Source organism: Macrococcus sp. 19Msa1099 (assembly GCA_019357535.2).
In the GTDB taxonomy this organism is placed as follows: Bacteria; Bacillota; Bacilli; order Staphylococcales; family Staphylococcaceae; genus Macrococcoides; species Macrococcoides psychrotolerans.
This window is the reverse complement of the sequence record CP079955.1, coordinates 115,344-230,686: the sequence shown is the minus strand read 5'-3', so window position 1 is coordinate 230,686 and position 115,343 is coordinate 115,344. Positions and strand designations below refer to the sequence as shown.

General features: G+C 36.1%; 135 protein-coding genes, 1 pseudogene and 2 riboswitches (2 of these 138 cut by a window edge). Of the genes and pseudogenes, 41 read left to right on the top strand and 95 right to left on the bottom strand.

All coding sequences use genetic code 11. The features are described from left to right. The 6 genes from KYI10_01255 to KYI10_01230 all read right to left on the bottom strand — a co-directional run. A protein-coding gene (locus KYI10_01255; protein QYA33106.1) for an FAD-dependent oxidoreductase crosses the window boundary here: on the bottom strand, nt 1–103 show its beginning. 1,076 nt of this gene lie to the left of the window's left edge; only the first 103 of its 1,179 coding nucleotides appear in the window; it begins with the start codon at nt 101–103; its stop codon lies beyond the left edge, outside the window. A 104-nt stretch (nt 104–207) separates the two neighbouring features. Continuing rightward, a complete protein-coding gene (locus KYI10_01250) occupies nt 208–1,641 on the bottom strand; it encodes an NAD(P)H-binding protein (GenBank protein ID QYA33105.1) in 1,434 nt (477 codons plus the stop codon). An 83-nt stretch (nt 1,642–1,724) separates the two neighbouring features. Continuing rightward, nucleotides 1,725–2,936, bottom strand: a complete 1,212-nt coding sequence (locus KYI10_01245) for an NADH:flavin oxidoreductase/NADH oxidase family protein (GenBank protein ID QYA33104.1) — start codon at nt 2,934–2,936, stop codon at nt 1,725–1,727. Nucleotides 2,937–3,053: 117 nt separating this feature from the next. Continuing rightward, nucleotides 3,054–3,404 (bottom strand): DoxX family protein, encoded by a 351-nt coding sequence (locus KYI10_01240; protein QYA33103.1) that lies wholly within the window; start codon nt 3,402–3,404, stop codon nt 3,054–3,056. 230 nt (nt 3,405–3,634) lie between these two features. Beyond that, a complete protein-coding gene (locus KYI10_01235) occupies nt 3,635–4,120 on the bottom strand; it encodes a GNAT family N-acetyltransferase (GenBank protein ID QYA33102.1) in 486 nt (161 codons plus the stop codon). Nucleotides 4,121–4,480: 360 nt separating this feature from the next. Beyond that, complete coding sequence (locus KYI10_01230; GenBank protein ID QYA33101.1) at nt 4,481–4,972, bottom strand: hypothetical protein; 492 nt, start codon at nt 4,970–4,972, stop codon at nt 4,481–4,483. A 55-nt stretch (nt 4,973–5,027) separates the two neighbouring features. On the opposite strand from KYI10_01230, the gene KYI10_01225 reads away from it, so the two are divergent. The 12 genes from KYI10_01225 (at nt 5,028) to KYI10_01170 (ending at nt 14,251) form a co-directional block, all read left to right on the top strand. Then, a complete protein-coding gene (locus KYI10_01225) occupies nt 5,028–5,405 on the top strand; it encodes a hypothetical protein (GenBank protein QYA33100.1) in 378 nt (125 codons plus the stop codon). Between the two features lie 478 nt (nt 5,406–5,883). Then, complete coding sequence (locus KYI10_01220; GenBank protein QYA33099.1) at nt 5,884–6,381, top strand: hypothetical protein; 498 nt, start codon at nt 5,884–5,886, stop codon at nt 6,379–6,381. A gap of 290 nt (nt 6,382–6,671) precedes the next feature. Further along, entirely contained in the window at nt 6,672–7,388 is a 717-nt protein-coding gene (locus tag KYI10_01215) for an endonuclease/exonuclease/phosphatase family protein (GenBank protein QYA33098.1), read from the top strand. Nucleotides 7,389–7,660: 272 nt separating this feature from the next. Next, nucleotides 7,661–8,989, top strand: coding sequence for an FtsK/SpoIIIE domain-containing protein (locus KYI10_01210; protein ID QYA33097.1), 1,329 nt, complete (start codon nt 7,661–7,663; stop codon nt 8,987–8,989). A gap of 133 nt (nt 8,990–9,122) precedes the next feature. After that, complete coding sequence (locus KYI10_01205) at nt 9,123–9,440, top strand: hypothetical protein (protein ID QYA33096.1); 318 nt, start codon at nt 9,123–9,125, stop codon at nt 9,438–9,440. A 171-nt stretch (nt 9,441–9,611) separates the two neighbouring features. Then, nucleotides 9,612–10,370 carry a Rep protein gene (locus tag KYI10_01200; GenBank protein QYA33095.1) on the top strand — a complete coding sequence of 253 codons (759 nt, stop codon included), beginning with the start codon at nt 9,612–9,614 and terminating at the stop codon, nt 10,368–10,370. A 29-nt stretch (nt 10,371–10,399) separates the two neighbouring features. Next, complete coding sequence (locus KYI10_01195; protein ID QYA33094.1) at nt 10,400–10,588, top strand: DNA-binding protein; 189 nt, start codon at nt 10,400–10,402, stop codon at nt 10,586–10,588. Nucleotides 10,589–10,604: 16 nt separating this feature from the next. Continuing rightward, nucleotides 10,605–11,219, top strand: coding sequence for a hypothetical protein (locus tag KYI10_01190; GenBank protein XBW67568.1), 615 nt, complete (start codon nt 10,605–10,607; stop codon nt 11,217–11,219). A 136-nt stretch (nt 11,220–11,355) separates the two neighbouring features. Then, nucleotides 11,356–12,552, top strand: a complete 1,197-nt coding sequence (gene istA / locus KYI10_01185) for an IS21 family transposase (protein QYA33093.2) — start codon at nt 11,356–11,358, stop codon at nt 12,550–12,552. Between the two features lie 15 nt (nt 12,553–12,567). After that, nucleotides 12,568–13,335: an IS21-like element helper ATPase IstB gene (gene istB, locus KYI10_01180; GenBank protein QYA33092.1), complete on the top strand. Its 768-nt coding sequence runs from the start codon at nt 12,568–12,570 to the stop codon at nt 13,333–13,335. Between the two features lie 55 nt (nt 13,336–13,390). Continuing rightward, entirely contained in the window at nt 13,391–13,858 is a 468-nt protein-coding gene (locus KYI10_01175) for a site-specific integrase (GenBank protein XBW67567.1), read from the top strand. Nucleotides 13,859–13,885: 27 nt separating this feature from the next. Then, nucleotides 13,886–14,251, top strand: a complete 366-nt coding sequence (locus tag KYI10_01170; protein QYA33091.1) for a hypothetical protein — start codon at nt 13,886–13,888, stop codon at nt 14,249–14,251. A gap of 78 nt (nt 14,252–14,329) precedes the next feature. Here the strand turns inward: KYI10_01170 and KYI10_01165 are convergent, their stop codons facing one another. The 38 genes from KYI10_01165 to rpsJ all read right to left on the bottom strand — a co-directional run bounded on the left by KYI10_01165 (nt 14,330) and on the right by rpsJ (nt 34,895). Then, nucleotides 14,330–15,451: a DGQHR domain-containing protein gene (locus KYI10_01165; protein QYA33090.2), complete on the bottom strand. Its 1,122-nt coding sequence runs from the start codon at nt 15,449–15,451 to the stop codon at nt 14,330–14,332. A 13-nt stretch (nt 15,452–15,464) separates the two neighbouring features. After that, the gene (locus KYI10_01160) at nt 15,465–16,052 is read right to left on the bottom strand and encodes a hypothetical protein (GenBank protein ID QYA33089.1); all 588 of its coding nucleotides are present in this window, start codon (nt 16,050–16,052) and stop codon (nt 15,465–15,467) included. A gap of 152 nt (nt 16,053–16,204) precedes the next feature. After that, nucleotides 16,205–16,597 (bottom strand): 30S ribosomal protein S9, encoded by a 393-nt coding sequence (gene rpsI / locus KYI10_01155; protein ID QYA33088.1) that lies wholly within the window; start codon nt 16,595–16,597, stop codon nt 16,205–16,207. Nucleotides 16,598–16,616: 19 nt separating this feature from the next. Further along, nucleotides 16,617–17,054, bottom strand: a complete 438-nt coding sequence (gene rplM, locus KYI10_01150; GenBank protein QYA33087.1) for a 50S ribosomal protein L13 — start codon at nt 17,052–17,054, stop codon at nt 16,617–16,619. Nucleotides 17,055–17,238: 184 nt separating this feature from the next. After that, nucleotides 17,239–18,060 carry a tRNA pseudouridine(38-40) synthase TruA gene (gene truA, locus KYI10_01145; protein QYA33086.1) on the bottom strand — a complete coding sequence of 274 codons (822 nt, stop codon included), beginning with the start codon at nt 18,058–18,060 and terminating at the stop codon, nt 17,239–17,241. A 9-nt stretch (nt 18,061–18,069) separates the two neighbouring features. Continuing rightward, nucleotides 18,070–18,867 (bottom strand): energy-coupling factor transporter transmembrane component T, encoded by a 798-nt coding sequence (locus KYI10_01140; protein QYA33085.1) that lies wholly within the window; start codon nt 18,865–18,867, stop codon nt 18,070–18,072. Further along, the gene (locus KYI10_01135; GenBank protein ID QYA33084.1) at nt 18,860–19,714 is read right to left on the bottom strand and encodes an energy-coupling factor transporter ATPase; all 855 of its coding nucleotides are present in this window, start codon (nt 19,712–19,714) and stop codon (nt 18,860–18,862) included. Before KYI10_01135 ends, KYI10_01140 begins: the two co-directional genes overlap by 8 nt. Further along, nucleotides 19,711–20,532: an energy-coupling factor transporter ATPase gene (locus KYI10_01130; GenBank protein ID QYA33866.2), complete on the bottom strand. Its 822-nt coding sequence runs from the start codon at nt 20,530–20,532 to the stop codon at nt 19,711–19,713. The genes KYI10_01135 and KYI10_01130 overlap by 4 nt, the downstream gene beginning before the upstream one ends. A gap of 267 nt (nt 20,533–20,799) precedes the next feature. After that, nucleotides 20,800–21,168 (bottom strand): 50S ribosomal protein L17, encoded by a 369-nt coding sequence (rplQ, locus tag KYI10_01125; GenBank protein QYA33083.1) that lies wholly within the window; start codon nt 21,166–21,168, stop codon nt 20,800–20,802. A gap of 18 nt (nt 21,169–21,186) precedes the next feature. Next, the gene (locus KYI10_01120) at nt 21,187–22,131 is read right to left on the bottom strand and encodes a DNA-directed RNA polymerase subunit alpha (protein ID QYA33082.1); all 945 of its coding nucleotides are present in this window, start codon (nt 22,129–22,131) and stop codon (nt 21,187–21,189) included. Nucleotides 22,132–22,211: 80 nt separating this feature from the next. Then, nucleotides 22,212–22,601, bottom strand: a complete 390-nt coding sequence (gene rpsK, locus KYI10_01115) for a 30S ribosomal protein S11 (protein ID QYA33081.1) — start codon at nt 22,599–22,601, stop codon at nt 22,212–22,214. Between the two features lie 20 nt (nt 22,602–22,621). Continuing rightward, nucleotides 22,622–22,987 carry a 30S ribosomal protein S13 gene (gene rpsM, locus KYI10_01110; GenBank protein ID QYA33080.1) on the bottom strand — a complete coding sequence of 122 codons (366 nt, stop codon included), beginning with the start codon at nt 22,985–22,987 and terminating at the stop codon, nt 22,622–22,624. Between the two features lie 19 nt (nt 22,988–23,006). Further along, on the bottom strand, nt 23,007–23,120 hold the full coding sequence (gene rpmJ, locus KYI10_01105; protein ID QYA33079.1) for a 50S ribosomal protein L36: 114 nt from the start codon (nt 23,118–23,120) through the stop codon (nt 23,007–23,009). A 35-nt stretch (nt 23,121–23,155) separates the two neighbouring features. Next, nucleotides 23,156–23,374, bottom strand: coding sequence for a translation initiation factor IF-1 (gene infA, locus KYI10_01100; GenBank protein QYA33078.1), 219 nt, complete (start codon nt 23,372–23,374; stop codon nt 23,156–23,158). Between the two features lie 20 nt (nt 23,375–23,394). Next, a complete protein-coding gene (locus tag KYI10_01095; protein QYA33865.1) occupies nt 23,395–23,685 on the bottom strand; it encodes a KOW domain-containing RNA-binding protein in 291 nt (96 codons plus the stop codon). A 45-nt stretch (nt 23,686–23,730) separates the two neighbouring features. After that, the gene (locus KYI10_01090) at nt 23,731–24,378 is read right to left on the bottom strand and encodes an adenylate kinase (GenBank protein QYA33077.1); all 648 of its coding nucleotides are present in this window, start codon (nt 24,376–24,378) and stop codon (nt 23,731–23,733) included. 17 nt (nt 24,379–24,395) lie between these two features. Next, nucleotides 24,396–25,685, bottom strand: coding sequence for a preprotein translocase subunit SecY (gene secY, locus KYI10_01085; GenBank protein ID QYA33076.1), 1,290 nt, complete (start codon nt 25,683–25,685; stop codon nt 24,396–24,398). Beyond that, nucleotides 25,685–26,125, bottom strand: coding sequence for a 50S ribosomal protein L15 (gene rplO / locus KYI10_01080; GenBank protein QYA33075.1), 441 nt, complete (start codon nt 26,123–26,125; stop codon nt 25,685–25,687). The genes secY and rplO overlap by 1 nt, the downstream gene beginning before the upstream one ends. A gap of 29 nt (nt 26,126–26,154) precedes the next feature. Then, nucleotides 26,155–26,334, bottom strand: coding sequence for a 50S ribosomal protein L30 (rpmD, locus tag KYI10_01075; GenBank protein QYA33074.1), 180 nt, complete (start codon nt 26,332–26,334; stop codon nt 26,155–26,157). Nucleotides 26,335–26,348: 14 nt separating this feature from the next. Continuing rightward, complete coding sequence (rpsE, locus tag KYI10_01070; GenBank protein QYA33073.1) at nt 26,349–26,846, bottom strand: 30S ribosomal protein S5; 498 nt, start codon at nt 26,844–26,846, stop codon at nt 26,349–26,351. Nucleotides 26,847–26,864: 18 nt separating this feature from the next. Then, nucleotides 26,865–27,227 carry a 50S ribosomal protein L18 gene (gene rplR, locus KYI10_01065; protein QYA33072.1) on the bottom strand — a complete coding sequence of 121 codons (363 nt, stop codon included), beginning with the start codon at nt 27,225–27,227 and terminating at the stop codon, nt 26,865–26,867. 27 nt (nt 27,228–27,254) lie between these two features. Next, nucleotides 27,255–27,791 (bottom strand): 50S ribosomal protein L6, encoded by a 537-nt coding sequence (rplF, locus tag KYI10_01060; protein QYA33071.1) that lies wholly within the window; start codon nt 27,789–27,791, stop codon nt 27,255–27,257. Nucleotides 27,792–27,820: 29 nt separating this feature from the next. Continuing rightward, nucleotides 27,821–28,219, bottom strand: a complete 399-nt coding sequence (gene rpsH, locus KYI10_01055; protein ID QYA33070.1) for a 30S ribosomal protein S8 — start codon at nt 28,217–28,219, stop codon at nt 27,821–27,823. A gap of 29 nt (nt 28,220–28,248) precedes the next feature. Continuing rightward, a complete protein-coding gene (gene rpsN / locus KYI10_01050; GenBank protein QYA33069.1) occupies nt 28,249–28,434 on the bottom strand; it encodes a 30S ribosomal protein S14 in 186 nt (61 codons plus the stop codon). A gap of 28 nt (nt 28,435–28,462) precedes the next feature. After that, nucleotides 28,463–29,002 carry a 50S ribosomal protein L5 gene (rplE, locus tag KYI10_01045; GenBank protein QYA33068.1) on the bottom strand — a complete coding sequence of 180 codons (540 nt, stop codon included), beginning with the start codon at nt 29,000–29,002 and terminating at the stop codon, nt 28,463–28,465. Between the two features lie 23 nt (nt 29,003–29,025). Then, nucleotides 29,026–29,334 (bottom strand): 50S ribosomal protein L24, encoded by a 309-nt coding sequence (gene rplX / locus KYI10_01040; GenBank protein QYA33067.1) that lies wholly within the window; start codon nt 29,332–29,334, stop codon nt 29,026–29,028. A gap of 31 nt (nt 29,335–29,365) precedes the next feature. Next, complete coding sequence (gene rplN, locus KYI10_01035; GenBank protein QYA33066.1) at nt 29,366–29,734, bottom strand: 50S ribosomal protein L14; 369 nt, start codon at nt 29,732–29,734, stop codon at nt 29,366–29,368. Between the two features lie 29 nt (nt 29,735–29,763). Beyond that, complete coding sequence (rpsQ, locus tag KYI10_01030) at nt 29,764–30,027, bottom strand: 30S ribosomal protein S17 (GenBank protein QYA33065.1); 264 nt, start codon at nt 30,025–30,027, stop codon at nt 29,764–29,766. A gap of 22 nt (nt 30,028–30,049) precedes the next feature. Then, on the bottom strand, nt 30,050–30,262 hold the full coding sequence (gene rpmC / locus KYI10_01025; GenBank protein QYA33064.1) for a 50S ribosomal protein L29: 213 nt from the start codon (nt 30,260–30,262) through the stop codon (nt 30,050–30,052). Beyond that, a complete protein-coding gene (rplP, locus tag KYI10_01020) occupies nt 30,252–30,686 on the bottom strand; it encodes a 50S ribosomal protein L16 (GenBank protein QYA33063.1) in 435 nt (144 codons plus the stop codon). Before rplP ends, rpmC begins: the two co-directional genes overlap by 11 nt. A 2-nt stretch (nt 30,687–30,688) precedes the next feature. Beyond that, entirely contained in the window at nt 30,689–31,342 is a 654-nt protein-coding gene (rpsC, locus tag KYI10_01015; GenBank protein ID QYA33062.1) for a 30S ribosomal protein S3, read from the bottom strand. Between the two features lie 25 nt (nt 31,343–31,367). After that, complete coding sequence (gene rplV / locus KYI10_01010) at nt 31,368–31,742, bottom strand: 50S ribosomal protein L22 (protein QYA33061.1); 375 nt, start codon at nt 31,740–31,742, stop codon at nt 31,368–31,370. Between the two features lie 22 nt (nt 31,743–31,764). Continuing rightward, nucleotides 31,765–32,043, bottom strand: a complete 279-nt coding sequence (rpsS, locus tag KYI10_01005; protein QYA33060.1) for a 30S ribosomal protein S19 — start codon at nt 32,041–32,043, stop codon at nt 31,765–31,767. A gap of 65 nt (nt 32,044–32,108) precedes the next feature. Then, nucleotides 32,109–32,939 carry a 50S ribosomal protein L2 gene (gene rplB, locus KYI10_01000; GenBank protein QYA33059.1) on the bottom strand — a complete coding sequence of 277 codons (831 nt, stop codon included), beginning with the start codon at nt 32,937–32,939 and terminating at the stop codon, nt 32,109–32,111. A gap of 34 nt (nt 32,940–32,973) precedes the next feature. Beyond that, nucleotides 32,974–33,249 (bottom strand): 50S ribosomal protein L23, encoded by a 276-nt coding sequence (rplW, locus tag KYI10_00995; GenBank protein QYA33058.1) that lies wholly within the window; start codon nt 33,247–33,249, stop codon nt 32,974–32,976. Then, the gene (gene rplD / locus KYI10_00990; GenBank protein ID QYA33057.1) at nt 33,249–33,872 is read right to left on the bottom strand and encodes a 50S ribosomal protein L4; all 624 of its coding nucleotides are present in this window, start codon (nt 33,870–33,872) and stop codon (nt 33,249–33,251) included. Before rplD ends, rplW begins: the two co-directional genes overlap by 1 nt. 26 nt (nt 33,873–33,898) lie before the next feature. Continuing rightward, nucleotides 33,899–34,561: a 50S ribosomal protein L3 gene (gene rplC, locus KYI10_00985; protein QYA33056.1), complete on the bottom strand. Its 663-nt coding sequence runs from the start codon at nt 34,559–34,561 to the stop codon at nt 33,899–33,901. A gap of 25 nt (nt 34,562–34,586) precedes the next feature. Then, nucleotides 34,587–34,895 (bottom strand): 30S ribosomal protein S10, encoded by a 309-nt coding sequence (rpsJ, locus tag KYI10_00980; protein QYA33055.1) that lies wholly within the window; start codon nt 34,893–34,895, stop codon nt 34,587–34,589. Between the two features lie 400 nt (nt 34,896–35,295). On the opposite strand from rpsJ, the gene KYI10_00975 reads away from it, so the two are divergent. Next, nucleotides 35,296–35,700, top strand: coding sequence for a hypothetical protein (locus KYI10_00975; protein ID QYA33054.1), 405 nt, complete (start codon nt 35,296–35,298; stop codon nt 35,698–35,700). 37 nt (nt 35,701–35,737) lie between these two features. Here the strand turns inward: KYI10_00975 and KYI10_00970 are convergent, their stop codons facing one another. Further along, nucleotides 35,738–37,072 carry an NCS2 family permease gene (locus KYI10_00970; protein QYA33053.1) on the bottom strand — a complete coding sequence of 445 codons (1,335 nt, stop codon included), beginning with the start codon at nt 37,070–37,072 and terminating at the stop codon, nt 35,738–35,740. Nucleotides 37,073–37,327: 255 nt separating this feature from the next. Between KYI10_00970 and KYI10_00965 the strand changes: the two genes are divergently transcribed. Continuing rightward, nucleotides 37,328–38,044: a PepSY domain-containing protein gene (locus KYI10_00965; GenBank protein QYA33052.1), complete on the top strand. Its 717-nt coding sequence runs from the start codon at nt 37,328–37,330 to the stop codon at nt 38,042–38,044. Between the two features lie 44 nt (nt 38,045–38,088). Here the strand turns inward: KYI10_00965 and KYI10_00960 are convergent, their stop codons facing one another. Together KYI10_00960 and KYI10_00955 are read right to left on the bottom strand one after the other, a co-directional pair. Then, nucleotides 38,089–39,606 (bottom strand): DASS family sodium-coupled anion symporter, encoded by a 1,518-nt coding sequence (locus KYI10_00960; GenBank protein ID QYA33051.1) that lies wholly within the window; start codon nt 39,604–39,606, stop codon nt 38,089–38,091. A 73-nt stretch (nt 39,607–39,679) separates the two neighbouring features. Next, nucleotides 39,680–41,806 carry a DNA topoisomerase III gene (locus tag KYI10_00955; protein ID QYA33864.2) on the bottom strand — a complete coding sequence of 709 codons (2,127 nt, stop codon included), beginning with the start codon at nt 41,804–41,806 and terminating at the stop codon, nt 39,680–39,682. A gap of 236 nt (nt 41,807–42,042) precedes the next feature. Here KYI10_00955 and KYI10_00950 point away from each other — a divergent pair, with 236 nt between their 5' ends. The 3 genes from KYI10_00950 (at nt 42,043) to KYI10_00940 (ending at nt 44,678) form a co-directional block, all read left to right on the top strand. Continuing rightward, nucleotides 42,043–42,894, top strand: coding sequence for a GNAT family N-acetyltransferase (locus KYI10_00950; GenBank protein ID QYA33050.1), 852 nt, complete (start codon nt 42,043–42,045; stop codon nt 42,892–42,894). Nucleotides 42,895–43,027: 133 nt separating this feature from the next. Next, nucleotides 43,028–43,879 (top strand): GRP family sugar transporter, encoded by an 852-nt coding sequence (locus KYI10_00945; GenBank protein QYA33049.1) that lies wholly within the window; start codon nt 43,028–43,030, stop codon nt 43,877–43,879. A 13-nt stretch (nt 43,880–43,892) separates the two neighbouring features. Next, complete coding sequence (locus KYI10_00940; GenBank protein QYA33048.1) at nt 43,893–44,678, top strand: glucose 1-dehydrogenase; 786 nt, start codon at nt 43,893–43,895, stop codon at nt 44,676–44,678. A gap of 38 nt (nt 44,679–44,716) precedes the next feature. Here KYI10_00940 and KYI10_00935 read toward each other — a convergent pair whose 3' ends face one another. From KYI10_00935 to ybaK, 3 genes are read right to left on the bottom strand one after another with little or no spacing between them, the layout of a single operon-like run. Beyond that, entirely contained in the window at nt 44,717–45,622 is a 906-nt protein-coding gene (locus tag KYI10_00935) for an AEC family transporter (protein QYA33047.1), read from the bottom strand. A 33-nt stretch (nt 45,623–45,655) separates the two neighbouring features. Next, entirely contained in the window at nt 45,656–46,717 is a 1,062-nt protein-coding gene (locus tag KYI10_00930; GenBank protein QYA33046.1) for a metallophosphoesterase, read from the bottom strand. Then, a complete protein-coding gene (gene ybaK, locus KYI10_00925; protein QYA33045.1) occupies nt 46,707–47,186 on the bottom strand; it encodes a Cys-tRNA(Pro) deacylase in 480 nt (159 codons plus the stop codon). The genes KYI10_00930 and ybaK overlap by 11 nt, the downstream gene beginning before the upstream one ends. Nucleotides 47,187–47,273: 87 nt before the next feature. On the opposite strand from ybaK, the gene KYI10_00920 reads away from it, so the two are divergent. From KYI10_00920 to KYI10_00910, 3 genes are all read left to right on the top strand, one after another. Next, nucleotides 47,274–47,432: an SE1832 family protein gene (locus tag KYI10_00920; GenBank protein QYA33044.1), complete on the top strand. Its 159-nt coding sequence runs from the start codon at nt 47,274–47,276 to the stop codon at nt 47,430–47,432. A gap of 81 nt (nt 47,433–47,513) precedes the next feature. Continuing rightward, entirely contained in the window at nt 47,514–48,659 is a 1,146-nt protein-coding gene (locus tag KYI10_00915) for an MFS transporter (protein ID QYA33043.1), read from the top strand. Further along, on the top strand, nt 48,656–48,973 hold the full coding sequence (locus tag KYI10_00910) for a hypothetical protein (GenBank protein ID QYA33042.1): 318 nt from the start codon (nt 48,656–48,658) through the stop codon (nt 48,971–48,973). The genes KYI10_00915 and KYI10_00910 overlap by 4 nt, the downstream gene beginning before the upstream one ends. Before the next feature lie 34 nt (nt 48,974–49,007). Here KYI10_00910 and KYI10_00905 read toward each other — a convergent pair whose 3' ends face one another. The 3 genes from KYI10_00905 to KYI10_00895 all read right to left on the bottom strand — a co-directional run bounded on the left by KYI10_00905 (nt 49,008) and on the right by KYI10_00895 (nt 54,504). Then, nucleotides 49,008–50,171, bottom strand: a complete 1,164-nt coding sequence (locus KYI10_00905; GenBank protein QYA33041.1) for an aminotransferase class I/II-fold pyridoxal phosphate-dependent enzyme — start codon at nt 50,169–50,171, stop codon at nt 49,008–49,010. 57 nt (nt 50,172–50,228) lie between these two features. Continuing rightward, a riboswitch (SAM riboswitch) is annotated at nt 50,229–50,329 on the bottom strand. A gap of 64 nt (nt 50,330–50,393) precedes the next feature. After that, entirely contained in the window at nt 50,394–53,576 is a 3,183-nt protein-coding gene (locus KYI10_00900; GenBank protein ID QYA33040.1) for an efflux RND transporter permease subunit, read from the bottom strand. 70 nt (nt 53,577–53,646) lie between these two features. After that, the gene (locus KYI10_00895) at nt 53,647–54,504 is read right to left on the bottom strand and encodes an NAD(P)-dependent oxidoreductase (protein QYA33039.1); all 858 of its coding nucleotides are present in this window, start codon (nt 54,502–54,504) and stop codon (nt 53,647–53,649) included. A 77-nt stretch (nt 54,505–54,581) separates the two neighbouring features. Between KYI10_00895 and KYI10_00890 the strand changes: the two genes are divergently transcribed. Continuing rightward, nucleotides 54,582–54,896, top strand: coding sequence for a hypothetical protein (locus KYI10_00890; GenBank protein ID QYA33038.1), 315 nt, complete (start codon nt 54,582–54,584; stop codon nt 54,894–54,896). Between the two features lie 89 nt (nt 54,897–54,985). On the opposite strand, the gene KYI10_00885 is transcribed toward KYI10_00890, so the two are convergent. Next, the gene (locus tag KYI10_00885; protein QYA33863.1) at nt 54,986–56,227 is read right to left on the bottom strand and encodes a lipid II:glycine glycyltransferase FemX; all 1,242 of its coding nucleotides are present in this window, start codon (nt 56,225–56,227) and stop codon (nt 54,986–54,988) included. An 85-nt stretch (nt 56,228–56,312) separates the two neighbouring features. Between KYI10_00885 and KYI10_00880 the strand changes: the two genes are divergently transcribed. After that, nucleotides 56,313–56,567 carry a hypothetical protein gene (locus KYI10_00880; GenBank protein ID QYA33037.1) on the top strand — a complete coding sequence of 85 codons (255 nt, stop codon included), beginning with the start codon at nt 56,313–56,315 and terminating at the stop codon, nt 56,565–56,567. Here KYI10_00880 and KYI10_00875 read toward each other — a convergent pair. The 10 genes from KYI10_00875 to KYI10_00830 all read right to left on the bottom strand — a co-directional run bounded on the left by KYI10_00875 (nt 56,560) and on the right by KYI10_00830 (nt 66,816). Next, a complete protein-coding gene (locus tag KYI10_00875; protein QYA33036.1) occupies nt 56,560–57,294 on the bottom strand; it encodes a VOC family protein in 735 nt (244 codons plus the stop codon). The two genes, KYI10_00880 and KYI10_00875, sit on opposite strands and share 8 nt — an antisense overlap. A 120-nt stretch (nt 57,295–57,414) precedes the next feature. Beyond that, nucleotides 57,415–58,110, bottom strand: a complete 696-nt coding sequence (locus KYI10_00870; GenBank protein ID QYA33035.1) for a lactate utilization protein C — start codon at nt 58,108–58,110, stop codon at nt 57,415–57,417. Further along, nucleotides 58,110–59,543 (bottom strand): LutB/LldF family L-lactate oxidation iron-sulfur protein, encoded by a 1,434-nt coding sequence (locus tag KYI10_00865; GenBank protein ID QYA33034.1) that lies wholly within the window; start codon nt 59,541–59,543, stop codon nt 58,110–58,112. Before KYI10_00865 ends, KYI10_00870 begins: the two co-directional genes overlap by 1 nt. Beyond that, nucleotides 59,540–60,277, bottom strand: coding sequence for a (Fe-S)-binding protein (locus tag KYI10_00860; protein ID QYA33033.1), 738 nt, complete (start codon nt 60,275–60,277; stop codon nt 59,540–59,542). The genes KYI10_00865 and KYI10_00860 overlap by 4 nt, the downstream gene beginning before the upstream one ends. A gap of 118 nt (nt 60,278–60,395) precedes the next feature. Further along, nucleotides 60,396–61,094, bottom strand: coding sequence for a FadR/GntR family transcriptional regulator (locus KYI10_00855; protein QYA33032.1), 699 nt, complete (start codon nt 61,092–61,094; stop codon nt 60,396–60,398). Nucleotides 61,095–61,169: 75 nt separating this feature from the next. Further along, complete coding sequence (locus KYI10_00850) at nt 61,170–62,849, bottom strand: alpha-glucosidase (GenBank protein ID QYA33031.2); 1,680 nt, start codon at nt 62,847–62,849, stop codon at nt 61,170–61,172. Nucleotides 62,850–62,855: 6 nt separating this feature from the next. Beyond that, the gene (locus tag KYI10_00845) at nt 62,856–63,908 is read right to left on the bottom strand and encodes a GTPase domain-containing protein (protein QYA33030.2); all 1,053 of its coding nucleotides are present in this window, start codon (nt 63,906–63,908) and stop codon (nt 62,856–62,858) included. 94 nt (nt 63,909–64,002) lie between these two features. Continuing rightward, nucleotides 64,003–65,010, bottom strand: a complete 1,008-nt coding sequence (locus KYI10_00840; protein QYA33862.2) for an iron ABC transporter permease — start codon at nt 65,008–65,010, stop codon at nt 64,003–64,005. Beyond that, nucleotides 65,007–66,002 carry an iron ABC transporter permease gene (locus KYI10_00835; protein ID QYA33029.1) on the bottom strand — a complete coding sequence of 332 codons (996 nt, stop codon included), beginning with the start codon at nt 66,000–66,002 and terminating at the stop codon, nt 65,007–65,009. The genes KYI10_00840 and KYI10_00835 overlap by 4 nt, the downstream gene beginning before the upstream one ends. Further along, nucleotides 65,995–66,816: an ABC transporter ATP-binding protein gene (locus KYI10_00830; GenBank protein QYA33028.1), complete on the bottom strand. Its 822-nt coding sequence runs from the start codon at nt 66,814–66,816 to the stop codon at nt 65,995–65,997. Before KYI10_00830 ends, KYI10_00835 begins: the two co-directional genes overlap by 8 nt. Before the next feature lie 106 nt (nt 66,817–66,922). Here KYI10_00830 and KYI10_00825 point away from each other — a divergent pair, with 106 nt between their 5' ends. Next, nucleotides 66,923–67,963, top strand: coding sequence for an NAD(P)/FAD-dependent oxidoreductase (locus tag KYI10_00825; GenBank protein ID QYA33861.1), 1,041 nt, complete (start codon nt 66,923–66,925; stop codon nt 67,961–67,963). A gap of 91 nt (nt 67,964–68,054) precedes the next feature. On the opposite strand, the gene KYI10_00820 is transcribed toward KYI10_00825, so the two are convergent. The 4 genes from KYI10_00820 to KYI10_00805 all read right to left on the bottom strand — a co-directional run bounded on the left by KYI10_00820 (nt 68,055) and on the right by KYI10_00805 (nt 73,113). Then, nucleotides 68,055–68,888 carry a YitT family protein gene (locus KYI10_00820; GenBank protein ID QYA33027.1) on the bottom strand — a complete coding sequence of 278 codons (834 nt, stop codon included), beginning with the start codon at nt 68,886–68,888 and terminating at the stop codon, nt 68,055–68,057. A 178-nt stretch (nt 68,889–69,066) separates the two neighbouring features. Next, on the bottom strand, nt 69,067–70,014 hold the full coding sequence (locus KYI10_00815) for an L-lactate dehydrogenase (protein QYA33026.1): 948 nt from the start codon (nt 70,012–70,014) through the stop codon (nt 69,067–69,069). A 27-nt stretch (nt 70,015–70,041) separates the two neighbouring features. Next, nucleotides 70,042–71,637 carry an L-lactate permease gene (locus KYI10_00810; protein ID QYA33025.1) on the bottom strand — a complete coding sequence of 532 codons (1,596 nt, stop codon included), beginning with the start codon at nt 71,635–71,637 and terminating at the stop codon, nt 70,042–70,044. A 270-nt stretch (nt 71,638–71,907) separates the two neighbouring features. After that, complete coding sequence (locus KYI10_00805; GenBank protein QYA33024.1) at nt 71,908–73,113, bottom strand: nucleoside transporter C-terminal domain-containing protein; 1,206 nt, start codon at nt 73,111–73,113, stop codon at nt 71,908–71,910. 258 nt (nt 73,114–73,371) lie between these two features. Between KYI10_00805 and KYI10_00800 the strand changes: the two genes are divergently transcribed. After that, nucleotides 73,372–74,649: a D-alanyl-D-alanine carboxypeptidase family protein gene (locus KYI10_00800; GenBank protein ID QYA33023.1), complete on the top strand. Its 1,278-nt coding sequence runs from the start codon at nt 73,372–73,374 to the stop codon at nt 74,647–74,649. A gap of 179 nt (nt 74,650–74,828) precedes the next feature. Here the strand turns inward: KYI10_00800 and KYI10_00795 are convergent, their stop codons facing one another. After that, nucleotides 74,829–76,010 (bottom strand): multidrug effflux MFS transporter, encoded by a 1,182-nt coding sequence (locus tag KYI10_00795; GenBank protein ID QYA33022.1) that lies wholly within the window; start codon nt 76,008–76,010, stop codon nt 74,829–74,831. A 125-nt stretch (nt 76,011–76,135) separates the two neighbouring features. Between KYI10_00795 and KYI10_00790 the strand changes: the two genes are divergently transcribed. The 4 genes from KYI10_00790 (at nt 76,136) to KYI10_00775 (ending at nt 80,418) form a co-directional block, all read left to right on the top strand. Next, entirely contained in the window at nt 76,136–77,587 is a 1,452-nt protein-coding gene (locus KYI10_00790) for an NAD-dependent succinate-semialdehyde dehydrogenase (protein QYA33021.1), read from the top strand. Nucleotides 77,588–77,694: 107 nt separating this feature from the next. Next, on the top strand, nt 77,695–78,120 hold the full coding sequence (locus tag KYI10_00785; protein QYA33020.1) for a MarR family transcriptional regulator: 426 nt from the start codon (nt 77,695–77,697) through the stop codon (nt 78,118–78,120). Between the two features lie 15 nt (nt 78,121–78,135). Then, complete coding sequence (locus KYI10_00780) at nt 78,136–79,308, top strand: MFS transporter (protein QYA33860.2); 1,173 nt, start codon at nt 78,136–78,138, stop codon at nt 79,306–79,308. Nucleotides 79,309–79,371: 63 nt separating this feature from the next. Beyond that, nucleotides 79,372–80,418, top strand: a complete 1,047-nt coding sequence (locus KYI10_00775; protein ID QYA33019.2) for an SDR family oxidoreductase — start codon at nt 79,372–79,374, stop codon at nt 80,416–80,418. 34 nt (nt 80,419–80,452) lie between these two features. On the opposite strand, the gene KYI10_00770 is transcribed toward KYI10_00775, so the two are convergent. From KYI10_00770 to glp, 7 genes are all read right to left on the bottom strand, one after another. Beyond that, nucleotides 80,453–81,466, bottom strand: coding sequence for a fatty acid desaturase (locus tag KYI10_00770; protein QYA33018.1), 1,014 nt, complete (start codon nt 81,464–81,466; stop codon nt 80,453–80,455). Between the two features lie 241 nt (nt 81,467–81,707). After that, complete coding sequence (moaA, locus tag KYI10_00765; protein ID QYA33017.1) at nt 81,708–82,718, bottom strand: GTP 3',8-cyclase MoaA; 1,011 nt, start codon at nt 82,716–82,718, stop codon at nt 81,708–81,710. After that, the gene (gene mobA, locus KYI10_00760; GenBank protein ID QYA33016.1) at nt 82,699–83,310 is read right to left on the bottom strand and encodes a molybdenum cofactor guanylyltransferase MobA; all 612 of its coding nucleotides are present in this window, start codon (nt 83,308–83,310) and stop codon (nt 82,699–82,701) included. Before mobA ends, moaA begins: the two co-directional genes overlap by 20 nt. After that, on the bottom strand, nt 83,311–83,544 hold the full coding sequence (locus tag KYI10_00755; GenBank protein ID QYA33015.1) for a MoaD/ThiS family protein: 234 nt from the start codon (nt 83,542–83,544) through the stop codon (nt 83,311–83,313). It abuts the gene before it with no gap. 4 nt (nt 83,545–83,548) lie between these two features. Then, nucleotides 83,549–83,989 (bottom strand): molybdenum cofactor biosynthesis protein MoaE, encoded by a 441-nt coding sequence (locus tag KYI10_00750; GenBank protein ID QYA33014.1) that lies wholly within the window; start codon nt 83,987–83,989, stop codon nt 83,549–83,551. Next, nucleotides 83,976–84,455 (bottom strand): molybdopterin-guanine dinucleotide biosynthesis protein B, encoded by a 480-nt coding sequence (gene mobB, locus KYI10_00745; protein QYA33013.1) that lies wholly within the window; start codon nt 84,453–84,455, stop codon nt 83,976–83,978. Before mobB ends, KYI10_00750 begins: the two co-directional genes overlap by 14 nt. Then, nucleotides 84,449–85,693: a gephyrin-like molybdotransferase Glp gene (gene glp / locus KYI10_00740; GenBank protein QYA33012.1), complete on the bottom strand. Its 1,245-nt coding sequence runs from the start codon at nt 85,691–85,693 to the stop codon at nt 84,449–84,451. Before glp ends, mobB begins: the two co-directional genes overlap by 7 nt. A gap of 62 nt (nt 85,694–85,755) precedes the next feature. Here glp and moaC point away from each other — a divergent pair, with 62 nt between their 5' ends. Further along, nucleotides 85,756–86,232: a cyclic pyranopterin monophosphate synthase MoaC gene (moaC, locus tag KYI10_00735; protein QYA33011.1), complete on the top strand. Its 477-nt coding sequence runs from the start codon at nt 85,756–85,758 to the stop codon at nt 86,230–86,232. Here the strand turns inward: moaC and KYI10_00730 are convergent, their stop codons facing one another. The 11 genes and pseudogenes from KYI10_00730 to KYI10_00680 form a co-directional block, all read right to left on the bottom strand. Next, nucleotides 86,233–86,733, bottom strand: a complete 501-nt coding sequence (locus KYI10_00730; GenBank protein ID QYA33010.1) for a MogA/MoaB family molybdenum cofactor biosynthesis protein — start codon at nt 86,731–86,733, stop codon at nt 86,233–86,235. Nucleotides 86,734–86,744: 11 nt separating this feature from the next. After that, nucleotides 86,745–87,734, bottom strand: a complete 990-nt coding sequence (locus KYI10_00725; GenBank protein QYA33009.1) for a ThiF family adenylyltransferase — start codon at nt 87,732–87,734, stop codon at nt 86,745–86,747. A gap of 10 nt (nt 87,735–87,744) precedes the next feature. Beyond that, nucleotides 87,745–88,902: a nitrate/nitrite transporter gene (locus tag KYI10_00720; protein QYA33859.1), complete on the bottom strand. Its 1,158-nt coding sequence runs from the start codon at nt 88,900–88,902 to the stop codon at nt 87,745–87,747. Between the two features lie 152 nt (nt 88,903–89,054). Further along, nucleotides 89,055–89,561, bottom strand: a complete 507-nt coding sequence (locus tag KYI10_00715; protein QYA33008.2) for a hemerythrin domain-containing protein — start codon at nt 89,559–89,561, stop codon at nt 89,055–89,057. Between the two features lie 16 nt (nt 89,562–89,577). Continuing rightward, a pseudogene (locus tag KYI10_00710) lies at nt 89,578–90,228 on the bottom strand (response regulator transcription factor). 10 nt (nt 90,229–90,238) lie between these two features. Then, nucleotides 90,239–91,270 carry a sensor histidine kinase gene (locus KYI10_00705; GenBank protein QYA33007.1) on the bottom strand — a complete coding sequence of 344 codons (1,032 nt, stop codon included), beginning with the start codon at nt 91,268–91,270 and terminating at the stop codon, nt 90,239–90,241. Further along, nucleotides 91,257–91,715, bottom strand: a complete 459-nt coding sequence (locus tag KYI10_00700) for a GAF domain-containing protein (GenBank protein QYA33006.1) — start codon at nt 91,713–91,715, stop codon at nt 91,257–91,259. Before KYI10_00700 ends, KYI10_00705 begins: the two co-directional genes overlap by 14 nt. A 34-nt stretch (nt 91,716–91,749) precedes the next feature. Then, on the bottom strand, nt 91,750–92,424 hold the full coding sequence (gene narI / locus KYI10_00695) for a respiratory nitrate reductase subunit gamma (GenBank protein ID QYA33005.1): 675 nt from the start codon (nt 92,422–92,424) through the stop codon (nt 91,750–91,752). Continuing rightward, complete coding sequence (gene narJ, locus KYI10_00690) at nt 92,417–92,995, bottom strand: nitrate reductase molybdenum cofactor assembly chaperone (protein QYA33004.1); 579 nt, start codon at nt 92,993–92,995, stop codon at nt 92,417–92,419. The genes narI and narJ overlap by 8 nt, the downstream gene beginning before the upstream one ends. Beyond that, a complete protein-coding gene (gene narH, locus KYI10_00685; protein QYA33003.1) occupies nt 92,988–94,538 on the bottom strand; it encodes a nitrate reductase subunit beta in 1,551 nt (516 codons plus the stop codon). The genes narJ and narH overlap by 8 nt, the downstream gene beginning before the upstream one ends. Further along, nucleotides 94,528–98,196 (bottom strand): nitrate reductase subunit alpha, encoded by a 3,669-nt coding sequence (locus KYI10_00680; GenBank protein QYA33858.1) that lies wholly within the window; start codon nt 98,194–98,196, stop codon nt 94,528–94,530. Before KYI10_00680 ends, narH begins: the two co-directional genes overlap by 11 nt. Before the next feature lie 212 nt (nt 98,197–98,408). Between KYI10_00680 and fdhD the strand changes: the two genes are divergently transcribed. After that, on the top strand, nt 98,409–99,197 hold the full coding sequence (gene fdhD, locus KYI10_00675) for a formate dehydrogenase accessory sulfurtransferase FdhD (protein QYA33002.1): 789 nt from the start codon (nt 98,409–98,411) through the stop codon (nt 99,195–99,197). Between the two features lie 39 nt (nt 99,198–99,236). On the opposite strand, the gene KYI10_00670 is transcribed toward fdhD, so the two are convergent. Both KYI10_00670 and KYI10_00665 read right to left on the bottom strand, forming a co-directional pair. Next, nucleotides 99,237–99,785: a biotin transporter BioY gene (locus tag KYI10_00670; GenBank protein ID QYA33001.1), complete on the bottom strand. Its 549-nt coding sequence runs from the start codon at nt 99,783–99,785 to the stop codon at nt 99,237–99,239. Between the two features lie 111 nt (nt 99,786–99,896). Then, nucleotides 99,897–100,808 (bottom strand): ABC transporter substrate-binding protein, encoded by a 912-nt coding sequence (locus tag KYI10_00665; protein QYA33000.1) that lies wholly within the window; start codon nt 100,806–100,808, stop codon nt 99,897–99,899. A 154-nt stretch (nt 100,809–100,962) separates the two neighbouring features. Here KYI10_00665 and KYI10_00660 point away from each other — a divergent pair, with 154 nt between their 5' ends. Then, the gene (locus tag KYI10_00660) at nt 100,963–101,877 is read left to right on the top strand and encodes an EamA family transporter (protein QYA32999.1); all 915 of its coding nucleotides are present in this window, start codon (nt 100,963–100,965) and stop codon (nt 101,875–101,877) included. A gap of 10 nt (nt 101,878–101,887) precedes the next feature. Here the strand turns inward: KYI10_00660 and KYI10_00655 are convergent, their stop codons facing one another. Beyond that, nucleotides 101,888–103,045 (bottom strand): acyl-CoA dehydrogenase family protein, encoded by a 1,158-nt coding sequence (locus KYI10_00655; GenBank protein ID QYA32998.1) that lies wholly within the window; start codon nt 103,043–103,045, stop codon nt 101,888–101,890. A 122-nt stretch (nt 103,046–103,167) separates the two neighbouring features. Between KYI10_00655 and modB the strand changes: the two genes are divergently transcribed. Next, nucleotides 103,168–103,845, top strand: coding sequence for a molybdate ABC transporter permease subunit (gene modB / locus KYI10_00650; GenBank protein ID QYA32997.1), 678 nt, complete (start codon nt 103,168–103,170; stop codon nt 103,843–103,845). 105 nt (nt 103,846–103,950) lie between these two features. Further along, nucleotides 103,951–104,667 (top strand): purine-nucleoside phosphorylase, encoded by a 717-nt coding sequence (gene deoD / locus KYI10_00645; protein ID QYA32996.1) that lies wholly within the window; start codon nt 103,951–103,953, stop codon nt 104,665–104,667. A gap of 48 nt (nt 104,668–104,715) precedes the next feature. Here the strand turns inward: deoD and KYI10_00640 are convergent, their stop codons facing one another. Next, a complete protein-coding gene (locus KYI10_00640; protein QYA32995.1) occupies nt 104,716–105,954 on the bottom strand; it encodes an aminoacyltransferase in 1,239 nt (412 codons plus the stop codon). A gap of 93 nt (nt 105,955–106,047) precedes the next feature. Beyond that, entirely contained in the window at nt 106,048–106,377 is a 330-nt protein-coding gene (locus KYI10_00635) for a hypothetical protein (protein QYA32994.1), read from the bottom strand. Nucleotides 106,378–106,550: 173 nt separating this feature from the next. Between KYI10_00635 and KYI10_00630 the strand changes: the two genes are divergently transcribed. Both KYI10_00630 and KYI10_00625 read left to right on the top strand, forming a co-directional pair. Further along, entirely contained in the window at nt 106,551–107,156 is a 606-nt protein-coding gene (locus tag KYI10_00630; GenBank protein ID QYA32993.1) for a DedA family protein, read from the top strand. A 231-nt stretch (nt 107,157–107,387) separates the two neighbouring features. Further along, the gene (locus KYI10_00625; protein ID QYA32992.1) at nt 107,388–108,176 is read left to right on the top strand and encodes a TerC family protein; all 789 of its coding nucleotides are present in this window, start codon (nt 107,388–107,390) and stop codon (nt 108,174–108,176) included. 103 nt (nt 108,177–108,279) lie between these two features. Here the strand turns inward: KYI10_00625 and KYI10_00620 are convergent, their stop codons facing one another. The 3 genes from KYI10_00620 to KYI10_00610 all read right to left on the bottom strand — a co-directional run bounded on the left by KYI10_00620 (nt 108,280) and on the right by KYI10_00610 (nt 109,810). Then, nucleotides 108,280–108,690, bottom strand: coding sequence for a hypothetical protein (locus KYI10_00620; protein ID QYA32991.1), 411 nt, complete (start codon nt 108,688–108,690; stop codon nt 108,280–108,282). After that, entirely contained in the window at nt 108,687–109,151 is a 465-nt protein-coding gene (locus KYI10_00615; GenBank protein ID QYA32990.2) for a GNAT family N-acetyltransferase, read from the bottom strand. Before KYI10_00615 ends, KYI10_00620 begins: the two co-directional genes overlap by 4 nt. A gap of 200 nt (nt 109,152–109,351) precedes the next feature. Then, a complete protein-coding gene (locus KYI10_00610; protein ID QYA32989.1) occupies nt 109,352–109,810 on the bottom strand; it encodes a hypothetical protein in 459 nt (152 codons plus the stop codon). A gap of 89 nt (nt 109,811–109,899) precedes the next feature. Next, nucleotides 109,900–109,998: riboswitch (TPP riboswitch) on the top strand. Between the two features lie 82 nt (nt 109,999–110,080). Between KYI10_00610 and KYI10_00605 the strand changes: the two genes are divergently transcribed. The 6 genes from KYI10_00605 to KYI10_00580 all read left to right on the top strand — a co-directional run. Next, complete coding sequence (locus KYI10_00605) at nt 110,081–110,662, top strand: thiamine phosphate synthase (GenBank protein QYA32988.1); 582 nt, start codon at nt 110,081–110,083, stop codon at nt 110,660–110,662. Further along, the gene (locus KYI10_00600; protein ID QYA32987.1) at nt 110,635–111,741 is read left to right on the top strand and encodes an FAD-dependent oxidoreductase; all 1,107 of its coding nucleotides are present in this window, start codon (nt 110,635–110,637) and stop codon (nt 111,739–111,741) included. Before KYI10_00605 ends, KYI10_00600 begins: the two co-directional genes overlap by 28 nt. Further along, a complete protein-coding gene (gene thiS / locus KYI10_00595) occupies nt 111,722–111,919 on the top strand; it encodes a sulfur carrier protein ThiS (GenBank protein QYA32986.1) in 198 nt (65 codons plus the stop codon). The genes KYI10_00600 and thiS overlap by 20 nt, the downstream gene beginning before the upstream one ends. A 1-nt stretch (nt 111,920) precedes the next feature. After that, nucleotides 111,921–112,688 carry a thiazole synthase gene (locus KYI10_00590; GenBank protein ID QYA32985.1) on the top strand — a complete coding sequence of 256 codons (768 nt, stop codon included), beginning with the start codon at nt 111,921–111,923 and terminating at the stop codon, nt 112,686–112,688. Further along, nucleotides 112,685–113,671: a HesA/MoeB/ThiF family protein gene (locus KYI10_00585; protein ID QYA32984.1), complete on the top strand. Its 987-nt coding sequence runs from the start codon at nt 112,685–112,687 to the stop codon at nt 113,669–113,671. Before KYI10_00590 ends, KYI10_00585 begins: the two co-directional genes overlap by 4 nt. Nucleotides 113,672–113,866: 195 nt before the next feature. Then, on the top strand, nt 113,867–115,343 hold the 5' portion of the coding sequence (locus KYI10_00580) for a YhgE/Pip domain-containing protein (GenBank protein QYA32983.1). Its footprint extends 1,388 nt past the window's final position; 1,477 of the gene's 2,865 nt are visible here — the first part of the coding sequence; it begins with the start codon at nt 113,867–113,869; its stop codon lies beyond the right edge, outside the window.

Below are 115,343 nucleotides of genomic sequence, written 5' to 3'. Positions count from 1 at the left end.
GATCGATGATAGCGATATCCTTTATACCAGACTTCAATAATCTGCTTGCACTTGATAACCCACCTGCACCTGCTCCGAGAATCACTACTTGATATTTCTTCATTGTTTCCCTCCTAGTAAGTTTATTAGTTATTATATACCCTATTAAATTAACGATATGAATAAAAAAGAATAAAAAAACACTCACCTTTAAGGTGAGTGTAAATCTTAGTTATCTTGTAATGTCATTGTTTTATCTTCGAGATACTTAGAATCCAAGGTTTTCGCTAAAATCTTAGTCTCAAGCCCAAAGAGTTTCATCACTAACAAATGCACACGTGCTTGAGTAATTGTGTATACAAACCAAGGTAGCGATGGTTCATATTCGTGGATTGCAATTATACACTCATTCGTATCAAGGATACGTCTGAATTCAAGTCGTGCTCTGCTGCTTTCGTTTACCTTAGCAAACTTACCGCCTTTTATATAGAACAACACCCTATCTTCTGATGATTTCTTTTGTGATTTTTCCAGGATAAGGATAGGGTCTTTGAAAATTGGTAATGAAATATTCAATACTTCATTTTCAATCGAAGTATTGATAAATGAGTAACCGATACGTGATAACCAGTTAACATAATAGTTTGCCGTTTGCTCAATCGTCCAGCTTGAAGGGATCGTAATACGTTGAACAGACTTAACGTCATTCTTTTGAAGCTGTTTCGCAATAGAAGGTGCTTTTTTCTTACCTTTCTTCTCATCATCACTATCTTTTAAAGCAGTCTCAATACTTTCTTTTAACGGTGTCGGTGCATTGGATATGCCTTCTACATAATTCTTCTTAGAAGGTGTCATATCATGCACGAGACTATCAATTAATGGATAAACAAGTTCCTTAGATTCACCAGCGATTAATGCGACAGGTAACTTTGTAATCCATACTGGAATGAACGGTACATCAAGCATAGGTAATTTCTTCTTCATAGCTGATGCAGTGGCTTCAAACATTCCTTTGTAATCCGTTACTTCATGATAGATATCAATCTGTTCATTTTGTTTCGGTTCGCGCTTAACTAATGTTGCTAATCCTTTAACTACATCTTTTAAGGCAACAGGTGCTGTTTTACTATATGCCCACTTCGGAAGCACGAGCGCAGGCAATCGTTTTGTCAATTTCTTCAGAATCGGGAATGAAGAACCCTTTGGTCCAATAATCAGCCCTGCACGTAATGTCGATACAGGAACACCGTAAGAGCCCAGAATCTTCTCACATTCTTTACGACTATGTAAGTGATTTGATAAGTTCTCATCCTCTTCGTCCGGCATAATTCCACTCATAAAGATGATATGTTTCACACCTTTGTTCTTCGCCGCACGGCCAAAGTTATCTGCTAATATTGCATCCATATCCATAAATGAACCTTGAGTTAATTTCGCAGAGGGTATCATAGAGTGCACGAGATAAATTGCTGTATGCACGCCTTCCATAGCTTCTTCAATATCCTCAAGTGCATAGAGATCCACTTTCTTCCATGTTACGTTCTTTTCATCTTCTTTATTATCTGTACTTCTTGAAGCAGCTACAATGTCATAGTCTTCTTTCAATTGTTCCAATAAATTTCCGCCGATATAACCTGAAGCGCCTGTTAATAGTACCTTCATTAAACGTCCTCCTATTCTATAGTATTAGTCCATACCCCATCTGATCCATCTATAACCGGTATAATGAATTTAATCTTCTTTATCTATCTTCTTCTTTTCGAAAACGCCTTCGCACCATGTGTCTTAGCGAGCTCAAATAGTGGACTCCATGCATTCGTATGCACTACAGGCGCCTGGTTATTGCCTAATCTTCTGATCTGCTGTTCGTAGTACGCTAAGCCAACAAAGCCTCCAATCATTTTATCCAGGGCTTTAACCTTGGTCGTCAGTCTTGGTAAAGTAACATCCTCATACGTTCCTTCACGCAGCTGATTTGGAAGCTCAGGATTCAGTACAAGCGGACGTCCAATACCGATCATTGATACGTTCGTCTCTGTGATGGCATCGATCATGCTTTGCTGCTTACGGAACCCTCCAATCACAGAAATCGGCACCTCTACCATATCACTTACTTTCTTTGCATAGTCCAGGAAGTATACTTCTCCGTCACCCATCATTTCCGGCTTCTCATAATCTCCACCTGAAATTTCGATATGATCGATTCCGAGTTCATCCATCTTCTTGATTACAGTGATAGAATCTTCTAGGGAGAACCCTTTGTCACTAAAGTCCGTTGAATTGATCTTTAAGCTGATCGGAAACTCTTCACCTAACGCCTTGCGCATACCCGTATAGATTTCCACTAAGAACTTCATTCGTTTATCTAGTGTCCCCCCGTATTCATCAAAGCGACGGTTATCCCTTGCTGATAAGAACTGACTCACTAAATAACCGTGAGCCCCATGTATCTGAACACCTGTAAATCCTGCTTTCTTAGCGATTACTGCAGTAGTTACAAAGCGTTCTATCGTCTCTTTAATCTCATTCAATGTCATCTCACGTGGTGGGTTAAATCCACTGCCGGCATCCCCATTAATGGGAATGGCACTAGGAGCTACAGGCTGTTGAGATACCGACTTTGGACTTTGTTTACCGGGATGATTAATCTGCATCCAGATATGGCTGTTATTACGTTTACCCGCTTCAGCCCAGCGCTTAAGTATATCTAGATCTCGCTCATCTTCTACAACCACATTCCCCGGCTCACCAAGATAACGACGATCGACCATAACATTGCCGGTAAGCGCCATACCGATACCTCCATCTGCCCAATGCTGATAGGCATTAACGAGTGCTTCTGTCGGGCGATGGTTATCGTCTGCCATACCTTCACTCATCGCCCCTTTATATAATCTATTCTTTATTGTTACACCATTGCTTAATTCAAGCGGTTCAAATAATTTCTCTACTGTCATATCATTTACTCCTTCACTTCAAATTTAAAACATTTCATACTTTGTATTTTCCCTCAATGCACCATATTAATCATAAAGAAACACCTCCTGAATGATTCAGGAGGTGTCAGTTGAAGCTTATTTATCTTTTTTGAAGCTTGTAAGCAATGAAGTTGTATTTAAAGCTAGAATGTTACGTGCATTCTTTGTTGCATCATAACCATGTCCCGCCTTTAGATGGGAATAGATTGCACCAAGCATTACACCTTCTACAAGTAATGCCCCCGCCTGATTAAACTTCTTGCTGAAGATAGATAGCGCAAGTAACGCTGCACCGGCTGTCTCAACACCACCGACAACTTTCATCATTTCTTCCGAATAACCGAACTCATCAAATAATTTAGCTAAATCTTCGTTCCCTTGAAGTTTCCCTTTACCTGCATTATACATTTCCTTGGCAATATACAAGTTGTTCATATAGTTAAACATACTAAACCTCTCCTTTAAGTTATTATTATTACTATATCCAATTATTCACGTTTAAAAACATTTATATGTCTCATAATAACTATCACGGCTCTATTAACACTCGATAGCTAACCATCTATAAAACCCCTATATAACTAAAATCATTATTAAACAATCTAAGTCCCCACTCTTTTAAGCAATAAATATAGAGGACATTATAATACTATACAAAGTAGTACCCACCTCAAGATCTATACATTACCACTTCTATATTTCTCCATTCTAACAATCCCCTCATCGTCGGGTTGCTTATTATCACATTTACATACATAACCGTAACGCTCATAAAAAGGAAAAGCTGTTATGGAAGCAGGAATTTCTATACGATGAGCACGCTTGTAGTATTCATCGCTCTCTAGTGTGTGTATAATAAGATGTCCTATACCCTGTCCCTGATATTCAGGCAACACAAAAATCGTAAAAAAACTGCTTTCTATTTCGCTACCCCAATATGGACCAATTGCACCAGTACCGACAATCTTATCATCGGCTCTAAATACATAAAAGTGTGTCCATGATGCACGCTCCGTGATGGAAACCTCAGTAATCGCTTTTGCATCTTCAATTAAATCCTCTTTTGAGTAATCTGTGATATTCGTCTCAAACATGGCACGATGAATAAGTGCTACTATCTCCTTGGCATCCTCATTCTTGAAACCATCAATATCCACCTTCATATACACCGCACCTCTCTCATTTAATTACAAGCAATGATATCTTAACGCATTACTGGCAAAACATTATCTAATATTAATAATCGATCTCACGAATGCTTCTTTCGCAACTGTATAATTAGTTCTATCTTCAAGCCTCTGGCACTAATCTCGACATCAATAATAGGCTTTATTATCAATCCTTAAATTCATAAACCGCCAATATGCTAAATACTGTCAGGACTAAGAGAAGTAACACCTTACATTCCTTCTTTAACTTTACTAACTCATTTTACCCATGATTATTGATATTCAGTTAACATTACTTTCTTGATAATAACACCTAAAGTCATAACGTCATCTCAACTTGAAATAAATAGACTTCTATTTCTCATGCAAACGATCATACTTATTAATATAATTTCTTTTTATATGATTTATAAATTTTTCATCACTAGACACAATATCAAATACATCGTTATTAACATATAACGTTTTATCTTCTTTATAAAAGAATATATATGCACTTCTAAAGCCATTCTTTAATTTAACGCAGTACCTTACTAATTCATCAACATCAATACTCTTAATATTTGCAAATGTATATGCAGTGCCATCCTCACCTATTAATTGTTCTTCATACCAGTTATTTATGGTAAAGAACTTACCGATATTTGTTTTCTCCTTCCGACGAATCCCTTTATAACGATACCCAATCAAAACCTTACATTGCACTGTAGAATGATTTTTGAAACTACGAGATATGATATCTTTAAGTTCTAAGATAGATAAGCTTTCAATCAAGAACCTAATTCTTTTACTATCATCAACTTGAAAGTACGGTCTTAAACCTTCAGGATTATAAGATAAGTTCATATTTTCACCTCTTTCATATATAATTACCATTAACGACTACCACAAGGAGATTCCAATGACATTAACTAGAAACTTAAGATTACCTAACCTTGAGCATTGGTATATGTTCCCAGGATCAATATATCCAGAACCTGCATACGACAATACGTCGCTTGAAGTCTTTATTTGGGAAGAAGATATGATATATATATTAACGATTACTGATATACTTGAAAAGGCATTTTTTAAAAATGAAGACTTAATTTCAGATATCGAAAGACTTGCACACCATCTTGTTGTAGAGAAAGGATCTACTCAACTTTTTGAATTTATTACAATCGATTCAAGTGAAGGTAATCGTGATGAATCATTCGATAAAGCTGTCTATAAGTTAATTAAAAATAAATATCCCCATTTACTCGTTAATCATCATCAAAAAAGTTTTAAATATTAAATAAGAAACCGATATTTTCATCTTCAATATTGTCAGTCTCTTAACTATGCATCTTCTTTACTTATCTCTTAATAGATTAGATTATTTTATTGTTTATTCAATGGTAACGCTAAATTTATATTGAAATAAAAAAGCACTTCCCAACTTATGTTGGAAAGTGTTTTAAACGTTGATTCAATTGAACACAAATTGCTGACGCAATTTGCGTACCAAATCTGTAAGCGAACAAGTTCGCAACAGCTCTGGCAATATTAACGTTTTGAGAAATAACCTCTAAAAATTTAACAAAATCATATCATACGAAATGCAGATTTATGAATAATGTTTATATTTTCTCAGTGATATAAAATGATATAAATGGATGTTAATTCATATTATTTACACCATTTCACACAAAATACTTGTTTCATTAAAATCAATGTGATATATTACTAATATAAATTGTCGTACTCAAAACGACAACAGGAAGGATTTAATTATGAGAGATTATTTAAATATTAGATTATCTTATGAAGCAAAATATTTTATAGAATCTATTCAAACCCAACTTCAAGAATCATTACAAAAATCCATATCCGAAAGCGAAATGCCATTAATTGAAAAAAGCATAAAATCTTTTATAAATAATGAACTAAAAGGATTTGATCCAAAAACTATTGATGCTATTTCAATTACTACTATTTTAAAGGTTTCGTCTTCCAGTGTCATAGAAGGAGCATTTAAATACTCTAAAAACTTTTCATTAGATGAATGGATAAAAATAGAAAATGAAATGAATGCTTTTAGAATTGATAAAAATATTGAAGTTGGATCACTCACACCTAAATTATATTTAGAAAAAGATGTAATTTCTGGATTAAATCAATATCAAAAAGACTTTATGAAAGAATCCATGATTAGAGTTGTAAGATTATCATATGTAATAAGCATTGTTGTTTTTGCTTATTATAAATATATTTTTCATATTGAGAGTTAAACTCTCAATATTTTTTAAATAGATTGTCGCATTAAGAACGACAAAAAAACAACATATAAAAGGAGGTGATTACTATGATAAACACAATTATTCAATCTTTAAAACCATATGTTAGTGATAGAAATGATTTCTACAACAAGCTACTTCCTAATGGATTAACACCTAAAGAAACCTTGGACAAAGTAATTTATAAACACAGAGTTCCAGTGCGTGGTTCGTACTACTGCTATTTTGCAAACAGAGTATAAATATAGATAGGAATTCCCCATTATAACAAAGGAGAAAAGGATATGACCAAATATAGCTTAATGAGTTTAAACTTAAACTTTTACAACCCTGAATCAAATATTAAACGTACTACAGAAGATGTGGCAGAATTCATCATAAATAATCATCCAACTTTTGTTACCTTACAAGAATTTGGTGAAAAATCTATAACTGGTGATATTGATGGTTTGGAATTGTTAAATAAATTAAATCAATATGGATATGCAGTTGTAGAACCCTTAAAAGATGGTATCAAACCTATTAATACACGCATACTTTATTTAAAAGAAAAAGTGAATTATAAAAAAATGATGCCAGCATATTACGTACATTCTTTCGTTAATAGACAAACTGGTGCAATTTTTGAGATAAATGGTAAAAAAATGTGTATCTTTTCCTTACACTTTCCTCTCTATCAAAGCCAAAATCAAGATAATAGACAAGACAAAATTAATATGTGGGATCTAACACTAAGGCTAGGGAAAAATTTCCGTAAGTATGACTATTTAATTTTAGCAGGTGATTTCAACGAATCTAAAATTGGGAATGAAACAGTTCTCTCTCACAATTTAGATATTTTAGAGAATCATCTTGATTCAGCAACAAATGATATTCCTACTTGGAATAATCAAAAGTTAGATCATATTTTTGTTACAAAAAATTTAAAATATGAAAAATCAGATCCATTATCGAATAACATAAGTGATCATAAAGCTCTATTAGTAGAGTTTGAAGTATAGGATAGGTAATTTAATTTGATCACTGTTAGAGGTTCCCCATCACAAGTCAGGCAATAAAATAAAAACTAAAGAGGATAAAATATTATGAATATAAATATTAAATTTTGGATTTCATTAGTAATTACTACACTACTCTGCTATGTATCAGCATCAGTTATTACAAATAATATATTTATCTATACTGTTACATCAATTTCATTAATAGTGACTTTATATTACTTCTTTAAAATCGAATTAATAAAAATTAAAAATCGATTTACTAGGTAATCACTATGAATAAATTAATTTATTTTTTTAAAAAAGATGAATTGCCAATAATCAGTATGTATGAAAATGATCTCATATTTTTATCTCTACCTAAATTTATCAAATACCTTAGGTTAATAATTCTATATCTCATTCTTGGCATATTTATTTTTTCATTTATGGTAGATAAAGCTATATTTACTTTTGCAATATGGATTATAGGAATTATTTTATTTGTAAAACAATTTAAATTTATTAGTTCTATCAAAGATAAGTATAATGACAAGTATTTTATGCATCATGAATTATTAGAGTTCATTATAAACAATAAGTTATTTAATGAGGATGCTAATGGGATTATTACTTCATCAAGATTTTCTTATTCTATTACAAATGATGAAATAGTTATTTACGCTTTAATGTCAGGAAATTATTTTGATAACAAAATACTAAATTTAGACATTCAATTACAAGGTTTATTAGATTTACCAATATACGAAAAAATAATACGTCATAATGCAACTGAATATCACTTTAGAATTAATAAGCCACAAAGATTAAACATACCTACTCAAGATACTTCATACAATAACTCTAATGATATCAATCTTGGTTATGGTGTGACATATAATCCCACTAAATCACCTCACATACTAATTTCGGGTGGCACTGGTAGTGGTAAGAGCATGTTTATGAGTTTCTTGTTAATCGAGTTCTTAAAGCAAAAATCTACTATTTTCTTATGTGATTGTAAGAACAGTGACCTTGGATCTTTATCAAACTATCTCGGCGAAAAATATGTAGCAACCACTCCAAATAATATTGCTCGTGTTATAAGACTAGCAGTAGATGAAATGAAAAGTAGATATGACTACATGAATGAAAACTTTATATATGGTGCTAATTTTGAAACCCATGGATTTAAACCAGTATGGATATTATTTGACGAAATCGGAGCATTTCAAGCTTATGGTACTGATAAAAAATCTAAAGAGCTTATCAGCGAAGTTATGGACGGAATCAAGCAAATCATTTTATTAGGTCGCCAAGCTGGATGTTTCATTCTTATAGCTGGACAACAAATCAATGCTAATAATCTAAGTACAGAATTACGAGATAATTTTTCGCTAAGAGTTTCACTTGGTTTTAACAGTTCAGAAGGATTGCGTATGATGTTTGGTTCTGCTACTCCAGATGTTTCCATCCCTATTGAGGTAAAAGGTGCTGGACTCCTATATTTACATGGCAGTGGCAAAGAACAAGCACAATATTATGAAAGCCCATATATTGATACAACGCAATATGATTTTATAGAGGAATTGAAGAAATATATTCCAGAGGTACAAAACAATTAAATCTACTCTTTTTATTCATTCAACGGTTTATCGAATGAATAAAAAAGTAGATCTTCACGGAGTCTGCCGAGTGACAAGGGCAGTCAGCTTGAAAAGCTGAAAAATACAAATTGACTAAGAAAAGAGGAATATTATGATTAAACTAAATGACTTTTTAAATGCAGAAATATTAGGTAATAACTTTGTCGCAGTAAAAAGTTACACCGAAGCACTTCATCATGAAACTGGAGAACTTGACGCGTATAAGTTAGATATATCTATCCAAGATGATGATAGTCCATTCTTTTTGGAAAAAATACAAGTTAAAGTAAAAAACTTAAACCCTACCCTATCTTTTAACGATTTAAAAAATAACAAGACTACCCCAGTTGTATTAAGAGATCTTCAAATCGGTCAATTCAATGGAAATTTGTGGTTTAGTTGTACTGATGTATTACCTAAAACAAAATAAATACTTCTTATCATGTAACCCTATGCAAACTGACGGCTCCAGCCGGCAAGCTGGAAGCGTGTTAGCGGAGCGTTGCATAGGTAAACATGATTTAGAAGTATGGAGGGCTTTGCCCTCCTAGTTTATTTATTATATAGGCAAACGTTTCTAGAAAATTGGAGGGTTATTTTTATGACATATAATCAAAAAATAATCCGTACAGATTCATATATTGAAGTTTACGAGTATGAATTTCCTATTGTTTCAGATTTTGAAATAACTAATCGTGTAAAGAAAGAACGTGTTAAAGAATTTGATGACTTAGATAAAGATGAAAAAGAATTAAAGTTAAAAAGATTAGCAAGAACACGTGAACAAGCTAAATGGGATCTTATTCGCTTGGTAGACGTAAATTTTGATAATAAAACTAGTTTTTTAACACTTACTACTAAAGAAAATATAAGAGACCGATTATTATTTAATAATATGTTTGATAAATTTGTAACACGCTTAAATTATCATGTATTAGGCACCAAAAAAAGATTAATAAAATATGTGGCAGTTTTAGAAAAACAAAAACGAGGTGCATGGCATGTGCATCTGATATTATTTAGTTTTCCTTATGTTCCTCACAGTAAATTATTAAAAATATGGGGACATGGTGGTGTTAGAATTAATAAAATTCATGACTTAGATGATGCTTCAAATGCTGGTAGATACGTAGCAAAATATATGAAAAAAGGTATGTCACAAGAGTTATTAGAAAGTATGGGGAAAAAATCATACTATTCTTCTAGAAATTTAAAAAAAGCTGAAGAAATTAAAGTATTATCTGATGAAAAACTTTTTAAAGATCAGCAAGTTGTATATGAATCAAGTTACAATTCTAAAGTATATAAAAACGGTAAGCTAATTAATAACAAAGTTCGATATAAAAAAATCAAAATATAGTATTGATAAAATTAAAGGAGTGATTTTTTATGGAAGATTTAAAATTACCTTTTTTATTAACAAGAGAGCAAGCATCAAAATTCTTAGGAGTAGATCCAAAATCATTTGATAGATATATAAGAAGTTCTGATAAACTTAAAAGATTTATGGTTGGTAAACATGAACGTTACACGATAAAAGAATTGGAGAACTTCATTCTTGAACAGTCAATAAATTGAGAATAGAGGTATTATTATGGCGACAATAACAAAACGTGGCAAATCATACAGAGTACAAATATCTAATTATAAGAATGGTGTTAATAACCGTATTTCAAAGACATTTAAAACACTTACAGAAGCTAAACGTTGGGCAATGCAGAATGAAATTGCTAAGGGAAACGGTGTAGATCTTGCTAGTAGAAATGAATCATTCTCTATATTTTTTGAAAACTGGGTTCATTTAGTTAAAAAAAATGATGTTAGACCTGCCACATTTATCAACTATACAAGGACAATACCTATCGTTAAGCAACTGTTTGGAGATACGAAGCTAAGCGATTTAAATGATATTGTTGTACAAATGAAGATAGATGAATATGGTAAAACGCATTCCAGAAAAACTACTACAGAAGTATTATTAAAAATTAGAACCTCCTTACGTTATGCCTATGGTCGTGGATTGCTATCCTCTGATTTTGCCGGACTTGTTAAAACTAGAGGAAAAGAATTAGATAAAAGAAATAAAGCATTATCTATAACAGATTTCAAGAAGCTAAGATCTTACTTACTTAACAATCCGAAAAATGATTTTCATATTTTAGTACTTCTAGCACTGGAAACAGGTGTAAATGGCGGTTATAAAATGTAGGAAAATGGCGGAATGAAAATGCTGTTTTTCCTACATTTTTTCTTTTCAAAATTATATAATCATGTCTTAACTCAATCTTCGATTGGAGGTTATTTGATTGAGACATGACATTTATGAAGGAGTGCTATTTTATATTATGAAAGGTATTAAACCAAATTATGCCGAGCTGGGTCGACAGTATAATTGTGATCCAAGAACAGTTAAAAAATATTATGAAGCCGGTAAAGAAAATGAATTAGAAGGACTGAAGAAAAGAAAACAAACTAAGAAAACATCAAAACTAGATCCGTTTAAAGAAATAATTGATGAAAAAATTGAATTAGGATGTACTGCCATGGCAATATTCAAATACATTGAGAAGAAAGGATATAAAGGTCGCTATACAATTTTGCGAGAATACTGTAAAAACAAAAAACTAAACGAGACTAAAAAAGCAACTATACGCGTAGAAACAAATCCCGGTATAGCTGCTCAAGTAGACTGGAAAGAAGATATGATAATGCATGATAAGTTTGGCAGAACTTATCAATTCAATATCTTTCTTTACGTTCTACACTATTCAAAAATGAAGTATATCACATTAACTTGGGATAAAAAACAAGATACGTTATTTGAATGTCTGAAAGATGCTTTTGAATACACCGAAGGTGTTCCAAGAGAAATATGGTTCGATAATATGAGAACCGTAGTTGATAGACCGAGAACACAATATAAAAAAGTCGTCTTCAATAATTTGTTTTATCAATTTAGTAAGGATGCCAACTTTGAACCTATTGCTTGTAGGCCTTATCGTCCTCAAACCAAAGGATCCGTCGAATCATTGGCTAAATTTGTTGAACAACGTTTAAGACCTTATGATTATGAATTTTATGATGCTGTCGAACTTATTGGGCTGGTTAATAATCTATGCCAGGAATTAAATTATGAAGAAATTTCGCAGGCAACAGATCAACGACCTATAGATGTTTTCAATTACGAAGAAAAAGAGCATTTAAATTCTTTTAATGACAGTTTATTAAATACTTACATCGAAGATGAATGTATTAGAATCGTTTCTAAAGAATCGATGGTTAACTTTAGAAAAGGTAAATACTCTGTTCCTACTAAATACATTGGTGAAGAAGTACAGGTGATATTCAATGACTCAACAGATGAATTGCTTATTTATTTTGATGGTGAGTTAATAAGACGACATAATCTATCTGAAAGAAAATTTAATTATTTCGTTGAAGATATGAGTGAGATATTAAAATCAGATGTATTTAAACACAAGGATGATGAAGAGATACTTACATATATAGAAAATTCATTATTACTGTATGACGAAATATAGCGAGGAGGACTTAAGATGAATACGAATCATCAAAAATTGCTCAATAATTTTGAAATATTAAAACTTAAAAAATTCAAAGCTTACTATCCAAATTACATTGAATTACTTTCTAAAAATGAGAAATCTTTAACTGAAATATTAATTGATTTAACCGAAAAAGAGATAGAATATCAATCAGAATTAAAATTTAAACGTGCTGTGAATTCAGCACGTTTCCCTAAAATAAAATATTTACATGATTTTGATTTTATGTTTCAACCAAGTATAAATCAACAAGAAATACTTACTTTAAAATCTATGCATTTCTTAGAAGATAGTATTAATATTTGTTTCCTGGGTAACAGTGGTGTTGGTAAAACACACTTGGCAATCTCATTAGGAATAGAAGCTTGTAAACAAAATATAAAGACCAAATTCTACACCTTCAAAGATTTAATAGACTTACTAACTGACTCAGATTCCAAAGGAATCATCAATAAAACATTAAGACAATTAAGCAGAATAGAATTACTTATCATTGATGAAATTGGTTATACTCCCATCACTAAAGAACAAGCCGATTTATTCTATCAGTTAATGTCACTAAGATATGAAATGAAATCAACAATAATTACAACTAACATTCCATTTTCTAATTGGGGAGAGTCATTTAGTAATACAATTGCATCAGCAGCTATAATAGATAGGTTAATTCACCATTCTAAAGTATTTAAAATTACTGGAGAATCATATCGATTAAAAGATTATAAAAATGAAAAATCCTTAAGCATGCGACAAACTTAAACCGCTAAAAAACGACATTTTCAAACCGCCATAAAACAACATTTTTAAACCGCTATTGACAACAGGTGCACGTCGAGGCGAATTACTAGGAATTAAAAAAGAGGATATTTACGAATATGGTATTCGTATAAAACGTTCAATTAGTCCTCATAGTGATGATATACTATTAAAAACAAAGCACTCTAAACGTGATGTTAGTATCAATAAAGAAGTCTATGATCTTTTAGTAACTGTTAAAGAGAAAAGTAATGGCTATATATTTGGAAGAGATGGTTTCAAGCAATCTGAAATATTAGCTAAAATGTTGGATGAACTTGAAATTGAACGAACTACCTTTCATGGATTACGAGATACACATGCCTCATTCTTATTTTCAAATGATAATTTAAGGTTAGATTATATTTCAAAACGTTTAGGTCATAGTTCAATATTAACCACACAGAATTATTACTTGGAACTAATGCCCGAAAAAAAACACCAGCAAGATGCTGATGCTTTAGATTTACTCAATTCACTAAAGTAATCATATCAAATTTTTGTGAGGTTATATATGAATATTAAAATATTTGCTTTTGGTATAAATAAGATTATCAATTGCATTAATGCTGATAAAATGAAATTTGAACAGATGTCAATTTCACAAGAAAGCTTCAAAATTTTAATTGATGAATATTTTTTAAGTAAATTTGACTATTACTTTCAAGATAATATTTTGATTGTTCCTGCAACAAAACTAGAGCCCAATCGGTCTTGGAACAAATCTTTAATTATTAATGAACAAGTTATTGAGTTCAAAGGAATGTATATTTTTTTCTTTAACTTTAGAGAATTAGAAAATAATATATTGTATATTACACCACTGACCTTGCCACAAATTGAATTAGTTCGAAATAACTTTTATTTAACTAAGCAATAAAAAATTCTACTGAATAGATTAATACATGATAGACTATTTTTAATAATCCCATTTATATGGAAAGTAAGAAGCACCAAACTAATTTTTGGTGCTTTTACTTGTAGTTAAGTAAATATCTGAAAGTTTATTGCCAATGGAATTTGCTACACTCTCACTCGATCCACTAATTAATAATGTTTTCTCTATATCTTCATAATGTTCTGCTTTCATTTCACTAAAAATTTCCAAGAAATTTTCATATTTTAAATTTTTTTCATTTTTATATATAGTATCAAGTAATTTCATTAGACCACTAAATCCTACTGCTTTCTTCGTAATATATGTATTTTTCCAAAATTCATCAAATACTTCCGAAAATGCTTTAAAGAAATTAATCATGATTTTAGCAACAATTTCTGGACGGTTGTTAGCAAAATAGTGTCTATAAATTCTTCTTTGATCTTCTTCTATTTTTAAACCCTTTTTTATATTATTATTGTCAATAATAATATTTTGTGGACTACTGACTCTCTCCACAATTTTTTTTGCTACTGTTCCTTGTGAGATGAACTGTTTAGAGTTTGTCTTCCTACCTAAAATTCTTATTGAATTGTAAAATGGTGATGATTTAGTTTCATTTAATATTTTTACTACTCTATTCGCAAAAGACTCTACAGTGTATACCTCATTATTTTCATACATTATTCCAAATAACTCGTAAATAATAGATTTATCTACTGGTTTTTGATTAGAATTAATCGTTACAAAAATATTGGCAGACATAGTTAAATCGGCATCCATAAATATAATTATAGGTAATTCAAAATCTTTAGATTCATAATTTCTTTCAATATATTTTTTAATACCCTCTATTCTATGTTGACCATCAATTATAGAAAATGGTTTACCTAACAAATCAATCATATTTAGATCTAGTTCAATAAAACTGTCGCGTTCTAAATCATTAGTTACAAAATCTTTATTTAGCGTTAGTACTATTGGTGTCGGAAATATAGCATCTTCTCTTTCACAATACAAAGCTATATTATTTACTCTATCTAAATCTAAATGTCTTTGTATACCTTTTCGTGAGTCAGAAAGTCTGAGTGTTTCTGATATTTTAATTAAGTCTTTTACATTTATTTTTGTATAATAAGAAACATAATTTTCATTTGTTGTTTGGTTTATACGAAATACATTCTTTAATTCCAAAACTTTCATCCTTTCTTATATATTAAATATCTTTATCATTAATATCGTCTTGAATATTTTCATTCTCAATTTTAGTTGATTGGTCGTTAATTTCTGTATTTTCATTAATGTTATAATTGTCTGCATCATTAAATGTTATTTCTTCAGCATTTGAAATTTGTATATCTAAATATCCATATAATAATAACACGGCTACATAAAGAATTAGTTCTATTATAATACCTATTTTGTTTAAGTTATCTGTAAGAGACTGTCCATAATAAGAAGCACTAATAATTACAAAAACAACACAAATAAATATTCCATTATTAGCTTTTTCTAAATTTTTAATTGTATAAGAATTTTCGTCTATCTTCTTTCTACTATTATCTAAGTATGTTGAAAATATAGTTGCAAGTATACTGAACGATGTAGTAAACAAAATACCTTTACTTAGCTTTTCACATATACTTTCTCTCATACTGATATTATTACCTATTGTTATAGGTATTGTAAAAATTATTAAAGGAAAGATTAGAGTAAATAGTGCATTTAGTCTTACTTTTTTCCAAGATATTTCATTCTTAAATATATTTTTAATACTCTGAAATGGATTTTTAACCTTGTTCATATTTTCAATTACACTACTCCTTTATTAAAATTTATATAAAAAAACACCAGCGTTATAGCTGATGTTTTTACATATTATAGTGATCTAAAGATACAGTCTACACCAATTAGCTCCATAAATATGTTTTAAATAGTAATATATCTGAAAAGATACTAACGTTTTGAGAACTGTGGTGAACGACGAGCGCCTTTAAGACCTGGCTTTTTACGTTCTTTCATACGTGGGTCACGTGTTAACATACCCGCACGTTTTAATGAACCACGGTATTCTGGATCTGCTTCTAATAAAGCACGTGAGATACCATGACGGATAGCTTGTGCTTGACCAGTTAATCCTCCACCATTAACGTTTACTAAAACATCGTAGTTACCTTTAGTTTCAGTGATATCGAATGGTTGGTTTAAGTCTAAAATTAATGATTCAAATGGTAGGTAGTCACGTACGTCACGTCCATTGATAGTGATGTTTCCTTCACCAGGAATTAAACGAACACGTGCTACTGAATGTTTACGACGGCCTGTGCCTTTATATTCAACTTGTGCCAATGTATTGTCCTCCTCTTAATTAACCACGTAACTCGTAGTTTTCAGGTTGTTGTGCTGTATGTGGATGCTCAGCTCCAGCATATACGTGTAACTTCTTGAACATTTTGTCTCCTAAAGAACCTTTAGGTAACATACCTTTGATTGAAGTTTCCATTAAACGCACTGGGTTTTTCTCGCGTAATTCACCAGCAGAGATTGATTTAATTCCGCCTGGGTGATTTGAGTGACGGTAGTAAATTTTGTCTTCTGGTTTGTTACCTGATAAGTAAATTTTCTCAGCGTTGATTAAGATCACGTGATCTCCACAGTCAACGTGTGGTGTGAATGTTGGTTTATGTTTACCGCGTAAGATTGATGCAACTTCAGATGAAAGGCGACCCATAGTCTTACCTTCAGCATCAATTACGTACCATTTGCGGTCAATGTTTGATTCGTTTGCCATGAATGTTTGACGCATAATATTTTCCTCCTAAAATAAAAAAAGTTCCCTCTAAATCCTGTCTATATATCTGTAACACAATAAGTTTCCGGGGCTTATTGTCGTGGTTGATATTAAACAATACCGTTGTTTATCTTATAACATTTTGGTAGTGTTTGTCAATGGTATTCCTATAATTTATGTGTTTATTTTTCATTTTTCGTTAAAGTTGTTCGTCGTTCATCGTATGTTTCTGGTTTTTAAAGATAGTGGCTGTGCCTTGTGGTATATCTTGCTTTAATGTTTCAGTGTCGAGATAGATTTTCTCCAGGTAGAGCCCTTCTGCCGGTGCGGTCTTGCCTGCTTTTGTTCGGTCTTGTGCCTGAATGATTGCAGGTATACTATCGCCATCTTTTTGTCCTGTGCCGACGTCGATTAAATACTGCACCATGATGCGTACCATGTTGTAGAGGAAGCCGCTTCCGATAACTAAGAAATCATAGCCTTCATGTGTTTCAGTTACTTCAAAGCGGTAAAGTGTGCGTTCTTTATTCTCTATTTCTGTCTTTGCTGAACAGAATGAGGTAAAGTCATGTGTCCCAAGAAAATGTTGTGCTGCGTCGTTCATTTTGTTAACGTCCAGCTTTGTTTTAATGTATGTCATCTGTCCTGTATACATCACGTTACGGTGTTCTGATACGTATACTTTATAGCGGTATGCTTTGCCGATACAGTCGTATCGTGAATGGAAATGTTCACTGATCTTCGTTACTTGTGTAATGTATATGTCGTCAGGTAATGCGGAATTAAAGGCATGCTGCCACTTTGGTTCTGGGATTGAGAGTGGTGTATCAAAGTGGACGTATTGCATGCGCGCATGCACACCTTTGTCCGTACGTGATGACGGGTGTATTCGTACAAATTGTTTGTGCATGCGTTTTAATATGCGTTCTAACTCATATTGTACGGTGCGTCCTTCGTTTTGTATCTGAAATCCTTGAAAGTTCGCACCATTATATTGTAGTTGTAATAATATGCGTTCCATAATATGCTCCTAATTTTTTAAATAAAGGATGAGTAATGTTATCGGTATGAGTGTTAAGAGTGACAAGGTGTCATATGTATGCCAGTCGAGTTTACGATATTTCGTACGACCGACATCCCCTTTATACCCTCTCACTTCCATTGCGATGGCTAAATCTTCTGCGCGTTTGAATGCGGACACGAAGAGTGGTACAAGTAATGGTATTACCGCTTTGATACGCTCTTTAAGCGTTCCTGCTGTCATATCACTACCACGTGACATTTGTGCTTTCATCACTTTTTGTGTTTCATCCATAAGTGTCGGTATAAAACGCAGCGCAATACTCATCATCAGTGCCAGTTCATGAACCGGGAGTTTCAGCTTCTTAAACGGTTTAAGTATAGATTCTATTGCATCTGTGAGTGCAATCGGGCTCGTTGTCAGTGTCATAATCGTCGTTAAGAAGACAATGAGTATAAAGCGTAAACTGATCATAATCCCCATTATTACCCCTTGTGACTGAATGTTAATGATGCCGTAATCAACGAGTGTCGCACCTCCTTTTGTTAAGAAGACGTGCATGAGCAATGTAAAGATGAGTAAGAATAGTATTGGTTTTAATCCGTTGAACAAAAACATAAACGATAAGTTAGATGCCTTCAGTATGATGAATATCAGGATAATGCCTACTGCATAGGACTGCCAGTTATTCATCAAGAAAATTAAGATCATCATTATAAAGACGAAGATCATCTTCATGCGCGGGTCCAAACGATGCACAAAGCTCTGCAAAGGCACAAAGCGTCCGAGAATCATCTTATCAAGCATTGGATTCCCTCCAGTCCTTATACATATCTGCAAACGTTTCTATATTGAGTGCAAGCTTCGGAAACTTTATATTGTGTTTCGCTTCAACTTGTCGTTGCAAAGTAACAATATGTGGTGGATGGATATCATAATATGATAGATCTTTGCTGAATATTGCTTCAGGTGTCCCTTCCTCAACAACAGTGCCTTGATGCATAACATAAAGATAATCACAGCGGGCTGCCTGCTCCATCTGGTGGGTCACAAGGATAACAGTAATGTTTAATTCACGCTGTAATTGATGAAACATCTCCATAATTTCCTGCTGTCCTTTCGGGTCGAGCCCCGCAGTAGGTTCATCAAGAATCAGCACGTCCGGATTCATTGCAAGTACGCCCATTATCGCAATACGTCTCATTTGCCCTCCTGAGAGCTCAAACGGACTCTTATTTAATATGGACTCTTCCATACCAAATTGTTTTACAAGCTCGTATGCACGTGCTTTAGCGTCTTCTGGTGCTACTCCGTAATTGAGCGGTCCGAACATAATATCCTTTAGCACAGTTTCTTCAAATAATTGCTGTTCAGCAAATTGAAAGACCATGCCAACTTTCTTACGGATTGGTTTTAAGTATTTATTCTTTGTCTTACCTGTAATGGTTAGTCCATCTATCGCAATACTACCTTCAGTTGGCTTAACGAGCGCATTGAAATGCTGAATAACAGTCGACTTTCCAGAGCCTGTGTGGCCGATTATGCCATAAAACATATGTGCTTCAATATGCATATCGATATTATAGAGGGCACGCACTTCAAATGGAGTCCCTTTTGAATAATAATAGCCTAAGTTATTTAATGTAATCGTCATAATTTGTTCAGCAGCTCCATTTCTGTAACAAACGCATCTTCGTTAAAAATCAACCGATTCAGTTTCATCTCAAATGGCAGGTCAAGCCCTATATCGATTAAAGCCTCACTATGGGTATATATTTCTTCAGGTGTCCCACATAAAACAAGTGAACCTTTATTCATCACCAATATACGATCACTCTGAAGCGTTTCTTCTAGGTGATGCGTAATATGTATAACTGTTAAGTTCTTCTCACGTTGTAATTTACGAATCACTTCTAATATTTCTATTCTGCCTTCAGGATCTAGCATACTTGTCGCTTCATCTAATATAATAATATTTGGACTCAATGCAATGACACCTGCAATTGCAACACGTTGTTTCTGCCCGCCAGATAAGTGATGGGGTTCGTGTGTTAAATATGCACCCATATCGACATCATTCAGTGCATTCAAAACGCTTTTATGCATTTCATCGTAAGGAATACCATAGTTCTCCAGTCCAAACGCAACGTCATCTTCAACAGTTGCACCAACGAATTGATTATCTGGATTTTGAAACACGATTCCAACCTTTTCATGAACATCGCTAAATGTATCTTCAGTCACATTGATACCATTTATATAGACTTCACCTTCAGTGATTGGCATGATTGCACCCATAAGTTTAAGTAACGTCGACTTTCCAGATCCATTATGTCCTACGATGGATATCCATTCTCCATGTTCAATTGTAAAGGACACATCGTTCAGTACATATGGGCCATCTTCATAACGATAAGATAAATGATTTACTACGACAGCAGACTGCATATTATCACCTCGAATCTTTTTCATTAGTATAACATGCTATATTCTCTGTTAAACATCCATCAGACATTTAACACAAAAAATAGCTATATAAAACAAAAAACCCGGGATGCCAGGTTTAATGAAAAAAAGCGCGCACCCTGCCAGTTGAGTTCACGCAAGTGGTTATTCAATTTGGCAGGCTACTCTGAGCTAGACAATATCTGTGTGTGGCAAACATTATCGTTGCACTCATTTGCTTAAAGTGTGTGTATGTGTAAGATAAGTGAATCCATATTCTTGATAATTTACTGATTAAACTAATTCGATGATTACCATCTCTGAACCGTCTCCACGACGTGGTCCAACTTTCATAGTTCTAGTGTATCCACCTTGACGCTCAGTGTAACGTGGCGCGATATCAGTGAATAATTTTTGAATTGCGAATTGCGTAGTTTCATCTTCGTTTAAAATTTCAACACGACGTAATACAGTAGCTGCTTGACGACGCGCATGTAAATCTCCACGTTTACCTAAAGTAATTAATTTTTCTACGATTTTACGTAATTCTTTTGCACGCGCTTCAGTCGTTTCGATACGCTCGTTAACGATTAAAGAAGTTGCTAAGTCGCGTAACATTGCTTTACGTTGATCAGACGTACGTCCTAATTTTCTGTAACCCATGAATCGTAACCTCCTTTATCAGTCTTCTTTTCTTAATCCAAGACCTAAGTCTTCTAATTTGAACTTAACTTCTTCTAAAGACTTGCGTCCTAAGTTACGAACTTTCATCATATCAGCTTCTGATTTGTCAGCTAATTCCTGAACAGAATTAATACCTGCACGTTTCAGACAGTTATAAGAACGAACTGATAAATCAAGTTCTTCTATAGACATCTCTAGAACTTTTTCTTTGTGATCTTCTTCTTTTTCAATCATGATTTCAGCATTTTGTGCTTCATCAGTTAAATCAACGAAGATATTTAAATGTTCTGTCATAATCTTGGCACCTAAAGAAATTGCTTCTTGTGGTGTGATTGATCCGTCAGTCCATACATCTAATGTTAATTTGTCAAAGTTCGTACTTTGACCCACACGTGTATTCTCTACCTGGTAGTTTACACGTTCAACTGGTGTGTAGATTGAATCAACTGGAATAACCCCAATTGGTAAATCACTTGTGTTATTTTCTTCAGCTAAAGTGTAACCGCGTCCTGCATTTGCAATTAAACGCATTTTTAAGTGTCCACCTTTAGATACTGTTGCGATTTTTAAATCTGGATTTAAAATTTCAACATCGCTGTCGTGCATGATATCTTTAGCAGTAACGACACCTTCATCTTTAACATCGATTTCTAACGTTTTATCTTCATCAGAATAGATTTTAAGCGCTAGCTTCTTAATGTTCATGATAATTGATGTAACATCTTCAACAACGTTTTCAACCGCTGAAAATTCATGTAATACGCCTTCGATTTCAATGTTCTTAACAGCCGCACCTGGTAATGAAGATAATAAGATACGACGTAAGGAGTTTCCTAATGTTGTACCATAACCACGTTCTAACGGTTCAACTACGAATTTACCGAATTTAGAATCTTCACTAATTTCTACTGTCTCAATTCTAGGCTTTTCGATTTCAATCATTATATATCCTCCTTCAACAACGTCGAATAATTTTTTTAGTCCTATATACTATTATAAGTGTCCTTGATACTAATTGAAAATTATACGCGACGACGTTTCGGTGGACGACAACCGTTATGTGGAACTGGAGTAACGTCTTTAATTGCTGTAATTTCTAAACCAGCTGATTGTAACGCACGAATTGCTGCTTCACGACCTTGACCAGGTCCTTTAACAGTTACTTCTACAGTTTTTAAGCCATGTTCCATTGCTGCTTTAGAAGCAGTTTCTGAAGCCATTTGAGCTGCGAATGGTGTAGATTTACGAGAACCTCTGAAACCTAATGCACCAGCAGATGACCATGATAAAGCATTACCGAATTCATCAGTAATTGTTACGATTGTATTGTTGAATGTTGAACGGATGTGTGCAACACCGTTTTCAATATTCTTTTTCACTCTACGCTTACGTGATACTTGTTTACGTGCCATTTAGCTCACTCCTTTACTTTTTATTTCTTCTTGTTAGCCACAGTCTTAACTGGACCTTTACGAGTACGTGCATTGTTTTTAGTATTTTGTCCACGTGTTGGTAAACCACGACGGTGACGAATACCTCTATATGATGCAATCTCCATTAAACGTTTGATGTTTAAGTTCACTTCACGACGAAGATCCCCTTCTACTTTGTATCCATCAACGCTTTCACGGATTCTACCTAACTCGTCTTCTGTTAAATCGCGCACACGAGTATCTTCAGAAACGTTAGCTTCTGCTAGAATTTTTTGTGCCGAAGTTCTACCAATACCATAAATGTAAGTTAATGCGATAACTACGCGTTTCTCACGTGGTACGTCTACACCTGCGATACGTGCCATTTATTACACCTCCATTTTCTTATCCTTGTTTTTGTTTGTGTTTCGGATTTTCACAAATTACCATTACTTTACCTTTTCTGCGAATAACTTTACATTTTTCACAAATGGGTTTAACTGATGGTCTTACTTTCATGTTTCTTACCTCCTAATTTAATATTGGAGTTCTTATTATTTATAACGATACGTAATGCGTCCACGAGTTAAATCGTAGGGACTCATTTCTACTGTTACTTTGTCGCCAGGTAGAATACGGATATAGTTCATACGAATTTTACCGCTAACATGCGCTAAGATCTCATGACCATTTTCTAATTCTACTTTAAACATTGCATTTGGTAAAGTATCAAGTACAGTACCTTCTAATTCAATTACATCTTGTTTAGCCATTATCAAATTCCCCCTTTTTATCAAGATTCCGAAATTCGAGCGGTATATTTTTGCAAAACGTAACGTAATTTAGCGTCTGTTACAAAACCTGTTTCAGAAATACTCGATTTAATTTCAGGTGAGATAACATCACTTAGTATTAAATGCGACAGGTTCTTTTTCTTAGGATGTTTCATCTTCCGTTTATCTCCATCTGCAACAAGTACAAATCGTTGATCAATAATAGAAATAATTACTCCATATAGTCCTTTATCTTTGCCACGAGTTATCGTGACAATTTGACCAATGTTCGCTTGATTCAAACTGATCACATCCACGCTTGTATCTCACCAAAGAGGTGAATTCTAGGTAAACGATTAAAGCTTTTGTAAAACAGCTTCAACTTCAGCAGTAACATCCTTAATATCTTTCGAACCGTCAATATTAAATAATACACCTTGTTCAGTGTAAAAATCAACAAGTGGTTTCGTTTGTTTGATATTAACATCTAAACGATTTCGAACTGTTTCAGGATTGTCATCTGCACGTTGATATAATTTACCACCGTCGATATCACAGATACCTTCTACTTTAGGTGGATTAAATACTAAATGATAAGTTGTTCCACAAGTTTCACAAATGCGTCGTCCTGTCAGACGATTCATCAGCTCTTCTTCTTGAACGTCAATATTAACAACTGCTTCAATCTTGCGATCAGCTTCTGCTAACATGTCATTCAATGCAACAGCTTGTTCAACTGTTCTTGGAAAACCATCAAGTAAAAATCCGCGCTTAGCATCTTCTTCTAATAATCTTTCACGAACGATACCAATTGTCACTTCATCAGGAACAAGTTCACCGTTGTCCATAAAGCTTTTTGCCTTTTGTCCAAGTTCGGTGTTGTTCTTGATAGCAGCTCTAAACATATCTCCAGTAGAAATATGGGGAATCGGGTATTTCTTAATAATTTCACTCGCTTGAGTTCCTTTACCTGCTCCAGGTAAGCCCATTAAAATGATATTCATAAAATGCCCTCCAGACATTAACGTCTTTTGAATCCTCTATATTCACGCTGACCAAGTTGAGCTTTTAATTGTGCAATTGTTTCTAACGCTACCCCGATTACGATTAATAAACTTGTACCACCAATGCGTAGTGCCTGTGGTAGATTTAAGAAATCAGAAACGAGTAAAGGTAATACTGCAATTGCAGCTAAGAAAATTGACCCAACGAAAGTTAAGCGATAAAGAACTCTCGTAATATAGTTTTGTGTGTTCTTACCAGGACGAATACCTGGTACGTAACTACCTTGCTTTCTTAAATTATCTGCCATTTGTTCAGGATTAACCTGCACAAATGCATAAAAATAAGCAAATAAAATAATTAGTATCACATAAACAACCATACCAATTGGTTGTGCCGGATCAGAATGTGTCGCTAACGTCTTCGCCCACTCAGCTTTAGGGAACAATAACTGTAACGTCTTAGGTAGCATAAAGAATGCCATCGCGAAGATAACTGGAATAACACCTGCTGAATTTACTTTTAAAGGTAAAAAAGTAGCTTGTGGTGCTAAACGATTTGTCGTTGTTCTTTTTGCATATTGAATAGGAATCTTACGTATAGCTTGTAAGAAGAATACAGCGATTGCAGTTAAGATAATCATACCAACCAATATTCCGATTGCTTCTATAATCGCCATCGTCGTGTCATCAGCACCTACAAAACGTTGTTGATAATACTGAGTTAATGATGATGGAATAGATGATAGTATACCACCGAAGATAATAATTGAAATACCATTACCTACACCACGGACTGTAATTTGTTCTCCTAACCACATTAAGAATGCGGTACCAGCTGTTAATACAATAGCGATAAGTAGGAAGTTCCATACGTTTGAGTTGGTGATCAATTGACCTCCAAGCATATTGTTGAAACTATAGCTCATACCAAACCCTTGAATGAAAGCCAGTATAATCGTGAAGTAACGTGTAAACTGTGTTAGCTTTTTACGACCCACTTCACCTTGCTTTGACCATTCAGTAAATTTCGGGACGACATCCATCTGTAATAACTGAACTACGATTGATGCAGTGATATAAGGCATAATCCCCATCGCGAGTATTGAGAAGTTTTTAAGTGCACCACCACCAAAGGTATTGAACAAGTCAGTGATACCTTTGTTGGTTTGACTTTCAAATGCTGATGGATTAACACCAGGCACCGGAATATAAGTTCCGATTTTAAAGATAATTAACATTGCGAGTGTAAACATGATCTTGCTACGAATTTCTTTAGTTCTAAAGAAATTGATAAATGTTCTGAACATTAGATCACCTCAGTTGTTCCGCCCTTACCTTCGATTGCTTCTTTAGCAGAAGCTGAGAATTTGTGAGCTTTTACTGTTAATTTCTTAGATAATTCACCGTTTCCTAATACTTTGATTCCAGATTTTTCGTTAGAAACAACACCTGTTTCAATTAATAATGCTGGAGTAATCTCTGTACCATCTTCGAAACGATTTAATTGATCTAAGTTAACAATCGCATAGTCTTTACGGTTGATGTTAGTAAATCCACGTTTTGGTAAACGACGGAATAAAGGTAATTGTCCACCTTCGAAACCTAAGCGTACGCCTCCACCTGAACGAGCCTTTTGCCCTTTGTGTCCACGACCACTTGTTTTACCATTACCTGAAGCCATACCACGACCAACGCGGTTGCGTTCTTTACGAGCACCTTCAACTGGTTTCATTTCATGTAATTTCATTTCGGCACCTCCTTTTATTGATAATTATATTATAATTCTTTAACTGTCACTAAGTGACTTACTTTGTTAATTTGCCCACGAATCGCAGGGTTGTCTTCAACTTCTACTGATGAATGCATCTTAGTTAAACCAAGAGCTTTAACAGTTTTACGTTGTGTCTCAGGACGACCGATGATACTACGAGTGAGGGTGATTTGAATTTTAGCCATTTTGAATGCCCTCCTTAATTGTATAATTCTTCGACTGATTTACCACGTAATTTTGCAACATCTTCAGCAACTTTAAGTTCTTTTAAACCTTCAACAGTAGCGCGAACCATGTTGATTGGTGTGTTAGATCCTAAAGATTTAGAAAGAATGTCAGTAATACCTGCTAATTCTAACACGGCACGGACTGGTCCACCAGCGATAACTCCTGTACCAGGTGCTGCCGGCTTAATTAATACGCTTCCTGCACCAAATCTTCCTGTAACTTCGTGAGGTGTAGTACCTTTCACACGAGGAACAGTGATTAAGTTTTTCTTAGCATCTTCAATTGCTTTCTTAATTGCTTCTGGTACTTCTTGAGCTTTACCAGTACCGAAACCAACGCGACCATTTTTGTCACCGACAACAACTAAAGCAGTGAAACGCATACGACGTCCACCCTTAACAACTTTAGATACACGGTTGATCGTTACTACGCGTTCTTCAAATTCTTTAACTTCTTTTTCACGACGCATTAAGAGTTCCTCCTTTTATTAAAATTCTAGACCGTTTTCACGAGCTGCATCAGCTAATGCTTTCACACGTCCATGGAATAAGTATCCTCCACGGTCAAATACAACTGCTTTAACGCCTTTTTCAACTGCTAACTTTGCTACTGCTTCGCCAACTTTAGCTGCAGCTTCTACGTTAGAAGTTGTTTCAAGTCCTAAGTTTTTATCTTGTGTTGATGCTTGAGCTAAAGTTACACCTTTAACGTCATCAATCACTTGTGCATAAATGTGTTTGTTTGAACGATATACGTTTAAACGTGGACGCTCAGTAGTTCCAGCTAATCTGCTACGTACACGAGCGTGTCTTTTCATACGCACTTTATTCTTATCGATTTTAGTGATCATGAATATTCTCCTTTCCTATTTTAGAGATTACTTACCAGTTTTACCTTCTTTACGACGAACATATTCGCCTTCGTAACGAACCCCTTTACCTTTGTAAGGCTCTGGTGGACGAGTAGCACGGATGTTTGAAGCAATTGCTCCAACACGCTCTTTAGAAATACCTTCAACTTTTACTTTCGTGTTTTTATCTACTGATAAAGTAATGCCTTCTTCAGCCACGATTTCGATAGGATGAGAGTATCCAACGTTAAGGATTAAGTTTTTACCTTGCATTTGTGCACGGTAACCAACCCCGATTAATTCTAAGTTCTTTTCGAATCCTTTAGAAACACCTTCAACCATGTTTGCGATTAAAGCACGAGTAGTTCCGTGGATTGTTTTATGAGCTTTAGAATCAGATGGACGAACTACTTCTAAAGTATTGTCTTCTAATTTATATGTCATTTCTTCGTTAAATGTACGCGTTAATTCACCTTTAGGTCCTTTAACTGTAACAGTATTACCGTCGATTTTAATTTCAACACCACTTGGGATGTCAATAATCTTTTTACCAACACGACTCATTTGTCGGCACCTCCTTCTTTAATTAATTCTTACCAGATGTAAGCTAATACTTCTCCACCAATATTACGTTGACGCGCTTCTTTATCAGTTAATACACCTTCAGAAGTTGAAACTAATGCAATACCTAAACCATTTAAGACTTTTGGTAATTCATCAGCTTTAGCGTAAACACGTAAACCAGGTTTTGAAATACGTTTTAAACCAGTGATAACACGTTCGTTGTTAGCACCGTATTTTAAGAACATACGGATAACACCTTGTTTGTCATCTTCGATATATTCAACACTTTTTACGAATCCTTCACGTTTAAGGATTTCAGCAATTTCTTTTTTGATGTTTGATGCAGGTAATTCTAATTTCTCGTGACGTACCATGTTTGCGTTACGTACGCGAGTTAGCATATCTGCGATTGGATCTGACATAGTCATTTAAAATATCCTCCTTTCAGGTTTGAATTTTACCAGCTTGCTTTTTTAACGCCAGGTATCTGACCTTTATAAGCTAATTCACGGAAACAAATACGGCAAAGTTTGAATTTGCGTATTACTGAGTGCGGACGTCCGCAACGTTCACAACGAGTATATTCTTGTACTTTAAACTTTTGTTTACGCTGTTGTTTAGCGATCATTGATTTTTTAGCCACTAAATTTAGCCTCCTTTTATATTAGAGATTACTTTTGAAATGGCATACCGAATTGTGTTAACAATTCACGAGCTTCCTCGTCAGTGTTAGCAGTCGTTACGATAACAATATCCATTCCACGTGTTTTACTTACTTTATCATAATCGATTTCAGGGAAAATTAATTGTTCTTTTACACCTAATGTGTAGTTACCGCGACCATCAAACGCTTTGTTTGAAATACCACGGAAGTCACGTACACGAGGTAATGAAACGTTAACTAATTTATCAAAGAATTCATACATTCTTTCGCCACGTAAAGTAACTTTAGCCCCGATAGGCATACCTTCACGTAAACGGAATGTTGCGATTGATTTTTTTGCTTTAGTAACCATTGGTTTTTGACCTGTGATTGCTTGTAGTTCTTCAACTGCTGAGTCTAAAACTTTAGAGTTTTGAACTGCATCACCGATACCCATGTTTACTACGATTTTTTCAATTTTTGGCACTTCCATGATTGATGAGTATTCAAACTTTTTCATCATTTCAGGAGTGATTTCATTTAAGAATTTTTCTTTTAAACGTGTCAATGTGAGAACCTCCTTCCAGATAATTATTTAATGATTTCTCCAGATTTCTTTGCTACACGTACTTTTTTACCGTCTTCTATCTTTGTACCAACACGTGTTGGTTTGTTTGTCTTTGGATCTAATAACATAACATTTGAAACATGAATTGCAGCTTCGAATTCTGTGATGCCGCCTTCAGGATTCATTTGAGTAGGTTTTTGGTGTTTTTTTACGATGTTAACACCTTCAACAACTACGCGATCTCTTTTAGGAAGTGCTTCAATTACAGTTCCTGTTTTACCTTTATCTTTACCTGTGATAACGATAACTTTGTCGCCTTTTTTAATATGCATGTCGTAGACACCTCCTCTTAATTAGTGTTTATTATAATACTTCAGGTGCTAATGATACGATTTTCATGAAGTTACCTTCACGTAATTCACGTGCAACAGGTCCGAAGATACGTGTTCCACGAGGTCCTTTGTCATCACGGATGATAACACAAGCGTTCTCATCAAATTTGATGTATGAACCGTCATTACGACGAACACCAGATTTAGTACGAACGATAACAGCTTTAACAACGTCACCCTTTTTAACAACGCCACCTGGTGTAGCATTTTTAACTGTACATACGATTACGTCACCAATGTTAGCTGTTTTACGGCCAGATCCGCCTAATACTTTAATAGTTAATACTTCACGAGCACCAGAGTTATCTGCTACTTTTAAGCGTGATTCTTGTTGGATCATTCGAGTTACCTCCTTTATCTAATTTCTTATTAAATGATTACTGATTCTTCAACAACTTCTACTAAACGGAAGCGTTTTGTAGCTGATAAAGGACGTGTTTCCATAATCTTAACGATATCGCCCATTTTAGCTGTATTGTTTTCATCATGTGCTTTGTATTTTTTAGAATACTTTACACGTTTGCCGTATAAAGAATGTGTTTTGTAAGTTTCTACTACAACTGTGATTGTTTTATCCATTTTGTCAGATACAACTTTACCTGTGTAGACTTTACGATTGTTTCTTTCGCTCACAAGAGTACCCTCCTATCAAAAATTATTTTTGTTCAGTTTTTTGTTGCTCGATTTCTCTTTCACGTACAACAGTTTTCATACGCGCGATTGATTTTTTAACTTCGCGAATACGTGCTGTATTTTCAAGTTGACCTGTAGCTAACTGAAAGCGTAGGTTGAAAAGTTCCTCTTTAAGCGACTTTACTTTAGTTTCAATTTCTGAAGTGGTTAAATCTCTAATTTCCTTAGCTTTCATTTGTGTCACCACCCAATTCTTCACGTTTTACAAACTTAGTTTTCACTGGTAGTTTGTGAGATGCTAAACGCAATGCTTCGCGTGCTACTTCTTCAGGTACACCCGCGATTTCAAACATAATACGTCCAGGTTTTACTACTGCTACCCATCCTTCAACTGCACCTTTACCAGAACCCATACGTACTTCTAAAGGTTTTTTAGTGTAAGGTGTGTGAGGGAAAATTTTAATCCAGACTTTTCCGCCACGTTTCATGTAACGAGTCATTGCAATACGAGCTGATTCAATTTGACGAGAAGTGATCCAAGCAGCTGTTGTTGCTTGTAAACCATATTCACCAAATGTTACTTCGTTTCCGCCTTTTGAACGACCAGTTGTTTTAGGTCTATGTTGACGACGGTATTTTACACGTTTTGGTAATAACATTATTATTTTCCTCCTTCACTAGACTTCTTTGTAGGAAGAACTTCTCCACGATAGATCCATACTTTAACACCAAGTTTACCGTAAGTAGTGTCTGCTTCAGCATGTGCATAATCGATGTCAGCACGTAATGTATGAAGTGGAACAGTTCCTTCTGAATATTGTTCAGCACGCGCGATGTCTGCGCCGCCTAAACGTCCTGATACTTGAGTCTTGATACCTTTAGCACCTAACTTCATAGCACGTTGGATCGCTTGTTTTTGAGCACGACGGAATGATACACGGTTTTCTAATTGACGTGCAATGTTTTCCGCTACTAATCTTGCATCCATATCAACTTTCTTAACTTCTACAACGTTAATGTGAACACGTTTACCAGTTAAGCTGTTTAAGTTGTTACGTAATTTTTCAATTTCTGAACCGCCTTTACCGATAACCATACCAGGTTTACCAGTGTGGATAGCGATGTTTACGCGATTTGCTGCGCGTTCGATTTCTACACGAGAAACAGAAGCGTCTTTTAAGTTTTCTTCGATATATTTACGAACTTTTAAGTCTTCATGTAATAAAGTTGCGAAATCTTTTTCTGCAAACCATTTCGCATCCCAGTCACGAATAATTCCGACACGAAGTCCGATTGGATTAATTTTTTGACCCACTGTATTCCCTCCTTAATGAGATATATTATTTTGCTTCTTCTTGAGCTTCAGTGTTTGAAGTTTTAACTTCTTTATCAGCTACAACGATAGTGATGTGGCTTGTACGTTTATTGATGGCACTTGCACGACCTTGTGCACGTGGACGGAAACGTTTTAAAGTTGGTCCTTCGTTTGCATAAGCTTCTTTAACAACTAAAGTATCGATATTCATATCATAGTTATGTTCTGCATTTGCTAATGCTGACATTAATAACTTTTCAACTACTGGTGATGATGCTTTATTTGTTAATTTTAAAATAGCAATAGCTTCCGCTACTTCTTTACCTCTGATAAGATCTAAAACTAATCTCACTTTACGAGGTGCGATTCTGATTGTTCTTGCAACCGCTTTTGCTTCCATGGTTATTCCTCCTTATCTGAAATTAGCGTTTAGTTTTCTTGTCGTCTGCACCGTGACCTTTGTAAGTACGTGTAGGTGCGAATTCTCCTAATTTATGTCCAACCATATCTTCAGTTACGTATACAGGTACGTGTTTACGACCATCGTATACTGCGATAGTGTGTCCAATAAAGTTTGGGAAAATTGTAGAGCGACGTGACCAAGTTTTGATTACTGTTTTTTTGCCGCCTTCCTCTAATGCTTCAACTTTTTTCATTAAGTGATCATCGATGAAAGGTCCTTTTTTAAGACTACGAGCCATTATGGCGCCTCCCTCATTCTTACTGCTACGTTAGCGGCTAGGCCGCTAACTTGAGTAAGTTATTATTATTTTTTACGTCCACGAACGATAAGTTTGTTAGAACGGTTTTTCTTCTTACGAGTTTTCTTACCAAGAGTTGGTTTACCCCATGGTGACATTGGAGATGGACGACCGATTGAAGTACGACCTTCACCACCACCGTGTGGGTGATCGTTAGGGTTCATTACAGAACCACGAACTGTAGGACGGATACCTTTCCATCTTGAACGTCCGGCTTTACCGATGTTGATTAATTCATGTTGTTCATTACCAACTTGACCGATTGTAGCACGGCAACTTGATAGAATCATACGAACTTCACCAGATTTTAAGCGAACTAATACGTATTTACCTTCTTTACCAAGTACTTGAGCACTTGCTCCAGCAGAACGTACTAATTGTCCACCTTTACCAGGTTTTAACTCGATATTGTGGATAACTGTACCAACTGGGATATTTTGAAGTGGTAAACAGTTACCTACTTTAATATCTGCTTCTGGTCCGTTAACTACTTGAGTTCCTACAGTTAAACCTTTAGGTGCGATGATGTAACGTTTCTCACCATCTAAGTAATGTAATAATGCGATATTTGCTGAACGGTTTGGATCGTACTCGATCGTTGCCACTTTCGCAGGGATACCATCTTTATTACGTTTGAAATCAATAATACGGTATTGACGCTTATGACCGCCACCTCTGTGACGTACAGTTAACTTACCTTGGTTATTACGTCCCGCTTTTCTCGGAAGGGGAGCAAGTAATGACTTTTCAGGTGACGTTGACGTAATTTCAGCGAAATCTGAACCTGTCATATTACGACGACCGTTTGTTATTGGCTTATAATGTTTAATTGCCATTGTCGTTTTACCTCCTTAATGGTAAATGTTTATTTTAGTTGAAGAAGTCGATTGAACCTTCTTTTAAAGTTACGATCGCTTTTCTTCTTTTGTTTGTGTAACCGTTGTAACGGCCAACACGTTTTTTCTTAGCTTTGTAGTTCATAACGTTTACTTTATCAACTTTTACATTGAAGATATCTTCAATTGCAATTTTGATTTGTGTTTTGTTAGCACGTGTATCTACATCAAAAGTGTATTTATCTTGTGCCATTTGTTCAGATGAACGTTCAGTGATAACGGGGCGCTTAATAATATCGCGATTTTCCATTAACCAAGCACCTCCTCTACTTTTTCAACTGCACCTTTAGTCATTACTACTTGGTTCGCATGAACGATATCTAATACGTTTAAGCCAGTAGTAGTAATAACAGTTACGCCAGGAATGTTACGTGCTGATAAAGCTACGTTTACATCTTCAGCTTCAACGACAAACAATACCTTTTTAGGTAATTCTAAAGTTGTTGTCATGTTTTTGAATTCTTTTGTTTTAGGAGCATCAAATGTTAATGATTCTAAAACTGTAAATGCGTTTTCTTGTACTTTCGCTGATAAAGCAGAACGTAAAGCTAAACGACGCATTTTCTTAGGCATTTTGTATGAATAACTTCTTGGTGTTGGTCCGAATACGATACCACCACCACGCCATTGTGGCGCACGGATTGTACCTTGACGTGCACGACCTGTACCTTTTTGTTTCCAAGGTTTACGTCCACCACCGCTCACTGCTGAACGATTTTTGACTGCGTGAGTACCTTGACGCATTGAAGCTCTTTGTAAGTTGATCGCTTCGAATAATACATGTTGATTAGGTTCGATTCCGAATACGTTATCGTTTAATTCGATTGAACCCGCTTTTGTTCCATCTACTTTTAATACATCATAATTAGCCATTATGTTATTTCCTCCTTTCGCAGATACTATTTATTACCTTTTTTAATTGAAGTTTGAATTTTAACTAAACCTTTTTTAGGTCCAGGAACATTACCTTTTACTAAGACAACGTTGTTTTCAGCGTCTACTTTAACGATTTCTAAGTTTTGCATAGTAACAGTATTACCACCCATACGGCCTGGTAATGCTTTACCTTTAAATACTTTAGAAGCGTCAGATGCCATACCCATTGAACCTGGGCGTCTGTGGTAACGAGAACCGTGACTCATTGGTCCACGTGACTGTCCGTGGCGCTTAATTGCACCTTGGAAACCTTTACCTTTAGAAACTCCTGTCACGTCAACAATGTCACCAATTTGGAATGTATCCACAGTGACTTCTTGACCTACTTCGTAAGCTTCAGTATCTACGTTTCTGAATTCACGAATGAAGCGCTTAGGTGCTGTGCCTGCTTTTTTAGCATGGCCTTCAGCTGGTTTCGTTGCAAATTTGTTTGATTTGCGGTCTGCTTTATAAGCTTGTTTGTCTTCAAAACCGATTTGGATTGATGAATAACCATCAACTTCTTCAGTTTTCTTTTGTAATACTACGTTTTGTGCTGCTTCTACTACTGTTACTGGAATTAATTCTCCGTTTTCACCGAAAACTTGAGTCATTCCTACTTTTCTTCCTAAGATTCCTTTGGTCATCGAAAGTCGCACCTCCTACTTTTTATTATAATTTGATTTCGATGTCTACACCTGATGGTAAGTTTAAGCCCATAAGAGCATCAACTGTTTTAGGTGTTGGGTTAACGATGTCGATTAAACGTTTGTGCGTGCGTTGCTCGAACTGTTCACGAGAATCTTTGTACTTATGAACGGCACGGATAATTGTGTAAACTGTTTTTTCCGTTGGTAACGGAATCGGTCCTGATACTTCTGCACCTGAACGTTTTGCAGTTTCTACGATTTTTTCAGCTGATTGATCGATAATGCGGTGATCATACGCTTTCAAACGAATACGAATTTTTTGTTTTGCCATAATTTTACCTCCTCTTGTACGTCTATTTTAGTTTGATAGACTTCTCCACGAAAATTGTCTCACACATCGCCATGGCAAAGCGGCCGGGTGTGTCAGTAACCTCTCGCTTCATCGCTTTTTAAAGTCCAACAGTAGATATAATACACGAATATTAGTCATTTAGCAATAGATAACTAGATATTTATAAAAAGTTTTTTGGAGAGTGTTAAAATAAGTTCGTCTGGGGGAATTCTATCAACTATTAAAAAAAGAATTCTACATATTATATAGAAGATATTATATCTTTAGGTAACTTCTAATACACTAAGCAGTACAATTCAATAGTTTATTATAACATGATATAATTAATGTAACAAAAGTATTTTTGTTACAAGTATATTACTAATGGAGGCTCATATATATGAAGCGAATGATGAAAATGACTTTGTTAACGCTCGGCATCATTATGTTATTGAAAGAAATATTTCTAGGAATCCCTGGTATTGGGGGTGCATATATTTTAAGCTTGGCATGGGCACCACTTGGTACGAATATTACGCTGTACTTTATTATGTTTTTGTTATCTGCACTCGACCGCTCTAATGAAGCTAGATTTTCATTATCCGTTATTGCACTTACAGGGTTGTTAGCGAACGCTTTCGCATTCTTCCCGATACTCGGAATGTTCATGCATTGGTTAATGGCGTTCTTAATGATTGCGTATATCTTTATCGTCATTAATACGAGAGAATATCGCGGAAATACGACTCACTATGATCCATACCGCAGTGGTGAGACTGTGAGAGATTATAATAAAGAAAATTAAAATAAGGCGCTCAGACATATGTCTGAGCGCCTTATTTTTAATGCTGTATAAACATAAAGTATAAAATAAATACTGCTGCCATGAAATACATTATTGGGTGAATCTCTTTTCTGCGATTTGCCATCAGCATCGTTATCGGATAGAAAATAAATCCACATGCAATACCCGTAGCAATCGAATACGTAAGTGGCATCATAATAATCGTTAGAAATGCAGGAACTGCAATTTCAAACTTGTGCCACTCTATTTTATTTAAGTTCGCTACCATTAATACACCTACGATTACTAGAGCAGGTGCAGTCACAGCACTCGTTACAACCGACATAAGAGGCGAGAAGAAAAGTGCTAACGCGAAACACAATGCCGTAATCACACTTGCAAATCCGGTTCTGGCACCTACTGCAACCCCTGCTGAAGATTCGATATATGAAGTTGTCGTAGACGTACCGAAAATGGCACCTACGATTGTCGCTAATGAATCAGCAAATAAAGAACGTCCTGCGCGCGGCAATTTGTTATCCTTCACTAGATTCGCCTGCGTTGCAACAGCAACGAGTGTACCCGCTGTATCAAAGAAGTCAATAAATAAGAATGTTAATACGATCACTAGAAATTGCAGGTTAAAGATTTGTTCTGGATGTGCAAATGCATCGAATGCTTTTCCGAACGTTGGTTCGATACTTGGTACTGAACCGACAATTTGCTTTGGTGCATCAATAAGTCCGAAGAGCATACCAAATATCGCTGTTAATACCATCCCGATAAAGATGCTTCCCGGAACGCGCTTTGCCATAAGAATAATTGTCAATGCAATGCCACCAACCGCTAATAATACATGCGGGTCATGGACATTACCTAATGATACTAAAGTCGCTTCATTCCCTTTTACAATGCCTGCACCTTTTAAACCTACAAAGGTAATAAAAAGACCTATCCCCGCTGATACCGCCATCTTCAGTTCGAAAGGAATTGCGTTGATAATCGTTTCACGTAAACCTGTCATCGTCAGTAATGCAAAGAATAATCCTGAGAATAGTACACCCGTTAAACCTGTCTGCCACGGAATGTTGTACTGTAATACGACTGTGAATGCAAAGAACGCATTCAATCCCATACCAGGGGCTAACGCAATCGGATACTTTGCAATCAGTCCCATAAATAAACAACCTACTATTGATGCAAGGATTGTCGCAACAAAGACCGCACCAGCATCCATACGCATACTATCCGGAATACCTTCAATACCAGCAAGCGATAGCATTGCAGGATTGACCGCTAATATATATGCCATTGATAGAAATGTCGTTAATCCACCAAGTATCTCTCTCTTATAGTTTGTGCCTAATTCATCAAACTTAAAATAATTTCTCATTGTGCACTTCCCTTTTTTAATTTTTATACTTGTATAGTCTAATCTCAATGTTCGGAAAAATCAATACATTTTTACGAATATTAATTTTAATATTCGTATTTTAATCATTTTTCTTATCGTAAAGTCCTATCCTTTAAACTTTTTATAGTTATTATGTCTTAATCATATAAAAATTGCATATAGATCATTAGAATGTTTTTTCGGTATATATTCAGGGAATAAATTATATAAATAATTAAAGGAGGAATTATAATTATGAAATTTAAAATATTAAGTTTAATCCTATCTTCAGCTTTAGCACTTGCTGCATGTAATAATGACACAAATGATGTTGAAAAATCTCCAAAGGATGAAACTAAACAGGAACAGCAATCAGAAACTACTGATACTAAAGCGACAGATACAAATGATAAAGATGATAACAACGATGAAGATAATGATGCAAAACAAGAAGGCGAAAGCAGTACAGAAGATTCAGATGACGTGGATAATAAAGATGAAGCGACTGAAGCAGATGATGATAATGACAAAGATGAAGCTTCTATTAAACTAGATGACATTAAACTTTCACCAGAAGAAGCAATTAAAACAGCACAGAAGAAAGTTGATGGTGATTTAGAAAGCATTTCATTCGACCATGATATGGGCCAATGGGTTTACAAAATTTCCTTAATCGATACAAACAAAAAGACTCATGAAATCAAAGTAAACGCTGAACAAAACAAAATTATCTCTTCTGAAGTAGAAGATGATAAAGATAACGAAAAAACATTTGATTACGGTGAGTTTGTGCCTGCTGATAAAATTATTAAAGCAGCACAAAAAGTTTACAATGGTGAGATTAAAGAATGGTCACTTGATCATGATGATGGAAAATTTAAATATAATGTTGAGTTAAAAGGACAAGATGGCAAAACGAAAGAGTTTGAACTTGATGCTAAAGATATGAAAATCTTATCTCAAGATGCATAAAAAAGATGCTGAGACATTCGTCTCAGCATCTTTCTTTTCATTGATTATATTAATCCAATCCATTTCCAATAAGTTGCGCTAAAGAGCAGGATAAGTAAATAGCCAATAATGGTTAAAGGTATCCCTGACTTCAAGAAATCTTTAACCGTGAATGTACCTGTACCGTATGCAAGCATATTCTGTGGCGCTGATACCGGTAACAGGAACCCAAAACTAATAACAAATTGTTGTATTAATACGAATCCAACCGCATTATCCTTTAATCCTAATGTACTTGTAAGTGCAATAAACACTGGTATAAGTGCACTTGATAAGCTTGTTGCACTTGCGAATCCTAAATGAATCAGAATATTAAATATCGTAATTAAAGCAATTGTAGCAAGTAATGGCAAATGCTCTAACCCCATCAATCCAAAAGTCTTATCACTGAGCCACTGCGCCCCAGTCGTTTGCAGTAATAAATTCCCTAAGGATATCCCAATCGCAAATACTATAATTGTTCCCCATGGAATCAATTTTTCTACATCGCTCCACGAGAAGATACCAATCTTCGGAGTGAGCATAATAGCTAACGCAATTAAAGTAATCGATGAAGAATCAATTGGATGAAACTTACCTTCAGTTGCCCAGAACAAGAGCAATGCTACTGAGATTGCAATTAATCGCCATTCTTTCGGAGTTACCGGTCCAAGTTCCGCTAGCTGTGCCTTTACAAGTTCCTTTCCACCTTCAATTTCTTTCGTTTCAGGTTTAATCAAATTGATCATAACAAAGTATAAGACAATCGACATAATAATGGACCACGGTGCCGCATACATAAACCACTGACCCCAAGAGATATCTTCGTTAAAGGTTTTATTGATAAAGCCCATAGCAACCATATTTTGAGCGGCTCCCGTCTTAATACCGATATTCCATATAGACACAGCTTGAACAGCGGTAATCACAAGCAATGCTGCCAGGCGGGATTCTTTCTTAGCACCAAACGCTGTAACCATACCAAGCAGAATCGGTACGACAGCACCTGCACGTGCAGTTGCTGAAGGAACGAAAAATGCAAGAATGATGGAAACAATGATAGAACCTGCGACAACTGCATTCGTTTTATTCCCTACTACTGAGAGCACTAAAAGCGCAAGACGTTTATGCAAGTTTGTCACTTGCATGGCTGTCGCTAAGAACAGTGCAGCTGCAACGAGCGCTACTGCTGAACTTGAAAATCCACTAAATGCAATCTTTAATGCATTCTGTGTACCGAACAAGGCATCCTCAGTTAACGGTTTACCTGCAGCCATCGGATTACCCATCGATGGCCCAAGTTTCTCAATCGGACTAAATCCAATTAGCAGGAGGATTAAAGCAACGATCATCGTACTTGAAACAGGATAACTCACCGCTTCAGTCACCCACATAATAACAGCGAAAGCAAGGATTGCAAGTGCCATCTTACCCATCACTGGTAAAGAAGCAGGTGTCGGTAGTAATACGATCGTAATCAATACAAGAAAGCTCAAGACAATCCAAATTGGTTTAAGATTCTTCTTTTGTTTTACGTTTTCCATAGATACACCCCCTATTTTATTCACTTCTATTTTAACAATTTGTGAAGTGTTGAACAATAAGTATTTAATTTACTTATAAATTTAAGTTTTTGAGTGCATCGGCAAAAGGATTATTGATTGGCTCTTCTTTCTTCATATATTTATTGATTTCTTTTTTCGATACTTTTCCTGTCTTCTTTGAATTGAAGCGTTTATCCATCTGTTCTTGCGTTTCTCTAAATCCACATACACAACTGTACATTGCTTTTGGCCCTTTACCATGTAGCGTCAGCTTCTTCTTACATTCTGGGCAACGCGCATTCGTTTTACGCTGAACATTCTTCTTCGTGCCGCACGTTGGATCTTGGCAGACAAGCATCTTGCCGTTACGCGTTTTTTTCTCTAACATAAACTTACCGCAAGTCGGGCATTCTGTACTCGTTAAGTTATCGTGTTTAAATTTCTCATCACTCGATTTAATTTCAGCAATGATTTCTTTTGTGAAATCTATCATCTCATGCATAAATTGTTTTCTTCCATACTTATTTTTTTCAATGCGTGTTAATTTATATTCCCAGTCTGCTGTAAGTTCGGGTGACTTGAGTGCATCAGGTGCAAGTTCTAATAACTGACGTCCTTTGTTCGTCACTTTAATATTGCCGTTATTGTTTTCTATCGCATTTAAGTTATAAAGCTTCTCAATAATATCTGCTCGTGTCGCTACTGTTCCAATACCACCTGCAGACTTTAATGTCGACGTACTCTCCTTATCGATATTAAAGATAGATGCCGGGTTCTCCATCGCTTTAAGTAATGTCCCCTCATTTAAATAAGCTGGGGGCTGTGTTTCACCGGTTGTCTTCTTCAGGCTGACAGAACTTAATGTTTCTCCTTTACGGTACGCGTTATAACGCTCAAGGGATGACTGTTCATACAATGCTTTAAATCCAGCTTTCACAGTCGTCTCGGTTTTAAGCGTAAATATTTCTTTTCCAATCTGTACAGTAATGGTTTCTTCTTTATATATATGGGGTTCCATTAAATTGCTTAAGAAACGTTCCGCAATAAGTAAATATATATTCTTTTCTCTTGCTCCAAGTGTCTCTAAATTCGCTCTAATCTCAGTCGGAACAATGGCATGGTGATCTGATACTTTCGCATTATTAACAAAGTGACTGGCACCTTTAATTTGTGTCTTTAGTAATTTCACGACTTGCTCTTTATACGGCGTAGCACCAAGGGATGCGACACGTTCTTTAAGTGAGCTTTCCATATCTGTCGTTAAGTAATTTGAATCTGTTCTTGGATATGTTACATATTTATGGGTCTCGTATAGACTTTGCATCGCGTTCAATGTTTCTTTCGCTGAATATTTGAAGCGCTTATAAGCGTCCTGCTGCAAACTCGTTAAATCATAGAGTTTTCCAGGATAGCGTTTCTTTTCTTTAGAGACTACATCTTGAACAATGGCTTGCTTTCCTTGTATGTCTTTCAATAGTCCATCTACTTTTGATTCATCAAAGATTTGATTCCCGCTTTGCCACTTGAACTTATCACTTCTACTTATAAGCTCAATACTATAATATGTTTTCGGCTGAAATTTCTGCACTGCATCTTGGCGTATTTTGACCATCTGAAGCGTCGGCGTCTGTACACGACCTGTAGAAAGTTGTGCATCATATTTCGTTGTTAGTGCTCTTGTTGCATTAATCCCAACAATCCAATCCGCCTCGCTTCGTGCCATAGCTGCTTCATATAATCCTTGATACGCCTGCGCTGGTTTCAAATGTTTAAAGCCGTCCAGTATTGCTTTGTCTGTAACTGAGGATATCCAGAGACGTTTCATCGGTTTGTTTCCTTTACATTTCTCGATAATAAGGCGCGCAACAAGTTCTCCTTCACGTCCTGCGTCAGTCGCAATAATAATCTCATTCACATCTTGACGTTCAATCTGTGCTTTCACTGTATTAAATTGTTTACGGGTCTTACCAATAACAACCGTCTTCATACGCTCTGGTATAATGGGCAGCATATTTAAATCCCACTGTTTAAACTTTGCATCATACTGCTCGGGATCAGCATTTGTAACTAAATGTCCTAATGCCCAAGTGACGATATATTTGTCATTTTCCATATATCCATTTTTCTTTTGATTACATTTAAGTACACGTGCAATATCACGTGCGACTGAAGGTTTCTCTGCTAACACTACTGATTTCATAATATCCGTCCTCTATTCTTTAATAATCTTTATTATAACAGAATATATTTCATATGATTAAATTGAGATTTTAGGTACTATCTTGTATGCTTTACTTAAGGAGGATGGCGTATTAAATCGTTACATTTCCCAGATAATATTCATGCACTTGAAGACGCAAAAAGTTTACATCCACATATAACATCAAATCAATATAACACATGAAGTATTGTCAGCACACTTTAAGGAGTGATCACTTGAAAATCACACAAATGGAAGATATACACAAGACAGCAAAGTTCTTATATGACCTCAATCAGCATAACGAACATCACGTCGGATATATACTTTTGACATTACAAGGTATAGAAGAACAACTTCATCACATCAAAAAAGAAGATATGCTGCTCATTAAAGATGAAGAGGAAATCATCGCTGCATTTGGTATAGAGCCTATTAACGATAAAGAGGCGCACATTCTTGGTCCAATTACGAAACATACAGACAAAATAACATTGAATATGATCAAAGTGATGTGGCAAGATTTCCTTATAACACACCCTAGCTTGAAGACCTATTACTTCAGCCTGCATGAAGATCATCGTTTTGGCCAGACTGTTATGAAAAATTTACGAACGCAATATCTTGGAACGACATATACCATGACAACCCATCAAAATAAAACGACATCTCTCGTACCTCAAGTTATTAAATATAAACCTGTATATAAAAAGAGCTTTACAGAAATTATGAAAGATATGTATATAGACTATAAACCAATGCGTGATAAAATATTGAATTCTATCGGGAATAGTCATGAACTGTACCTCTATTTGAATGAAGGTATTGCTAAAGGCTTCATCTGGATGCAGATCAATGATGACGATAGCTGCGACATTCGATTCGTCTATACGCATTTACAATACCGTCATAAAGGCATTGGCCACGACCTTGTAACTTTCGCTGTAGACCATGCATTTAAAAAACATCACGCGACGAGTGTACAGCTTTCCGTGAAAAGTAAGCGGGAAAAAGATATAGCATTCTACGAGAAACTTGGATTCAAAAAAATAAATGAAATGAATCATTTTAAATATACTATAGAATAATTAAAGACCCTTAAATAATGTTCCGCCATTATTTAAGGGTCTCTTTGTGTATATCTACAAATCAAGTTTCAAAAGCATATGTTTTCTGAAACATCAACAGGGTAATTAATAATAAAAGGATAAAGGAGAATTTATGGATATATTAATTGCTTTGTTACCAGCATTACTATGGGGAAGTGTCGTCTTAATTAATGTTAAAGTAGGCGGAACCCCTTATGAACAAATTATGGGGACTGTCATCGGTGCCTTTATCATCGGCTCGATTACTTATATCATGGTTCAGCCAGAACTAAATACAAAAATTCTATTAGTCGGTATGGTTTCTGGTGCATTCTGGGCGTTTGGTCAAGGAAATCAGCTTAAAAGTGTTGAGCTTATCGGTGTTTCTAAGACAATGCCAATTTCAACAGGCTTACAACTCGTAGGTACAACGTTGATTTCAGTCATATTCTTCAACGAATGGAAGACCATGACTTCAATTATTCTCGGAGTTATAGCATTAACACTTTTAATTATCGGGGTCATGTTAACCTCACTAAAAGGTAAAGAAGATGACCAGACGAAAGGAAATCTTAAAAAAGCCCTCCCCATATTGTTAATCTCTACTTTAGGGTATGTAACTTATGTCGTTATCGGTCAGTTCTTCGGTGTCGAAGGCTGGAGCGCACTATTCCCTCAGTCAATCGGTATGGTTCTCGGTGGATTACTGCTTACTTTAAAGCATCATCCGAAGAAAAAAGCAATTGCAAAAAACATGTTCCCTGGTGTGTTATGGGCTTTAGGTAATATGGCAATGTTTTATTCTCAGCCTAAAGTGGGTGTAGCAACAAGCTTTTCATTCTCACAGATGCTTGTCGTAGTTTCGACACTCGGCGGGATCTTCCTGTTAAGAGAAAAGAAAACAAAGAAACAATATATCGGCATTGCCGCAGGAATTATGTTAATTATCATCGCAGCATTCCTACTAGGATATGCAAAACAATAAAGGAGTGAGATTTATGTATAAAGATTTAAAAGATAAAGTTGTCGTTATTACTGGCGCTTCAAGCGGTATTGGTAAAGCAATGGCAGAAAAGTTCGGCACGGAAGGCTGTAAAGTTGTGGTGAATTATAATTCAAGTGAAAGTGAAGCATTAGAAATTGCTAAAACGATTAAAAAGTCTGGTGGTGATGCGATTACAATTCAAGCCGATGTTTCTAAAGAAGACGAAGTCACTGCACTGGTATCAGAAGCAGTAAAACACTTTGGTACGATAGATATTATGATTAATAATGCTGGATTTGAAAAGGCAACACCTTCTCTTGAAATGTCAGCAGAAGATTTTAATCATGTCATGAATATTAACTTAACCGGTGCGTTTATCGGCAGCCGAGAAGCTGCTAAACATTTCACTGAATCAAATAAAAAAGGTGTCATCATTAATATGTCAAGTGTGCACGATGTTATCCCATGGCCAAATTATGTTAACTATGCTGCAAGTAAAGGCGGATTAAAGCTAATGATGGAAACGTTAAGCATGGAATTTGCCCCGCAAGGGATAAGAGTAAATAATATCTCACCAGGCGCTATCGTTACAGAACATACGAAAGAAAAATTTGCAGATCCTGCTACACGCGAAGAAACCGAAAGAATGATACCTATGGGCTTTATTGGGGAACCTGAACACGTTGCCAACGCGGCACTCTTTTTAGCAAGCGCACAGGCAGCCTATATTACGGGTACAACGCTCTATGTCGACGGCGGAATGACAAAATATCCTTCGTTTATGGGAGGAAAAGGATAAAGCGGCGCAAATGCCACTTTATCCTTTTATATATTTTTTTATAAGATTACCTTTTGAAAGATATATAAAATAATAATAGAAATAACGATTGTAATATTAGAGATCATCGCTATGAGCGGTAATGTTTTATACTTAAATTGTATTGCATAAGGAATGATTGCCACTCCTATAGGAAGTAGCCATCCAATAAGCAATGTTGTTCTGAACATTTCATTAAATGGTAACGTATAATAACATATCAACCCCGCAATAAGTCCAAATCCATAATGGAAACATAAATATTTAATTGCTAATGGTAAATAATATGTATCCACCTTAAAGTTTAAATATACGCCGAGCAATATCATGGATAAAGGCATGTTCGCCTGTGAAATTATTTTAAAGAATTCAATGATTTCACCTGGTATATGTATATCTAGTAAGTTTATCGTGAGCATGATGATATATGTCATAAGTGGTACTGTCTTCATTAAGCTCATAAGTAAATATCGGATGTCAAACGTGTCTCCACCTTCACTGAAATAATTTCCTACAAAATACGTAATACCAAACATACCGATGGAACCACCGATATCAAACATCCCAAAATATAATAATCCCTCTGCACCGAACATCTCACCAACTAGAGGATAGGCGAACAAGCCGATATTAAATGCCGCAGCCATCATTCCTACAGAACCTCTAATCTGATTATTGTACTTGAGAAATAGAATGATAACAATCAGTTTAGCGATAACAACATAGATTACCATAATTACAGGCAAGAGCATTAAAGAAGGTTCAATCTTAACGCTGCTTAATGTTACGATGACCAATGAGGGCAATGTTAAATTGAAGATAAGTTTAGCAATAACACCGCCTTCTTCTTCTTTTATATAGTTTAGGCGCTTCATTAAATATCCTGTTAATATTAAAGCGATAATCATTATAAATGTCTGTGTCACAAATCAGCCTTCTTTCTGTATTGATGTACGTATCTATTCCAGTACTTCTTCCGGAACAAACCCAACAATACCATTTTTCTTAATCAGAACATAACCTGTATAACGCTGAATCACCCTGACGAACGCTCCAGCTTTTACCGTGTGGAAATAATCTGTATAATCATCTTTTAATCGTTGTGCTTCGAAATCGATGAATTCAGTTTTCACCATACAACCATCGTGTTCACCACACTCACAATAAGTAAAATATTCATCCCCTTCAAAAGCTGTAATATTGTAATCAGGATAGGTAAAGCTATGCGGCATTTGAAGTCCTGGATCAAATGACTGGATAACCATACATTGTTCATAATCATCAACAAACGTTGTGTGCAATGTCCCATCTGATTCGATGACGAGTCCATTCAGCTGACCACTTGTCTTGACCTGATTACCCCCATCAATGGCAATTGTATTGTGATTCGGATGGATTTTAATATTATGGTGGTATACCCCTTGTTCGACAAAGTTACAAGCAGGGAAATGACCCACTACTACTGTCTTCTCAAGTTGATGTGGTTGGTTATAGAAAAATGGCATATTCAGCGCATCGCGCTCTGTCGTCTCCATATAATCTTCATCGACTCCTGCGTGCACAAATATATAATCTTCAGTTTCTATCATCAACGGCAAATCTTTCACTACATTATGAAGATGTTCAAATTTCGTTCTAAGCTCTTTCGCCAGTTCACCTTGTGATGAATAGTCGTCTCGTGTCTTTCCTAACTGCTTCAGCATCTCATGAACAATCGTATAGCGATACTCCATATAGTCATATAGAAATGCTTCTTCCAGTTCATCGAATATTTTATCGCAATTACCTAATGTCATATATACATTGCCCTGCGCCATTAGACGTTCTACATATGTAATCATTTGTATACTGTCGGGTCCCTTATCTATAATATCACCATTAATTATAAGAATATCTTCGTGTGAAAAATCCACCTTCTTCAATAATTGTTCTAATAAATCTGGCCTTCCATGTACATCACTCGTGACAATCGTACGTTTATTTCTTATATTTAATTTTAGATAATTGTCTTTAATCCTCATGTGTAATCGGGCTCACTTTCGCATGAATAAGATTGACTAATGATTGAAGCGGTACTTGCATCTGTATTCCTCGTTGTCCTGCACTCACAATAATCTCTTCAAACTGCTCTGCACTACTATCGATAACTGTCGGAAACAGCTTCTTCATCCCCACAGGTGAACACCCCCCACGAATGTAACCCGTTAATTTCTCAAGATTATTCACAGGCAAGAGCTCAAGTTTCTTCTCCTCGACAACTTTACTCATTGATTTAAGGTCTAACGTTGCTGCAACAGGAATAACTGCAACATAATAATTTAATTTCCCGTGCAATACTAATGTTTTAAATACTTGAGCATAAGGTTTTCCAATTTTATTTGCGACTGTAACACCGTCTAACTCATCCGTCACTTCATATGTATATGTTTCATATGTTATCTTCTTTTGGTCAAGCTTTCTCAACGCATTTGTCTTAATTTTCTTTGTCATGATGTATACCTCCAAATCTTTGTTTCTTTATTATATTATCATTTTAAGGTATATTTCATATATAAAGTGAGCGAAAGGAAGGATATTATGGATCTTAACCAGCAACTTTTAGAGCTAAAAGAAGAATATATGCGTATTCAAAACGATTTAGAAAAAGTAGAGTCTACTGGTCAGGCTTCTCCACGACTGGAAGAGAAACTTGTTGAAATCGAAAATCAGATTGCACAAGTAAGGGCACAACTGTAAGTGCTCTTTTTTATTATAAAAATATAGGATTTAAGCTTAACTTTCGCTACAATAGTACTATAGCTTTAAGGAGGGCATTCAATGAAACAACAATTTAAACTGCTGATGATGATTCAGTTCTTTATATACTTTGGATTCAGTATTGTAATACCTGTAATACCTGCTCTAGTACATAGTTTAAATTTAAATGCATTTCATATGGGGTTACTGCTTGCCTCTTATTCCATCGTTTCATTTATTGTAGCACCAGTCTGGGGGTATCTATCCGATAAATATGGTCGTAAGAAAATATTGATCATCGGACTTATCGGTTTTACTTTAAGCTTCGTATTATTCGGATTATTTATCGATAACTTACCTATGCTTTATACCTCTCGAATTCTTGGAGGGCTATTCTCAGGGGCATGCTTCTCTACTACGACGAGCATGGTCAGTGATATGACCACACATGAAGAGCGCAACAAATATATGGGACTCATGGGGATGATGATTGGACTTGGATTTATATTCGGTCCAGCAGTTGGAGGACTACTATCTGGAATCAGCTATCAGATTCCGTATTTCGCAACTGCTGCAATATTAACCGTTATTGCTTTGTTCTGTCTATTCACTATTAAGGAAACATTACAGCGTTCTAGTGATACAGAACAGACTACTGTGAACACTAAACTGTTAACTCCGGCAATCTATATGCTCTTATTATCAACATTTATTGTGACGTTTACGATGAGTGGGATGGAGAGCTCATTTCAGCTCTTTGAAATAGAGAAGATTAATATTACTGCAACACAAATGGGAATGCTCTTTATGATTGGCGGGCTTGTTAATGCTGGATTACAAGGTGGGTACTTACGTAAAGTGAAGCACGGTCAAGAAAAACCAGTGATCATAACAGGACAATTGATTACAATTGTTGCATTTATTATGCTGCCTTTTTCCATGAATTTATTTTATGCCGGACTCTGTCTTGTGCTCCTTATGTCTGGGAATGCCCTTGTAAGAACATTACTGACGAGTCAATTGACGAAAGAAACTTCGAATAATAAAATGGGAAAACTTACTTCTATCAGTTACAGTATGGATAGTTTAGGTCGTATTCTCGGTCCTTTGTTATTTACTGCACTGCTTTCCAGAAATTTAGAAATGCCATTTTATTTCGGTGCACTCACTTCCGTACTTGGTTTAATCCTACTATTTATTTATTATAAGAAAGGAAGAGTCGTATGATTATATTAATTATTTTACTTATGATGATGTATCTGATCGTAAGTTATACAAGCATCTATATGATTAACATGCGTCTGCTGGATTTTTTAAGAATCATACTTGGTGCTGTGTTCGTTGTCTTCATCTTCGTTGCACTGATGCATCTTGGAACGATAAAGTTCTGGATTACATTACTTGCACTTTGTTTATTTTTAAATATAGAGATTTCTAACTATAAATTTAAGTTTAATGACCAGAAAGCAAAGCTAATTCTTAATCTCTTCTCTATCGTTATGGCGCTAATGATTATCGTACTTTGTGCGATATACCTATAAAATAAGAACTTACAAAGTAATGCTTTGTAAGTTCTTATTTTATATATAATTCTTTTGTATTTTTTAAGCGCTCAAGCAGTTCATCTATCAACAGATCATCAATCGCAAGTGAGATTCTAATGTAATTCTTACCGCGTGATCCAAACGGGATTCCTGGAGTTACTAATATTGATTCTTGCTTTAATAAATAATCTGTATACGCTTCCCCGTCAAAACCGTCTGGCACTCGTACCCATAAAAATATACCGCCGTCCATCGGCTCAAATGGAATTTGAAGTTGTTTTAAATACGCTGTCACTTTATCGCGTCGTGCTTTAAATATATTGTTTTGACTTTCTAGATATCGTTCTCCTAGCTCAAGTGCTGCTATCGCTGCATCTTGTACAACGCCCCACATACCAACTTGAGTATGATCCTGAAAATAGTTCAGAGCACTCACAATCTCTTTATTCCCTACAGCAAATCCGACACGTACACCGGACATATTAAAGCCTTTAGATAACGAATATATTTCTACAGCAACTTCTTTCGCATGAGGTGAAGCAAGAATGCTTGGATTCTTACCATTAAATCCAAAAGCTGCATAGGCAAAGTCATGGACGATCTTTGTTTCAGTATCTTTAAAACGCATAATTGTATCATCAAAGAATGCTTGAGTCGCTACTGCCCCAGTTGGATTAGATGGATAGTTAAGATAAATCAGCTTTGTATTATTAAGTTGCGCTTTATCTATATTATCAAAGTCAGGTAAGTAATGATTTTCAGGGTGTAATGGCAATTCATAATGTAATCCTCGAGCAAGCTTTACACCAGCAAGATAATCCGTATATCCAGGATTAGGGAGTAATACACCTTCACCAGGTTCAATGACACATGTAGGGATATGAACAAGACCATTTTTCGTACCATAAAGAATACAAATTTCATCATCCTCCAATGAAACATCATAGACATCTTTATAAAACTTCTGAATCTCTTTCTTCAATGCCTCCTTGCCACGGAATACGCCGTATCTATGGTTATCAGGATTGACAATGGCATCTTGTAAAGCTTTCAGCACCGTACGATCCACTTGTTGGTCAGGGATACCAACTGCTGTATTAATCAATGGTTTATCCCCGACTTCAAGCTTCCTACCCATCGTCTTACCAAAATAACTTTCAGGTATTGAACTTAATAATTTAGAACTCACAGACATTCGCTCCTTTTAAAATAGAAAAGCGTCATTGCTTCAGTAGCAATGACGCCGATGTGGCACTTATCTACCAAGCATATGCTTGCTGGATTTAGCACAGTACTTAAAGCCTGTTGCTGAAGTATCATAGGGCCAGTTCCCTCCACTTCTCTGGATAAGAAATATTTAATTGGTGATATCACTATAGTATAGTTCAAACAATACGTCAACTGTATTCAGAATATTTTATCTATTATCTTTAATATGCACACGTGTTGACGCATCATGCGTTGGTATAAATGGATTAATCTTTTTTTCATCTTTCGTAAATCTCTGCTTCAAGTTCATTAATATTTCATACACTACAGGGACAACGATTAATGTTAATAATGTTGAAGAAGTCAATCCACCGATTACTGTTACAGCGAGTGCCTTAGAAATAAGCACAGAGCCGTCTCCTCCAAACAGTAATGGTAACAATGCGCCTACTGTAGCAAGTGCAGTCATCAAGATTGGACGCACACGAGTCATCGCTGCTTCAAGCAATGCATCACGTGTTGATAATCCTTCTGCTTCTTTATTGATAACGCGATCAATCAGCACAATCGCATTCGTAACAACGATACCAATGAGCATGAGCATACCAATCATCGATGGTACAGAAAGCGTCTCTCCAAACGCGAGAAGTCCTAATATTACCCCGATAATCGTAAACGGTAACGAGAATAATATGGCAAGTGGCGCAAGTCCTCCTTTAAATGTCAGTACAAGTATCAGGTAAACGATTCCGATAGCGGCAAGCATCGCAAGTCCGAGTTGAGAGAAGCTCTCGCCGATATCTTCACTCGTTCCTCCAATATGTACATCAACATTTGAAGGGTGTTTTAATGCGTTTACTTTCTTTGCAACATCTTGTGTAGCCTGGCTAACATCTTTTCCTTTAATCTTACCTTCTACTGTAGCCGATATATTACCGTCTTCACGTTTAATTGTATCTGACGTCTTTCCTTCTTCAATCGTTACGACATCGCTCAACTTAATCTCTTTACCGAGTGGTGAAGTAATCTTTGTATTCTCTAATTTATCTTTTGTCCATTTTGATTCTTTTTCTTTTGTCAGAACAACATCTGTCGACTTGCCATTATCACCTATTTTAGTGACAACTTTATTATCACTACGTTGATTTAATGCCATTGCAATCTGACCTGCAGTTAGTCCGCGTTCAGATAACTTGTTATGATCTACCTTTAATGTATATGCATCATAACTATCCGTTAATGATGAACTTACATTCGTAACAGTATTAACGTCTTTCATTTCTTTCTCAAGCTGCTCTGTAACCGGTCTTATTTCATTCATCGATGGACCGTTAACAGTAACCGTTACTGTATTGGTCGAACCACCCGTTGCAAAATCCTGGTTCTTCCAAGTTCCTTCATGTTTGAAAGAAGCGATTTTGTTCAATACACGTTCCGCTTCACTTTCCCACTTTGGTGTATCCTTCTTATATTCAACCATCATTGCCATATCGTTAGTAGCAACCGGGTTAAATGGATTTTCTCCTCCAACTGAGTACTGAATATTTACTACATCGTTATTCTCAGCTAAAGTTTTCTGAACTTGCTCACCTTTTTTTACAACCTCTTCTTCAGTTTCACCAGGTTTAGGCTTGTAAGTTAATGCAAGAAACTTATCTTCCCCTGTTGAAATGAATGACGTCCCTAGAAATGGCGTTAAGAACAAGCTACCAAGGAGGAGACCGATACTTAATAGTGAGACGATAAGCTTATGTTTTAAAGACCATTCTAATACTTTATGATAGAAACTTGCAATACGCCCTACCTTTGCTTCATCATCATGATGCCCTTTAATACCATTCTTAAAGAATGTATGTCCAAGCATCGGTACAATCGTAATTGCAATTAATAATGAGGCCAACAATGCAAATACGACTGTATAAGCAAAAGGTCTAAAGATTTCACCGATAGAACCCGACACCAGTCCAAGTGGTAAGAATACTGCAATTGTGACCATCGTCGAACTCATAATCGGTATAAACATCTCTTTAGTCGCGCTGCTAATTAACTCAGAACCACTCAATTTCTCTTTAGGGTCAGACATACGTCGGAATATATTCTCGATAACGACGATAGAGTCATCAATAACACGGCCAATTGCAACTGTCATCGCTCCAAGTGTCATAATATTAAGTGAAATATCCATCTGTTTAAGGATTAACATTGCCATTAATATAGACATCGGAATGGATACGACCGCAATCATCGTTGAACGGATATTTCTTAGGAACACGAGTATCATGATCACTGCAAACAATGCTCCAATAATTGCTTTTTCTGCCATCGTTTTTACAGAGTCTTCAATCGGTTTTGCCTGATCCATCATCAGTACGGCATTAATATCTTTATTATTCTTCTTAAATTCCTTTACTTTATCTTTTACATCGTTTGCTAACGCTACAGTATTCGCATCATCTGACTTAATGACTTGTATGCTTAGTGAATCTTTACCATTTGTCTTAGAAATAGATTCACGACTCTCTACATTTTTAATCGTAGCAATGTCAGAAAGCATTACTGTTGGTACTTTACCGGCCTGCATCATCTTCGCAAGCGCCGCCTGTTCTTCAGGTGAGGCTTTAGCAGTATCAGCTTGATTATCTCCGCCTGATAATGGGATCTTTAAATCTTTAAGAGCATCCACACTAGTAAATTGACCATTTACGATGATACTCTTTAAATCGCTACCAAACGTATATAATCCAAGTGGTGCATCGGTTGTAGCACCTTTAATGAATTGAAGTACAGACTCTTCTGTTAAATTATTTTTCTTTAACTTCTTATCATCAAATTGTAGCTCAACTTGTTCAACTTCTTGTCCAGAAAACGTTACATTTGTAACACCTTCTACACCTTCAATTTCTGGAACTAAATCTTCTTTAATACGCTTTGTCAGATCTTTAATATCTGCCTTATCGCTTGAAAGTGAATAGCTAATGATTGGGAAAGTGTACATCGACATTTGTGAAATCTGTTTCTCTTGCGCACCTTCTGGAAGATCAACCTTCTCAATTTGTTTCTCTAATTCTGATTGCGCTTTGTCCATATCTGTTCCAAACTTATATTGAACAGTGACTGCAGATGCATTCTCTAACGATTGACTCGTTACTTTATCTACGCTCGATAAATTTTTAACCTTCTTCTCTATTGGATCTGTAACACCATTTAACACGTCTTCAGGTGTAGCACCTGGGTAAGGTGTTGTAATAGAAATTACAGGTGTCGACATACTCGGCAGCATTTCCATCTTCATCTTCATTGCACTATATACGCCGGCACTTAGGATAATGAGTGTCATTAACCATACTGCAAGTTTATTATGCAAAGAAAAATCAATAATTTTCTTTATCAAAGTCTTTCCTCCATTTATACGAATTTTATGTATTTATTGTAGCTTTATTATTTAAAATTTACCAATATCCTTATCTTGTTTGTGTATAATATTGATATATCGCATGTGTCCCTGTCGTTTCTTTTAGTTCATCGGAAAGACTACGATATAACTTATAACTCAATTCGAGACCGGGAAGTTCGATACCCATCTTCTTTGTTTCTTCAAGCGCGATGCTCATATCTTTCAGGAAGTGATGCGTATAAAATCCAGGAGTATAGTCTTCTTTTAAAATTCTTGGAGCCAAGTGAGATAATGACCAACTTCCTGCCGCTCCTTTACTGATTGTTTCTAGCACTTTTTCAACATCTAACCCTGCTTTATGTGCATAATACAGACTTTCAGCCATACCGATCATATTTGTAGCGATAGCAATTTGATTCGCCATCTTTGTATGTTGACCCTTTCCTGCATCACCAAAGTATGTCACCGAACTACTGAATTTATCGATTAAAGGTTTTACTCTATCAAATATCGCTTCATCTCCACCAACCATTACACTCAAGGTTCCATTCCTGGCACCAATATCTCCACCACTTACAGGTGCATCTAACACATATATTCCTTTCTTATTTGCTTCTTGATTAATCTTTTGGGCAAGTGCAGGACTACTCGTTGTACAGTCAATAAATATTTGACCTTGTTTACCATTATTAATCAATCCATCTGGTGCAAGATAGATAGCTTCTACATCAACCGGATAGCCAAGCATCGTAAAGACAATATCGGATTGTGCTACAACTTCAGTAGGCGTATCGCACCATATATGTCCTTGTTCGATTAGTGCCATTGCTTTTTCTTTCGTACGGTTATAAATATATAGTTTGTCCCCTATATGCTCAGCCATACTTTTTCCCATTACACCTGTTCCAATAAAACCAATTTTCATTTTGAAAACCTCTCTTGTCATATTGTATTGATAATTTACAGTTATATATTACAATTATAGGTAAAGGAGTGAAAAGAATGCAAAAAGTAATTATGTTTTTACTTATCATTATGCAAACTGTGTTTATAAGCAGCTATTTTGTTCATAGCGGTATCGTATTTTTAACAACATATTTCTGGATGGCTTTTTGCATCATTACGTTTTTCTCAGGTATACAATATCACTTTACAACCGATCAGAACTTGATGAACAACTTCACTTATAGAATTCTTTCTATACTTTTAACAGCATTTAGTTTATTCAACTTCTTTTTTATTCTATATATCACCTTTATTGATCCATATCTTTATATGGAAACGAAGGTGAGTGTCTTTAAATTTTTTAGTGAATAAAAAAGAGTGGTGTTTACTTGTCATCACTCTTTTCTGTACTGCATCCAATTGCTTCGTTACAGCATTTTCAACATTACCTCAAAATACTGCTATCTTCTCTTATTAATCTTCTTCGTCAACGCTTTTACTTTTGGCTTCGCAACTTCAATTAATGTATAAACAGGTTTATTAAGTATGTAGTCAAATTCGCCGATTTTTTCACTCAAATGTGTCCCCCAGCTCTTCTTAAACTGCCATAAACCGTAGTGTTCAGAATCTTTGTCGGGATTATTATCTGTCCCTCCGAAATCATAAGATACTGCGCCTTTACTACGCGAATATTTCATCATTTCGATTTGCATTTTATGATTTGGTAGATAGCTACGATAATCATTACTAGATGCACCGTATAAATAATAAGCTTTCTTACCACAAAATGTCAGAATTGCGCCTGACAAATATTTACCATCCGGATGTGTTTCTTTAAGTTCTTCTATTTCATTAATCTGCTTTTGTACCTTTTCAATGATGATATCTATGTCTTTTAATTGGTTTTCAGTTTTCTTCGTCTGTTTTTTTGATAAAACTTTCTCTTTCTCCTCATGATTTCTCTTTAATGTTGTATTTAAATTCTCTAACACAGTATCTGGAACTAATTTAGTAAGAAAAAGTACTGCGTCTCCAGCTGGATTAAGCGCATCGTATATCGTTTCGAAGTAGGAGATATCTCTGACTAGAAAGCCATCCCGTTCTCCAGTTTCTTTCATAAGCTGTGCAAAAATCTTAAGGTCTTCACGTGTTCCGATTTCACACTGTACGCCTTTTTTCAGGCTTTGCTTTACCGTTGAACGATTGCGTTTTTCAAATGACTGTATAAGTGCAGCTTCATCCATATCAATGTCCGTAATCATCGTCATACGTGGTTGTATGTAGTCTGGATGAAGTCCATCTTTAAATCCTTTATGAACAAAGCCTAATGTATTCATAAATTCAATTAATCCTGGAACCGTATCTACTTCAACATCCGGATCAATTTTAATAGAATAACTTTTCTCACGACGTGCAACTTCAATTGCCGCATCAACAAGTGCTGTCACGACTTCTTTGTCATGATAGTCACACACAAAGCCTCGCGATACGTAGCACATGGTGAATGGCGTCTTCGGTACTTTCTTAAATAGCAGCTGTCCCACCCCAGCGAGTTCGTCATCTCTTCCTACAGCGATACGTCTACTATACCATCCTGTCAATCGTTTTGTATCTGCCCACGTTGATAGCTGCAGCATATCACCATTTGCATGTGTTTTTACAAAGTTATCGTGTACTTCATTGGATACATTCTTTCTCATCACTGTCATTTTATTCTTTCCTTTCGTTTTACAACAAATATTTAATTATTATTGTTATACTTTTATTATTAAAGTAAAGAGGTGGCATATGTTTAAAAATTTACTGCTTATTATCTTAATCATTATTAATAGTATACTCGTTTCATTATTCCAGCAGGATTCTATCGATATGTTAAGCTTACATATTATTGTAGCAAGTTTTACTACAATCATTTCACTACTCTATTTGATTACAAGAGTATCAAAATCAACAATGTATATAGCATTGATTTCGCTGATTGTTGCTGCATACCATATTTATCTTATCGTTATGACAGTTTATAATAACGTTTATGCTAGTTAAATTGATAAATCGCATTTCTAAAGTGATGTACTGCAGGTGCATCACTTTTTATTTTTAAACTTCTAATTGTATCTGTATTGCCAGGAATTAAGTAGATCGCAGGACACCCTAGTTTCTCTAGTTTAAAATAACTATTGATCACACCACTTGTGACTTCGTAACCTAACCATTCTACATATACCTCTGCCATCTCATTAAAATCTGTCGTTTCTATATCGATTCCTTCAATCCTGAGATTTCCCTGGAAATATGGAGAGAGTGACTGCATGCGTTCGTCATCTGACGCTCCCCACTGTATAAAGAATGGTAATTCATAATTTCTCTCTTCATCAATATAGAGCAACTGCCATTCAATAACTTGCCCTTCTGGTGTCACGCGCTGCATACATGACGGCCCAACCGTCTTTACACCTAATTGATTAAAGTGCTGCTTAAGTGCATCGATATCATCCGTTCTAAAACATAATCGCTTAAATCCTTCAACATAATCTGTACGTTCAAGTGATGCTGCAAAACTTAAACGCTCTTCTGCACTTTGTGCTGCTTTATGAACGAGTGCACGATCATACGCATCGATAAATTCAATATATGATAAATCAGTATAAGATAATTTATTGTATGTCCCTAACTGCTCATGCTTTCCACCATTAATCACCTTTAAAAAATCAATTTTAGCATCATTTAAATTCTGCACATGATGAATAATATGATCAAACTTTAATTCCACTGTCCTCACCTCTTGATACTATTTTAAGTTAAATACTATAAAAACTAAAGCAATCATCATTTATTAATTTAATAAATAAAAACCAGCCATTGTGTTATACAATAGCTGGTTTTTGTTAAACTATTTATCATCTACAACGATATACGTTGCTTTAATAGGTCCGTGAACACCAACAACAAGTTTCATTTCGATATCTGCTGAATTTGATGGTCCCGTGATCAAATTAATGCATGTAGGGAAGTTTTCTTGGTCTTCCATCATAGCATTCATCTGTTGCGCAGCTTGTGTAAACCTTGGCACAATTGTAGATTTAGGAACAATGGCTATATAAGTCGCAGGAAGTAAACTTACACTACGCCCTTTACCTTTATCCGCATATAATACAACCGTTCCACTCTCTGCAAGTGTTGCATCACTGAAAGTAATCCCGACATTCGCACGTTCTGCGACTTGTAAGTTCTCAGCACCTTTTGCTTCATCCCAGATAAAGGCATCATGCGCTTCTAAATCGATTCCAAAATCAGCGAAACGTTTGTCGTTCCATGCAATAACTTCCCCGTTGCCGTATTTATCAATAACTTGTTTCAATGTTTCATTAATATTATCTGTCGTCGTTTCAACGAGATCAGTATGAATGAAGTTACATTGCTGTCTTAAAACTTCTAATAGTTCGTCTTGCGTAAGACCTGTAAGCGTCTTATCTTGAGGACGATATTGCCATTCTGGACGTTCTACATGCTGCGGCATTTCACGCTGTAGATTTTTAGAGATGTTACTTAAGAATGAACCTTTATTATGAATTGTGCCTCTTTCCATTATTTCGCACCTCTTTTCAATCTTTTTTGCATCCAATCGCGGAAGTTTTCATCATCCGGCATTGGGAAATCACGAGAATTTGTCCATGCTTGTAAAGGCTTAGGACCTTTAGTAATCATACCTTTATCTTTGTTTTCAAACGGAGACATTAATGCTGGTGCTGCTTTAGTACCGTATTTAAATAAAGTTGAATGACTAGCTCCTTGTGCAAAACCTTTCATGACAAGACGTTCTGCAACTGGTGACATATGTTCTTCCTCAACAATAACACGTCTGTGTTCAAGCAATAAGTCATGTAACGGGATCTTAACAGGACATGCTTCAGTACAAGCACCACATAATGTAGAAGCATATGGTAATTCTTTGTACGTGTCATATCCACCAAGTAATGGCGATAATACCGCTCCAACTGGTCCTGGATAAATCGAACCATATGAATGACCACCTGTTTGACGATAAACAGGACAAACATTTACACAAGCAGCACAACGAATACATTGTAGAATAGATTGGAATTGCGTTCCTAAAATTTTAGAGCGTCCATTATCAACAATAATTAAATGAAACTCTTCCGGACCATCAATTTCATCTTCCGCACGTGGGCCTGTTAAAGTTGTCACATAACTTGTTAATTTTTGTCCTACAGCCGAACGCGTAAGCATTGATACTAATACTTCCAGTTCTTCATGTGTAGGAACTAAACGTTCCATACCCATAACTGTAATCTGAGTTTTAGGTAATGTTGTTACCATACGTGCGTTACCTTCATTTGTAACTAGGCTGAATGAACCACTTTCTGCAACACCGAAGTTACATCCTGTAATCCCGACATCAGCAGAAAGAAACTCTTCACGTAACTTTTGACGCGCAAATAACGCAAGTTCTTCCGGCTGACTTGATTTATCATATCCAAGTTTTTCTTTGAAGACCTTTTCGATTTGCTCTTTATTAAGATGAAGTGCAGGTACAACGATATGTGAAGGTGGATTATGATCATCGACTTGAAGAATATATTCTCCTAAGTCTGTCTCGATGACTTCACATCCTACCGCTTCCATCGCTTCATTCAGACCAATTTCTTCAGTTACCATTGATTTTGATTTTGCTACTTTTTTAGCATTTTTGTCACGTAGTACTTTTTGAACATATTGATTGGCTTCTTCTGCTGTTTCAGCGAAGAATACATGACCACCTTTAGCAGCGACATTCTCAGAAAGCATGTTTAAGTAATAGTCAAGGTTTGCAAGCGTATGTTGACGAATCTCTTCAGAATGGTCTCTCCACTCTTCCCAGTTTCCAAGGTCCTCTTGTGTTTTAAGCTTGCGTTCTCTTAATCTATCTTGCGCACTACTGACAGCACCACGCATAAATTCATCTTTAAGTTCAGTTTTAACTGCTTGCTTAAACGTTTCGTTACCTATTCTCATACTCATCGTGTAGTCACCGCCTCCACTTGGTTATTTAAGATTTCAATGATATGTACAGCTTTCACATCAACACCACGACGTCTTAATCTACCATCAATATTCATCAAACAACTGCAGTCTCCACCAACTAAATAATCCGCACCACTTTCAACGATGCAATCTACTTTTTCATCTACCATTTCACCTGAAACATCGCTCATTTTAACAGCAAATGTTCCACCGAAACCACAACAGTTATAGTAGTTAGGTAATTCAACAACTTCTAGTCCTTCTACTTCATTCAGAAGTTTAGCAGGCGCAGTCACATTCCCTAACAGGCGTGTCATATGGCATGATGGATGAATTGTAGCTACACCATCAAGCTTTGCGCCTACATTTGTAATACCTAGCACTTCTACAATGAACTGCGTAACTTCATACGTTTTATCTGCAAGTTCCTGTGCACGTGCTTGCCACTTTGCATCGTTTTTGAATAGATCCGGATAATGTTTAAACATCGTTACACATGATCCTGAAGGTGCAACGACAACTTCTGATTGCTCGAAAGCTTTAATCATATTCTTCGCAGCTTTCTTCGTTTCCTCGTGATACCCTGAGTTATAAGCAGGTTGTCCACAACATACTTGTGCTGCCGGGAAATCTACTTCACATCCCAGTTTCTCTAATAATTCTACTGTTGCAATACCCACACGTTTTTCGAATACATCTACTAAACATGTACTGAATAAGCTTACTTTCATAGTTATACCCCCAAATTTTTTTCAGTGTGCCCACAGCTGAAATTAACCAGTCATCATATGACTCGGTGACCAATAGTTCTATTCTATTGCAACGTTTTTCTAAAAGCAAGTGACAAAATTATATTTTATAATGCGCTATTAATACTTCTTCCACATCTTCCAGGTGTTTAAGCATTTTTTTCTCAGAAAGTTTTATATTTCTATTTTTTATAGCCAGAAAAATCTCTGTATGCTCATTAAAAAGCTTTTCAATTGATTTTTCTTCATTAAATAACCAAATCTGTCTCGTTTCTTTCATCACTGTCTTAATTTTATCTGATACTTCTACTAACATATGCTTTAACAATTTATTATTAGAAGCTTCTGCAATAGAAAGATGAAAGTTTAAGTCGCTTTCTTCGCCTATTTCCCTGTCATGCATTGCCTGTTCCATTTGTTTTAATGTATAGTGTATCGCTTCCAATTGCTGTTCGGATCTATGCATCGCAGCTGCTCTGACAGATCCAATTTCAAGCACTTTACGCACTTCAAGGAGATCCTTGATATCTTCCTTGTCATATAGCGCTATTTCAGGTGTAAATGCAGAGGTTTCAATCGCTTTAACAAATGTACCCTCACCATGCTTTATTTCCAACAGCCCAATCACACGTAATGCATTTAGCGCCTCACGAATAGAGGCCTGTCCAACACCGTATTCTTTAGACAAAGCTTGAATTGAAGGCAGCTTGTCTCCCCTACTATATTCTCCGTTTTTTATCTTCTCAGTAATTACTTCGGCAATCTCTTCGTATAATTTCTTGCGTTCTAATTTCCCCATATATATCCCTCGCTATTTTAATACCTTTATTATACCAAACTATAGAATATAAAAAATAACAGGTAACGCAATGCGTCACCTGTTTTCGATATGGTATATACGCGCCTCAAAAGGCTGAAAAGTAAATATGTCCTCAGATCTTTCTTCTTTCTGATAGTTATAGAGTACAAGGGATTCATCACTCATTTTAAGCGATTCATCTTTTTTCAACGTCACTTTGTCGTGACTCAAATTTCCAATGATTATAAACTGATCACCTTCATACGTTCTCGTATATGCAAATACTTTAGTATCTTCAGGGTAGATTAAATCAAATGTCCCATATGTTAATGTAAGATGTTTTTTCTTAAGCTGGATTAACTGCTTATAGAAATTTAAGATGGAATTTTCATCTTTCTCTTGTTTAAATACATTGATATCTTCAAAATTTGGATTTACTTTAAGCCATGGTGTTCCTTTCGTGAATCCCGCATTTTTCGTATCATCCCACTGCATCGGAGTTCTCGTATTGTCTCTTGAGATACGTCTTAGCATCTCAATCACTTCTTCTTTAGGTACACCTTTTTTGAGTTCTTGATTATAAATATTCTTTGCATGTACATCATCGAAATCTATAATATCTTCAAATGGGTAGTTCGTCATACCTATTTCTTGCCCTTGATATATAAATGGTGTTCCTTGCTGCAAGAAATATACAACAGCATGACTTGTAGAACTTTCATACCAATATTCTTCATCATCTCCCCATGTAGATGACACCCGTTGACGATCATGGTTCTCAATAAATAGCGCATTCCATCCTTTATCCTCAAGTCCTTTTTGCCAGCTATTCAGAACATCTTTATACCCTTTAATATCAAAGCTCTTACCTACGTTATGATCCCATAGATTTAAATGTTCAAATTGAAAGACCATATTGAATTTGCCGTTCTCTTCACCGACCCATTCTTCTGAGTCTTCAATCGTTACACCATTGGCTTCACCCACTGTCATAATGTCATATTTATCAAATGTATTTTCTTTAAGTTCCTGCAAGTACTCTTGAATACCTGGTTGATTCATATGTCCTTCGAAAGATTCTGCGTAGCCCAGCTTATCTGCTCCAGGCAAATCTCCCTTATCAAAACTTTTCTTAATATGACTAATCGCATCCACCCTGAATCCATCGATACCTTTGTCCAGCCACCAGTTCACCATATTATATATCGCTTGGCGCATGTTTTCATTTTCCCAGTTTAAATCTGGTTGCTTTCTGCTGAATACGTGCATGTAATATTGATTTGTCGTTGCATCGTACTCCCATGCTGATCCTTCAAATATACTAGCCCAGTTGTTAGGCTCTTTATCATCTTTGCCATCTTTCCATATGTACCAGTCACGAAATTCATTATCTTTACTCTTCTTCGCTTCTACAAACCAGCTGTGTTCGTCACTTGTATGATTAATGACAAGGTCTAGAATCAATTTCATGCCTCTTGCATGTACTTCATAAAGCAAGCGATCAAAGTCTTCCATTGTCCCGAAATCTCGCATAATCTCTTGATAATCACTAATATCATATCCATTATCATCATTAGGAGACTCAAATATCGGGCTCACCCATATGACATCGATACCTAGATCCTTTAAATAATCGAGCTTCTCCGTGATACCATTGATATCACCAATTCCATCACCATTAGAATCCTTAAAGCTTCTTGGATAGATTTGATAACAGACCGCTTCTTTCCACCATTTTCTAGTGCACAAAATGATAACCTCCTATTGTTGTTTATAAATTTTCTGTTCTTCAACAATCATGTCATCCGCAATCTGACGAATTTCATTCATATACTTACTGATAGCTTGTAATACCGGAAATGCATTGCTAATTCCAACTTCAAGCATAGATGTAACAACCATCGAAATCGGATTCACACTTTTTATTTTAAAGGAACTTCTTAAAAGCTGCACGATTTTAGTAAGCGCCATCGCTTTGCTCACCTTTTTATCCGAGTTTTGTTGTTCAAATTCATCAATTAATTCCTGAATTGTAATGCATTTTTGTGCATGTTCAATAATGTCTTCTTCCTGTATTTTAAAGTGCTCCATTATAGTGCGCTCTAATGATTTATAGTTCGCTTTCAAAAGGATAGTTTTAAAGCTTGGCGTAAACAATTTAGGAAAGGCGGATTGGGTCTTATAATTTAAATAACTTTCTTTATATTTATTGTCTTGATATCGACTAATAAATAACGTTTCTTCAGTCACAAAGATTTCGTCCAGCACGTATTTTAACGAATCAATACCCGTATGATCTACTACGCTTGTAAATGTATAAGATTGTTTTTTATGGATTATTTCTTTCATCATCACATTAAGTTCTACATCTTTATCACGAATTAACGCTTCTTTATTATCTTCACCTTGCACATCGATTAATGTATCCACTTTATTGTATATAAAAGTAATGTCTTTGTCTTGCTTCGCTAAATATTTAATTATTTCTATATCTACTGCTTTTATCTTACTCGAAAATACATATAGATAATGCTTTATATTTACATTCTGAATAATTTTTTTATATTTTTTTACCGTCATAACTTCCGTTCCAACACCTGGAAAATCAACAAGATAACCATAATCATTATAAGCATAAGCTTTAGTATCAAGCGTTGCATCCGTTTGAACAGATATATATGCTTTACTCTCACAAAGCAAGTTGATAAGCGCACTTTTTCCTGCATCAGGCTGTCCAATAACTCCTATCTTATCGTTTGACCTATTTCTCACAAAAGACGTATACGCACTTATTAATGGATGCTTATCCATCATACCCACTCCACTTCATTCTTTTAATATACATTCCCTTTTGCATAATATATTATGCATCAATATAATATTTTATACTATTGAATTAATGTGGGGGCTATAGATTTTTTCTCATCAAATAAAGAAAATATGGTGCTCCTATAATGCTTACGAGAATACCCGCCGGGATACCTGCAGGAGATATGAGAAGGCGTCCCACCATATCTGCAAAACTGAGTAATATTGCACCAATCACGATTGTCACCGGGATAAAACGTTCATGTCTTGCACCAACAAGTTGTCGTGCGATGTGCGGGCTTATCAAGCCTACAAATGCGATACTTCCACATACAGATACAGCACCTGCACATAATAAGACTGAAATAATCACCGCATTACGACGTTCTACTGATAAATTAACACCAACACCTGTCGCTACATGATCATGAGTATTCAATATATTCAGTACCGTTAATTTTTGCATAATATATGGCAGACAGATTAACAATATTACCCCTAGCATGATTACAAATGACCAACTGTCTCCCCAGATTTCCCCGCCAAGCCATTTCGATATAAACTCTACATCTTCTTTATTAAAAGTTGAAGTCAGCATCATCATCGCACCGCTAAGAGCAGTAGAAAGACCGATTCCTATAAGTATCATCTTTACCGGATTAATACCTGTTTCTTTATCATAGCTTAATTTAAGCACGACACCGATTGTAATCAAAGCGCCCATCATGCTAAAAAGAGGTAACACATAGATAAAGTTGCTACTATCTACAGGTATAAATATCATCAACAGCGCAATGAAGAAGCCACTCCCTGCATTGATTCCCATTATCCCAGGGTCCGCAAGAGGATTCTTCGTAATACTTTGCAAAATGGCACCGCTTAGAGCAAGTGCGACGCCTCCCATTATCGTAATGAGTAATCTCGGCAATCGAAACTCATAAAGAATCATAGTTTCTGTTTCATCACCAGCTCCAAATAATGTGCGTAAAAAAGTATTGGGGGCCATTTTAAAGTCGCCTGTTGTCATACTGATGATAATCACAATAAACAATAATATTATAAGTGCAATCATCACGAACCACTGTCTTGTTATCTTATTTATGTTCACATCGTCCCATCCCTTCTGACAAGATATATAAAGAATGGAACACCGATAATCGAGACAATCGCTCCAATAGGTGCCTCACCTGTCTGACGTGCAATAATATCCGCCCAAACTACGAAGATTCCACCGAGTATCGTTGTAAATGGCAATAACTTTCTATAATCAATACCTACAAGCATTCTAGCAATATGGGGAACCATTAACCCTACAAAAGCAAGGGATCCGACTAAAGCAACGGCCACACCTGCAAGTATCATCGTGAGCACTGAGAATAACACTCTCGTCTTTGATGTATTTACGCCTAATCCTGCAGCCATTTCATCTCCTACACTTAAAATTGTAAGCTGTCTACTGAAGATAAATAATAGCAACAGCGTAATCAGAATCACCGGTGCTGCATAAAATATATGTTGCCACGTTGTTCCTGTTACACCTCCGCTTGACCATAATAAATTGCTTTGGTTCGTCTTAAAATATATCGAAACTCCCTGTGCAAGTGCGGTCATCAATGTACTTACCGCTGCTCCCGCTAAAATAATTTTCATCGCGTTAAATCCTCCACGCTTTGAATTTCCCAGCATAAGTACAATTGTCCCACCGATAATCGCACCTATAAATCCTGATAACATAATCATTATAAAGTTTGCACCTGGTACTATCGCAAACATAATACTGATAAATAACAATGCCCCCGCATTCAGACCGATAAGTGCTGGATCTGCAAGTGGGTTTCTCGTTATTCCTTGCATTACTGCACCACTACAAGCAAGGCTCATTCCAACAAGCATCGCTGCAACTTCACGTGGCATTCGAATTTCGCGGATGATGTTATGGACCTCACTATTATTATAATGAAACACAGCTTGAACGACTTCGTAGAGGCTATAATTTTCTGAACCTAACATAAAAGAAAGTAACAACGTAATAACTAAAAAAATCATTGATAATAAAAGCCCTGAGTAAAAATAATTTTTGAAGAGGTAAGTTCTATTCATGATTTCGAGCTACGTCTTTCATATAATGTCTGCATAGTAAATCATAAGTCACAAGCATCGGTTTACCGTTACGCGGGTCATTAGATATCTCCGCATCAATATTAAATACTTTCGCCAATATATCTTTCGTCAGAACTTCTTCTGGCTTACCCTCTTTAATAATCTCACCTTCTCTCATTGCAATTAAATGATCAGAAAAGCGAATTGCCTGATTAATATCGTGAAGCACCATAACGATTGTGCATCCTTCTTCTCGATTCAATGTTTGTATAAGCTCCAGTATTTCAAGTTGATGTGAAATATCCAGATACGTTGTAGGTTCATCAAGAAAGATAATATCCGTCTTTTGTGCAAGCGCCATAGCAATCCATACGCGTTGTCTCTGCCCCCCTGACAAATCATTTACATTACGTGTTTTATAGTCCCATGTTCCAGTCACACGAAGTGCCCAGTCAATTTCCATCTTATCTTCAGCTGATAGACGTCCGAATCCTTTTTGATATGGGAACCTACCATAACTTACAAGTTCCTCTACACTTAGACCATCTGTTACATCGGGTGACTGAGGAAGTACTGCAATTTTCTTAGCAACTTCTTTAGTTGATTGCTCGTGAATACTTTTTCCATCAAGTATAATTTCACCTGTCTTCACGGATAATATACGCGATAAGCCTTTAAGTAATGTAGATTTACCACATCCATTTGGACCGATGATTGATGTGATCTTATGATCTGGAATGGAAATGTCCAATGATTTTACAATTTCTTTATCTCCGTAACTGATTGTTACTTTATTCCCTTGTAATCTGCTCATGATACCCAACTTTCTCTCTTATCATTAATTGATAATGATTATCAATATTGATATTTTAATGTATAATATTTATTATAGCAAGATTGAGCAGAAAGGAACTGAGAATATGAAAGATGTAACAATCATCGGCGGAGGCCCAGCTGGATTATATGCAAGTTTCTATGCAGGATTAAGAGGTCTAGATGCCCGAATAATTGAATATAATGATAAGCTTGGAGGCAAACTCAATCTCTATCCAGAAAAGATTGTATGGGATATCGGTGCCACAACACCTAAACCCGCAGCATTACTAATGACAGACTTAGTAACTCAAGGTAAAACCTTTCGTCCCGAAGTGAATCTCAACGAAAAGGTAATCAATATAAAAAAACACCACAGTCATTCATTTGAAGTGATCACTAATAAGCACTCTTATTTTTCTCGTAGTGTTATTATTGCAATTGGCTCAGGTATTATTAATCCGATAAAATTAGATATTCAAGATGCGGAAAGATTTGAAATCAATAATCTTCATTATGTCGTCCCTTCCCTCACAAGATTTAAAGATAAGGACATCTTGATATCTGGCGGAGGAAATACTGCAATTGACTGGGCGAGAGACATAGCACCTTATGCTAATAGTGTACACATCATTTGTCGCAAAGAAGATTTCAAAGGCCATGAAGAAATGGTCAATCAATTAGATCAGCTAGGTGTCATTAAGCTCAATAACCAATGGATACATTCTTTTAATGCTCAAGATGACTATATCACTTCTGCAGTCATCAAAAAACAAGATAATACTATTTATACTTTAGCTGTAGATGAAGTCATTATTAATCATGGTTTTCACATGGATTCCGAACTCCTTGATAAAAGCGATATCAATCTTCATCGTGCAGATAATTTTTATATTGCAGGTAATGCAGATGGCAGTACAAATATCGATGGTATTTATGCTATCGGTGATATATTGAAACACGATGCAAAAGTGAATTTAATCGCCGGTTGCTTTCACGATGCTGCAATAGCAGTCAACAAAATTAAATCATATATCGATCCATCTGCTGAACAGTATGGTGTCGTTTCAAGCCACAACCCCTTATTTGAAGAAGAAAATAAAAATATCAGAGATGCTTTCATTCATTCCGATACATCCTTAGGCTAAGAAATATCTCTTCTGTCAAAATAGATCATAATCACAGTAAAACCCGACTGTTGTGTTATTAACACATCAGCCGGGTTTTATATTTAGCGCATTAGTCTTCTGTCATAAATCCGTTACCAAGTACATCACGTACATCATGTACGACTACGAATGCCTGCTCATCAATTTTTTTAATCATACGTTTCGTACGTGTTAACTGCAGCTTATTGATTACACAATAAAGTACATCTGTTTCTCTTTTAGAATAATAACCACGGCCATTCAAAATTGTAACACCTCGCCCGATATCTTCATCCAGCATCTTCGCTATCGGATCTGGGTTTTGAGAGATGATTGTAATGGCTTTCTTAGGGTTCAATCCTTCGATCATTACATCCATCGCCTTTGTGCCGATATATAAACTTAGCACAGTTAGTAACGCACGTTCTACCGAAATAACAGTTAGTGATAAAGCTACAACAATCAAATCAAAGAACAGTAGCGCATATGAAGTGTTTACATCCAGATATTTATGTGCAATTCTCGCTAAAATCGTAGTTCCTGCAGTTGTACCACCAACGAGAACAATCATTCCAATACCTACACCAATGAGAAACCCTCCAAAGATGGTACTTACAAGCACTTCTTTAAGATGAAGTTGTAACGGCTCTGTAAGCTTCAAAAATACAGAAAGCGAAATAATAGAAATAATCGTTAAAATCATCGAACGTTTAGATAAAAATTTAAATCCCACAATAAGCAAGACTACATTCATAATTAACGTCGTAATTGCGGGTGACCAACCAAACTTGTAAAGGAAAATCAATGACATCCCAGTTACGCCGCCTTCACCCAAATTTGCAGGAATAATAAATACATTCACTGCAAGTGAGAAAATTAATGAACCTAATATAACGAAGAAAATCGATTTTGCTGAGATTTTCATATATATCCTCCTTTTTGTCATAATCATTGTTAATAAGCTTAACTAAAATTTAAGTCACTTTCAACAGTGATACAATAATTCTCTCCTTATAAAAACCCCAAACAGTAATAGAAGGAGAAATTTCCTCATACCGTCCAGGGTTTATCCATTGCATTCAATTAATCATTGATTAAATTATTTAGCTGAAAAATGGTGTTTGAATCGCTTTTAAAGTTTCTACTGATTTTGCAAACTTTTCTTTTTCTTCTGTATTTAATGGTGTTTCTAATACTTCTCTGATGCCGTTTCTGTTAATAATCGCAGGGACACCGATATATACATCGTCATGGCCATACTCACCATTTAATTTCGCAGATACTGTCAGTACAACGTTCTCATTATTTAAGATTGCTTTAGAAATACGCATTAAGCCCATTGCAACACCGTAATAAGTGGCACCTTTAGCTTTAATAATTTCGTAAGCCGCATCACGCGTATTGACAAATATTTCTTCTATCAGTTTCTGTTTTTCAGGATTTTCATTTAAAATATCATAAAGTGAATTACCTGCAATATTTGTACCGCTCCATACCGCTAATTCTGAATCTCCATGTTCACCGATAATATAACCGTGAACACTGTTAGGAGAAACGTTAAACTCTTGACTTAATAAATGTCTAAAACGTGCAGTATCAAGTATTGTACCAGATCCTATAACTTGATTTTCTGGTAATCCAGAGAACTTTTGGACAGCATATGTTAATACATCTACAGGATTCGTTGCAATTAAGAAGATACCGTCAAATCCACTTTTCATAATCTCATCGACAATGGATTTAAAGATTTTCATATTCTTACCAACTAAATCTAGTCGTGTTTCTCCAGGTTTTTGTGCTGCTCCCGCACAAATAACAATTAAAGATGCATCATGACAATCTTCATACGTACCATATTTAACTTGCATTGGACTCGGTGCATAAACGACACCGTGATTCAAGTCCATCGCATCACCTTTAGCTTTATCTTCATTAAGATCGATGATCACAAATTCATCACAAGCACCTTGGTTTAACATCGCAAATGCATAACTAGATCCTACTGCACCATTACCGACAAGAACTACTTTATTGCCTTTAAATTTTTCCATCTTTATCTCTCCTTTAATAATAATTGATTAAAGTACTAAACTAAGTGCGAATGTCCAAATACAAACAAATACAAGTAATGCAATACTATATTTCAATGTCATACTTAATAGCTTCGATTCTTGACCAACTTCACCAACAGCTGCAGTAGCAATCGCTATAGATTGAGGAGAAATCAACTTCGCCATAACACCACCTGCTGTATTCGCTGCAACAAGCAACGCTGGATTTGTGCCAATCGTATGACCTGCTGTTGCCTGGATAGAAGCAAATAGAACATTGTTATTTACAACAGAGCCTGTCATAAATACCCCAATCCAACCGAGTACAGGTGAAAGTAGCGGGAATATTGAACCTGTTTTGGCAATGGCCTGACCCATCGCTACAGTTAAACCACCATAAGTTGTTAACTTCGCAATCGCTAAAATTGCACAAATTGTAATAACTGGTATCCATAGTTCTTTAATTGTTAATCCAAGTAATTCAAATGCTTTACCAAAATTGATTTTAGGTGAAGTGACGATGGTAATTAGAACTGCAAGCAAGATTGCTGTCCCTGTCGCTCCGATTAAATCTAGTTTTAGCATTACACCTTTTTGCAATGTTTCATTGAACGTTCCTGGCATCTGGAATGTCAGAATCGATTTCTGTAATATGCCACCTTCTGCAAACAGTGCTTTAAATGCAGGTAAGCTCCATAAAAGTACAAGTCCTGTCAAGAAGATGAAGGGGCTCCAGGCTGAGATAATCTCCTTAATAGGATGATGTACTGTTTCAACTTGATCATCTGATAATCGGAATATATTCTTCGGCTGCCATTTGTTACAGAATATCGCCAATGCTGCCATCGCAAGTAAAGATGGAATAATATCTGCAAGTTCAGGTCCCATAAAGATTGTAATCAACACTTGTGTAACTGCATAAGTTAAACCTGAAACTAAAATTGCCGGTAAAGTTTCTTTAATTCCTTTCATACCATTTAATACAAATACGAGGATAAATGGAATAGCAATATTTGTTATAGGGAGTGTATACACGGTCATCTGTGACACGTCCATTGCCGTAACGCCACCTTTTAAGCCTAGTGTATTCACTATTCCTACCGGGATACCGATTGCTCCAAAAGCTCCAGAAGCGGCATTAGCAATCAAACAGAACATCGCAGCTTGAAGTGGCTTAAATCCAAGTTGTACAAGTAACACTGCACAAATTGCGATAGGTACTCCAAACCCAGCTGCACCTTCAAGGAAAGAATTAAAACAAAATCCAATAAGCAATAACTGAATGCGCTGGTCAGGTGAAATTCCAGAAATAGAATCTTGAATAATCTTAAACTTACCACTTTCTACTGACACTTTATAAAGCCATACTGCCATAATAATGATGTAACCAATCGGGAACAATCCTTGAACAACACCTTCAGTTACGCCTCCTGCAGCGACTGCTCCAGGCAATTTAAAAACGAATAAAGCAATAACTGCTGTTACTACAAGCGTAATCAATGCTGCATTTATCCCCTTCATTTTAAAGACGGTTAAACATAACAAAAACAAGATAATCGGTACTGCTGCAACGATAGCTGATATTGCTAAGTTACCGAATGGATCAAACGAACTGACAAACATAAGACATTCTCCTCTTCCTTTAATATAAAATAATCATAATATCATGAAATGAACTGTTGTATTTTATTTAAATATTTTTTATCACAGTTTTATAATACTACCTGTATAGAGGGATTGCAATAGTTTTGTGATTATTTTCACAAATAATACAGAGAAAGCGATTCCAATCAGATTAGAGATTTTACTTTATATATTTACGATAATCAGCTACTTAAACATAAAGAAATAAATAAAGAGGACTGAGACTTAATGTCTCAGTCCTAAATTTTCTTACCAAGTAAATAATCCAACAAATGCTGCAGACAGTAATGATACTAAAATACCTGATAGTAACATCATCGGTACATATTTACTTACGAAATCAGAAGTTTTCTCATTAACAATACCTTTTAAGGTTCCAATGATCATACCAATAGTTGAGAAGTTAGCGAATGAAATCAAGAATGTTACAAGTACTGCTGTCATATGCGGTGAAAAAGATTTTAGTTGATCTTTAACCCCTAACATAACAACAAATTCATTAGTGATAATCTTTGTGGCCATATGACCACCGACAACTTTCGCTTCTGCCCAAGGTAGACCTAAAAGCATCGCAAACGGCGCCATAATCCATCCTAAAATAATACTTAATGTTAAATTACCTGGGAATAATCCTAATAGCATATCAATAAAATGCGCTAATGATACAAATGCGATTAAGAATGCGATAATAATTAAGATTAATTTTCCTGCTCCAAGTACTGAATCCCCTAAGAAGGAGAAGAACGGCTGACGTTTTTCAGCTTTAATTTCAACAACATAATCTTCTTCAGGAGTTAATTTAACTGGATTTAAGATTGTCGCTATGATGATTGCATTGATTATATTTAAAGGAATTGCAGTTAATACTAATTCTCCAGGCACCATAGAGATATATGCACCAACGATAGAACCTGAAATACAGCTCATAGACATCAATGCAATGGTAAGGACACGTGCTTCGTTCATTTGTCTTAATTGTGTATTAGATACCGCTAAAGCTTCTGTATTTCCTAAAACCATCATCTCAATAGAATAAAATGATTCAAATCTCGGTTGCCCTGTAACCTTACCGATTACCCAACCCATCCATTTAATGATAAATGGTAATACCCCGATATACATTAAAATATCAAAAAGCGGTACTACGAAAAGAATAGGCAGCAAAGCTGAAACAGCCATATCCATCTTACCAGGACCAGGTGCAGTAAAGCTTGCAAATGGCATTCCGATACCAAAATACGCTGCTTGTAACATCCAACTAAACGCATCTGCTACTTTTTGAACACCGATTCTGCCGTATGGGAATTGTGTAAAGAACCACGCTAAAAATAAATTAAGCACTAACATGATTATGATTGATTTCCAGTCGATGTTCTTTTTATCACGAGAGAACAAGAATGCAACAAGAATAAAAACTAAGATACCAACAATGTTCAATATTAAATAAGTATTCATCTTTTCCACCTTTAATTTAATTTTACTTTCATGATTATAACATTGTTTTTTTGATTTAAGCACACTTTTTCACAATAAAAAACGAACTTTTGTTCGTTTATATAAGCTTTTTAGTCTAAAAATCGAATATTGAGGCATTTTGGCTAGCGATAGTATAAGTAACATTTGCTTTTTTATTTTTATAATATAAAATTTATAGTCTTCAATAATTATGATAGAATAAATCTATATTTTTAATAAATAAATCGAGGTCAAAGAATGAAAGTTTTAAACCGTGTCTTATCATTTTTAATAATTTTTTTATTTTTATTTTCATACCCAGCACTCGCTAAAGAACCTTATGAAATTGCAAATGATGCTGGAAATTATATTGATGCATCATATAACCCTAAAGGAACTATTGTAATAGCACAAAAAAATGGTCAAGTACTCTATTCAGATGATATCGATACGAAATGGCCCCTTGCTTCAATGTCCAAATTGATGACACTATATCTATTATTGCAGGAAATGGATAAGGGTGAGATCACTTACAGTACTAAAGTTAAAGTAACGGATAAATTTTATAATATTTCAAAGTTACCCGCATTAAGTAATAACAAACTGAGATTAAATGCAGTTTATACCGTTGATGAACTTATGCCAATCATGCTGACAAATTCAAGTAACGCAGCTACATATATGTTATCCAGTCTCGTAACAGAAAATGATTCTGAATTCATTGATATGATGAATCAAGAAGCTAAAAGACTCGGTATGAACAGTACGAAGTTCTATAATCCTGTAGGTGCACCTAATAACTTGCTGAATGAATATAAAGCAAAGAAATATCCGCAAAATGAAGATAATATATCGAGTGCTAAAGATTATGCGATACTATGCCAGCACCTCGTGAGTGAATATCCAGAAATACTGAAATATACGAAGAGCGTCAATGTTACTGTAAAAAAAGGTACCATCGATGAAGAAACCTTTCATACATACAATCATTCATTAGAAGGCGCTAAACTTGGGTATAAAGGGGTTGACGGTCTTAAAACAGGTTCGAGTGATACGGCCGGCTTCAATACCGCAATAACAGGTACGAAAAATGATATGCGTATCATACAAGTGATGATGGGTGTCGAAAGCTGGTACGACCCACCAGCAGAATTTAATAGAAATATTATGGCCAATGCAATAATGGACAAAGTATATAATGAATATGCATATAAGAAAGTACTCGCTAAAGGCGTACATACAATTAACGGTCAAGAATTATATGTGCACTCAGACTTATATGACATTGTTAAGAACGATATAAAAGGATCATTCCAGTTTAAGGATGGCAAACTTTCTTATCACTACAAACGTGCATTTGTCTCAAATGAATACCATGCTCCAACTGTTAAAGCTGAGGATAACAAGAAGTATGAACAACGTCTATTCTTCCAGGAAAATATGTGGTGGATTGTTTTAGTAAGTACTGTATCCATTATTACTGGATTATTGTTACTGTTGTATTATTACAAGCCACATCTCTTTAGAAATTTATGAGATGAGTAATAGGACACTGTCAACTTAAATAAGAAAGCATTATAATCCGTATCTAAAAGATGCATCTCAAGTATGATGAGATGCATCTTTTTCATGATATTCTTTTGAAAAGGGAGATTTATAACGAGGCAGCTCTAAGTATAATAAAAAGAAGTTTCTTTTATTTGTCGTATATTGCATTAAATTTCAATATTTTTCACCCAAATAGCTCTAATACTTTGCGCAAGAACGGTACATGTAATAATGATAACGATAAATGGAATAATCGAACTTTCCCCCATCACACCAACTAGGGGTGATAGTATACCACCAATTAAGAACTGCATTAGTCCCAATATTGCCGATGCACTGCCAGCACCCTGATTCTGTACTTGCATTGCGATAGAAAATCCAGTCGTTCCTATCATACTAACCGGAGTAATCATCAGGAAGAATGCAGCACATAGCATCCATACCGGAAGATGGAGCACCAACACTATTACTGTAAGTATCATGCCAACGAACTGAATATTTTGTCCTAGCTTCAATATCTTCAGTTCATCCATTTTATTTACAAGTTTAGCGGTTAACTGACTGAATACAATTAAGCCTATGCCATTCAATGCAAATAGATAACTAAATTGCTGTGCATTCATATCATATATTTTCTGGGTAATAAATGGAGACCCAGAAATATAGCTGAACAATACACCATATGTTAGTGATTGGAGCATCAACATCGTCACAAATGCTTTATTTGTCAGCAATAATTTAAAGTCTTTCCAAATTGATTTCAATGCGCCTTCATTTCTGTTATATTTCGGTAAGCTCTCCTCTAAAGTAAGTGCTAAGAGTACCATCAATACACCATAAATTGCTAAAATATAAAAAACAGTATGCCATGTAGATATGCTCAATATAACGCCGCCAAGTACGGGAGCAAGAACAGGTGCAAGTCCATTAACAAGCATCAGCACTGCTAAAAACTTCGTTAAATCTTTCCCTTTATATAGATCACTTGATATCGCTCGTGACAGTACAGCTCCTGCACCACCACAAAATCCTTGAATAAATCTAAAGAAAATAAGCCATTCTATCGTAGCTGCACGCGCAGCAAAGTAAGAAAATAAAGCATATCCAATAAGTGCGATAAACAACGGTTTCTTTCTCCCTGTAACATCACTGATGGGTCCTACTATAATCTGACCTACTGCTAAACCTATCATACATGCAGTCAGACTGAGCTGAGCATAGGAAGCGCTTGTGCTAAGATCATCTGCTACACGTGGTAAAGCAGGCAAATACATATCTAATGATAATGGTCCAAAAGCTGCTAGTAATCCTAATGTTAATATGAGTATGAGCTTATTATCTTTCTTCATATACTTCCTCCAATGTTTAATATAAATTACTATACTAGATTTCCTACAGTAAGCATATGATTTGTTTAATCATCCATAAAAAGGGTAAATATAGATATAACCAATCTATTGAAAGAAGGTATATTATGACGAATGTAATCAATGAATTACACACAGATTTATATATAAATGGAGAATGGGTAACAACCCAGGACAAGAAAGATGTCATAAATCCGGCAACTGGTGAAACAATCGCACAAATCGCACAAGCTAACGAAGCACAAGTAGAAGAAGCGATTCAAACAGCTCATGAAGCTTTCTCTGGCTGGAAAGCACTTGAACTTAAAGAACGTGTTACTTATCTGCATAAAATTGCTGACTTATTAGAAGAAAATGTAGATCGTCTTGCTGAAATTATGACGTTAGAACAAGGAAAACCTTTGAAAGAATCTAAATTAGAAGTACTTTCAGGAGCTGAAAGCTTTAGATGGAATGCCGAAGAGTCACGTCGTCTCTACGGTGAGCTTATCCCTGCACCAAACAATCATAAATATGAAATTATTTATGAACCAATTGGAGTCGTTGCGGCGATTACACCATGGAATTTCCCATCTGGTATGATTACACGTAAAATTGCACCAGCACTTGCAGCAGGAAATACAATTGTTCTTAAACCTTCAGGAGATACTCCTTTATCAGCGCTCGCGATATTTGAATTATTCGAACAAGCAGAGCTTCCTAAAGGTGTAGCAAATATTGTTATGGGCAGTTCTAAAGAAATCGGTCAGGCATTTACTGATTCTGATAAAGTAAATAAGATTACTTTTACCGGTTCTACACCTATTGGTAAAGCATTATACGAGCAGTCAGGCCAGACTTTAAAGAAAATGTCTCTTGAGCTTGGAGGCCATGCTCCATTTATCGTTCATGAAGATGCTGATATCGAGGCAGCTGTAAAAGGTCTAATAGCTGCAAAATTCCGTAATAATGGACAAGTTTGTATTGCACCTAACCGAATATTTGTTCATAGTTCTATTAAAGATAAATTTATGGATAAGCTTGTTCCTGAAGTGGAAGCACTTAAAGTTGGCAATGGCTTAAATGAGGAAAGTGATATCGGGCCATTAATTCGTGAAGATGCTATTGATAAAATCAAGCAGCAGATCGTGAATGCTACAGATAAAGGGGCAACACTTGTCACAGGTGGTCATAGACTTACTGAGGGTGAGTATTCAAACGGTTTCTTTATACAACCTACTATATTAGATCATGTTAATAAAACAATGGATATTTTCTATGAAGAGACTTTTGGACCTGTAATTCCTATCATTACATTCGATACGATCGAAGAGGCTCTCGCTATGGCTAATGATACAGAGTATGGTCTTGCAAGCTATGCATATGCAAGTGATAGTTCTATTATTCAGCAAATTTCTAGAACTCTAGAATATGGTATGGTCGGAATTAATGAAGTTGCAATCTCAAATCCAGAAACGCCATTCGGTGGTGTAAAACATTCAGGATTTGGTCGAGAGAATTCTCATCTCGGTATTAAAGAGTATGTAACAGCAAAATTTGTAAATACACAATTTCTATAAAAAAAAGATGGCTTCTATGCCATCTTTTTTTATTTACAAAAGCTCTGTATTCTTTTATACTTATATAGTTAGTTAGGCTAACTATATAAAAGAGGTGGTGACTTCCTATGACAAGAGCACTACAGCAAATGCAATTATTTGATCACATCCTTGCTCTAAGGAAAGCATATGTTGATCATATGAACAAATCGTTAATTCAGTTCGGTCTGTCCTCCGCTCAATGGCTTGTCCTAAAAATTATTGTGCTCAAACAATCTACGACACTAGTAGAAATCGCTAAGCTACGTAATATAGAAAAGCCCACAGCAACAAAAATAATTCAGTTTCTTATTCAATACGAATTTATTGAGAGTACAGTTGGACAAGATAAGAGGTCCAGATTACTTACCCCTACCGCTAAAGGACACACAACTTATGAAGAGGTCATGATAATGATAGAGACTGTTCAAACCAATTATTTAAAGAATATCGATTCTGACACATTACTCATTATTAACGAGGCACTCTCGTCAATTGAAATTACTGAAGAATAGAAAGGATTTGTTATATTGGAAGAAAAATTATGGACTAAACCATTTATCATGGTTTCTTTGATCAATTTTATATTAATGTTATCAATGTTTTTATTACTTGTTACAATCGGTGGATACGCAGTTGACGAGTATCATGTCTCTACGAGTACTGCCGGCCTCGTATCTGGAATCTTTATTGTCGGGAGCTTATTCGGAAGATTCTGGGCTGGGAAAAATATTGACATTTTAGGTCAAAAGAAAGTGCTCGTAATTGGCGTACTCATATTTACGATTACAACTGCCCTCTACTTCGCATCGTTCAACTTACCATTACTTCTTGCAATACGTTTTTTAAATGGGATGGGCAATGGCATTGCCTCTACAGCTACAGGGACCATTGCTGCATTTATCACGCCAATAAAGCGCCGTGGCGAAGGTATCAGTTACTTTAGTATGAGTACAGTGATGGCAACTGCTATTGGACCGTTTTTGGGATTATCATTACTTCAGGTTATTTCCTTTAGACAACTCTTTATTTTCTGTTTAGTCCTTGCAGTTATCGGACTATTAATGGTGCCTCAAGTTAAAGTGAACCACGAAGTAAAATCTATGAACTCACATGCGCCGAAAGGCTTCCATGTTTCAGATTATATCGATCGTAATGCAATCCCTATTTCAATTGTTGTTCTTATTTGCTGTACAGCATATTCAAGTGTACTCAGCTTTATTTCATTTTTCACAAAAGAGAACAATTTGATTACTGCAGGAAGTTTCTTCTTCCTTACTTATGCACTAGTTGTACTGATATCCCGTCCAATCACAGGTAAACTTATGGATAGAAAGGGTACGAATATCGTGATGTATCCATCACTCATCTCCTTTTTCCTTGGATTATTGTGTTTAAGTATCACGCATGCTTCCTGGACTTTAATATTAAGCGCTGCATTGCTAGGATTTGGATACGGCAACTTTCAGTCTATTGCACAAGCAACAGCAGTTAAAGTTACAGATCATGAAAAGATGGGTCTTGCAACGAGTACATACTTTATCTTTTTAGACTTTGCGCTTGGATTCGGCCCTTATATATTAGGACTATTTATCCCGATGCTTGGGTTGCATGGCTTGTATCGTTACATGAGCATCCTAGTAATTATCGGAATGGTTGCATATTATATGCTGCATGGCAGGAAGGCACATCTTTATTCTTAAGTTTTTTCATATCTCTTTACTCTAGTTGCAAATTACTGCACAATATAATTTAGGATTAAATTTATGGATGTGAACAATTTGAATATATTTTTAACGGGTGCAACCGGTTTTGTCGGAGCACAACTAATCAATAAGCTGCTACAGAATAATAATCATCATTTGTATATTCTATATCGTGATGAAGCACGTAAGAATAAATTAATTACTAAGGAAAATGAAAGTCGCCTCCACTTTGTTCAAGGTGATATCACCTCGCCTAATTGTGGTCTTGACAAGGATGTTATAAAGCTTCTTCCAGAAATGGATTACTTTTATCATCTTGCAGCATTAGTGAAATTTGATGAAGAACTGCGCAACGATCTATTTAATATCAATTATCATGGAACATTACACGCACTTAACTTGGCAAAGGATTTAAATACAAAGCATTTCTTATACGTATCGACAGCATATACTGTCGGCACAAACGAGTATGCTAAGGAAATACTACATCCAATTGGTACACCAGTAAATAACCCATATGAAGAGAGTAAGATTAAAGCTGAACACGCAGTCGCTGAAAGCGGATTGACATATTCAATTTTACGACCTGCGATTATTATCGGAGATTCTGTGACTGGTGAAGCGGACTCTAAGTTCACGCTTTATGGCTTTATGAAAGCTTTGAAAGTATTTAAACGTAAGATGGACCGTAAAGGATTAATTGGCAAACAGCCATTTCGCTTATTCGCAGATGATAATTGTACATCGAACTTAGTTCCAGTTGATTATGTCGTTAAGGTACTGGCGCATGCTATCTTACATGCACAGCATGAAACAATTTATCACATAACGAATAATAATCCCCCAGAAAATTTAAAGGTGCTTGCAATGATTAAAAATCATTTAGAATTTGACACATTGACTGTCGCACCAACATCAGCACGTTCTACCATGAATGCTGAGGAAGCTGTGCTTAATGGCTTCATCCATGTATTTGAACCATATTTCAAGAAATCTATCGTATTTGAAGAAAATAATACAAAAATGTTGTTAAGCGAAGTAAATGAAACGACACTACAACTTACAGACGAGAATCTAGATTACATTATCGAAGTTTTCTTCAAATAAAAACAAGAATGGAATTAGTTTCCATTCTTGTTTTTTAAATTGTTCTTTTCTTTGCATAATTACGATAATAATCTTTAAATGTGATAAATACCTTTCTTTTCTCATCGTAAAGTTTATATTTAATTGTCTCCAGACTTTGTTTAAATGTGATTGTCGTTGCATACTGCAGTGGTTTAACTTCTTCGTGTGCAGTTTCGAGATAGTAATTTGGAATTCTCGGACTTAAATGATGCACATGGTGGAACCCAATGTTCCCTGTTAACCACTGCAATAATTTTGGTAATTTGTAATACGAACTCCCTTCAACTGCAGCTTTAACATAATCCCACTCTGAATTCTCTTCGAAGTACGATTCTTCAAATGTATGCTGAATATAGAACATCCATATACCAAGCATTGACCCGATAAACATAATCGGTAGAAATACCGCTGCAAAGAATGCAAATCCAAAGTACCAGATAATAGATCCATACACGACCAAGATTGCAATATTATGAAAATACGTATTTAATTTTTCTTTCTGCTTAGCACCTTTACTATTAATTCTGTTTGTAACGAACAATAAATATATCGGCCCTAAAACAAACATAACAAATGGATTACGATACATACGATAACCACGTTGCTTCCACTTACTTGCCGCTTCATATTCATCAATGGTCATCATCCATATATCACCGATCCCCTTCTTATCAAGGTTGCCGCTTGTTGCATGATGAATATTGTGTTCTCTGCGCCATTGCTGATACGGAAACATCGTCAAAAATCCAGTAAAATTTCCCATTGCATCGTTCCACTTCTTATTCTTAAAGAACGAACCATGACAACAGTCATGAAATATAATAAACGTTCGAACTAGGAAGAATGCTGCCACAATACTAACAGCTACTGATATCCATGGAGAAACACTGTAACTTAACATACTTATCGCTACAAGTACTAAATAAGGAACCAGTGTATTTAGCACCTGGACTAAACTTATTTGTAGTGCGGATTTCTCATAAGGCTTAACCATCTTTCTTAACATTAACTTTTTGTCTCTTTCCATAAGTCACCTCTAAATAAAATAATAATGAAACCACGATACCGAAAAGGATTGTCAGTTAATATTATTACCTAGTACTAATTTTATTACTACTCTATTATAACGTTTATTTTGAATAATAAAAGTAAAAAATAGCATATCATCGATTTTTTCGATGATATGCTATATTAAAATTGTTATATGAATATATATATACTTACACATAGTTTATATCTAATAAAATTATTATATTAAAATAATAATTTTAGCCACCAATATAATTCATATTTATTTTCTTTTTCTTTCTTTGCCTCACAGTTTCGGCAGTACGTTCATCAGAATAACGATCCTGACGCACAGACCATAGTGCAATAAGCTTGTCCTTCAACTCCTGATCTGTCGCACCGCTTCTAATAAATTCTTTCAAGTCATAACCATCTGTTGCAAATAAACAACCAAATATCTTACCATCTGAACTTAAGCGTGTTCTTGTACACGTTGAACAAAATGATTCTGACACGCTTGTAATAAATCCGAGTTTTGCGCCATTATCATGAACATAATATTTCGCAACTTCGCCAAAGTATTTCGGTGGTTCATGCTTAATATTAAAATGCTCTGAAATATGCGTTATCATTTCCTGTTTCGTAATTACTTTATCAAAATTCCAGCCATTGTCATTACCAACATCCATAAATTCAATAAAGCGCAATGTTATTTTTTTATCTTTGAAATACTTGACCATCGGAATCATCTGATGGTCATTCATACCTTTTTGTATCACCATGTTCACTTTAACTTGTAAACCAATAGATACAGCGTGATCAATTTGTTCTAATATTTGATCCGCACTGATACCACGTCCATTTACCGCTTCAAATGTTTCATCAAGCGCGTCTAAACTGACATTTATGCGACGTAATCCAGCATCATATAATGCTTGTCCGTGCTTTTTCAGCAACAAACCATTCGTCGTTAAACCGATATCTTCTATACCTTCTATCGCTTGGATTTCGCGTATTAAGTCCGGTAAATCTCTACGCAATAGCGGCTCCCCACCTGTAATCCTTACTTTCTTGACACCGAGCTGTGCATATACTTTTGCAATACGCGTCAACTCTTCAAAGGACAGTAATTCATCTTTCGGCAGAAAAACATAGTCATCACCAAATATTTCTTTCGGCATGCAATATGTACAACGGAAGTTACAGCGATCTGTTACAGAAATACGCAGATCTCTAATCGGGCGCCCTAATTTATCTGTTATTTGTTTCATTTGTCACCCTCCTTACGTTCTGTAAATCAGTCTTTGTATTAATATTAGCATACCATTCGCTTTCGTCGCTTACTTCTGAAACAGGAACAAACTGTGCCTCAACCGTCAATTGTTTTAATGCATAACGCTTTTGTTTCATACTCTCTTGTATAACAGGTAGTAACGAACGATGATAAATCGCAATTGTGCGATGTACTTGTAAGTCATCCTTATAACACAGCGCATTTACATTTCGTGTATTAAAACAACTAATAAGATAGTCTATTGCTTCTGTTGTTATAAACGGTGTATCAACAGAGACGACGAAGTAACTTTCTGAAATACACGTTTCCATTACAGTGTATATGCCTGACATCGGGCCACAATCCGCTTCGATATCCGTTACTACGTGCATATCGAGTTGCTTCTCTTTAATTTCCTCTTCAAAGTATGAAGTCCTCTGTTTATTCGTGCTCAGAACAATGCACGATACGGTACTTTCTTTAAATGCTTCATATACATGCTCGTAAAATGGCTTACCATCGATTTTGTGAAGGGCTTTATTGCTGCCAAAGCGTGTAGAAGCACCTCCTGCTAATATAACACCGATCATTTAGCCACCACTAACAGGTGGAATTAATGCGACAACATCATCATTATGAATTACATCTTCGTCGCGTACAAACTCTTCATTAACAGCGATTTGAAATTGCTCATCACGTATTACCGGATACGTTTCATATAAATGCTTTCTAAACTGACTTACTTTAACAGGCTCAGCAAACGAAAACTGATCTTCTGTGCGATCCAGTTTTGCTTTAATATGTGCAAAATATAATACTTTCATCATATCACCCCTTATAATTCGGATGGTAACCTCTTTGGCCACCAATCCACTGTTCTCCGTCTTCCCATATTTCTTTTTTCCATATCGGAACAATCTCTTTAATGCGTTCAATCGCATATTCATTTGCTGCATAACTATCTTTGCGATGCGGACTCGATACACAAATCACCACTGCTATCTCTGATACTTCAAGATTACCGATACGGTGAGCAATACTTACTATCGTCTCCGGCCATTTCACGTTTATTTCCTGACCGATCTGTTCTAATTTTTTCTCTGCCATTGGAATGTATGCTTCATATTCCAGATACTCTGTTTTAACACCTTGTGTCCATTCTCTTACGATACCGGTAAACACACATACTGCACCTTGATGTGGCGTTACCGTCATCTTTCTATAATGTTCAACATCAATCGGCATCGTTACGACCTCAAATTGTTTCACGTGTATCACCTACCCAACTTTGTATGAATTTCTTTATCACTTGTTCACTATCAACGGATGTATCTACCATCAGTTTAATATTTTGTAACTGAGATAGCATCTCTTTATCTTCAGCATTGTTGTAAAGCACAATTTTATCGTAATGTGCCTGCTTATAACCTTCTACTAGCACAATATCCTTACACGTTACTTCTTCATCGATAATAGTCTGGAGTTCAATCGATTCATTCTTTCTTAGCTTATGAATATACGCATATCCCTGGACGATGCTTTCATCTGCTCCGTTCTCTATATATGTTATATGATCACGAGTTCTTGGAATATCTATTTCCTGTCCACCAATTTCACCGTGATGTTTAATAACAGACACTTCATAATCGAGTGTTTTCAATTGCTTAATAATACGATTCATCGTTGTTGTTTTTCCAGACTTTTTAAATCCAACGACTTGCAATACTTTTACCATGATGAATCCTCACAAGAAAGTTCTGTTAACAGGACATCTACAGTGTCACCTTGTTTAAACCCTCTCGTTCCCCCAGGTAAAACAATCATGCTATTGCTTTTTGCGATGCCGATCACTGCATTACTCTTATTAAATCCACTCGGCGCTACCGTCATATTACGGTAATCTAAATCCGCTCTTATAAATCTTGTAAATGGATTTGCTTTCGTGAAGTCTTCTGCAAGCGTTGCTTTAACCACAGTCGGATATACTTCGCTCTGACCCATCATTTTACGCAGTACAGGCTTCGTATATAGCTCAAACCCCGTGTAACAAGCGCTCGGGTTACCTGATAATCCAAAAAGAAATTTGTCATGACTTACCGCTACAGTTGTTACACTGCCTGGTCGCATCGCAACTTTGTTGAATAACACTTCTGCTGAAAGTTTGTTATATATTTCAGGCATGAAATCGAAGTCACCGACACTCACACCACCCGTAGTAATTACGATGTCATGTGCATCCAGGGCATCACGCACTACTTCGTATAGCGCATCGAAGTTGTCACCATGAACACGATAGTCTTTCACTTTAATACCCATCGCTTTACAAAGTGATGCAATCATCGGTCCATTTGAATTTCTAATTTTCCCTGGTGCAAGTGATTCATTCATTTCTACAAGTTCTGATCCAGTAGCAATTAGTGCAACAGTCGGCTTATGGTAAACGTTCACGTACTCATACGAGAAGGTCGCCAATACTGCGATTACACCTGCAGTAATTTGCGTTCCTTTCGGAATAACAACTTCACCTTGCTTACATTCTTCACCCTGCCTTGAAATATTTTCACCAGGTGTAAATGGTTTTCTAAGCGTAAAACCCTTTTCTATGAGCGACGTTTGTTCAAGCATAACGACAGCATCTGCACCCTCTGGAATTGGCGCACCAGTCATGATACGTACTGCTTCGTTGTCTTTTAGTTGTGCGTCACTTACATGTCCGGCACCGATATGATCGATAACTTTAAATGCCTTACGCGCATCACCACTTGCACCTTCTGACGCTTCACTTACAATCGCAAAGCCGTCATATGGCGACTTATCAAACATCGGTATATCATATGTTGCAATAATATCTTCAGCTAATGTATAGCCTAAACTATCGGTGTAATACTTATTCGTTACTATTTTATATTTAGCATGCTGTAAACATTTATCTATCGCTTCTGTAACTGGAATGGGTGTACGTTTTTCAAGCATCGTTATCCTACTTTCTCTAAATGTAGTATGATAGTTATAGTATACAAAAAGGAAGTGAAATGATGAACAATTTAACACACTTTAATGAACAAGGACGCGCTAAGATGGTAGATGTATCAGATAAACCTACCTCAACACGCACTGCTGTTGCTAAAACTTCGATTAAAGTAAACGCAGTCATTTATGAGCAAATCATCAACCACAAGAATAAAAAGGGCGATGTGCTTGGCGTGGCACAGGTGGCAGGTATTATGGCTGCAAAGAACACCGCACAAATTATCCCGATGTGTCACCCACTAAATTTAAGTGGTATCGATATTGCCTTTGAATGGGATACGATTGACGGTTATGAAATATTAATCACTTGCACCGTTAAAACGACCGGACAAACAGGTGTTGAAATGGAAGCTTTAACGGGTGCAAGCGCGACGGCACTTACAATATATGATATGACCAAAGCAGTTGATAAAGGTATGATTATCGGTCCAACTTATCTCGAACATAAATCTGGTGGCAAAAACGGCGATTTTAACCGTTAATTACTTATTAAGCTCATGCACAATGTGATGAATCTCTTGTGTAATGAGCTTTTTCATTGCGAGATTTACAGCACCAACTGATCCTGGTATCGAGAAAATTACGGTATTATCTTTCGTACCACATAACGCACGTGAGAGCATCGCTCGTGTACCTACATCTTCTGTATAGCTTAAATAACGAAATATTTCACCGAAACCTTCCAGTTCTTTATCGATAACAGACTTCACTACTTCAATCGTAACATCACGTTTTGCAATACCTGTTCCACCTGTCGTAATAATGACATCCACTTTATCATGCAGTAATTTCATAATGCTCGCTCGAATATCAGCCTGGTCGTCTTTAGCGATCAAGTAATGTTCACGTGAAACATCGATTTCAATACTTTTTAAATGTTCAACAATTGCCTTTCCGCCCTTATCCGTAGCATAATCTCTCGTATCACTTACTGTAATGACACCTACATTTAATTGTTTACGCACATCATTTGAATGTTCCATACTAATCGCTCCTAACCAAATAGTTGATGATAAACTGTCTTGCCTTCCGCCATCGATTGAACTTCATGAATAAGCATACGACCACCTTTAAACCGTACAATCGGATAGCCGTTAAAGTTAAACCGAATAAAATAAGGTGTTTCCTGGACGGTAATAGACAATGATTCTAAATGTTTTAACAATTCTTCATCACTAAACTGTGTGGTAATTTGAACAGTATCTCTCCCGCATAACATCGTTTCATGTGTACGTTTATGCAGTTCTGGATATGTTGCTTGTCCTCCGCACGTCATACACTCATCATCATACATACGAGAAAATTTAAGGGCTGTATGATCCATCTGCCATACATCACCAAACACTAATTTCGCATCAAACGGTGTCCCTGTTAATAACTTTAACGCATACGCCATCTGAAAGCTCGTTGCCATACTTACTGCAGGTTCTATAACACCTACTGTATCACAGGTTCTATTCATGATTGGTAACATACCCATCACACAATTAAAACACGGTGTTTCACCTGGAATGAACGGACATGCCACATAAGTCGACTCTACACACGCACCATAAATCCATGGGATATTATATTTATAAGCGAAATCGTTAATTAACAATCGCGTTTCAAAGTTATCTGTTGCATCTAATATACAATCACATTGCAAAAACGCCGCTTCTAGAAGCGGCGCATCAAGATGATCGATGTAAGTTTCGATTTGTATATCACTTCGGATTGCTTTTAATTCTCTTTCACAAGCAATCACTTTAGGTGTCGAATCAACTGCATCTTGTTCCTTAAATAGTGATTGTCGTTGTAAATTAGAAAGCTCAACATAGTCGCGATCAACAATCACAATTTTATTTACACCGCACCTCGCCATGGATTCTGCAAGATGTGTACCAAGTGCACCGCACCCTACAATCCCGACAGTCTTTTGAGATAATCTCTCCTGACCCTCCTGGCCGATACCATAAAATTTTATTTGTCTGTCATACCGCATATGTCATCCCCTAATTTCTGCCTTCTTTTTTGTCCATCCAGAACATTGTTATTAATGCAATTATACCAAACACTGCAAGGAAGGCAAAAGCTGGCTTGTTTGTACCGAAGTTTGCTGCACAAGCGGCAATAACTAGTGGCGGAAAGAATCCACCTAATCCACCCATCATCGAAACAATACCGTTAACAATACCTGCTTGTTTAGAGTAATATGTCGGAGCCAATTTAAAGATTAAGCCATTTCCTAACCCCGCACATGCTGAAATAACTAAACATCCGGCAGTAAAGAAAGAGATTTGATGGTTAATCGAAAGCATTGCTGCACCAATAATAAGACCAACAAACACAACTTTAAGGACATCCATAGCACGTAACTTGTCACCCAGCACGCCACCAATTGGGCGTAGTAATGTGGCAATCGCGATAAATATACCTGTACGTATTCCTGCATCAACTTTATCTAATCCAAAGTTATTAACCAAGAAGTTCGGCAAGAACAATCCAAATGCTACAAATGAACCGAATGTAATGAAGTACCAGAAGCTCAGTAAATACAGTTTATACTCTGGTAATACACCTTTAATTTGATCCATTAATGGTTGTTTTACTTTCGGCTCATCTTTATCTCCTAATAAGAAGTTCAGTAGCGCAAATAATGCCATAACTACTAAATAAGATTTAACAGTGTTGCTCCAGCCAATTGCATTCGCAAGCGGTGGTGCTGCGAACGCTGATACAGCAGTTCCGATATTCCCCATTCCATAAATACCATTCGCTAAACCATGTTTTTCTTTCGGGAAGTATTTCGGTACACTCGTAACACCTACAGAGAAGATTGCGCCCCCAACACCTAAGAAAAGGCCTGAAATCATCAGCATCGTAGTAGACTGTGCTAAACTAAGTAAAAATACTGGAATCAATAAGAATATAAACGAGAATAAGAATACCTTTCTTGCACCGATTAAGTTGGCATAATAACCAAGTGGGATACGCAAAACTGAGCCAAGAATAACTGGTATCGCTAAAATAATTGCTTTCTGACTTTCTGGAATGGTAAATTCTTGTGACATAAATGGCATAAGCGGTGCAATGATTGTCCATGCCATAAACCCTGCAACTAAACTTAACGTCTGTAAGGGTAACTGTACTTTACTTGTTGATTTGTCCATTTCTTTCACCTTTTTCATTAGTTTGTGATTTACTATACAAAACTATTGTAAGGCGATTGTGATACATTTAACATTGGGGAATTCCCCCTATAACTGAGTCATTTCCCTATATAAAGAGAGAACTAGAACTCTTTCAAGTTTTAGTTCTCTCTTTATATAATCTTTGTATTCAATACCTCTAGAAGCGTTTCTTCATCTTTTATCTTAAATACCTTTTCCGCCATTGTGAACAGTACACTCTCTTCCTTATACATGTGCACCATACAAATTTCGTAACCTTCGTTCAAATCATTCAACAGGAGATTAATATCTTCTACACTCAGTTCCATCATATTTGTAACACCGTTAAAGTGATTAAAATATTGTGCCATCTCATCATGCTCAGCTTCAATTGTCAGTATTGGACCTTGATCTGTTCCAATATAACTTCCTAGAACAGGAAAGAAAAACTGCTCTTCTTTTGCCTGGTGCTTATCAAGTACCGGTAAAAACTCCGACACTTTTTCTTTTAATAACTTTAGTTTATGATATTTTGAAAGCATCGCTTCTGTAGCTTTCACATCCATCATGATTTGATACCATTCATGTAATAGTGAACGCATCAATATGTGTTCATTCTCTAAAATACGCAGTGCTTTCATCTTTGTTTGAAATTGCATCGTGTCACTACCTTTTTTAAAATTCAAGTAATTTTTTCTTAAGTGCGTATTCTACAAGTTCCGGTTTACTTTTAAGCTCTAGCTTATCCATGATTCTTGCTTTATGTGCTTCTACAGTTTTTACTGAAACATATAACATTTCAGCTATTTCTTTATTACCATAGCCTTTCGCAATTAAAGGTAATATCTCTAATTCTCGTTTTGTTAATATTTTTAAATGATCATTTTTCGCTGAGTACTCTGTATCATGGTGTATTAATTCATGCACGAGTGACGTTGCCATCTTAGGATCGATATAAGTTCCCTCTTAATAGACCGTTCGCACTGCTTTAATCAATTCTTCGTCTGGAGCATTTTTCAGAATATAGCCGTTTGCACCATTTTTGAGAACATGAAACAAATACTCTTCATCATCATACATCGTCAATATCAGTATCTTTGTCTCAGGAAATGCCTCTTTTATTTTACCTGTAGCAATTAATCCTGATTCTCCTGGCGGCATACTTAAGTCCATAATCAGTACATCTGGTTTATATTGCGAGACCATTTGGAAAGCTTCCATACCATCTGCTGCTGTTGCAACAACTTCCATATTGTCTTGATAGTTCAAAATCATCGAGAATCCCGTACGCACAACTGCATGATCATCTGCAATTACAATCTTCATATTTATCCCCCTAGAGTGGGATGGTTAACGTTACAAACGTACCTTTTCCTGTTTCGCTATTAATCTCAACATACCCATTGACGATAGCCGCACGTTCTTGCATACCAAAGAATCCGAGTCCGGATCCTTTTGGTGTATCTCCTGGTGTAAACCCATCTCCACTGTCGCTAATTTCTACTGTTAATTCGGTTTCATCTTTTTGTATAAATACATTTACTTCATCGACATTCGCATATTTTAAGGCATTCAGTATTGCTTCTTGTGTAATTCTGTATACTGCTGTTTCTATCTCATTAGAAAAACGAATGTTGCCTATATTCTCATCCATATTAACTTCAAGACCATAGCTCTTTTCAAGTTGCTTAAAATGAGAGTTAAATGCTGCTACTAAACCAAGATCATCTAAAGAAGAAGGCCTCAACTCTAAGGATAGATTGCGTATATCATCCATTAGTCGTGCGATTGAACCTTCCATCATCTGAAGATGCTTCTCTTTCTCTTCTTCAGTCTTATATTTCATCAAACGAATGTCAACTGATACATTAAGCAACTCTTGAATCACACTATCGTGCAATTCTCGTGAGATTCTTTTTCTTTCATTTTCCTGCGCACTAATAATTTTTTGTGTAATTGTTTTCTGATGAAGAATTTCCTGCGTTTTTATTTGCTGGGAAATATTTTGCAATGTCAGTACTTTAGTGCCGTTATTTTCTTTTAGCACGACGTAAGATGCTGAATACGGTTTAGGCTCCCCATTTTCATCTTTTAGAAATAATTGAAACGACTGATTATTTTGTTCACGTTTAATAAAACAGTCTCTGCACTCCATTATTGCATTTTCACTTGTAACTCCTAAACATGTGCGACAAAGATTTCTTGTCAGACCATCAATATTGTCATGTAAATCAATCACTTTTTGAGCGGCTTGATTCATTGTGAGTATATTGTTCTTTTCATCTATAAATATGATGAGTTCATCGGTATCGTTATAAAAGGCATCAACCAATCCATCATCATTTATTTCACGCTCAAGTTTCGACACTATTGATCACATCCTTACAATAAAAAGTACCGAGTCCTTGCTCAAGACTTTTTTTGAGCTGTTCATGCATCGTTAAAGTAAACGGACGTTTACTTCTATTCCCAATAAGAAGTACAGCTGCAACTTTATTGTATTTCCATAATGGTACAGCGATAAAACTCGTTAACTTTTCAAAACGAATAATTGGAAAATCAAATAGGTGTGCATTCAAACTACTGGATTCAATATCAAGCTCAATCCAGTCTCGCCCTGTTTTAATTACGATACCGGCGACACCCTTACCTTTTTTTAGTTCAATCTTCTTGTAACGTTCATTTGTTTCACCCGAAACATGGCGCCAGTGAATATCTGTCTGTAAAATTAAATCAGAAGGCATCGCGAGTCCGATAAAATCTACATTCAGTGATTCTCTAAGCTGGTCTATCATCGCTTGATAATCATGCATCATTTACACTCCTTTGCCTTCTGATTATAACTTATTATTTATGTTTACGATATATAATGTGACTGCGTCCGACATAGTTTACAGGTACACTCCATACATGGACAAGACGAGTAAATGGCCACAATGCTGTAATTAAGAATCCTGTGATTACGTGAATCTTGAAAGATAATGGAACACCTTCCATATATCCTGCTTCAGGTCTTAATATTAATAATCCGCGGAACCATTCAGAGATTGTATTACGATAATCAAAGTCTGGTAATGTAGCATTCGTTACGATTGTTGAATAACAGCCGATAAATACGATGAATAGTAATAGAAAGTTAACAAGAATGTCTGATAACGAGCTTAGCTTTCTTACGTTTTCATTTGTTACACGACGTGCTGTCAACAATAACATACCAATAAGCGTGACGATTCCGAAGATGCTTCCGATATATACGGCACCGATATGATATAAATGATCACTCACACCAATTGCACGCAACCAGCTTGCAGGAATACCTAGACCTACGACATGCCCTAATATAACCGGGATAATTCCTAAGTGGAATAAAATACTCCCCCACATCAACGACTTCTTCTCTACAAACTCACTTGACTTTGCCGTCCATGAAAACTGATCATATTTAAACCTAAAAATATGACCAATAATAAAAATCGCAATACACGCATAGGGGAATATTACCCACAATAATTGATTACCCATTTAACGTCACCTCATTCTCATCTTTAATCAAACATGCCTTACATGTTTCTCTTATCGCCAAGATTAAATGATAATATGGGCTCTTAATATGTTCTAATGCTTGCAGCAGATTATACGTACCATCTTCAATGACCATTAATAACAACCCCATGCTTTCCTCTGCACGTTCATCTCCGCGCCAATCCGCTGCATAAATAAATTCACACATTAATGGCAAGAAGTCTGACAGTTCTGATGAAGGCATTTCAAGTCCAAACATTTCATACAATACTTTAAGTCGTGCAAGCATTTGTCCGCGTTCTTTCTTATCCTGGAATTTAACATATGTCATGTATAACGTCGTCTTCTTTTCAAAGTCAAATGTCGACGTATACACTTCCTGAATTTCAGACAAGCTAATTTCATGCATATTATTCCAGTACTGATTGATTGCTTCATAAGCAGGATGATCCTCTGCAAACACCCCGTCGAATTCTCTTGGATGAAAATTTAATTTTTCTGGGTAAATGAGCTGGTGACTAAAGAATCCAAATGCACGTTTATAATCATAAAGTTTATTTAAATCAATCACGCCAAATACCTCCATAGAAGTTATCTTCATAAACTTCTTTACCAGACTTACCAGCAGGTACTGGACCACAACCGTCACAATCTGCGCCGAAGTTATCGCTTGTATAACCCTCGCCACCTTGAGCGCTATACGTATTCATGTATCCTTCTTTATGTGATGTCGGGATGACAAAGCGGTCTTCATGCTTTGCAATTGCAAGTAATCGATACATTTGTTTCACTTGATGCGCTGTCATGCCGATACGGTCTAAACGTGACGCGTCGAAGTCTTTACCACTTGAAACGGCTCTCATGTAACTACGCATCATCGCCATACGTTGCAACGCTTCTTTTACAGTTTGTGCATCTCCTGCGGTTAACATGTTTGCTAAGTATTGAATTGGTAAACGCATCTCTTCAATTGCAGGGAAGATCATATCTGGGTTCTTGATAGAATCTTTACCTTCAAAGTAGTTCATAATCGGACTAAGTGGCGGGCAGTACCATACCATTGGTAATGTACGATATTCAGGGTGTAATGGAAATGCGAGTTTGTATTCAATTGCAAGTTTATATACTGGTGAGTTTTGTGCTGCTTCAATCCAGTCTTGTGCAATACCATCACGCTCTGCCTGAGCAATCACTTCTGGGTCATGAGGATCTAAGAATAAATCGAGTTGTGCTTGATATAGATCTTGCGGATCCTTTACAGTCGCTGCTTCTAATACACGGTCAGCATCATACAGTAATACACCTAAATAACGCATACGTCCCGTACATGTTTCAGAACATACTGTCGGAAGTCCTGCTTCAACACGCGGGAAACAGAAGGTACATTTCTCAGCTTTGTTCGTTTTCCAGTTGAAGTAAACTTTTTTATAAGGACAGCCAGTCATACAATAACGCCACCCACGACAAGCATCTTGGTCTACAAGTACGATACCATCTTCATCACGTTTATACATTGCACCGCTCGGACAACTTGCCACACAAGATGGATTTAAACAATGTTCACATAGACGTGGTAAGTACATCATAAACGACTGTTCAAAATTGAACTTAATTTCTTCTTCAATCTTTTGAATGTTTGGATCTGTTGGTCCTGTGATGTGCGCACCAGCTAAGTCATCTTCCCAGTTCGGGCCCCACTGTAAGTCCATTTTTTTACCTGATACTAATGATTCAGCCGTTGCGACTGGTGAATGCTTTTGTTCTTTCGCGTTCGTAAGATTAGCATAATTGTAAGTCCATGGCTCATAATAGTCTTTCATTTCAGGCATATCTGGGTTATAGAAGATTTTCCCTAAAGCAATTTTAGAAAGTTTAGAACCTGATTTAAGCTCTAATTTTCCTTTGCTGTTTAACTGCCAGCCACCTTTATATACTTCCTGGTCTTCCCAGCGCTTCGGATAGCCGATACCTGGTTTTGTCTCTACGTTGTTAAACCACATGTATTCAGCACCTGGACGATTCGTCCAGGTACTTTTACATGTAATACTACATGTATGACACCCGATACATTTATCTAAATTCATTACCATTGCGACTTGTGCTTTAATCTTCAAGCCAATCAACCTCCTTCATCTTACGTACAGCAACGTAAACATCACGTTGGTTACCAATTGGACCATAATAGTTAAATCCGTAACTAATTTGTGCATAACCCCCAACAAGTTGCGTTGGCTTCAAGTGAATACGTGTTGGCGCATTATGTGAACCACCACGCGTATCTGTAATTTCAGACCCTGGTGTTTGAATATGTTTATCTTGTGCATGATACATGAACATCGTACCGCGTGGCATACGGTGAGAAACCACAGCACGAGCTGTAACAAGTCCATTACGGTTATATACTTCCAACCAGTCGTTATCGTTAATGTTATGCTGTGCTGCATCTTCATTGTTGATCCATACTGTTGGACCACCGCGGAATAATGTTAACATGTGTTGATTATCCTGGTATGTTGAGTGAATATTCCATTTACCGTGTGGTGTTAAGTAACGTAAAACCAAACTATCTACGCCACCTTTAATCTTCTTATCTTTCGTGCCAAATACCATTGGTGGTAATGTCGGTTTGTATACAGGCAGTGATTCACCAAATTGCTGGAATACTTCATGGTCAATATAGTAACTTTGACGCCCTGTTAACGTTCTAAATGGAACGAGTCGTTCAATGTTCGTCGTAAATGGTGAATAACGACGACCTAATTTGTTCGAACCTGGGAATACCGCAGTTGGTATCACTTCACGTGGCTGTGCTGTAATGTTCTGGAATGTAATTTTCTCAGCTGCACGTTCTGCTGAAATATCCTTTAATTCCATACCTGTTTGTCGTTCAAGATCTTCATATGATTTTTGTGATACATGGCCGTTTGTTGCCGATGAAACGTTCAGAATAACATCTGCAACGCGTTTTGCTGTATCAATTCTTGGCAATCCATTTTTCACTGTATCATCTTCATACGTACCCACCATCGAGCGTAATTCATCGTATTCTTCTTTAACGCTGAAACTTACGCCGTGCGCGCCTACTTTACCATTCTCCAGCAAAGGTCCTACTGATATATATTTGTCGTACACTTCCGTATACGTACGATCTACAATCGCAAATCCTGGCATCGTTTTACCCGGAACTGCTTCTACTTCACCTTTAGTCCAGTCACGAACAATGCCCATAGGTGTAGAAATTTCTTGCTGTGAGTCATGTGCAAGTGGTGCAGTGACAACGTCTTTGAATGTACCTTTTAAGTGACGTTCTGACATTTCAGAGAACGTCTTCGCGATAGATTTATAGATATCCCAGTCACTTCTTGATTCCCAAAGTGGATCTACGGCTGGATTAAATGGATGAACGAACGGATGCATATCTGTAGAAGATATATCATGTTTCTCATACCAAGTCGCAGCTGGTAATACAATATCTGCGTAAAGTGGCGTTGTCGTCATACGGAAATCAAGTGCTATTAGTAGGTCCAGCTTACCTTCAGTATCTTCACGCCATACGACTTCTTCAGGCTTTTCTGTTTCATTAGGTTCAGCAAGTAATCCATGCTTTGTACCTAATAGATGTTTCATAAAGTATTCCTGTCCTTTTGCTGAAGAAGAAATTAAGTTAGAACGCCATACGAATAATGTTTTCGGATGGTTCTTCTTATTATCGGGATCTTCTACTGCAAATTTCGTTTCACGTGATTTCACGCTTTCAACTGCACGTTTTAATATTTCTTCATTCGTAAAGTTGCCGGCTTCACGCGCATCTTCTCCGAACAGTAAACTGTTCGTATCAAACTGCGGATATGATGGTAACCATCCCAGACGTGCAGCAAGCACGTTATAATCTGCTGGATGCTGATGTTTTACATTCTCTGCAAGTGGTGATGTTAATGCATCTACACCAGATTCTTCGTATTTCCATTGATCAGTAGCAAAGTAGAACCAGCTCGTTGCGTTTTGTAATCTTGGTGGTCCTTGCCAATCTTTTGCGAATGCAATTGTGGACCATCCTTCAATCGGACGACATTTCTCCTGACCGACATAATGTGCCCAGCCTCCGCCATTTACACCTTGTGTTGCACATAATGTAACTAAGTTTAATACTGAACGGTAAATTGTATCTGAGTTAAACCAGTGGTTTATACCCGCGCCCATAATAATCATTGAACGTCCACCAGTGTCGATTGCATTTTGTGCAAATTCACGTCCAACTTGAACAACGATGGATGGTTTTACACCTGTAATCTTCTCTTGCCAAGCTGGTGTATAGATAGAACTTTCATCATCATAATCTTTTGCTTCTAAATCTGTGTTAAAACGGTTTACACCATATTGAGACAACATTAAATCATAAATTGTAGCAACATATTGTTCTGTACCATCATCAAGCGTGACTTTCTTCGCTGCAATCGGACGTTTGAATGTTCCATTACCTGCGTTATCAAAGAACGGGAACACAACCTCAACAACTTCATGACCTTTATCTTTAATAGTCATTGCAGGATCAATTTTTGTACCGTCTGCTGTTTCTAATTTAATATTCCATTTCACATCTTTTTCCCAGCGTTGTCCCATCGTACCGTTAGGCACAACGATTGATTCCGATAAATCATCATATACGACTGGTTTCCACTCACTATGCTCAGAAGTATCTCCTAAATCACTCGAACGTAAGAAACGTCCTGCTTTCAATGTATCTTCATGTTTATCTAACATAATTAAGAACGGCATGTCTGTATATTGTTTTGCATACTCAATAAACATCGGTTCCTGACGTTTTTCATAAAACTCATCAAGTATTACATGTGTCATACCCTGTGCAAGTGCTGCGTCGGTACCAGGATTCGGTGCTAACCAGTTATCTGCAAACTTAACATTTTCAGCATAGTCTGGTGCTACTGATACAACTTTCGCACCTTTATATCTAACTTCTGTCATAAAGTGAGCATCTGGTGTACGTGTTAGTGGTACGTTAGAACCCCACATAATAATATATCCGGCATTATACCAGTCACTCGATTCTGGAACATCTGTCTGCTCACCCCAAATTTGCGGAGATGCTGGCGGTAAATCTGCGTACCAGTCATAAAACGATAACATTTCCCCACCCAGTAACGAGATGAAACGCGCACCTGATGCATATGAAATCATACTCATCGCAGGGATTGGCGTAAAACCTGCGATACGGTCTGGACCGTATTTCTTGATCGTATAAATTAATTGTGCTGCAATAAGCTGTGTTACTTCACGCCAGTTCACACGGACATGACCACCCATACCACGTGCTTGTTTATATGCCTTCGCCTTTGCTTCGTCTTCTACAATTGACTGCCAGGCACGTACGGGATCTCCAATCGTTTCTAAAGCTTCTTGCCACATGCGCCATAACACCCCGCGAACATAAGGAAACTTAATACGTAACGGACTATACTCATACCATGAAAATGAAGCACCACGTGGACAGCCACGAGGCTCGAATTCAGGCATGTCCGGACCACATGATGGATAGTCGATTTGTTGATTTTCCCATGTGATAATGCCGTTTTTAACGAAGACTTTCCATGAACATGAACCTGTACAGTTTACGCCATGCGTTGTTCTTACAACTTTATCGTGACTCCAGCGCTGACGGTACATCTTTTCCCATTCGCGACTTTTCTCTTCTAATACTGACCAATTTCCATTGAATTTTTCTGTTGGTTTAAAGAAACGTAATCCTGTTCCAATTGCCATTTATAACACTCCTTTTAGACATTCGCCCTCTTACTTTAGATTATGAAACTTTTCACAAGTTAGAGCCATTGGGGAATGTCCTAAAGTGTGTAGGGGAATCCCTATAGATAACCGTTTAATAATATATTCAAAATTTTTATTTTGAAGCAATTGTCAAATACGTTATGTGCTTAATTTGATATGATATAACTAAAGGGGGAATCATAATGACGCCTGAAGTTTATGTTACAAATAATATATTGAAGTATAATCGTGACGGATTACGTGAGGAGCATGATCAGATTGCAACTGAATTCCCATTAACGATTTATATCAATAACGAAGAATTCGCAACAATAGTGTGTACACCTGATTATATGAAAGAACTTATCATAGGGTTTCTAGCCTCAGAAGGTATAATAAGAAAGTTTAGCGATATCGAGAAATTCCATCTTGATGATTCTAAAGGACTATGTCATATTACACTCACGCGCGAGATACATTCAATTCATGCAAATCACTCAAAACGTATGATCAGTTCTTGCTGTGGGAAAAGCAGACAGTTTTATTTTGTTAATGATATGCAAACGTCTAAAGTATCTACAACTGAGAAGACGATTACGCCAAGTGAAGTCATTCGTATGATGCAGCATCTTCAAAGTGAAAGTAAAGCATTTCAAGTAACGGGAGGCCTACATAACGCAGCAATCAGCGATGGCGATGCCTTCCACTTACACCGCACAGATATCGGTCGACATAATGCAATGGATAAACTATATGGGCATTGCATATTAAATCGCATCCCAATTAAAGATAAAATATTAATATTCTCGGGTAGAATCTCTTCTGAGATACTGATAAAAGCCTCTAAAATTGGTGTAGGGATAATATTAAGTAAATCTGCTCCGACAGATCTTGCAATTAAGCTTGCCGATGATTTAAACATTACCGCAATTGGATTTATAAGAGAGGATAGCTTTAATGTATACAGTCACCCCGAACGCTTAATTATATAAATTTCTGCATAATAAAAAGCGCCGATTAAGCGCTTTTTATTATATATTTAAACTTCTTTTTATTTGTGGGTTCTTTCTTAAAGATACAGCAAGTAGTGCTGCAAGTAATGCTTTAATAAAATCTCCTGGCAAGAAAACCAATACAGAAGTATAAGCTTTCATTAGATCTATTTTTAAGTTTTGCGCCATGAATGCCCCACCAATTAAATTACATAAAATTGCACCGATAAACGCATTAACAATAAATACTTTCCACACTGAAAAGTGTCTCATCTTATCTGTAAATAAGCCGATTAAATAGGCAACAATAATATATGATAATAAATAGCCACCTGTCGGACCGAAAAATAATGCGAATCCTCCGCGGCCACCAGATAATACAGGTGCACCCACTGCTGCAAGCAACAAGAATAATAATACAGCAAACGTACCTTTCTTACGTCCTAACAAACAGCCTGCCAGCATTATGCTTAAATTTTGAAGAACAATCGGAACAGGCAAACCAGGCACAGGAATCGGAGGGATAATACCCATCGCAGAGATTAAAGCTGCAAACATTGCGATAATCACTAAATCTTTCAATTTCATTTCTTAAACCTCATTTCAACAGAATAAACTTATTCTACACTATTCGTTAACCTTTTAGTACAAAAAGTTAACAATGGATATAAAAAAATAGCTGGAATATCCAGCTATTCATCATTTCAAATTCATTAACTTGTCTTTCAGAACTTTTCTTTGATGTTCTAAAGAAATTGGATCATTAAACCAGAAATCTTCAGAATCATATTCAACGAGGCGGTTATTTTTAACTGCATCCATGTTCTTCCACAAATTAGATTCAGTTACTGTATTTGTAGCAGACCCTGCATCACTTGACACGAGTACAATATCTCCTGCATAACTACTCAAACTTTCAGAAGAAACTTTCTTCCATCCTGTCGGTTTAACATCTTTAACAATTTTATCCTGCATCTTCAAGTCAAACGCTTGATAAATAATTTCTGATCCACGGCCCCAGTTATCGCCATACACATAGATTTCTTTTTGGAAGAACTGGAAGATAGAATAAGTTTTATCTTCACCAAGATGTTTTTTAATTTCTTTACCATCTTTTTTCGTCTCTTTATTCCATTTATCCACAAATGCTTTTGCTTCTTTTTCTTTACCAACAATTTTTCCTAATAATTCGTGTACTTCTAAATAATCATGCTTTGTATATGTAAAAGGAATTGTTGGTGCAATTTTTTCATACTTCTTATTATCTTTATCAGTATCAAATGAAATAATTAAATCTGGTTTTAGTTTAGCGACTTTCTCAACATCACCTGGATTTAACTGTTCTACACCCTTAAGCTTCGGCTTTAATATATCAGATTGAAATGCATATTGATCTGCTCCAACCGGAGTAACACCTAAATCAATTAAATTCCCAACATAGCTTGCACCCATAACAACGATACGTTTTGGTTCTTTTGGAATTTTTATTGTTTTGCCGCTATCTGTTTTAAATTCTACTGTTGTTTCTTTTTGCTCTTTCTTGCTATCTTTATTCCCGCATGCTGCGAGCATGATAATACATACGATGAATAATACTAATATTTTTTTCATTACTTTCCCTCCAATTGATATTGATTATCATTACCAATTAATTATATGAACAATCATTGACAAAAGCAATATCTTTTTTATATCTTTTATTACATTGAATTTCATATATTCTATCTCTATAATCGAGGTAATATGCAATTTAAGGAGGGCTATCATGAATAATACGACAAAAGGCATCATTCTTGTTACATTAGGGGCAATATTCTGGGGTGTAGGCGGGACAGTATCACAACAAATGTTCCAGACTTTTAAACTTCCTCTTGATTGGTTTATTACTGTAAGATTAATATTCAGTGGATTATTCTTATTGCTACTTGCTGTTATTAGAAAACAAAATATTTTCAACCTCTTTAAAGATCGCTATACTATGATACATCTCATTATATATTCAATATTCGGAATGCTTGCAGTACAGTATACTTTTCTTGCCTCAATAGAAGCCGGAAATGCTGCTGTCGCTACTTTACTACAGTATTTAGCACCTATTGTCATTTTAATTTATTTGCTTAGCACACGTAAAATTAATTTTAGGTTGATTGATTTTATCGTCATCGCTGTATCTACATTCGGGACTTTTCTACTTCTTACAAGTGGTAATATTAATAACGTTGTCGTCCCACCCAAAGCCATCATCTGGGGATTGCTCAGCGCAGTGGCAGCTGCATTCTACACAATGTATGCTGGACGACTATTTGTTCATAATAAACCATTAGTTATTATTGGATGGGCAATGCTCTTTGCAGGAATATTTATCAGTCTTTTCAATAGACATTGGTATATTAACCCTTTTGCGATGGGAAGTGTGGCCATCGGATATTTAATCTTTGTGATTATCGTAGGAACTGCACTTGCATTCTTCTTATATTTATTAAGCGTGAAATATATCGATCCACAACTTACTGCATTACTTGGATGTATAGAACCACTTACCGCTATTATCGTGAGTATCCTTTGGCTGAAACAGCCATTTAATTTTATTCAGATTATTGGAATGATTATTATATTAGGTGTCGTCCTCTTTATATCCATCATTAATTCTAAAGAAAAAAAAGTACAAAAAAACACATGAAATCAATGCGTTAATGCGCATTGATTTCATGTGTTTTTAATAATTGAGTCACAATATTGCGTTCAACAGCATCATCCATCGGTGGATTATGCAGGCCTGCTCTCATCGACCTTAATATTCTTTCTAATATTCTTGTACGTTCCAGGCTCTTTGCCCCTAATACGCGCATTGCTAAATCAATAATTTCAAGTCCATTATTGACAATGATATGTTTTGACAGCTGGAATGTAAGTCCGAGATGTTCTGTCTTACCTTCCAAGTGCATATCGCATGCATGATAAATGAAATGACGAGACTGCATCATCAGCATCTCCATTTTAGCGAGTTTATCCTGAATATGAGGAAGTTCACTGATGGTCGTCTGCAAAGAGTTTGGTTGATACGTTTTACTGAATTGTACTGCTTCATCTAGCGCACGTTGTGCAAGACCGAGATAAACTGCCGGAATATGCATCAACCATGGATTCGCAAGCTTTTCTTTATTAATTTCAACTCTGTTGCGTTCATTGATGTTCACATCATTAAAAATGACATCATGGCTAGCCGTTGCACGCATCCCTAACGTATCCCATGTTTCAACGATTTCAATACCTGCACTGTCAGCTGGAACATAATAGAACCCCATAGCAGACGCTTCAGTATCGTAAGCTCCTACAAGCATGTGCGTCAGACGATGACTCATGGATGCAAAGGTCTTAGTGCCATTAATTACATACTTATCTCCAGCATGTACCGCGTTCGTAGAAGGACGACCTCCTCGCGTCGGGCTTCCCATCTCGCTTTCAGATACAACGCGATTCGTGATCGCACCCTTTTTTACGTCTTCAGCAAATTGCAACATCATCTCTTCCGACCAGAGGTTTAACTCAAATACTTCTCCCACAACACCAAGATGCCAACCAATGGATAAGGCTGTTGATTCATCATAATATCCAAGTAAAGACTGAATCACGATAAGTTCTTTAATATTACACCCAGCACCACCATGTTCAACAGGCAAAGTTAGCATGTGATACTCATGTTTAATCAACCAATCGATAAGCTGATTGTTAAGCACTCCTTTTTTATCAGCTTCTGCGGCCGTTCGTTCTAACCACTCTCTGTTTGCTTCGAATAATGCTTTCCATTTTAATTCGATGCTGCTTTCAAGAAATAATTCATTTTCCATTGCTGTCATTCTCCTCTCATTGAAATTGTAACACTTTTATTTACAACTATCATTTTCGATAAGCGTGTATTCATATAATCATATATAATGATATTAACAAATTAACAATTAGGACGAAAAATATGACTTTATCCAGTTTATTAAATGACGAAAACTTTATATCACCCATAATCATCTCGCTCAAAGTCGCAGTGAGTGCAACAATATTAAGTTTCGTATTGGCACTTTTATTACATTATTTATTATCCAGGAAATATTTTAAAGGAAAGACGATTTTAGAAGCTATCATTATGATGCCAATGGTACTTCCTCCAACCGTTGTAGGATTTTTACTGCTCATCTTATTTGGTAAACAAAGCGTAATGGGGAGATTTATAGACCTACTCTTTCACCAGCCAATTATCTTTACAATTTATGCCGCTATTACCGCATCTACTCTTGTCGCTTTACCATTAATGTATCAATCAATAAAAATAGGTATAGAACAGATTCCGGAAAATTTATATCATGTTGCCCAGCTTGATGGCGCTTCAAAGTTTCGCATGTTTACACATATTACTTTACCTTTATCGAGAGCGGCCTTGCTAACTGGAACTTTGTTAGCCTTTGCACGCGCAATCGGAGAGTTCGGTGCAACACTTATATTCGCCGGCAATATACCTGGTGTTACCGAGACGATGCCGACAGCAATATATGTAGCAATTGAAAATAATGATTTGCATCTTGCATACGCCTGGGTTTTCATAATGATTGTGATGTCATTCTTCATGATGATCGCCACACAACTATTAAGAAAATAATAAATCTCTATAAACCTACACTTTATAATACCTTTGCTTGAAAGAAGATAGCATTGTAAGGTAGACTGAAAGTGTTCAAATATATTTATTAAAGGAGAAAATATAATGTCTAAATCAACACCACACATTAAACCAGAAAACAATCCAATCGCAGAAACAATTCTCTTACCTGGAGATCCACTTCGCGCTAAGTTTATTGCAGACACATATTTAGAAGACGTTGTTCAATTTAATGAAGTACGTAATATGTTCGGATACACTGGAACTTATAAAGGAAAGCGTATCTCAGTTATGGGTACTGGTATGGGGATTCCGTCTATCGGCATCTATTCTTATGAATTGATTCATACCTTTGGTGTGAAAAATTTAATTCGTGTAGGTTCTTGTGGCGCAATGCAAGAAGATATTAACGTATACGATATTATCATTGCTCAAGGTGCATCAACGGACTCTAACTACGTGGCGCAATACGGACTACCTGGTCACTTCGCACCAATCGCTAACTTCGATTTACTTGCACGTGCGAAACAATTAGCTGATGAAAAAGGTGCTGTCAGTCACGTTGGTAACGTATTATCATCAGATATCTTCTACAATGCGAATGAAGACGCAACTGATAAATGGCGTTCAATGGGCATCTTAGCTGTTGAAATGGAATCTGCAGGATTATACATGAATGCTGCTTATGCTGGTGGAGACGTTCGTGCACTTGGAATCTTCACAGTAAGCGACCACTTACTAACACACGAAGAAACGACACCTGAAGAGCGTCAAACATCATTCACTAATATGATGGAAATCGCATTAGAAATCGTAGAGTAATACAATAGATCAATAAGCCGATACTTCTAAGAAGTATCGGCTTATTAATTAGAGTTTCTGTTTTAGTTCGTATAATTTATAAAACGGGCTAAGGGGTAAAATAAAGTCTCCAATATATTCTTCAATATGTGCATTGAAGCCTTTCTTAAATTTAAGTACACCATAATCTTCAGCATCTTCAGTGAATACACCCGTTACACCATAAAAATTATAAGTTTTTAAATTCAGGCTCTTGGCATACTTAATCATTTCAAACATCATATTATAGGGCCCCATAAATTGATTATACTTAGGATTAGAACCACTTGATAAATAATATAATTCATGTTCATTATGAATATACAATGCACTTGCTAAGTGAAGAATTCTGCCATCTGTCTGCTTTAAAGATTCAATTTCTGCAACTTTCTTCTTCTCTTTATCAACTGCTTTGGAAAGCTGATCAACTTTATTACGTAATTTTCTGAAGCCAGGGTTTTCATCCAACTTCAATTTCTCTTTATTATATTCGTTTTCTTTCTGTTTTAAATCTTTATGCAGAATATCAAGATGCTCATCTAAATCAATGTAACTTAATACAAGCCTACATTGATCTTTGTATATCTTTTGCATCTTAACGAAGTAATCAAAGTCTCTGAACGAGAAACCATGTTTATCTTCAGCCATCTGAAATAATTCAAAGAATTTATCTGTTTCTTCAACCGATAAATCTCTTAAACGAACACCCATCTCATACGTTTTCTTAATATTACGTCTCGTTTTATATTCCATTTCCTTTAATAATTCATCTTCAGATTTACCTTCAAGATTAAGCACTGATAAGAATCTGGCTTGTGAATCATTAGAATACCCAACTGGGAATCCACGATGGTGGTACCCTAAACCTTCCATCTGTCCAATAAAGCCTTCCACATCATTTGACTCCGTAATATTACCGTCGTGATCTCTATAGTTCATAATAATATGTGGATCTATCAATGCAAATAAACCATTATGTGATTTTAAATACTTTCTTAGCTCTGTGTAGAATAAATCAACAAGCACCTTATTTGAATAATCCATCACAGGACCACGATGCGAGTAGAAATAGTTAAAGTACTTAAAAGCGCGTGCACTCGTTAATAGACATGCAGCAAGTACTTCATCTCCCTCTTTAACCCCAACAATATGTACAGGTTCATTATGCTCAACTTTATAATCGTAATGAATTCTTGATTGTGTGTAATGACTGAAATGCTCATTCACAAAGGATTCAAATTCATCTGGTTGTAACTCGCAAAACTTCATCTTGTACTCCCTCTCTATTTAACTGTTTATTATTAATATAACATTCACTACATGAAAACGACAGAGATACCATATACTCTGCTTTGAAATCATTTATTTAATATAACTTTGTAGAAAGTCAGTAAAAACTCGCAATTCTTCAGCATTTAAATTCACCATCTTAATCGGTCCAATATCGAACGTTATAGTCAATGTATCCTCTTCACTTGCAACTCCGTGAATTTCATGCATGCCAACCACTCGTTCATAAACACGCTCTCCCATATCAACATTCATAAATAAACGTTCACTTGTTGCAATGTACGCACCCTGCAATTCACTCATACCATTAGGTGTCGGGAATAATACCGTCCCTTCGATTTCTGGTCCTAATTGTTCCGTTGGAAATAACTCTTCTTCTGATATTTTTCTAAATTGTGCCATAATATCCTCCTAAAATAATTTTTATTTGTTTTAAATATACCCTTTTCTATCCTATTTATGATATCGATTTGTTTTAAATCACTTAAAATCGTTGCCATACCTATTTGTTTTCGTTTTATAAACCTAAACATTTGGGTTATATTACTTTTATACAGAATTATATGGAGGCTATTATGCAGCAATGGATTATGGATGTCATGGAACAGTTCGGTTACTTTGGTGTGTTCTTACTCATCCTACTTGAAAATGTGTTCCCCCCGATTCCATCAGAAGTTATATTAACGTTTGGCGGATTTATGGTTGATCAGTCCCCAAAACTATCATTTGCTGGAATGCTCATCGCTTCTACGCTCGGCGCAGTTGGAGGTGCAGTCATCCTCTATTATTTAGGTCATATCCTAGGCCTCAGAAGAATAGAAAAGATTATCGATAAATATGGTTTCATCTTAAGACTCGACATCGAAGATATTCATAAAGCAAACAAATGGTTCAATAAATATGGTTATACAGCAGTATTCTTATGTCGCTTTGTTCCCCTTATCAGAAGCTTAATCTCTATCCCGGCAGGACTCAGTCAGATGTCCATCGTTCCTTTCATACTCTACACAACAGTCGGAACAATTATCTGGAATGCCGTTCTCATATACTTAGGTATGGCGCTTGGACAGAACTGGGAGAAAGTACTGCAATATTTTGATATGTACTCTAATGTACTTTATATCGTAATGGCAATACTGATAATTGCAGTCGTTATCTATCTGTATAAACGCAAAAAATAATTACCATTTCATTAACATGGTAAATTAAAAAAATATGTGCTATAGTTATATCAAATCAATCGAATATCCTAAGACTTATGTCGAAGGGGAGTAGCTAAGGGGTAACCCGATTATAATGTCGTCATTACGGAGTACACACTTCCGGCATTATAAGAATGTACATTCAGCGAGACCTTTGCCAATACTTTTTGGCATGGGTCTTTTTATATTCAAAATTTAAGGAGTGAACATATGGATCCAAGTATTTTATTAGCATATGCATGGGTAATTGTCGTATTAGTATTATTAGAGGGGTTGCTAGCAGCAGATAATGCCATCGTAATGGCAGTAATGGTAAAGCACCTACCTGAAGAACAAAGAAAGAAAGCTTTATTCTATGGTTTAGTCGGTGCATTTGTGTTTAGATTAATTGCACTATTCTTTATTACAGTACTTGCGAAGTACTGGTGGATACAAGCAGCTGGTGCAGCATACTTGCTATTTATGTCCGCGAAGAGTTTACACACATACTTTAAAAAGAAAGATCACACAGATGATCCATCCGTACCGAATATTGCTGAAGAAGAAGGTAACGAATCGAAAGGCAGCGGTTTCTGGATGACTGTACTGAAAGTTGAGTTCGCAGACATAGCTTTTGCAATCGACTCAATGCTTGCAGCAATCGCAATTGCTGTTACACTACCTCACGTTGGTCCGGATTTTATGGGACTTAATGCAGGACAATTTGCAGTAATGTTTACGGGAGGAATGTTAGGTGTTATCTTAATGCGATTCGCTGCAACATACTTCATCAAGTTGCTTGAGAAATATCCAGGACTTGAAGCAGCAGCATTCGCTATTGTAGGATGGATCGGTGTGAAACTTGTTGTACTGGTGCTCGCACATGATTCGATACACGTATTACCACATGATTTCCCACATTCATTACCATGGCAGTTAATCTTCTGGGGTGTACTACTTTCAATATTAGCAATCGGCTTTATTACGAGCGCAAGACAGAACAAGAGAAGTCATTCATAATGAAATATGATATTCTATAGGCAACAAATGATATGAGAGAATCGTACTCTATAAAGACTATGATAAAACCCCAACATTTATATGTTGGGGTTTTATCGTATCATCAAATTCTGATAATAGACTCCTTTTCTAATAGTCTTATCTGATTTTTTACATATTCAATATTTTCCTCTTCTATAATATCAAAATCAGGTTCATCCAGAATTTGAAGAAACTCTTCTAATAATTCTATATCGTTAAAAGATGTAAGCTCTAACGAACGCCAGTAATGATAATAAGCTGCATCATATGCATCAACTTCATAGTTGAAATGAAAATGGTAAATACTTGCGACCATTTCATGATATTCTACTTCATCTTTAAGATGTGCAATATTTGATAAGTATTTCATCAAATAATAATCTTGTACTTCATGTTCCATAAAATACATAAGTACATCATTTAACTTTTTGTCCATAATCATCTCCTGCACTTCTTCAGGTAAACGTTTAAGAGCTATATGGAATGTATTCATAATGTTAACCTCATTTTTACCGACTTCAATATGTGACTGTCAAAATCATCTTCAAATTCGTCCTGTACTAAAAAACCAAATTTTTTATAAAAATTATAGCCAACCTTATTTTCTTTCTCTACTACAACGTCTATAAACTTTATTCCTTCCATCTGTGAAATTCCATGCTTTATAAGCGTGCTACCTATCCTTAAATTTTGGTAGTCCGGGAGTAAGTAAATAGCAGCCAGTTCAGCTATACCATTCTCATCTGGTTTGCTGAAATTTGCAAAGCCTACAACTTGATCTTCGAATTCTGCTACATACATTTTCGTCAACGCTAACCTTTTTTCTAACATAGATGAACTGTAGGCCATCTCTAAAAAATTATCTTGTATATGAAGCGGTATTATTCCTTCATATGTATCATGCCAGCTGAGTTTTGCAATGTGTTGTATCTTTGGAATATCATCTTCAGTCATACTTCTTATTTTAGAATTCATGCTATCCTTCCTTATATCTTTATAATTATTTATAAAAGTTTATTTTATGGTTAATCTATACATATTGAGTTGTTGGAATGACAGGCATCTCTTAATCTTTCTTCTAAGTATTTGATATTATAAATTATTAATATTTATATTTTTGTAAGCAAATAAAAGCCACTAATCAAGCCGCTTCTTTATTTCACTAACGCTAAAGCACATTCCCCGAGAAATGTTTTAGATACTGTAACACCTGTTTCTGTTTCGTTCAGTCGGATATATCCTGCTGATTCATAGTCTTTAAGATAATGCATCAGACTTTCTTCTGTCATCTCTGCATATTCATGTGCCATTAAATTTCTAAGTCTGTCTAGTGTAAGTTCGACGTCTTTATAGATTTCAATCGTATACATTACATATTTGAAGATATGCACTTCTTTATGTGCGATTTCGTTCTCTATATCTAGTGATTCCTGTTCATCGATTTCTCTTAATATTTCTTCAGATGTCATGCGTTCTTCTTGTAATCTACCCATCGTTACTTGTTTTAATTGTGCTTCATCTATATCATCTCGTTCACCGTTACTCATATTTTCACGCAGTTCAGCGTGTTCATCTAGCAATGCTGCTAATTGTTTTTCATTTATTTCATTCATTTTTACATCCCCTTTCTTTTTCTATTTTATCATTTAAATTTAGAAGTTTGAATTATCAGCCATTGAGTGCTATTCTTAATTACATAATCGAATATGGCTAGGGGTGCTCTTAGAGCTGAGAAGACTTTGTCTGACTCTCATAACCTGATTTGGATAATTCCAACGTAGGGAAGCAGTTATCATTTATATAATTATAAATATTTATATATTTTTTATATATTTTGACCACCCGTAGTTTGTTTGCGGGTGGTCTTTTTTTGGAGGTTGCTTATGTTTTATATGATTACACCATTCGTGGAACCGAGTGATGCTGTTATACAGTCGATTGTGGATGTAGAAGCTTTGATTGATGGTGTGATTCTACGTCTAGATGCGTGTGATGATGCGCTGGATGTATTTATTATGCAGTTGAAACGGCACATAGATCCTTCTAAGATTATTGTGCATAATACACCTCATTTGATGATAAAGCATGGTCTGACACGCATCCATTTTAAGGAGCGTGCTGGTGATGCGATAGTATTCAAGCAACAACATCCTGAATTTCGTGTCGGTATGAGTGTGCACAGTGAGGACAGCGTGCGCCTGATTGATGGCGTGCTTGATTACTGTATATTCGGTCACGTCTTCCCTACGCCTTCAAAGCCAGGTCTCACACCTCAAAGTGCGTCTGTAATTGGCACAGTACTTTCATATGATATCCCGATTGTTGCAATCGGTGGTATCGATGAACATACGATACATCAGCTTGATACTCGATTTAGTGGATTCAGTGGTATTCGTTTGTTTCAGCATAAGGCACATCTTGAGCACGTTCGAAAGGAGTGGTTATTACGAAATTCGATGTCTTAATTATCGGTGGCGGCATTATTGGCCAGAGTATATACTATCACTTAAAACAAGAAGGTATTTCGATTGCCATTATTGATGATTTTAGTAGATGCAGAGCGACGCATGCTGCTGGCGGTATGCTTGGTGCACAAAATGAATTTTATTCTGATTCCCCTCTCTTCCAGTTTTCTATGGAAGGGCAACGTATGATGAAAGATTTTGCTGATGAATTGGCACATTTAGGTTATGTAATCGATTATCAGCAGCATGGTTTATTAAAGATTGCTTCACATGGCGAGCATGAATCTTTACTTCAACAGTATGATTTTCTTAATGCACAGTTTAAGACAACAGAGTTAGTTAAAAATCGTTTGGATGAGTTTGCACATGGTTATATCCGCAATCATGACCTTGCGATGTGGATTCCGACAGATGGACAAGTCAATGCTGTTAAATACCATCAGGCACTCATGACATTAAATGAAGATGTTACGTTTATTCACGATCGCGTAATAGACGTGAAAGCAAATGATGGATTTAATGTGCGTACCAGCTCGCAAACATATGAAGCACAGCAAATCGTCGTTGCAGCAGGTATGTATTCAGGCGACATCCTTAAATCTCTTGGTATCCATCTTGAAATGCACGGTGTAAAAGGTGAAGTGATGACGATACATCACCATACATTAGATATGAAAGAGACATTGTTCCAGACAAATGGGCATTATATCGTACCGAAGTCAGATGATTTATATGTGATAGGTGCAACGACATCGATGAATGGTGACAACACAGTAAGTGAAGAAGGTATCGACTGGCTAAAAGAAATGACGCTGGACCTATTACCAGAACTCATGAATGGTGAAATTGTCGATAGCAGATGCGGCTTTCGTCCCGATAACCCACTGCAGCGACCAGTAATCGATGAGGTCCGTGATAATCTATTTGTCGCAACCGGTCATTATCGTAATGGCATCCTCTTATCGAAGATTACCGGAGCACTGATGCATAAACTTATGTTCGATAAACAGCATCCGCTTGCAATGAAATATAAAGATCATTTTAAACTGGAGGATATACATGAAACTATACTTAAATGATGAATTGTACGAAACACAAGAAACGATGCTTGTTCCATTTTTAGAAACTTTGAATATCGATTTAAAGCGTGCGGTTATCGTAATCGATGATATGCCCGTACAAAAAGACAAGTGGGATGAGACTGAAATTAGACCAGAACAACGATTAGAATTATTAGAATTTGTAGGAGGCGGTTAATATGCTAAAGATTGGACCAATAGAACTTGAATCGAGACTCATCCTTGGTACAGGAAAATTTGAAAATGGTGATATACAGCGTGAAGCGGTAGATGCAAGCGAAACGAATGCATTAACGTTCGCTGTGCGACGCATGAACCTCTATGATAAAGACTTACCGAATCCATTAGAATCTGTTGATTTAGATAAATATATTACATTCCCTAATACAGCCGGCGCTAAGACTGCAGAAGAGGCTGTAAAAATTGCTGAGATCGCCCGAGCTGCAGGGATGTGCGATATGATCAAAGTTGAAATTATCGGGGACGGTAAAACATTATTACCCGATGCGATTGAGACGTATAAAGCGTGTGAAATTCTGCTAGAGAGAGGATTTATTGTCTGTCCTTACATTCAATGTGATGTTGTACTTGCGAAGAAACTTGAAACGCTTGGTGCACATGCAATAATGCCACTCGGCTCACCTATCGGGACAGGTCTAGGTGTTAATGATGCCTTGAACTTAAGCTATATTATTGATGCCATCAGTGTACCTGTTATTGTAGACGCAGGTATCGGTTCACCAAGCGATGCTGCATATGCGATGGAGCTTGGTGCAGATGCCGTGCTATTAAATACTGCCGTGAGTCACGCGAAAGACCCTGTGAAGATGGCTGAAGCGATGAAACTCGCAGTTCATGCCGGTTTCCTTGGCGCTGCTGCCGGGAGAATCCCTAAGAAATATACAGCACAAGCATCGAGCCCTACGGAAGGCCTGGAATTTCTATGAGTCGCTATGACAGACAAATAAAAGCATCACAGTTTGGTGAACAAGGTCAGGACAATCTTTCAAAGTCTAAATTTCTTATCATTGGTGCAGGTGCGCTCGGAAGTACAGTCAGTGAAATGCTTGCACGAAGCGGAGCCGCAGAAATCATTATATGTGATATGGATATTGTAAGTTTGTCTAATCTTCATCGACAAAGTTTATATGATGAAACAGATGTTCACCAATATGAATTAAAGGTGGATGCTGTAAAACGTCACCTTTCCCGTATTAATAGTGAAGTAACAGTCACCGCTATCCCCGAAGAGATTACAAGTGATAACTTGAAGCAACTGCTTGAAAAGTTTCAACCAAAGATTGTGATTGATGGTACAGATAATTTTAATACACGTTATGTCATCAATGATATTTGTCACCAACTTAGAATACCTTGGATATACGGTGCTTGTCTCGGGTCTAAGGGAACAGTCTATGCCATAGATTATTCAGTTGCATGTCTACGTTGCCTACTACCCGACCCACCGGATACAGGTCAGAACTGTTCATTAGAGGGAATACTCCCTCAAACAGCACATCTTACTGCTAGCTTACAAGTTTCAGAAGTAATGAAATATATTGCAAAGGGTCGCTTCTCTAATCACTTCATTACATTCGACAGTTTTAATATGAAATTTAAATCAACAGAGGCAACATTTTTCCGCAATAACAACTGTAAAACATGTGGAACGCATGATTATCCAGCTACTACGAGCAATACTCACTATATGACTAAGATGTGTTACGGTAAATACTCTATCAAGTTGCCTAGTAATATCTTCCATAAAGAAATACCAAACACTGTAAAATCAACACCTTTATTTAAAATAATTAAAGTAGATCATGTAACTGTACATTTGTTGAAAGATGGACGTATTATCATTTATGATGTATATAGTAAAGCAGAAGCAAAGTCAATCATTTCTAGCCTTTTCACTATATCAGTATAATTTAATAGGTAAAATTATACTCCTCCTCCTTAAGTAGATTCAATGTTTTTTAAATTTATAATAAGAATGGTCACATAATTACAAATCAATTGTATTTTACAGTGTCATTTGTTATATTAGTATATGCTATTTCAAAATTTGACAATGCCAAATGAATGATTTTTTTTACTATACTAATATAAAGAAGGAGATTAGATGAAAAACGCCTTTCAAATCTTTTTACATGATTTAAAAAACATTAAACGTACACCTTCGTTTATCATACTATTACTTGGATTATCAATCTTACCGTCGTTTTATGCGTGGTTTAATTTGAAGTCTTCTTGGGATCCATACTCCAATACAGAATATTTAAAGGTTGCTGTCATTAACCACGATACTGGCGCAGAGGTCCAAGGCAAGAAAGTAAATGTCGGTAATCAACTCGTCACCAACTTAAAAGAAAATAAAAAGTTCGGATGGGTATTTACAGAAGATTTAAAAGAAGCGAATAAACAGCTAGAATATGGGAATTACTATGCTATCATTCATATTCCAAAGCATTTCTCAGATGACGTTACGAGTATACTTCGCAAAAAGCCAAAACGTGCACATATCGATTATAAAGTGAATCAAAAAATTAATGCCATTGCACCTAAAATGACTAACGCAGGGGCAACAGCCATCACACAATCACTGAACGAAAAATTTGTAGATAGTGCAACAAAAGCGCTACTCGATGAAAGTAATCGTGTTGGAATTAAGATAGAAGATAAATTACCACTTTACCATAAAATTGAAAACTCAGTATATGAAGCAGAAAAAGCAATTCCTGAGATGCAAAAATTTAAAAAAACAGTCAATAAAATTGATAGCCATCAAGGTGATATTACAAAATACGCTGATGAGTTCTATCAACTCAGTGAGTTTGAAGGCAAAATCAATGATGGTGCGGGAAAATTAATTAAAGCAAATGAGCATGCCGCAGATATTAACGCTGCTGGGCAAATGATCATCAATATTAATAACAATATGCCCCAAATTGAAAATGCGCTACAAAAAGCAAATACTATTGAGCAAAAGTTCCCACAAATCAATGATGCTGTCGCTAAAGGCATTCAGGCTACGAGCACAGCTCAAAGTGCAATCACTGGTGCACAAGGTGCAATGCCCGGAGTACATGAAAAAATTAGTAATGCTCAAAACGTAACACAAGGTGTACAAGGTGCAGCAGGTGAAGCCGAACGATTACTAGAAAATAGTACCGAATCTAAGACTAAAAATAGCACAGAGACATCTCTACCTTCAGGTGAAGAACCTTCTTCTGAACAAGCATCTTCAGAAAATGCAACAATAGAACAACCCTCAAGCGAAAAAAATGTTAAAGAGGAAGCAAAACAGACAGAAGCTTTAAAAAAACCAGATCTATTACCTGCTAAACAAGCATTAAATGATGGGTTGCTTGCCATCAGTGAGTTAACGAAAGAAGAAGCTGCAGCGACGCAAGATACTATCAATCAGCTTGATGAACTGAGCAAACAAAGCCCAGGAAGTTCTGAGGTTCTTGCCAAAAATATTGAAGTGTATAAACATAATTTAGAACAATCTATCGCTTACTATAATGAAGTGATCAAACTGATGAATCAGGCTGAAAAGCTTGGACTTGGGGATACATCAAAGATTAATGCACAGT

What these genes read in the sequence shown, in the direction of transcription:
- KYI10_01215 (QYA33098.1), top strand. Translation starts at nt 6,672, where the DNA reads ATGACCAAATATAGCTTAATGAGTTTAAACTTAAACTTTTACAACCCT.
- deoD (QYA32996.1), top strand. Translation starts at nt 103,951, where the DNA reads ATGTCTAAATCAACACCACACATTAAACCAGAAAACAATCCAATCGCA.
- KYI10_00625 (QYA32992.1), top strand. Translation starts at nt 107,388, where the DNA reads ATGGATCCAAGTATTTTATTAGCATATGCATGGGTAATTGTCGTATTA.
- KYI10_00795 (QYA33022.1), bottom strand. Translation starts at nt 76,010, where the DNA reads ATGAAGAAAGATAATAAGCTCATACTCATATTAACATTAGGATTACTA.
- KYI10_00620 (QYA32991.1), bottom strand. Translation starts at nt 108,690, where the DNA reads ATGAATACATTCCATATAGCTCTTAAACGTTTACCTGAAGAAGTGCAG.
- KYI10_00770 (QYA33018.1), bottom strand. Translation starts at nt 81,466, where the DNA reads ATGGAAAGAGACAAAAAGTTAATGTTAAGAAAGATGGTTAAGCCTTAT.
- rpsJ (QYA33055.1), bottom strand. Translation starts at nt 34,895, where the DNA reads ATGGCAAAACAAAAAATTCGTATTCGTTTGAAAGCGTATGATCACCGC.
- KYI10_01160 (QYA33089.1), bottom strand. Translation starts at nt 16,052, where the DNA reads ATGAACAAGGTTAAAAATCCATTTCAGAGTATTAAAAATATATTTAAG.
- mobB (QYA33013.1), bottom strand. Translation starts at nt 84,455, where the DNA reads ATGGTAAAAGTATTGCAAGTCGTTGGATTTAAAAAGTCTGGAAAAACA.
- rpmC (QYA33064.1), bottom strand. Translation starts at nt 30,262, where the DNA reads ATGAAAGCTAAGGAAATTAGAGATTTAACCACTTCAGAAATTGAAACT.
- KYI10_00970 (QYA33053.1), bottom strand. Translation starts at nt 37,072, where the DNA reads ATGAGAAATTATTTTAAGTTTGATGAATTAGGCACAAACTATAAGAGA.
- KYI10_01120 (QYA33082.1), bottom strand. Translation starts at nt 22,131, where the DNA reads ATGATTGAAATCGAAAAGCCTAGAATTGAGACAGTAGAAATTAGTGAA.
- KYI10_00715 (QYA33008.2), bottom strand. Translation starts at nt 89,561, where the DNA reads ATGCAATTTCAAACAAAGATGAAAGCACTGCGTATTTTAGAGAATGAA.
- rplC (QYA33056.1), bottom strand. Translation starts at nt 34,561, where the DNA reads ATGACCAAAGGAATCTTAGGAAGAAAAGTAGGAATGACTCAAGTTTTC.
- KYI10_00910 (QYA33042.1), top strand. Translation starts at nt 48,656, where the DNA reads ATGATTATATTAATTATTTTACTTATGATGATGTATCTGATCGTAAGT.
- KYI10_00775 (QYA33019.2), top strand. Translation starts at nt 79,372, where the DNA reads ATGGATGTGAACAATTTGAATATATTTTTAACGGGTGCAACCGGTTTT.
- KYI10_00790 (QYA33021.1), top strand. Translation starts at nt 76,136, where the DNA reads ATGACGAATGTAATCAATGAATTACACACAGATTTATATATAAATGGA.
- rpsM (QYA33080.1), bottom strand. Translation starts at nt 22,987, where the DNA reads ATGGCACGTATCGCAGGTGTAGACGTACCACGTGAGAAACGCGTAGTT.
- KYI10_00670 (QYA33001.1), bottom strand. Translation starts at nt 99,785, where the DNA reads ATGAAATTGAAAGATTTAGTGATTATCGCAATGTTTGCAGCTTTAATC.
- KYI10_00815 (QYA33026.1), bottom strand. Translation starts at nt 70,014, where the DNA reads ATGGAAAAATTTAAAGGCAATAAAGTAGTTCTTGTCGGTAATGGTGCA.
- KYI10_00915 (QYA33043.1), top strand. Translation starts at nt 47,514, where the DNA reads ATGAAACAACAATTTAAACTGCTGATGATGATTCAGTTCTTTATATAC.
- KYI10_01225 (QYA33100.1), top strand. Translation starts at nt 5,028, where the DNA reads ATGACATTAACTAGAAACTTAAGATTACCTAACCTTGAGCATTGGTAT.
- narI (QYA33005.1), bottom strand. Translation starts at nt 92,424, where the DNA reads ATGGGTAATCAATTATTGTGGGTAATATTCCCCTATGCGTGTATTGCG.
- rplN (QYA33066.1), bottom strand. Translation starts at nt 29,734, where the DNA reads ATGATCCAACAAGAATCACGCTTAAAAGTAGCAGATAACTCTGGTGCT.
- mobA (QYA33016.1), bottom strand. Translation starts at nt 83,310, where the DNA reads ATGATCGGTGTTATATTAGCAGGAGGTGCTTCTACACGCTTTGGCAGC.
- KYI10_00810 (QYA33025.1), bottom strand. Translation starts at nt 71,637, where the DNA reads ATGTTTGTCAGTTCGTTTGATCCATTCGGTAACTTAGCAATATCAGCT.
- rplX (QYA33067.1), bottom strand. Translation starts at nt 29,334, where the DNA reads ATGCATATTAAAAAAGGCGACAAAGTTATCGTTATCACAGGTAAAGAT.
- KYI10_00730 (QYA33010.1), bottom strand. Translation starts at nt 86,733, where the DNA reads ATGGAACATTCAAATGATGTGCGTAAACAATTAAATGTAGGTGTCATT.
- KYI10_00585 (QYA32984.1), top strand. Translation starts at nt 112,685, where the DNA reads ATGAGTCGCTATGACAGACAAATAAAAGCATCACAGTTTGGTGAACAA.
- rplP (QYA33063.1), bottom strand. Translation starts at nt 30,686, where the DNA reads ATGTTATTACCAAAACGTGTAAAATACCGTCGTCAACATAGACCTAAA.
- KYI10_00725 (QYA33009.1), bottom strand. Translation starts at nt 87,734, where the DNA reads ATGCGGTATGACAGACAAATAAAATTTTATGGTATCGGCCAGGAGGGT.
- modB (QYA32997.1), top strand. Translation starts at nt 103,168, where the DNA reads ATGACTTTATCCAGTTTATTAAATGACGAAAACTTTATATCACCCATA.
- KYI10_00880 (QYA33037.1), top strand. Translation starts at nt 56,313, where the DNA reads ATGTTTAAAAATTTACTGCTTATTATCTTAATCATTATTAATAGTATA.
- KYI10_01190 (XBW67568.1), top strand. Translation starts at nt 10,605, where the DNA reads ATGGCGACAATAACAAAACGTGGCAAATCATACAGAGTACAAATATCT.
- KYI10_00630 (QYA32993.1), top strand. Translation starts at nt 106,551, where the DNA reads ATGCAGCAATGGATTATGGATGTCATGGAACAGTTCGGTTACTTTGGT.
- KYI10_00975 (QYA33054.1), top strand. Translation starts at nt 35,296, where the DNA reads ATGAAGCGAATGATGAAAATGACTTTGTTAACGCTCGGCATCATTATG.
- KYI10_01250 (QYA33105.1), bottom strand. Translation starts at nt 1,641, where the DNA reads ATGAAGGTACTATTAACAGGCGCTTCAGGTTATATCGGCGGAAATTTA.
- KYI10_00865 (QYA33034.1), bottom strand. Translation starts at nt 59,543, where the DNA reads ATGAGTATGAGAATAGGTAACGAAACGTTTAAGCAAGCAGTTAAAACT.
- KYI10_00825 (QYA33861.1), top strand. Translation starts at nt 66,923, where the DNA reads ATGAAAGATGTAACAATCATCGGCGGAGGCCCAGCTGGATTATATGCA.
- KYI10_01230 (QYA33101.1), bottom strand. Translation starts at nt 4,972, where the DNA reads ATGAACTTATCTTATAATCCTGAAGGTTTAAGACCGTACTTTCAAGTT.
- istB (QYA33092.1), top strand. Translation starts at nt 12,568, where the DNA reads ATGAATACGAATCATCAAAAATTGCTCAATAATTTTGAAATATTAAAA.
- KYI10_00835 (QYA33029.1), bottom strand. Translation starts at nt 66,002, where the DNA reads ATGAATAGAACTTACCTCTTCAAAAATTATTTTTACTCAGGGCTTTTA.
- rpsH (QYA33070.1), bottom strand. Translation starts at nt 28,219, where the DNA reads ATGACTATGTCAGATCCAATCGCAGATATGCTAACTCGCGTACGTAAC.
- KYI10_01140 (QYA33085.1), bottom strand. Translation starts at nt 18,867, where the DNA reads ATGCTTGATAAGATGATTCTCGGACGCTTTGTGCCTTTGCAGAGCTTT.
- KYI10_00785 (QYA33020.1), top strand. Translation starts at nt 77,695, where the DNA reads ATGACAAGAGCACTACAGCAAATGCAATTATTTGATCACATCCTTGCT.
- KYI10_00965 (QYA33052.1), top strand. Translation starts at nt 37,328, where the DNA reads ATGAAATTTAAAATATTAAGTTTAATCCTATCTTCAGCTTTAGCACTT.
- rplM (QYA33087.1), bottom strand. Translation starts at nt 17,054, where the DNA reads ATGCGTCAAACATTCATGGCAAACGAATCAAACATTGACCGCAAATGG.
- KYI10_00660 (QYA32999.1), top strand. Translation starts at nt 100,963, where the DNA reads ATGAATAATACGACAAAAGGCATCATTCTTGTTACATTAGGGGCAATA.
- KYI10_00615 (QYA32990.2), bottom strand. Translation starts at nt 109,151, where the DNA reads ATGACTGAAGATGATATTCCAAAGATACAACACATTGCAAAACTCAGC.
- KYI10_00590 (QYA32985.1), top strand. Translation starts at nt 111,921, where the DNA reads ATGCTAAAGATTGGACCAATAGAACTTGAATCGAGACTCATCCTTGGT.
- KYI10_01135 (QYA33084.1), bottom strand. Translation starts at nt 19,714, where the DNA reads ATGACGATTACATTAAATAACTTAGGCTATTATTATTCAAAAGGGACT.
- rpsE (QYA33073.1), bottom strand. Translation starts at nt 26,846, where the DNA reads ATGCGTCGTGAAAAAGAAGTTAAAGAATTTGAAGAACGCGTAGTAACG.
- secY (QYA33076.1), bottom strand. Translation starts at nt 25,685, where the DNA reads ATGTTCAGAACATTTATCAATTTCTTTAGAACTAAAGAAATTCGTAGC.
- rpsK (QYA33081.1), bottom strand. Translation starts at nt 22,601, where the DNA reads ATGGCACGTAAACAAGTATCACGTAAGCGTAGAGTGAAAAAGAATATT.
- KYI10_00960 (QYA33051.1), bottom strand. Translation starts at nt 39,606, where the DNA reads ATGGAAAACGTAAAACAAAAGAAGAATCTTAAACCAATTTGGATTGTC.
- KYI10_00720 (QYA33859.1), bottom strand. Translation starts at nt 88,902, where the DNA reads ATGGACAAATCAACAAGTAAAGTACAGTTACCCTTACAGACGTTAAGT.
- KYI10_00830 (QYA33028.1), bottom strand. Translation starts at nt 66,816, where the DNA reads ATGAGCAGATTACAAGGGAATAAAGTAACAATCAGTTACGGAGATAAA.
- rplR (QYA33072.1), bottom strand. Translation starts at nt 27,227, where the DNA reads ATGATCACTAAAATCGATAAGAATAAAGTGCGTATGAAAAGACACGCT.
- KYI10_00870 (QYA33035.1), bottom strand. Translation starts at nt 58,110, where the DNA reads ATGGAAAGAGGCACAATTCATAATAAAGGTTCATTCTTAAGTAACATC.
- KYI10_01170 (QYA33091.1), top strand. Translation starts at nt 13,886, where the DNA reads ATGAATATTAAAATATTTGCTTTTGGTATAAATAAGATTATCAATTGC.
- KYI10_00805 (QYA33024.1), bottom strand. Translation starts at nt 73,113, where the DNA reads ATGAATACTTATTTAATATTGAACATTGTTGGTATCTTAGTTTTTATT.
- KYI10_01195 (QYA33094.1), top strand. Translation starts at nt 10,400, where the DNA reads ATGGAAGATTTAAAATTACCTTTTTTATTAACAAGAGAGCAAGCATCA.
- rplD (QYA33057.1), bottom strand. Translation starts at nt 33,872, where the DNA reads ATGGCTAATTATGATGTATTAAAAGTAGATGGAACAAAAGCGGGTTCA.
- glp (QYA33012.1), bottom strand. Translation starts at nt 85,693, where the DNA reads ATGCTTGAAAAACGTACACCCATTCCAGTTACAGAAGCGATAGATAAA.
- KYI10_01240 (QYA33103.1), bottom strand. Translation starts at nt 3,404, where the DNA reads ATGTTTAACTATATGAACAACTTGTATATTGCCAAGGAAATGTATAAT.
- KYI10_01235 (QYA33102.1), bottom strand. Translation starts at nt 4,120, where the DNA reads ATGAAGGTGGATATTGATGGTTTCAAGAATGAGGATGCCAAGGAGATA.
- ybaK (QYA33045.1), bottom strand. Translation starts at nt 47,186, where the DNA reads ATGACAAAGAAAATTAAGACAAATGCGTTGAGAAAGCTTGACCAAAAG.
- istA (QYA33093.2), top strand. Translation starts at nt 11,356, where the DNA reads ATGAAAGGTATTAAACCAAATTATGCCGAGCTGGGTCGACAGTATAAT.
- rplV (QYA33061.1), bottom strand. Translation starts at nt 31,742, where the DNA reads ATGGAAGCAAAAGCGGTTGCAAGAACAATCAGAATCGCACCTCGTAAA.
- KYI10_00610 (QYA32989.1), bottom strand. Translation starts at nt 109,810, where the DNA reads ATGAATGAAATAAATGAAAAACAATTAGCAGCATTGCTAGATGAACAC.
- KYI10_00755 (QYA33015.1), bottom strand. Translation starts at nt 83,544, where the DNA reads ATGAAAGTATTATATTTTGCACATATTAAAGCAAAACTGGATCGCACA.
- KYI10_00920 (QYA33044.1), top strand. Translation starts at nt 47,274, where the DNA reads ATGGATCTTAACCAGCAACTTTTAGAGCTAAAAGAAGAATATATGCGT.
- KYI10_01090 (QYA33077.1), bottom strand. Translation starts at nt 24,378, where the DNA reads ATGAATATCATTTTAATGGGCTTACCTGGAGCAGGTAAAGGAACTCAA.
- rpsS (QYA33060.1), bottom strand. Translation starts at nt 32,043, where the DNA reads ATGGCTCGTAGTCTTAAAAAAGGACCTTTCATCGATGATCACTTAATG.
- KYI10_00655 (QYA32998.1), bottom strand. Translation starts at nt 103,045, where the DNA reads ATGGAAAATGAATTATTTCTTGAAAGCAGCATCGAATTAAAATGGAAA.
- KYI10_00635 (QYA32994.1), bottom strand. Translation starts at nt 106,377, where the DNA reads ATGGCACAATTTAGAAAAATATCAGAAGAAGAGTTATTTCCAACGGAA.
- infA (QYA33078.1), bottom strand. Translation starts at nt 23,374, where the DNA reads ATGGCTAAACAAGATGTAATTGAATTAGAAGGTACTGTACTTGATACT.
- KYI10_00890 (QYA33038.1), top strand. Translation starts at nt 54,582, where the DNA reads ATGCAAAAAGTAATTATGTTTTTACTTATCATTATGCAAACTGTGTTT.
- rplB (QYA33059.1), bottom strand. Translation starts at nt 32,939, where the DNA reads ATGGCAATTAAACATTATAAGCCAATAACAAACGGTCGTCGTAATATG.
- rpmJ (QYA33079.1), bottom strand. Translation starts at nt 23,120, where the DNA reads ATGAAAGTAAGACCATCAGTTAAACCCATTTGTGAAAAATGTAAAGTT.
- KYI10_00860 (QYA33033.1), bottom strand. Translation starts at nt 60,277, where the DNA reads ATGAAAGTAAGCTTATTCAGTACATGTTTAGTAGATGTATTCGAAAAA.
- KYI10_01245 (QYA33104.1), bottom strand. Translation starts at nt 2,936, where the DNA reads ATGACAGTAGAGAAATTATTTGAACCGCTTGAATTAAGCAATGGTGTA.
- truA (QYA33086.1), bottom strand. Translation starts at nt 18,060, where the DNA reads ATGGAACGCATATTATTACAACTACAATATAATGGTGCGAACTTTCAA.
- KYI10_01210 (QYA33097.1), top strand. Translation starts at nt 7,661, where the DNA reads ATGAATAAATTAATTTATTTTTTTAAAAAAGATGAATTGCCAATAATC.
- KYI10_00855 (QYA33032.1), bottom strand. Translation starts at nt 61,094, where the DNA reads ATGGGGAAATTAGAACGCAAGAAATTATACGAAGAGATTGCCGAAGTA.
- KYI10_00820 (QYA33027.1), bottom strand. Translation starts at nt 68,888, where the DNA reads ATGAAAATCTCAGCAAAATCGATTTTCTTCGTTATATTAGGTTCATTA.
- moaC (QYA33011.1), top strand. Translation starts at nt 85,756, where the DNA reads ATGAACAATTTAACACACTTTAATGAACAAGGACGCGCTAAGATGGTA.
- KYI10_01220 (QYA33099.1), top strand. Translation starts at nt 5,884, where the DNA reads ATGAGAGATTATTTAAATATTAGATTATCTTATGAAGCAAAATATTTT.
- KYI10_01130 (QYA33866.2), bottom strand. Translation starts at nt 20,532, where the DNA reads ATGAAAAAGATTCGAGGTGATAATATGCAGTCTGCTGTCGTAGTAAAT.
- KYI10_00955 (QYA33864.2), bottom strand. Translation starts at nt 41,806, where the DNA reads ATGAAATCAGTAGTGTTAGCAGAGAAACCTTCAGTCGCACGTGATATT.
- KYI10_00700 (QYA33006.1), bottom strand. Translation starts at nt 91,715, where the DNA reads ATGCATGATTATCAAGCGATGATAGACCAGCTTAGAGAATCACTGAAT.
- thiS (QYA32986.1), top strand. Translation starts at nt 111,722, where the DNA reads ATGAAACTATACTTAAATGATGAATTGTACGAAACACAAGAAACGATG.
- KYI10_01205 (QYA33096.1), top strand. Translation starts at nt 9,123, where the DNA reads ATGATTAAACTAAATGACTTTTTAAATGCAGAAATATTAGGTAATAAC.
- rplO (QYA33075.1), bottom strand. Translation starts at nt 26,125, where the DNA reads ATGAAATTACATGAAATGAAACCAGTTGAAGGTGCTCGTAAAGAACGC.
- KYI10_00640 (QYA32995.1), bottom strand. Translation starts at nt 105,954, where the DNA reads ATGAAGTTTTGCGAGTTACAACCAGATGAATTTGAATCCTTTGTGAAT.
- KYI10_00945 (QYA33049.1), top strand. Translation starts at nt 43,028, where the DNA reads ATGGATATATTAATTGCTTTGTTACCAGCATTACTATGGGGAAGTGTC.
- KYI10_01200 (QYA33095.1), top strand. Translation starts at nt 9,612, where the DNA reads ATGACATATAATCAAAAAATAATCCGTACAGATTCATATATTGAAGTT.
- fdhD (QYA33002.1), top strand. Translation starts at nt 98,409, where the DNA reads ATGACGCCTGAAGTTTATGTTACAAATAATATATTGAAGTATAATCGT.
- KYI10_00605 (QYA32988.1), top strand. Translation starts at nt 110,081, where the DNA reads ATGTTTTATATGATTACACCATTCGTGGAACCGAGTGATGCTGTTATA.
- rplQ (QYA33083.1), bottom strand. Translation starts at nt 21,168, where the DNA reads ATGGGTTACAGAAAATTAGGACGTACGTCTGATCAACGTAAAGCAATG.
- rplF (QYA33071.1), bottom strand. Translation starts at nt 27,791, where the DNA reads ATGAGTCGTGTTGGTAAAAAGATTATTGACATCCCAAGTGGTGTTGAA.
- KYI10_00930 (QYA33046.1), bottom strand. Translation starts at nt 46,717, where the DNA reads ATGAGGATTAAAGACAATTATCTAAAATTAAATATAAGAAATAAACGT.
- KYI10_01165 (QYA33090.2), bottom strand. Translation starts at nt 15,451, where the DNA reads ATGAAAGTTTTGGAATTAAAGAATGTATTTCGTATAAACCAAACAACA.
- KYI10_00800 (QYA33023.1), top strand. Translation starts at nt 73,372, where the DNA reads ATGAAAGTTTTAAACCGTGTCTTATCATTTTTAATAATTTTTTTATTT.
- rpmD (QYA33074.1), bottom strand. Translation starts at nt 26,334, where the DNA reads ATGGCTAAAATTCAAATCACCCTCACTCGTAGTATCATCGGTCGTCCT.
- KYI10_00895 (QYA33039.1), bottom strand. Translation starts at nt 54,504, where the DNA reads ATGAAAATTGGTTTTATTGGAACAGGTGTAATGGGAAAAAGTATGGCT.
- KYI10_00665 (QYA33000.1), bottom strand. Translation starts at nt 100,808, where the DNA reads ATGAAAAAAATATTAGTATTATTCATCGTATGTATTATCATGCTCGCA.
- moaA (QYA33017.1), bottom strand. Translation starts at nt 82,718, where the DNA reads ATGAAACAAATAACAGATAAATTAGGGCGCCCGATTAGAGATCTGCGT.
- KYI10_00940 (QYA33048.1), top strand. Translation starts at nt 43,893, where the DNA reads ATGTATAAAGATTTAAAAGATAAAGTTGTCGTTATTACTGGCGCTTCA.
- rplW (QYA33058.1), bottom strand. Translation starts at nt 33,249, where the DNA reads ATGGAAAATCGCGATATTATTAAGCGCCCCGTTATCACTGAACGTTCA.
- KYI10_00905 (QYA33041.1), bottom strand. Translation starts at nt 50,171, where the DNA reads ATGTCTGTGAGTTCTAAATTATTAAGTTCAATACCTGAAAGTTATTTT.
- KYI10_00845 (QYA33030.2), bottom strand. Translation starts at nt 63,908, where the DNA reads ATGATGGATAAGCATCCATTAATAAGTGCGTATACGTCTTTTGTGAGA.